The sequence below is a fragment of the Neolewinella litorea genome, assembly GCF_004803465.1.
Taxonomy (GTDB): Bacteria; Bacteroidota; Bacteroidia; order Chitinophagales; family Saprospiraceae; genus Neolewinella; species Neolewinella litorea.
Genome location: NZ_SRSF01000008.1, coordinates 1 through 115,343 on the forward strand (window position 1 = coordinate 1; position 115,343 = coordinate 115,343).

General features: G+C 61.2%; 85 protein-coding genes (1 of these 85 running past the window's edge). 36 read left to right on the top strand and 49 right to left on the bottom strand.

Annotated features, from left to right (window positions below; translation table 11 throughout):
* Positions 1–745 precede the first annotated feature (745 nt).
* Together E4021_RS14490 and E4021_RS14495 are read right to left on the bottom strand one after the other, a co-directional pair.
* A complete protein-coding gene (locus tag E4021_RS14490) occupies positions 746–1,735 on the bottom strand; it encodes an RHS repeat-associated core domain-containing protein (protein ID WP_211097028.1) in 990 nt (329 codons plus the stop codon).
* A gap of 589 nt (positions 1,736–2,324) precedes the next feature.
* Entirely contained in the window at positions 2,325–3,788 is a 1,464-nt protein-coding gene (locus tag E4021_RS14495) for a pyridoxal phosphate-dependent decarboxylase family protein (protein WP_168797621.1), read from the bottom strand.
* Between the two features lie 292 nt (positions 3,789–4,080).
* On the opposite strand from E4021_RS14495, the gene E4021_RS14500 reads away from it, so the two are divergent.
* Positions 4,081–4,989: a DUF5996 family protein gene (locus E4021_RS14500; protein WP_136460094.1), complete on the top strand. Its 909-nt coding sequence runs from the start codon at positions 4,081–4,083 to the stop codon at positions 4,987–4,989.
* Positions 4,979–5,656: an NAD-dependent epimerase/dehydratase family protein gene (locus E4021_RS14505; protein WP_136460095.1), complete on the top strand. Its 678-nt coding sequence runs from the start codon at positions 4,979–4,981 to the stop codon at positions 5,654–5,656. The genes E4021_RS14500 and E4021_RS14505 overlap by 11 nt, the downstream gene beginning before the upstream one ends.
* Here E4021_RS14505 and E4021_RS14510 read toward each other — a convergent pair.
* Both E4021_RS14510 and E4021_RS14515 read right to left on the bottom strand, forming a co-directional pair.
* A complete protein-coding gene (locus tag E4021_RS14510) occupies positions 5,625–6,728 on the bottom strand; it encodes an adenylate/guanylate cyclase domain-containing protein (protein ID WP_136460096.1) in 1,104 nt (367 codons plus the stop codon). The genes E4021_RS14505 and E4021_RS14510 overlap by 32 nt on opposite strands.
* A gap of 35 nt (positions 6,729–6,763) precedes the next feature.
* A complete protein-coding gene (locus tag E4021_RS14515) occupies positions 6,764–8,203 on the bottom strand; it encodes an oligosaccharide flippase family protein (protein ID WP_136460097.1) in 1,440 nt (479 codons plus the stop codon).
* Between the two features lie 851 nt (positions 8,204–9,054).
* On the opposite strand from E4021_RS14515, the gene aroQ reads away from it, so the two are divergent.
* Both aroQ and E4021_RS14525 read left to right on the top strand, forming a co-directional pair.
* Positions 9,055–9,477, top strand: a complete 423-nt coding sequence (gene aroQ / locus E4021_RS14520) for a type II 3-dehydroquinate dehydratase (RefSeq protein ID WP_136460098.1) — start codon at positions 9,055–9,057, stop codon at positions 9,475–9,477.
* Positions 9,478–9,534: 57 nt separating this feature from the next.
* Complete coding sequence (locus tag E4021_RS14525; RefSeq protein WP_136460099.1) at positions 9,535–10,302, top strand: Bax inhibitor-1/YccA family protein; 768 nt, start codon at positions 9,535–9,537, stop codon at positions 10,300–10,302.
* Positions 10,303–10,503: 201 nt separating this feature from the next.
* Here E4021_RS14525 and E4021_RS14530 read toward each other — a convergent pair whose 3' ends face one another.
* Complete coding sequence (locus E4021_RS14530; protein ID WP_136460100.1) at positions 10,504–11,562, bottom strand: M20 family metallo-hydrolase; 1,059 nt, start codon at positions 11,560–11,562, stop codon at positions 10,504–10,506.
* Positions 11,563–11,822: 260 nt separating this feature from the next.
* Here E4021_RS14530 and E4021_RS14535 point away from each other — a divergent pair, with 260 nt between their 5' ends.
* Positions 11,823–12,065, top strand: a complete 243-nt coding sequence (locus tag E4021_RS14535) for a hypothetical protein (RefSeq protein ID WP_136460101.1) — start codon at positions 11,823–11,825, stop codon at positions 12,063–12,065.
* Here the strand turns inward: E4021_RS14535 and E4021_RS14540 are convergent.
* On the bottom strand, positions 12,062–13,747 hold the full coding sequence (locus tag E4021_RS14540) for a DUF885 domain-containing protein (protein ID WP_136460102.1): 1,686 nt from the start codon (positions 13,745–13,747) through the stop codon (positions 12,062–12,064). The two genes, E4021_RS14535 and E4021_RS14540, sit on opposite strands and share 4 nt — an antisense overlap.
* Positions 13,748–13,864: 117 nt before the next feature.
* Here E4021_RS14540 and E4021_RS14545 point away from each other — a divergent pair, with 117 nt between their 5' ends.
* Together E4021_RS14545 and E4021_RS14550 are read left to right on the top strand one after the other, a co-directional pair.
* The gene (locus E4021_RS14545; RefSeq protein ID WP_136460103.1) at positions 13,865–14,077 is read left to right on the top strand and encodes a hypothetical protein; all 213 of its coding nucleotides are present in this window, start codon (positions 13,865–13,867) and stop codon (positions 14,075–14,077) included.
* A 15-nt stretch (positions 14,078–14,092) separates the two neighbouring features.
* Positions 14,093–14,608, top strand: coding sequence for a 3-keto-disaccharide hydrolase (locus E4021_RS14550; RefSeq protein WP_168797622.1), 516 nt, complete (start codon positions 14,093–14,095; stop codon positions 14,606–14,608).
* A gap of 28 nt (positions 14,609–14,636) precedes the next feature.
* Here E4021_RS14550 and E4021_RS14555 read toward each other — a convergent pair whose 3' ends face one another.
* The 4 genes from E4021_RS14555 to E4021_RS14570 form a co-directional block, all read right to left on the bottom strand.
* Positions 14,637–15,095, bottom strand: a complete 459-nt coding sequence (locus tag E4021_RS14555; protein WP_136460105.1) for a DUF1569 domain-containing protein — start codon at positions 15,093–15,095, stop codon at positions 14,637–14,639.
* Positions 15,096–15,207: 112 nt separating this feature from the next.
* Positions 15,208–15,900, bottom strand: coding sequence for an NUDIX hydrolase (locus E4021_RS14560; RefSeq protein ID WP_136460106.1), 693 nt, complete (start codon positions 15,898–15,900; stop codon positions 15,208–15,210).
* A 46-nt stretch (positions 15,901–15,946) separates the two neighbouring features.
* Complete coding sequence (locus tag E4021_RS14565) at positions 15,947–16,819, bottom strand: nuclear transport factor 2 family protein (RefSeq protein WP_136460107.1); 873 nt, start codon at positions 16,817–16,819, stop codon at positions 15,947–15,949.
* A gap of 113 nt (positions 16,820–16,932) precedes the next feature.
* On the bottom strand, positions 16,933–17,343 hold the full coding sequence (locus E4021_RS14570; RefSeq protein WP_136460108.1) for an ester cyclase: 411 nt from the start codon (positions 17,341–17,343) through the stop codon (positions 16,933–16,935).
* A 158-nt stretch (positions 17,344–17,501) separates the two neighbouring features.
* Here E4021_RS14570 and E4021_RS14575 point away from each other — a divergent pair, with 158 nt between their 5' ends.
* Together E4021_RS14575 and E4021_RS14580 are read left to right on the top strand one after the other, a co-directional pair.
* Positions 17,502–19,493 (top strand): alpha-ketoacid dehydrogenase subunit alpha/beta, encoded by a 1,992-nt coding sequence (locus E4021_RS14575; RefSeq protein ID WP_136460109.1) that lies wholly within the window; start codon positions 17,502–17,504, stop codon positions 19,491–19,493.
* A 98-nt stretch (positions 19,494–19,591) separates the two neighbouring features.
* Complete coding sequence (locus E4021_RS14580; RefSeq protein WP_136460110.1) at positions 19,592–20,002, top strand: DUF5606 family protein; 411 nt, start codon at positions 19,592–19,594, stop codon at positions 20,000–20,002.
* Here E4021_RS14580 and E4021_RS14585 read toward each other — a convergent pair whose 3' ends face one another.
* Both E4021_RS14585 and E4021_RS14590 read right to left on the bottom strand, forming a co-directional pair.
* On the bottom strand, positions 20,003–20,740 hold the full coding sequence (locus tag E4021_RS14585; RefSeq protein ID WP_136460111.1) for a glucosaminidase domain-containing protein: 738 nt from the start codon (positions 20,738–20,740) through the stop codon (positions 20,003–20,005).
* A gap of 70 nt (positions 20,741–20,810) precedes the next feature.
* The gene (locus E4021_RS14590; RefSeq protein WP_136460112.1) at positions 20,811–21,617 is read right to left on the bottom strand and encodes a hypothetical protein; all 807 of its coding nucleotides are present in this window, start codon (positions 21,615–21,617) and stop codon (positions 20,811–20,813) included.
* An 88-nt stretch (positions 21,618–21,705) separates the two neighbouring features.
* On the opposite strand from E4021_RS14590, the gene E4021_RS14595 reads away from it, so the two are divergent.
* The 4 genes from E4021_RS14595 (at position 21,706) to E4021_RS14610 (ending at position 25,719) form a co-directional block, all read left to right on the top strand.
* On the top strand, positions 21,706–22,359 hold the full coding sequence (locus E4021_RS14595; protein WP_136460113.1) for a porin family protein: 654 nt from the start codon (positions 21,706–21,708) through the stop codon (positions 22,357–22,359).
* A 56-nt stretch (positions 22,360–22,415) separates the two neighbouring features.
* Entirely contained in the window at positions 22,416–22,751 is a 336-nt protein-coding gene (locus E4021_RS14600; protein ID WP_246050309.1) for a phosphoribosylpyrophosphate synthetase, read from the top strand.
* Between the two features lie 308 nt (positions 22,752–23,059).
* On the top strand, positions 23,060–24,403 hold the full coding sequence (locus tag E4021_RS14605; protein ID WP_136460114.1) for a cryptochrome/photolyase family protein: 1,344 nt from the start codon (positions 23,060–23,062) through the stop codon (positions 24,401–24,403).
* Positions 24,404–24,483: 80 nt separating this feature from the next.
* Positions 24,484–25,719 carry a hypothetical protein gene (locus E4021_RS14610; RefSeq protein WP_136460115.1) on the top strand — a complete coding sequence of 412 codons (1,236 nt, stop codon included), beginning with the start codon at positions 24,484–24,486 and terminating at the stop codon, positions 25,717–25,719.
* 4 nt (positions 25,720–25,723) lie between these two features.
* Here E4021_RS14610 and E4021_RS14615 read toward each other — a convergent pair whose 3' ends face one another.
* From E4021_RS14615 to E4021_RS14625, 3 genes are all read right to left on the bottom strand, one after another.
* Positions 25,724–26,167 carry a hypothetical protein gene (locus tag E4021_RS14615; protein WP_136460116.1) on the bottom strand — a complete coding sequence of 148 codons (444 nt, stop codon included), beginning with the start codon at positions 26,165–26,167 and terminating at the stop codon, positions 25,724–25,726.
* 97 nt (positions 26,168–26,264) lie between these two features.
* Entirely contained in the window at positions 26,265–26,876 is a 612-nt protein-coding gene (locus E4021_RS14620; RefSeq protein ID WP_136460117.1) for a lipoprotein signal peptidase, read from the bottom strand.
* 14 nt (positions 26,877–26,890) lie between these two features.
* Positions 26,891–27,259 carry a TraR/DksA family transcriptional regulator gene (locus E4021_RS14625; RefSeq protein ID WP_136460118.1) on the bottom strand — a complete coding sequence of 123 codons (369 nt, stop codon included), beginning with the start codon at positions 27,257–27,259 and terminating at the stop codon, positions 26,891–26,893.
* A gap of 204 nt (positions 27,260–27,463) precedes the next feature.
* Between E4021_RS14625 and E4021_RS14630 the strand changes: the two genes are divergently transcribed.
* Complete coding sequence (locus E4021_RS14630; protein ID WP_136460119.1) at positions 27,464–27,925, top strand: SRPBCC family protein; 462 nt, start codon at positions 27,464–27,466, stop codon at positions 27,923–27,925.
* 9 nt (positions 27,926–27,934) lie between these two features.
* Here E4021_RS14630 and E4021_RS14635 read toward each other — a convergent pair whose 3' ends face one another.
* Complete coding sequence (locus E4021_RS14635; protein WP_136460120.1) at positions 27,935–28,294, bottom strand: hypothetical protein; 360 nt, start codon at positions 28,292–28,294, stop codon at positions 27,935–27,937.
* Positions 28,291–28,992, bottom strand: a complete 702-nt coding sequence (locus E4021_RS14640) for a spermidine synthase (RefSeq protein WP_136460121.1) — start codon at positions 28,990–28,992, stop codon at positions 28,291–28,293. The genes E4021_RS14635 and E4021_RS14640 overlap by 4 nt, the downstream gene beginning before the upstream one ends.
* A 250-nt stretch (positions 28,993–29,242) precedes the next feature.
* On the opposite strand from E4021_RS14640, the gene odhB reads away from it, so the two are divergent.
* Complete coding sequence (gene odhB, locus E4021_RS14645; protein WP_136460122.1) at positions 29,243–30,526, top strand: 2-oxoglutarate dehydrogenase complex dihydrolipoyllysine-residue succinyltransferase; 1,284 nt, start codon at positions 29,243–29,245, stop codon at positions 30,524–30,526.
* A gap of 97 nt (positions 30,527–30,623) precedes the next feature.
* Here odhB and E4021_RS14650 read toward each other — a convergent pair whose 3' ends face one another.
* From E4021_RS14650 to E4021_RS14660, 3 genes are read right to left on the bottom strand one after another with little or no spacing between them, the layout of a single operon-like run.
* A complete protein-coding gene (locus tag E4021_RS14650) occupies positions 30,624–31,751 on the bottom strand; it encodes a DUF4097 family beta strand repeat-containing protein (RefSeq protein ID WP_136460123.1) in 1,128 nt (375 codons plus the stop codon).
* Positions 31,741–32,427, bottom strand: a complete 687-nt coding sequence (locus E4021_RS14655) for an anti-sigma factor (RefSeq protein WP_136460124.1) — start codon at positions 32,425–32,427, stop codon at positions 31,741–31,743. Before E4021_RS14655 ends, E4021_RS14650 begins: the two co-directional genes overlap by 11 nt.
* Positions 32,424–32,993: an RNA polymerase sigma factor gene (locus E4021_RS14660; protein ID WP_136460125.1), complete on the bottom strand. Its 570-nt coding sequence runs from the start codon at positions 32,991–32,993 to the stop codon at positions 32,424–32,426. Before E4021_RS14660 ends, E4021_RS14655 begins: the two co-directional genes overlap by 4 nt.
* Positions 32,994–33,277: 284 nt before the next feature.
* On the opposite strand from E4021_RS14660, the gene E4021_RS14665 reads away from it, so the two are divergent.
* Positions 33,278–36,142 (top strand): hypothetical protein, encoded by a 2,865-nt coding sequence (locus E4021_RS14665; RefSeq protein WP_136460126.1) that lies wholly within the window; start codon positions 33,278–33,280, stop codon positions 36,140–36,142.
* 57 nt (positions 36,143–36,199) lie between these two features.
* On the opposite strand, the gene rodA is transcribed toward E4021_RS14665, so the two are convergent.
* From rodA to E4021_RS14690, 5 genes are all read right to left on the bottom strand, one after another.
* Positions 36,200–37,618 carry a rod shape-determining protein RodA gene (rodA, locus tag E4021_RS14670; RefSeq protein WP_136460127.1) on the bottom strand — a complete coding sequence of 473 codons (1,419 nt, stop codon included), beginning with the start codon at positions 37,616–37,618 and terminating at the stop codon, positions 36,200–36,202.
* Between the two features lie 6 nt (positions 37,619–37,624).
* The gene (locus tag E4021_RS14675) at positions 37,625–38,020 is read right to left on the bottom strand and encodes an SPOR domain-containing protein (RefSeq protein ID WP_136460128.1); all 396 of its coding nucleotides are present in this window, start codon (positions 38,018–38,020) and stop codon (positions 37,625–37,627) included.
* Between the two features lie 12 nt (positions 38,021–38,032).
* Complete coding sequence (deoC, locus tag E4021_RS14680; protein WP_136460129.1) at positions 38,033–38,668, bottom strand: deoxyribose-phosphate aldolase; 636 nt, start codon at positions 38,666–38,668, stop codon at positions 38,033–38,035.
* Between the two features lie 58 nt (positions 38,669–38,726).
* Positions 38,727–42,044, bottom strand: coding sequence for a preprotein translocase subunit SecA (secA, locus tag E4021_RS14685; RefSeq protein ID WP_136460130.1), 3,318 nt, complete (start codon positions 42,042–42,044; stop codon positions 38,727–38,729).
* Positions 42,045–42,218: 174 nt separating this feature from the next.
* Positions 42,219–43,238: a phosphotransferase gene (locus tag E4021_RS14690; protein ID WP_168797623.1), complete on the bottom strand. Its 1,020-nt coding sequence runs from the start codon at positions 43,236–43,238 to the stop codon at positions 42,219–42,221.
* A gap of 345 nt (positions 43,239–43,583) precedes the next feature.
* Here E4021_RS14690 and E4021_RS14695 point away from each other — a divergent pair, with 345 nt between their 5' ends.
* The 3 genes from E4021_RS14695 to E4021_RS14705 all read left to right on the top strand — a co-directional run bounded on the left by E4021_RS14695 (position 43,584) and on the right by E4021_RS14705 (position 46,834).
* Complete coding sequence (locus E4021_RS14695; RefSeq protein WP_136460132.1) at positions 43,584–44,390, top strand: NAD-dependent epimerase/dehydratase family protein; 807 nt, start codon at positions 43,584–43,586, stop codon at positions 44,388–44,390.
* A complete protein-coding gene (locus E4021_RS14700; protein WP_136460133.1) occupies positions 44,387–45,538 on the top strand; it encodes a thioredoxin family protein in 1,152 nt (383 codons plus the stop codon). The genes E4021_RS14695 and E4021_RS14700 overlap by 4 nt, the downstream gene beginning before the upstream one ends.
* Before the next feature lie 63 nt (positions 45,539–45,601).
* Positions 45,602–46,834 (top strand): T9SS type A sorting domain-containing protein, encoded by a 1,233-nt coding sequence (locus E4021_RS14705; RefSeq protein ID WP_136460134.1) that lies wholly within the window; start codon positions 45,602–45,604, stop codon positions 46,832–46,834.
* Positions 46,835–46,900: 66 nt separating this feature from the next.
* Here E4021_RS14705 and rny read toward each other — a convergent pair whose 3' ends face one another.
* The 4 genes from rny to pheT form a co-directional block, all read right to left on the bottom strand.
* On the bottom strand, positions 46,901–48,571 hold the full coding sequence (gene rny / locus E4021_RS14710; protein ID WP_136460135.1) for a ribonuclease Y: 1,671 nt from the start codon (positions 48,569–48,571) through the stop codon (positions 46,901–46,903).
* Between the two features lie 30 nt (positions 48,572–48,601).
* On the bottom strand, positions 48,602–48,904 hold the full coding sequence (locus E4021_RS14715; protein ID WP_136460136.1) for a cell division protein ZapA: 303 nt from the start codon (positions 48,902–48,904) through the stop codon (positions 48,602–48,604).
* A gap of 3 nt (positions 48,905–48,907) precedes the next feature.
* Positions 48,908–49,201, bottom strand: a complete 294-nt coding sequence (locus E4021_RS14720) for a hypothetical protein (RefSeq protein ID WP_136460137.1) — start codon at positions 49,199–49,201, stop codon at positions 48,908–48,910.
* 115 nt (positions 49,202–49,316) lie between these two features.
* Positions 49,317–51,740 (bottom strand): phenylalanine--tRNA ligase subunit beta, encoded by a 2,424-nt coding sequence (gene pheT, locus E4021_RS14725; RefSeq protein WP_136460138.1) that lies wholly within the window; start codon positions 51,738–51,740, stop codon positions 49,317–49,319.
* Between the two features lie 142 nt (positions 51,741–51,882).
* On the opposite strand from pheT, the gene E4021_RS14730 reads away from it, so the two are divergent.
* On the top strand, positions 51,883–52,647 hold the full coding sequence (locus E4021_RS14730; protein ID WP_136460139.1) for a T9SS type A sorting domain-containing protein: 765 nt from the start codon (positions 51,883–51,885) through the stop codon (positions 52,645–52,647).
* Between the two features lie 268 nt (positions 52,648–52,915).
* Here the strand turns inward: E4021_RS14730 and E4021_RS14735 are convergent, their stop codons facing one another.
* The 9 genes from E4021_RS14735 to E4021_RS14775 all read right to left on the bottom strand — a co-directional run bounded on the left by E4021_RS14735 (position 52,916) and on the right by E4021_RS14775 (position 64,168).
* Positions 52,916–53,665, bottom strand: coding sequence for a tetratricopeptide repeat protein (locus tag E4021_RS14735; protein WP_136460140.1), 750 nt, complete (start codon positions 53,663–53,665; stop codon positions 52,916–52,918).
* 138 nt (positions 53,666–53,803) lie between these two features.
* Positions 53,804–54,862: a pyruvate dehydrogenase (acetyl-transferring) E1 component subunit alpha gene (gene pdhA / locus E4021_RS14740; RefSeq protein ID WP_136460141.1), complete on the bottom strand. Its 1,059-nt coding sequence runs from the start codon at positions 54,860–54,862 to the stop codon at positions 53,804–53,806.
* Positions 54,863–54,989: 127 nt separating this feature from the next.
* Positions 54,990–58,226 carry a VPS10 domain-containing protein gene (locus E4021_RS14745; RefSeq protein ID WP_136460142.1) on the bottom strand — a complete coding sequence of 1,079 codons (3,237 nt, stop codon included), beginning with the start codon at positions 58,224–58,226 and terminating at the stop codon, positions 54,990–54,992.
* Positions 58,227–58,394: 168 nt separating this feature from the next.
* A complete protein-coding gene (locus E4021_RS14750; RefSeq protein WP_136460143.1) occupies positions 58,395–59,546 on the bottom strand; it encodes a hypothetical protein in 1,152 nt (383 codons plus the stop codon).
* A gap of 114 nt (positions 59,547–59,660) precedes the next feature.
* Positions 59,661–60,590 carry a 2-hydroxyacid dehydrogenase gene (locus E4021_RS14755; RefSeq protein WP_136460144.1) on the bottom strand — a complete coding sequence of 310 codons (930 nt, stop codon included), beginning with the start codon at positions 60,588–60,590 and terminating at the stop codon, positions 59,661–59,663.
* On the bottom strand, positions 60,587–61,075 hold the full coding sequence (locus E4021_RS14760) for a VOC family protein (RefSeq protein ID WP_136460145.1): 489 nt from the start codon (positions 61,073–61,075) through the stop codon (positions 60,587–60,589). Before E4021_RS14760 ends, E4021_RS14755 begins: the two co-directional genes overlap by 4 nt.
* A 237-nt stretch (positions 61,076–61,312) precedes the next feature.
* Positions 61,313–62,479, bottom strand: coding sequence for a mandelate racemase/muconate lactonizing enzyme family protein (locus E4021_RS14765; RefSeq protein WP_136460146.1), 1,167 nt, complete (start codon positions 62,477–62,479; stop codon positions 61,313–61,315).
* A gap of 158 nt (positions 62,480–62,637) precedes the next feature.
* Entirely contained in the window at positions 62,638–63,534 is an 897-nt protein-coding gene (locus E4021_RS14770; RefSeq protein ID WP_136460147.1) for a sugar phosphate isomerase/epimerase family protein, read from the bottom strand.
* A 202-nt stretch (positions 63,535–63,736) separates the two neighbouring features.
* Positions 63,737–64,168 carry a VOC family protein gene (locus E4021_RS14775; protein ID WP_136460148.1) on the bottom strand — a complete coding sequence of 144 codons (432 nt, stop codon included), beginning with the start codon at positions 64,166–64,168 and terminating at the stop codon, positions 63,737–63,739.
* A 158-nt stretch (positions 64,169–64,326) separates the two neighbouring features.
* Between E4021_RS14775 and E4021_RS14780 the strand changes: the two genes are divergently transcribed.
* On the top strand, positions 64,327–65,379 hold the full coding sequence (locus E4021_RS14780) for a proline iminopeptidase-family hydrolase (RefSeq protein ID WP_136460149.1): 1,053 nt from the start codon (positions 64,327–64,329) through the stop codon (positions 65,377–65,379).
* A gap of 136 nt (positions 65,380–65,515) precedes the next feature.
* Positions 65,516–66,301 carry a hypothetical protein gene (locus E4021_RS14785; RefSeq protein ID WP_136460150.1) on the top strand — a complete coding sequence of 262 codons (786 nt, stop codon included), beginning with the start codon at positions 65,516–65,518 and terminating at the stop codon, positions 66,299–66,301.
* Positions 66,302–66,437: 136 nt separating this feature from the next.
* On the opposite strand, the gene E4021_RS14790 is transcribed toward E4021_RS14785, so the two are convergent.
* From E4021_RS14790 to E4021_RS14810, 5 genes are all read right to left on the bottom strand, one after another.
* Entirely contained in the window at positions 66,438–72,248 is a 5,811-nt protein-coding gene (locus E4021_RS14790) for a T9SS type A sorting domain-containing protein (protein ID WP_168797624.1), read from the bottom strand.
* A gap of 828 nt (positions 72,249–73,076) precedes the next feature.
* Positions 73,077–74,471 (bottom strand): deoxyribodipyrimidine photo-lyase, encoded by a 1,395-nt coding sequence (locus E4021_RS14795; protein ID WP_211097030.1) that lies wholly within the window; start codon positions 74,469–74,471, stop codon positions 73,077–73,079.
* Between the two features lie 118 nt (positions 74,472–74,589).
* Positions 74,590–75,015, bottom strand: coding sequence for a hypothetical protein (locus tag E4021_RS14800; RefSeq protein ID WP_136460152.1), 426 nt, complete (start codon positions 75,013–75,015; stop codon positions 74,590–74,592).
* Between the two features lie 154 nt (positions 75,016–75,169).
* The gene (locus E4021_RS14805) at positions 75,170–77,245 is read right to left on the bottom strand and encodes a glycoside hydrolase family 43 protein (RefSeq protein WP_136460153.1); all 2,076 of its coding nucleotides are present in this window, start codon (positions 77,243–77,245) and stop codon (positions 75,170–75,172) included.
* 15 nt (positions 77,246–77,260) lie between these two features.
* Positions 77,261–79,198 carry a sialate O-acetylesterase gene (locus tag E4021_RS14810; RefSeq protein WP_136460154.1) on the bottom strand — a complete coding sequence of 646 codons (1,938 nt, stop codon included), beginning with the start codon at positions 79,196–79,198 and terminating at the stop codon, positions 77,261–77,263.
* A gap of 290 nt (positions 79,199–79,488) precedes the next feature.
* Between E4021_RS14810 and E4021_RS14815 the strand changes: the two genes are divergently transcribed.
* A complete protein-coding gene (locus E4021_RS14815) occupies positions 79,489–81,090 on the top strand; it encodes a hypothetical protein (protein WP_136460155.1) in 1,602 nt (533 codons plus the stop codon).
* Between the two features lie 74 nt (positions 81,091–81,164).
* Here the strand turns inward: E4021_RS14815 and E4021_RS14820 are convergent, their stop codons facing one another.
* Complete coding sequence (locus E4021_RS14820) at positions 81,165–81,932, bottom strand: hypothetical protein (protein WP_136460156.1); 768 nt, start codon at positions 81,930–81,932, stop codon at positions 81,165–81,167.
* A 58-nt stretch (positions 81,933–81,990) separates the two neighbouring features.
* Here E4021_RS14820 and E4021_RS14825 point away from each other — a divergent pair, with 58 nt between their 5' ends.
* The 7 genes from E4021_RS14825 (at position 81,991) to E4021_RS14855 (ending at position 95,952) form a co-directional block, all read left to right on the top strand.
* On the top strand, positions 81,991–83,940 hold the full coding sequence (locus tag E4021_RS14825; protein WP_136460157.1) for a helix-turn-helix and ligand-binding sensor domain-containing protein: 1,950 nt from the start codon (positions 81,991–81,993) through the stop codon (positions 83,938–83,940).
* Positions 83,941–84,374: 434 nt separating this feature from the next.
* A complete protein-coding gene (locus tag E4021_RS14830; RefSeq protein ID WP_136460158.1) occupies positions 84,375–87,437 on the top strand; it encodes a SusC/RagA family TonB-linked outer membrane protein in 3,063 nt (1,020 codons plus the stop codon).
* 11 nt (positions 87,438–87,448) lie between these two features.
* Entirely contained in the window at positions 87,449–88,918 is a 1,470-nt protein-coding gene (locus tag E4021_RS14835; protein ID WP_136460159.1) for a RagB/SusD family nutrient uptake outer membrane protein, read from the top strand.
* Positions 88,919–88,941: 23 nt separating this feature from the next.
* The gene (locus tag E4021_RS14840) at positions 88,942–90,972 is read left to right on the top strand and encodes a PKD domain-containing protein (protein ID WP_136460160.1); all 2,031 of its coding nucleotides are present in this window, start codon (positions 88,942–88,944) and stop codon (positions 90,970–90,972) included.
* 80 nt (positions 90,973–91,052) lie between these two features.
* Positions 91,053–92,708, top strand: coding sequence for a family 16 glycosylhydrolase (locus tag E4021_RS14845; protein WP_136460161.1), 1,656 nt, complete (start codon positions 91,053–91,055; stop codon positions 92,706–92,708).
* Between the two features lie 9 nt (positions 92,709–92,717).
* On the top strand, positions 92,718–93,527 hold the full coding sequence (locus E4021_RS14850; protein ID WP_136460162.1) for a glycoside hydrolase family 16 protein: 810 nt from the start codon (positions 92,718–92,720) through the stop codon (positions 93,525–93,527).
* Positions 93,528–93,555: 28 nt separating this feature from the next.
* Positions 93,556–95,952: a T9SS type A sorting domain-containing protein gene (locus E4021_RS14855; RefSeq protein ID WP_136460163.1), complete on the top strand. Its 2,397-nt coding sequence runs from the start codon at positions 93,556–93,558 to the stop codon at positions 95,950–95,952.
* Positions 95,953–96,023: 71 nt separating this feature from the next.
* Here E4021_RS14855 and E4021_RS14860 read toward each other — a convergent pair whose 3' ends face one another.
* Positions 96,024–96,515, bottom strand: coding sequence for a VOC family protein (locus E4021_RS14860; RefSeq protein ID WP_136460164.1), 492 nt, complete (start codon positions 96,513–96,515; stop codon positions 96,024–96,026).
* A 240-nt stretch (positions 96,516–96,755) separates the two neighbouring features.
* Here E4021_RS14860 and E4021_RS14865 point away from each other — a divergent pair, with 240 nt between their 5' ends.
* Positions 96,756–97,331: a carbonic anhydrase gene (locus E4021_RS14865; RefSeq protein ID WP_136460165.1), complete on the top strand. Its 576-nt coding sequence runs from the start codon at positions 96,756–96,758 to the stop codon at positions 97,329–97,331.
* Here E4021_RS14865 and E4021_RS14870 read toward each other — a convergent pair.
* Positions 97,328–98,623, bottom strand: a complete 1,296-nt coding sequence (locus E4021_RS14870) for a tetratricopeptide repeat protein (protein ID WP_136460166.1) — start codon at positions 98,621–98,623, stop codon at positions 97,328–97,330. The genes E4021_RS14865 and E4021_RS14870 overlap by 4 nt on opposite strands.
* A 251-nt stretch (positions 98,624–98,874) precedes the next feature.
* Here E4021_RS14870 and E4021_RS18160 point away from each other — a divergent pair, with 251 nt between their 5' ends.
* Complete coding sequence (locus E4021_RS18160) at positions 98,875–99,027, top strand: hypothetical protein (protein ID WP_168797625.1); 153 nt, start codon at positions 98,875–98,877, stop codon at positions 99,025–99,027.
* Positions 99,028–99,678, top strand: coding sequence for a LytTR family DNA-binding domain-containing protein (locus E4021_RS14875; RefSeq protein ID WP_136460167.1), 651 nt, complete (start codon positions 99,028–99,030; stop codon positions 99,676–99,678).
* Positions 99,679–99,766: 88 nt separating this feature from the next.
* On the opposite strand, the gene E4021_RS14880 is transcribed toward E4021_RS14875, so the two are convergent.
* Positions 99,767–102,124 (bottom strand): glycoside hydrolase family 127 protein, encoded by a 2,358-nt coding sequence (locus E4021_RS14880; protein ID WP_136460168.1) that lies wholly within the window; start codon positions 102,122–102,124, stop codon positions 99,767–99,769.
* Positions 102,125–102,428: 304 nt separating this feature from the next.
* Between E4021_RS14880 and E4021_RS14885 the strand changes: the two genes are divergently transcribed.
* Both E4021_RS14885 and E4021_RS14890 read left to right on the top strand, forming a co-directional pair.
* The gene (locus tag E4021_RS14885; RefSeq protein WP_136460169.1) at positions 102,429–105,560 is read left to right on the top strand and encodes a glycoside hydrolase family 2 TIM barrel-domain containing protein; all 3,132 of its coding nucleotides are present in this window, start codon (positions 102,429–102,431) and stop codon (positions 105,558–105,560) included.
* Between the two features lie 339 nt (positions 105,561–105,899).
* Positions 105,900–108,851, top strand: coding sequence for a PKD domain-containing protein (locus tag E4021_RS14890; protein ID WP_136460170.1), 2,952 nt, complete (start codon positions 105,900–105,902; stop codon positions 108,849–108,851).
* 86 nt (positions 108,852–108,937) lie between these two features.
* Here the strand turns inward: E4021_RS14890 and E4021_RS14895 are convergent, their stop codons facing one another.
* On the bottom strand, positions 108,938–110,566 hold the full coding sequence (locus E4021_RS14895; RefSeq protein ID WP_136460171.1) for a long-chain fatty acid--CoA ligase: 1,629 nt from the start codon (positions 110,564–110,566) through the stop codon (positions 108,938–108,940).
* A 198-nt stretch (positions 110,567–110,764) separates the two neighbouring features.
* Positions 110,765–111,496 carry a hypothetical protein gene (locus E4021_RS14900; RefSeq protein WP_136460172.1) on the bottom strand — a complete coding sequence of 244 codons (732 nt, stop codon included), beginning with the start codon at positions 111,494–111,496 and terminating at the stop codon, positions 110,765–110,767.
* A 659-nt stretch (positions 111,497–112,155) separates the two neighbouring features.
* Between E4021_RS14900 and E4021_RS14905 the strand changes: the two genes are divergently transcribed.
* Positions 112,156–115,343, top strand: the beginning of a protein-coding gene (locus E4021_RS14905) for a T9SS type A sorting domain-containing protein (protein ID WP_136460173.1). It continues 3,217 nt past the right edge of the window; 3,188 of the gene's 6,405 nt are visible here — the first part of the coding sequence; the start codon lies at positions 112,156–112,158; the stop codon falls past the right edge of the window.

A 115,343-nucleotide genomic window follows, 5' to 3' on the forward strand; every position in this document is an offset into this window, starting at 1 on the left:
GGCGGGTCACCAAGACCAAGGGGTCGTTCACTTCCGACACGGCGCTGATGAAGCTGCTGTACCTCGTCCAGCGCGACGTCACCGCCAAGTGGCAAAAGCCCATGCACAACTGGAACCGGATCCTGGCCCAGCTGGCCATCCTGTACGACGACCGATTGCGCCTGGACCTCTGAGCCGGCGGCGCAAGCCCTCCCGGCCCTGGTTCTAGAACCAGGGCCGGGAGGGCTTGACTTCCTTCTTCTTTTCCCTTAATCTTTAATCCTAAGAATTACCCTTGACACACTTTATGCAATACTCCCCGTCAGGGTCCATGCTGCTTTTAGGTGGTACGGCGTGGCGCTATTCATTGGGCGGTGTAATATTCACTGTCGTATCATGTAGCATTGATCATTACTGACAGTATTAGAGTCAATGATCTTCAATAAAATTTTACCACGAAGTAAAAAGGCGTCTCGTTTATCATCAAAACTGCTGTATCGTAGCTTTTTAGCACTTGATATATCTCTTTTGAGAGCATCGTTAGAATACTCTAAGAAAAGGGTGTCCTGGCTGATATACCATGAGCCAACCACGGGCTCATCTACGTACGCAAATTTGTACTCAAATTTATCTTCCTCTAGGCTTAGGATTACTTCAGGGAAAATTTGAATATTGCATGAACTATAATATGATGAACCAGAACGAACAACCGATTTACAGCTCCAAAGGATAGTGGTTACGAAGACTAGAATGACAATTTGCTTCATTACCGCTTTTTATAGTAAGTCCGACCATTAACCCTAAAAGCATGACCAGTAGCTTTTGCTAATCCAGTAAACGCTCTCTGCTGTTTTTCTGCTGGAGCGGTAAGGATTATTCCCGTGTTCGGGTGACTGGTAATATCAACTGGTCCGGTAGAGACACCGCTATACACACTCGGTAGCGATGATGCTGAATGGGCTGTCTGACCAAATAGAGCTCCCCTTTTATAAGCTGACACCTCATCAGTCTTATCGTAGAGAAAGTTACCATTAGAACCGTCCAGTTTAGGCCCAATGCTATATTCGCCAACCTCAAATTGATGAGCGTGCTTTAATTCATGAGCAATGATACCAACATCGTTCCCATCAGGCAAAAAAACTTCTACCATTCCTGACGAAAAATTGAAAGTTGTTCCTCCTACATCCGTACCTGTTCCAGGCACCGCGCCGCTAGTACTATGGCTGTCATCCACAAAAATATCATAACCTTGGTCTGAGGCGGCAAGAGTAGCAATTTCACTTCTAACTTCATCAAAAGAAGCACTGAGCGAAGATTTCTGACCCGTCAGGCGATCAACTTTTTTGTCCTTCCCTTTCTCCCGAGCTTTAGCTATTCGGCGGTCATATCTTTCTAACCGTGAATCCATTTCATTTGTAAGCTTATCAATGTATTTCTGAGACCTCTCAGTGAAGTACATACCATTAGGATCGATGTATCGTATTGGATTATTATTGGTGTAATTGTAAGGACTCAACGGACCATATTCTTCGGCCAAGGGATCAATTTGTCCCCAGCGTCCAATACTCGGATCATACCACCGAGCCCCATAATCATACAGTCCCAGGTCCTCGTTCAGTTCCTTGCCATTGTATCGGTAAAGATCCCCGTCCTCACCGGCTTGCACCCACGGCCCATTCATGGCGAGCCCGAACGGGTAGTAGTGCTGCTCGGAAAGCAGTTCGTTCGTGGTGCTATTGGTGGTTGGGGTGATCACTCCATCCTGGTTCAGGTCCGAAAAGGTAACCCGGGAATTGCCGAGCCGGTCGCGGAAGCCACTGACGAACCGTAATCGAAGGTCCGCACGGGAAGTTCATTCCGCGCAACCGAAAAGCGGTGACGTACCCTGGCGCAACTCCGATGTCGGCCGGCTCCCGGTTTGGAGCCGGATCCGGCCGCGCGGCAGTCTTTAGATGTACGTTCGTGCCTTGTCACCCATCCAGTGATCGTTCCGGACCACGAACTGGCCCCGACAGACTTAGCTTTGGTAGCGCTCTACCATCAATAGGTGTGACTGTACCTCATTGTCTTCCCACTCCTGCAGCCCGGGCAGGTGAGCATTCTTTTGAGTGAGCCACCCTCAAACTGGCAATCTCGCTCAGGCCGCCGCTTTTTCAGTTCTCGGACCAATACTTCTGATACACTGCCAAGTTTTCTACTTAGTTCGTGGTCCAAAATGGTCGAGGTGGTATAACCCCTCGATGGCCCAACGAACTGTACCTACACGATCAGTGGCACAACGCTCAATCGTTCCAACTCCGTAACTGCCTGCCCCGGCAGCTAGCAGTCTGCAGCCCGTGGCTGCGCTACACCGATCGATACAACTCATCCCCAATGCCTTCCAGCGCCTCCACCAATCGCGCCAGATCGCGGTTCTTGGTCTTGTGGTTGACGATGCAGATGCGAATGCAGTAAATCCCGCGCAGCACCGTAGCGCTCGGACTGGCAATGCCCCGCTCGTGGAGCCGCAGCAGCAGTTCCCGGTTGAGGGCATTGCTTTCTTCCTCCGTCATACCCGGGCGTATGTACCGCAGGCAAACGATCGACATCGAGACCGGGGCCACTACTTCAAGGCAGTCCGTGGCAGCCGCCAGCCCGCTCACGTATTCCGCCTGCCGATTGTTCTGGATGATGAGTCGGGCGTAGCCTTCCACCCCATTTTCCTTTAGCGACATCCACACCTTGAGGGCCTTGAAATTTCGGGAGAGCTCGAAGCCGTAGTTGTTGAGTGGGTCGGGGCCACCGGCCAGCCCGCGATCGCTCGATTGCAGATAGCTTGGGGTGAGGGCAAAACTCCGGCGGTGCGAGTCCCGGTCGCGAATGAGCACGCAGCCCACTTCGTAGGGCAGGTACATCCACTTGTGCAGGTCGAAGGCAATGCTGTCGGCGCGCTCCATGTACCCCAGCCGTTCGCGGTAGGTCGGATCGAGGCGGCAAAGCGCGCCGTAGGCGCCGTCGACGTGAAACCACAGCCCGAACCGTTGGCAGACGTTGAATATCTCCTCCATTGGATCGATGGCCCCGGTATTCACGGTTCTCGCGGTGGCCACCACGCAGATGGGCCGGTGGCCGGCGGCGATATCCTCCTCAATGGCCTGGATGAGGGCCTCGTATTCCAACTCGTAACGGTCGTTGACTGGTACGCGGCGCAGGTAACGGTTGCCAATCCCCATGATTTCCACGGCCTTTTGTACGCAGCTGTGCGTTTCGGTGGAGCAGTAGACCGTCGTCCGGGGCATATCCGCTCCGAAGCCCTCCTCGCGAAAATCCGGGCCAAGCTGACTGTTGCGCGCCACCGTAAGGGCGGTGATATTGGCCATCGACCCGCCGCTGACGAGCATGCCGGAAGCCGAAGCCGGAAACCCCATCAGCTCCTTGCACCAGTCGACCGCCTGGGCGTCCACGTACATCGGCATGTGTTCGCCGATGGTGACGTTGGGGTTGAGGGCCGAGGCCAGCATATCGGCCAGCAGGCCGGTCACCGTGCCCGTCCCCTGCACCCAGGCGTAGAAGGCGGGGTGGATGTTCTTCTTGTTGTACGGCACTACGTCGCGGAGGAACTCCGCGTAAATCTCCCCGAGCGGTTGGCCGGTTTGGGGAAGGGGGGCGCGCATTCTCTTCTTGACTGCGTCGGGAATTTGCTGCCAGCTCACCTCATCCCCCACCCCTTCGAGGTAGTTCATCATGTCGGCGAGCATGCGCTGGCCGAGGGCGGTGGCGGCGGGCCAGTCGGCAGGGTCGAAGTCGTATTCGGAAGGGAGCGGGGTCATGGGGCGAATGTGGAAGAGGAAGGGGCAATATGTACGCACCATTCAGAGCGCAGCCGGTAGCAATCGGGGGAAGGGCGGCGGCCAAGATACGTGAGCAGATCGCTGCCCTGCTATCCCGACCACCTGATTGAATCCCCGTCGGCGCTCATGCTCACCAACCAATACGGTGATAGCAATGACCACAGGAGAGGCTTGCAACGATTGCAAAATGTGACGGCATTCCACCGAACCTGGCCCGCTTTCCCCTAATTTACCGGAACCCGCGCGCCGCCGCCGGCCAAAACTCCTCCCCATGCAGCCCTTGCCCCTACCCCCCTGGGAACCCGCCAAGCGAACCCTCCACCATTTTCTGCAGGTCGTGGGGAAGGTGCGCAAGGCGCGGATGCCCGCCCGCAACCACTGGTGGAACCTGACGCTGTACGTCGATCCGCGGGGACTGACCACCCGCGGGATGCCCCTGGACGACGACGGCGGGCAGCTCGAGATCCGGCTCGACCTGGTCGACCACCGGCTGGAGGTGATTACGAGTTACGACGCCAGCGAAAGCTTCCGGCTGGAGGAGGGGCTCAGCGTTGCCGATTTCTACCACCGCCTGAATGCCCTGCTCGACCGCGTGGGCGCCGCCACTCCCATCCTGGCCCGGCCCTTCGACCTGGATACCACCCACCCCTTCGCCGAGCTTACCGACGTGGCCAACTACGACCCGGCGGCCGTGGCCACCTTCTTCCACGCCCTGCGGTGGGTGGATGGGGTACTGAAGGAATTTGCCGCCGACTTCTACGGCAAGACATGTCCGGTGCAACTCTACTGGCACCATTTCGACCTGGTGGTTACCCGCTTTTCCGGCCGCTCCGCCCCGCCCATGCCACCCACCGCCCCGGCCCTGGAACGGGACGCCTACAGCCACGAGGTAATCAGCTTTGGCTTCTGGCCGGGCGACGAGAACGTACGGGAAGCGGCCTTTTACTCCTACACCTACCCCGCGCCGGAGGGGCTCACCGACGAACCGCTACGGCCGGCCGCGGCCCGCTGGATAGACAGCAACGGCAGTCCCCAGGCCTTCCTGCCCTGGGCCGACGTAGTGGAAGCCGACCACCCCCGCGAGGCCCTCCTCGACTTCCTGCAGAGTGCATATATCGCCGGTGCGCGGCGGGCGGGCTGGGACATCGACCAACTGAAATACACAAGCTTTGAAGTCTAGAGTCTCCCCCATCCTCACCGGCGCCAGCGGCATGGTCGGCCGGGCCGTCCTGCTGGAATGCCTCGACCACCCCGACGTAGAGAAGGTACTGATGATCAACCGCCACCCCGTGGAAGTACGTCACCCTAAGCTGCGGGAGCTGATCCTGGCCGACTTCTCCGACCTGGAGTGCGCCAGCGAGCGACTGCAGGACTACAACGCCTGCTTCTTCTGCGCGGGGGTGTCCTCCGCGGGCAAGGGGGAGGAGGAATATACGCGGCTCACCTACGACCTGGTCACCTCCTTCGCCCAGGCCCTCCACGACCGCCAGCCCGACCTGGTCTTCACCTACGTTTCCGGCATGGGCACCGACCCCCACGGGCGGCAGATGTGGGCGCGGGTGAAGGGGCGCACCGAAAACAAGCTGCTGCATATGGGCTTCCGCGACGCCTATATGTTCCGCCTGGGTATGCTGCTGCCCGAGCGCGATCTGCCTATGAAGACGGCCTGGATATCGGTTATGTACCGCCTGCTGAAACCGCTGTTTCCCCTGCTGCGCAGGTCCAGCTGGGCCACCACCGACCGCAAGCTCGGGCGGGCCATGATCCGCGTGGTGCGGGAGGCGCAGCCGGAGAAGGTGCTGGAAAGCGCGGACATCAACCGACTGGGTGAACTTCCGCCCCGCTAGCCAGGGCCGGCGTGGGCCGCTGCACGCCGATCACGGTGAGGCTTTCCCGTTTCCCGGCCAGCTCCACGGGTGGGTGTTCGCGCAGCAGGTAGTGCTGGCTAAGCTTCAACTGCCCGGCCAGGGCCGGCGAGATCAGCAGGCGCTCCTCCAATTCGTTGCACTTGCCCTGGATGCGGGCCGTGGTGTTGAGGACGTCGCCGTGGTAGGCCAACTCCCGTTTGAGGACGCCGACTTCCGCAACGGTGGTGCGGCCGAGGTGCCCCCCGGCCTTGAAGACTGGCTGCAGTCCGTACGTACGGTCGTAGTAGTCGGCGCGAGACGCCAGGGTTTCCACGAACTGGAAGTAGGCGGCGACGCAGTTGTTGTTGCGGATCCCGTTGGGCAGCTTCCAGCACAAGATCACTTCGTCGCCGACGTACTGGTAGATCTCCGCGCGGTGCCGCACGACGGTATCCGTCAGGTCGGCGAAGCAGTCCTGGATCAGCCGGCTGAAGGCCACGTGCCCGAGCTGCTCGGCGATGGTGGTCGACGACTGCATGTCCACGAACAGGAAGATCCGTTCCTCCTCCCGCGGATGGTGGTAGCGGCCCAGCAGCATATTGCCGAGGATGCCCGGCCCCAGTTTCTGGTGCATGCGCTGAAAGAGGGTGATGAGCAGGCTTACCAGGATGAAGTATCCCAGCACGAGAAACATGAGCTTGCTGAAGAGGAACTCGCGGAAGGTGACGTCCTCCGCCACGCTGCGATTCAGGTAGGGATACAGGACGATGGCCACCGCGATGAGGAGGAGCATCAGCAGGAGGTTCAGGGTCGACTTGAGGGCCGCCCAGTGCAGGAAGGACAGTCGCTGGAATATCTGCCGGTTCATGCCACGCTCGATCAGGAAGTAGCCCGTACCGAGGATCACGCCCAGCGAAAGGTCGAACCAGGGCTCGATCAGGTACTCCGGCGAGAAGCCCATGCGCGCCGGCCAGCCATAGTGGCGGACAAAACCAAATACCGATACGGCTACCGTCCAGGTGACGACCATCTGGAACCAGAAAATGAGCTTGTGTCTGCCGTAGATCGCCACGGTGGTGAAGGTAAGGCATTCACAGGCCGCTACCCCTACTCCCTCCGCAGCAACAGATCGGGAAGTTCGCGCACCCCTACGAGCCGCAGGACGAGCACCAAGCCGGCACCGGTGGCCAGCAGCAACACAAATTGTCCTACCCAGGGCAGGGAGGGCAGACTGTGCACCAGCACCGCCGCCACGGGCAGCAGCGCGGCCAGCATCAGCAGTCCCAACCAGCGCACCGTACCACCCGGAATGAGGAGCCAACGGTGGGCCAGCACGGCCTGGGTGGCCGCTACAAAGGATTGGGTAAGCAGGGTCACCGCGGCCGCGCCGGTGGCTCCGTAACGGGGCAGGGCCCAGAGATTGCCGGCGACGTTTAGGACGATCCCGGCCACGAAGACGTAGTTCATCCGCCCGATGAATCCGGTAGCCCCCAACAGGGCCCCGTAGGCGTAGTTGAGGCACTGGGCCACGAAGGTCAGCGACAGGAAGAACAGGATGGCCGCCGTCCGCGGTTCGGCAAAGTCGTACAGGAGGTGGACGATCGGCCGGGCATAGGCCGCCACCGGCACGCTCACCACCAGGGCACCGGCCACCAGCACGTGGACGCTGAACCGCAGGAGGTCACGCAGCGATTCCCCCCGCGCGTGGAGGCGGGCGTACATCGGCAGGAGTAGTCCGGCCATCAGCCAGCCAACGGTATTTATTGCGTCCAGCAAGCGGTAACCGGCGGCGTAGTGGCCCGCCAGGTAGGCTCCGTCGGGCAGCAAACGCTCGATCATCACCGCGTCCGTCCGGCTATAGGCCGTCTGCAACAGTATAGCAATGGCATAGGGAGCGCCGCCGCGCAGGAGCAAGGCCAGGGTGGCCCGGTCAAACCGGGGCCGTAAATCGGAGAGTTTGCTCCGCAGGAAGTAACCCACGCCCATGGCGGTCAGGCCCCAGCACAGCACCTGCGTCCCCGCAAAAAGCGTGATACTCAAATGCTCAGGGGCAAAGACCAGAACCCCGCCGACGATGGCGATCATGAGGACCTTGTCGAGGATACTGAAGGTGCTGTCGAGGGCATAGCGGCCCAGTCCCGCCAGACTCGATCGCAGGTAGAGCACCAGGCTGTTCAGCAGTTGTCCGGACCCGATCAGTAATAACAGTCCGATCTCCATCCCGCGGTACCCCAGCGCAAAGCCCGTGACCAGCAGCACGAGGAAGAAGGCAACGCCCAGGATCGCCTTCAGCGCCAGGAAGTACGGAAAGTACTTGGCCAGCAGCTGCCGATGACCGCTGAGGGTACGGCTGTTGTAGAGTTGCAAGCCGAAGTCCGCGATCACCTGCAGGATCATCCCCAGCCCGAGCAGGGAGAAATACAGCCCGTAATCCGCCTCCGGCAACCGGTTCTGCACCGTACGCTCGATCCCGAACAGGTAGACGCCCTTCACTACGAGGTTGAGCAGCAGGACGAAAATGGCATTGCGGAAGAAGGAGGAAAGCATTGTAGTGCAATAGTACGGTAGCAGGGCAGTACGGTCGGGCGACAGTGGGGCTGGGCTATTTTTTGGGGGTGGAGGTTACGGGCCATACCATCGCGACCTGAGGTCGCGAACCGGGGCAGCGCGAGTGGAGGTCACGAATCGTGGTAGCGCGACCGGAGGTCTCGGACCGTGGTAGCGCGAGCTGAGGTCACGAACCGTGGTAGCGCGAGCTGAGGTCACGAACCGTGTTGTCGCGACCGGAGATCGCGAACCGGGGTGGCGCGAGCCGGGGGTACAGCTATCAGGGGTATTCACTACATTGAAGCCTGCATCATGATTAATCTGTTTTCCGCTTGGTATGGACTCACCTTTCTCTGTGAGCTCCGCTTATGGGCCGTGTTGTCGCGACCGGAGGTCACGAACCGTGCCAGCGCGACCGGAGGTCACGAACCGTACCGTCGCGACCGGAGGTCACGGACTGGGTTGGCGCGGGTGGAGGTCAGGAACTGTATCGGCGCGACCGGAGGTCACGAACCATACCATCGCTACCTGAGGTCACGAACCGGATTGGCGCGAGTGGGGGTCAGGAGACTTATCAGCGCGGGTGGAGGTCAGGAAACTTATCGGCGCGACCGGAGGTCACGAGCCATACCGGCGCGACCGGAGGTCAGGAACCGTGCCATCGCGACCGGAGGTCACGAGCCGCACCTACCCGAGCGAAGCGAGGGGCAAGTGCAACACCCATTAACCCCTTAGCTCCTTAGCCCCTTTACTCCTTAGCTCCTTCACCCCTTTACTCCTTAGCTCCTTCACCCCTTCACTCCTTCACTCCTTCACTCCTTTACCCCTTCACCCCTTCACCCCTCCCCTACGTGCTAAAAGTAATAATCATCAACGGCCCCAACCTGAACCTGCTCGGCCGGCGGCAGCCGGAAATTTATGGGGAGGATACTTTTGAAGACTTCATGCTTCATTTGAAGGGGAAGTTCGTGGATTCGGACGTGGAGCTCAGCTACTTCCAGAGTAACCACGAGGGTGAATTGCTCGACAAGTTGCACGAGATCGGCTGGAGTTATGATGGGATCGTGTTGAACGCCGGGGCGTATACACATACGAGCGTGGCGTTGGCCGATGCCGTGGCGGCCATCGAGACGCCCGTCATCGAGGTACACATCAGCAACGTGCACAAGCGGGAGGCTTTCCGCCACCACAGCTACCTTTCGCCGCACTGCGAGGGGGTGATCGTGGGCTTCGGTCTGCGGGGCTACGAACTGGCGGTGCAGTATTTCGTCTAGCCTGCAACGTCTTGCCGCGTCAGGCGTTTTATCCTTCAATCAACCAACCAGAATTACATGTCCCTATCCGATCGCTTTAGCAAATCCAGCAACCCCCTACTCAGCGAGGAGCGTCTGGCCAAAGCGTCCGCGCGCCCACTCGACGGCGGGTTCATCCAGCGCGCCGAAGACAACGTGATGACCGTCGACGGCGCCGTGAACAAAACCTTCCTCCTCGGAGCCCTGCTGTTGGGTACCGCGGTATATTCCTTCTTCTTCCCCAGCCAGATATTCGTTTGGGGCGGTGCCATCGGCGGATTGATTCTGGTCTTCGTCATGGCTTTCAAGCCGAAGCTGTCCGGCACCCTGGCGCCGATTTACGCCTTGCTGGAAGGGCTCTTCGTGGGCTCGATCACCGCCATTTACGCGGCCGGGTTCGGTACCGGACTGGTATTCAACGCCATCCTGGCCACGATTGCCCTACTCTTCATGATGCTGTTCGTGTACAAAGCGGGAATCATCACCGTCAACCAGAAATTCCGCTCAGGAATGATGATGGCCATCGGTGCCATCTTCCTGGTGTACATGATCAACATCGTACTGAGCTTCTTCGGCATGAGCGTGCCCTTCCTGCACGAAGGTGGCATGATCGGCATTGGCATCAGCGTGGTCATCATCGGCGTGGCTACCCTTAGTCTGCTGCTCGACTTCGACAACATCGAACGCGGTGCCGCACTGCAGGCCCCGAAGTACATGGAGTGGTTCAGCGCCGTGGGCCTGATCGTCACCCTCGTCTGGCTCTACATCGAGATCCTGCGCCTTCTTTCGGTGATGAACCGCGACTAGAACAGAGAGGATAACCTCCCGAAAAACAACAGGGGAAAACGGACGCGTCCGTTTTCCCCTGTTTGCATTAACAGCCTAGTTGACTAGTGAGTATAAAGTGAGGCTGCTGTATTCATCATCAAAACCACTGCAAGAACGGGGCGCGGCTGGGATGCGCTGCCTGACGGGAAAAAACTTTTTGCCGCGGGTGCCGGCCCACCCTCAACAGTTCAGGATGAGCTCGCGGTAGACGCGGATGCCTTCGGCGACTTCCGCGACGTGGATGAATTCATCCGCCGTGTGACTTCTGGCGCTGTCGCCAGGACCGATCTTTAAGGTAGGGAAAGGCATCAGGGCCTGGTCGCTGAGGGTCGGTGAACCGTAGTCTTGCGCCCCGGGGCGGGCCCGACGGGCGGCCCGTAGCAAAAAATGATCGTCTGCGATGCGGCTGGACTGCAGGCGAAGGCTGCGGGGCTTCAGCTGGGCGAACCGACAGACGGCCTGCAACTCCGCCACCGCTTCCTCATTGGTATAGGCTTCGTTGACGCGCAGATCCACGACAAAATTGCAGCGGTCGGGCACCACGTTGTGCTGGGTACCCGCGGAAATGACCGTCACCGTGGCCGAAGTGGGGCCCAGTCGCTCACTCGGTCGCGTGAAGGAGTAGTTGCGAATGGCGGCAATGTCATCGATGGCGCGGTAGAGGGCATTGGTGCCTTCCTGCCGGGCGGCGTGGCCGCTCTTGCCGATGGTTTCTCCGTCGATGACCACCAGTCCGCGCTCCGCCACCGCCAGGTCCAGCAGGGTGGGCTCCCCGACAATGCCGCAATCGATGGGCGGCAATTGCGGTAGCAGCGCGGCAATGCCGTCCGGCCCGCTGATCTCTTCCTCGGCCGTGGCGGCCAGGACCAGATTCACCGGGAGGTTGGGATCGTTTTCCAACTGTACGAAGGCGGCAATTAGTCCGACCAGCGCGCCACCCGCGTCGTTGCTGCCCAGTCCGTACAGTTTACCCTCCACGATGGCCGGATCATGGGGGTCACGGGTGTAGCCTGGAGCCGGCTTCACGGTATCGTGATGACTATTGAGCAAAACCGTGGGACGGTCGGAGTGCCAGTTGCGGCTGACGGCCCAGACGTTGTTCCGGTGCCGCCGCGCTTCGATCCCCCGCTCCCGCAGGAAGCCCTCGATGATGGCCGCAGTGGCCTTTTCCTCCCGGCTCAGCGAGGGGGTAGCAATGAGTTGCTGGAGCAGTTTCAGGTATTCTTCGGTGGGGGGCATGGATGGGTTCGGGTGGGTGCCCCAAGGTAAGGCATGGGTTACCGATGGTGATGGGCCGTCGTGGTGACCCGCCGCCGGTGGCCCACGCCGAAATGCCCCGTGCCCAGGAAAATGGGTCGTATCCATAGGCACGCGATAATATTTGCCCTGTTCCGTTCACATACCCCCCACTTTGCTGTTGTGGGAAAAAGTCTTGCACCTGCGCGCCCGACAAATGGGCGTGGGGCTGACCTGATATCATCTTCTAAAATTCACCCACCATGATGAAATTTTTGTACTCCGCTTTGTTTGCCTTCGCCCTGGTAGCCTGCGCCGAAACGGCCGAAGCCGTTGAGGTACCCGCCGCCGTACAGAGTGCCTTTGAAGCCGCTTACCCCGGTGCTACCGACGTAGAATGGGACGACGAAGGCGATACCTACGAAGTCGAGTTCTCCATGAACGGCGAGGAAATGGAAGCCGAATTCTCCGCCACCGGCGAGATGCTGGAAATCGAAGAGGACTAGTCCTGGTAGGAAGTGGTGCCGGCCATCCAGTGCCGCACCACTTCCTCCAAAATTTCCATGGTAACGGCCCCGTTGGCCAGCACCAGGCTGTGGAACGCGGCCAGATCGAAGTCTTCCCCCATGGTCTCTTCGGCTTCCTGCCGCAGGGCCCGGATCTTCATTTCACCCATTTTATACGACACGGCCTGACCGGGCCAGCCGATGTAGCGGTCGATCTCCGAGTTCACCTCGCGCAGGGATAGCGCCGTATGCTCGGCCATGAACGCGACCGCCCGCTCACGCGACCAGCCGAAGTAGTGGATCCCCGGATCGACCACCAGACGGCACGCCCGCCACATTTCGTAGGTGAGGCGCCCGAAGTCGTCGTAGGCCGTCTCGTATATCCCCATCTCCTTTCCCAGATATTCCGCGTACAGCGCCCAACCCTCCCCGAAAGCGGAGAGGTAGAGCGATTTGCGGAAGTCGGACTGCCCCTCCAGCTCCGCGGCCAGCATCATCTGCGTATGGTGCCCGGGCACACCCTCGTGCAAGGCCAGGGCCGGTAGCGTATAGAATGGCCGGCTCGGCAGGTCGTAGGTATTCACCCAGAAGGCACCGGCGCGGCGCTGATCGTAGGATCCCGGACTGTACCTGCCGCCCGTATAATTCGGTGCCAGAGAAGCCGGTACCGGCGCTACGGTAAGTGGCATGCGTGGCAGGCGGTCGAAATAACGCGGCAACCGGGCCTCAATCCGTTTGGTGATCCAGGCGGCCCGCTCCAGCAGGTCTTCCGGCGTGGCGGCGTAGAAGCGCGGATCGGTGCGCAAGTAGGTCAAAAACTCCGCGAAGGAACCGGAAAAACCCGCCCGCTCCATCGCCGCTTCCATTTCCTGGCGGATGCGCGCTACCTCCCGCTGACCGGTCTCGAACACCTCCTCGGGGGTGGCGTCGTCGTCGGTGGTGAAGTAGCGGATCAGGTGCCGGTAATGCTCCTTTCCATCCGTAATGGCGGATATCCCCGGCTCCTGACCCAGCCGCGGCCGGTATTCCGTGCGCAGGTACTCGGCCAGTCGTTGGTAGGCGGGGTACACCACCGCTTCGGTAAGCGAATCGATGCGCGCCGCCCCCGCCGGGTAGTCGGCCACCGGTCGGTGAAAGAGACTTTCCGCCGGTGGGACGGCCAGGGTGCGTGCGATGAGCTCCAGTACCAGGTCTACTACCCGAGCCGGATTGGTCTTTCCGATCGACAGCCCGCGCGCCAGGGCCCCTTCCTGCTGTCGAAAGTAGTCCGGCAGCGCCACGAGTTCCCCGGCGTAGCGGTCGAGCTCCTCGGGGGTTTCCACGCGGCGATTGCCGTAACGGTAGACAACGTCGGTCAGGAAACCGCCCTCGGCGTTGAGGGGAAAGAGGTGGGTGCCGAAATCCAGTCGGTAAATCCGGTCGTCGAGTACGAAAGCCAGTAAGTCCGCATCGATTTGCTGGGAGGCGGTCAGGGCCTGGAGTTCACGCAGCCGCTCGCGCAGGCTCCGCCATTTGGCCGCCTGCACCTGCCGGTCTTCCTCAGTGGCCATGCCCCACACGTCCAGGCTGTCGTAGGGTTCGTAGGCCTCGTAAACGGTCAGCCACTGACGAAAGGCCGCCGAGTCGGAGTGCCCGGCCAGGTAAAGAGGGAGGGCAAGCAAGAGGATGTGGAGGAGGCGCATAATCGGGGGTTGGGCGGAGAAGATACGTTGCCTAGTCAAGCCCCCGCAAACATCGCGTGGCGCGGGGGATGCACGGGCGCAATTATGGATTACCTTTCGTATCCAAAGTCCGCACCCATGTCGATCCGCCCCCGCTTTTTGCTTCTGCCCTTGCTCCTGGCCGCCACCGGTCTGGCCGGACAGTCGGCCCTGCTCCACGACGCTGCGCTGACCGGCTGGCACGTCATCGTCGACGGCCGGGGCAAGGTGCCCGTTACCGATCAGGACCACTTCGTGTGGGAAGACAGCGTGCTGCACGTCCTACCTACGGCGAAGGCCGGAAGCCAATAACCCTTTGCCGCCCTGGTGACGGACAGCACCTACAGCCGCTACCGCCTCCACGTGGAGTACAAATGGGGCGAGAAGAAATTCGCGCCGCGGACCGATGCCGTGCGCGACGCCGGAGTTTTGTTCCACACCTTCGACACGGACGCCTTCTGGCCCGCCGCGCTGGAATGTCAGGTGCAGGAGGGCGATACGGGCGACATCTGGCTCATCGACAGCCGGGCTACCTCCACGGTGGGAGCCGACGCGCACAACTACTCCCCCAATGGCGCGCCCGAGCAGCGCACCGGCGAACGCTACACCAAGTTTGCCCGCAGTTTCTCCTGGGAACGGCCGGGCTGGAACGAAATCGTCCTCGAAGTCGACGGCGATACCGCGCGCTTCTTTGTGAACGGTCACCTCGTCAATGCCCTGATTCAGGCCGAACGGCCCACCCCCGATCGCGCCGGCTGGATGCCCCTTACCGAAGGATACATCGCCCTGCAGGCGGAAGGTGCCGAATTGTACTACCGAAACATGCGTCTGGAAACCCTGTAAACGGTTTCTCCGGGCCGGATCGCGGCCGTCACACCCCGAACTGGGTCAAGTGGTGGTCGAGGTGTTTCTGGTACATGACGCTCCACTCCCGGGCGGTCATCGGGCCGAAGGAAACATTTTCCTTCCCCTCGTAGGCACGCTCCCCCGCGGTGGCCACCCGCTCCAGGTTGGCGATCAGGCGGGCCTTTTCCCGCGCGAAGTCCCGTTCATCGGTGATGAGGAACTGGGGGGCCGTGCGGCTGTTGCGGGGATAGGGCTTGGGACCCACCACGCCCCGTTTCACCACCGTCTTCAACAGCAAGCGGGTTAGCCAGTTGTACTTCACGGGCAAGGCCCCCGTCTCCATATCGTAGGCCACATTGAGGTGCGCGAGCATCTGGGCTACGGACATCTTTCCCCACTGGGGCTGGGTGTCCGGCGTGAGGCGGTTGATACGGTCTTTGTTTTCCCGCAGGGTATTGGGATCGAAGGTGGACGGATAGGTCATAACCAGGGGGTTGGCCCAGAAAGATAGGGCGTTCGTCGGCAAGAGCCAACCCGTGGCGGCCCGGGAAAGCCCGCCGGATCCGGTCACCCGAAGAGATTAAAATACAAGGACCTCAGGGCTTGAGCAGGAAGTCCGCGCCGTTGCGTTTGGCCATTGCGTACACTTCCGGCACGAACTGGTAGTACCAGGCCCCCTTGCGGGAGGTATTGGTGTCTTTCTCGTTGAGGCGTTGCAGGTATTCCATCTTGCGGAGGCGGCGGCGGAAGTTGCCGGCGTCGATGCTGGTTCCGAAGATCGCCTCGTAGAGCGATTGCAGTTGGGTGAGGGTGAATTTCTCGGGCAGCAGTTCAAAGCCAACCGGCTCGTGGGTAGCGCGGTGCCGCAGTCGCTGCAGGGCTGCCTCCACCATTTCGTTGTGGTCGAAGATCAGGGGTGGGACATCCGTAATGGGTACCCAGTGGGCCGCGTAGTCACTGGACAACTGCACCTCGGCCTCGTCCTGGTCCACCAGGGCGTAGTACCCTACCGTGACGGTGCGCTCGGCCTCGTCGCGATCAACCGCGCCGAAGGCCTTGAATTGCTCCAGGTAGACGTCCTGTAGTCCGGTACGCTGTTCCAGCACGCGGGCGGCGGCTTCGTCCAGCGATTCGTGCGCCTGCAGGAAGCCGCCCATCAGCGACCATTCCCCTCGCCGGGGTTCGATATCCCGTCGTACGAGCAGCAGGTTCAGCTTGCCATTGCGGAATCCGAAGATCGTACAGTCGACGGCCACCAGCGGCCGGTAAGCGTAATCGTAACTTTTCACAAGACAAAATTAAACATAATTGTCAAGCAGACAATTATTTTACGGCTTATTTTCCCGCCCCGATAACCGAAATAACGTTGTCCATCCGCTCATTTGGTATAGTGAGGCTAAGGGTATAGTGAACTATTTTCCATTCGTTATTCCCGGTGCGGCGTACGATGGCCGTGCCGCGGCAGGGTCCCATCCAGGTATCCAGGAGTTCGTCGAAGTAGGCGAGATTGTCGTTTTCGTCGTAGAAGATGTGCCGCTCGGTGGCGGTAAAGTCCCAGGCCTTGCCGGCGGCGAAGTAGGGAGCGGCAAACTCGGCAAAGGCCTCCCGGGTCCAGTGCTCGCCCGGATCGGTGCCGATGTAGATGGCGTCTTCGGTCATGCGGGAGAAGTACGCGGCACTGTCGGCGCGGGCCGCGGCACGGTGCCATTCGGTGGCCAGTTGCTCGATCTGCCGTACGGCGCTGCTGGTATATACCGGTGCGCAGCCGGTCGTCCGGCGGGTATCGACCACGTTCAGGATGCGCCAATGCCCCTGCGCATCGTCTTGCACGAGGTGGAAGGAGTTGGTGCCGCAGTGGTGTACGTCACCGTTGAGCACGAAGGTGTAGGGCGTCCACGCCGTGGCGAGTCCACCGTCGGTGCGAAGGCTGGTAAAGTGCAGTTGTTCGTCGAGCGCCCCGGCCGGGGAGCGAGCGATCCCGTTCAGCCACTGCGCGATGTCGCCGGTTTGGACGCGGGTCTGGCCGGCGCTGTCGGTGCTCACGGAGTGCAGGCTCGCCTCGGGGTGAAACAGGGCGCTCATGCCTGCCGTATCGGCGCGGCGCATGCCGTCAAACAGGCGTTGCAGGGTGGTGCCCGGCGCATCCTGTGCCCTTAGGGCGTGAATCGGGAAGAGCAAAACAACCAGCAAAAGGTAGGGCAGTCGCATACGGGTTCAGGTATAAACAAGGATACGACCAATTTACCAAAAATGCCAAAGCGCAGTGGGCGCCGGAGCGCGGGTGCCGTATCCGGTTGCGGATGCCGGGGGCGTGGGTTCCGTTACTGCGGGATGCGCTCGGCACCCAGTTGCTTCAGAATGCCCAATTCGTCGGAGCTGCCCCAGCGTTCCTTCAGTTTGCCGTTCTCGAAGCGGCCGATCTGGACGCCACGGGCCGAAAATTGCTTTCCGGTGGGGGCCAGGCCCATGAATTCGCCCTGGTGGGTACCCGAAACGGTGTAGGCGAAGGTTACGTTGTCGGCGTCGGTGACCACGTGCTTTACCTCGATGTGCAGGTCGGGGAAAGCGCTGCGCATCATGCTGAAAAAATCAATGAAGCCCTGGGGGCCGGGTCCCTGCATGGGTGCGGGGTCGTGGTCTTTTACGTCCTGGGCTACGAGATCGCGGATCTTTTCCAGCTGGCCGGTATTTACGGCTTCGCCGAATTGCTTTTGTACTTCGAGGTTGGTCATGGGTGTTGGTTATGGGGATCGTGCCGTGATCGGCAGTTGCTAGGTGAAAGGTGTAGCTACACCATATGTTCGGCCCGCACCCGCAATGGGGGTTGCCGATACCGCAGGCGACAAATCGCCGCTGGGAAATGCACCCGGCGTGCTATTACCTTGCGGGCATGACCGCCACTACTGCCCCCCTGGTCTATTCCGGCTACGATATTTCGGAAGAGACTTTGCTCCGCCTGTACGAGGAACTGCTGCGCCCCCGCCTCATCGAAGAGAAGATGCTGAAGCAACTGCGCGGGGGGGTGATCTCCAAGTGGTTCTCGGGCATCGGCCAGGAGGCCATCAGCGTGGGCTGTACGCTCGCCCTCGAGCCGGAAGAGTACCTCTTCACCATGCACCGCAACCTGGGGGTATTCACCGGTCGGAAGGTGCCCCTGGAACGCCTCTTCGCCCAGTGGCAGGGCAAGGCCGCCGGCTTTACGCAGGGGCGCGACCGCAGCTTCCACTTCGGAAGTACCGAGCACCACATCGTCGGGATGATCAGTCACCTCGGTCCCCAGCTCGCCCTGGCCGCCGGGGTAGCGCTCTGGCACAAGCTGCGCGGAGAATCCCTCATCAGCCTGGCCTTCACCGGCGACGGCGGCACGAGCGAGGGCGATTTCCACGAAGCCCTCAACCTGGCCGCGGTCTGGAAACTCCCCGTCCTCTTCGTCATCGAGAACAACGGCTACGGCCTATCCACCCCGGTCAGCGAGCAGTACGCCTGCGAGAGCCTGGCCGACCGCGGCGTGGGCTACGGCATGCGCGCCCTGTCCATCGACGGCAACAATATCCTGGAAGTGTACTCCACCGTCCGCCAACTGGCCGCGGAGATGCGCGAAAACCCCGAACCCGTACTGCTCGAATGCCGCACCTTCCGCGTCCGCGGCCACGAGGAAGCCAGCGGGGTTAAGTACGTGCCGAACGAACTGATCGAGGCCTGGAAGGAGCGCGACCCCGTCACGAACTACGCCGAATTCCTGCTCCGGGAAGGCATCCTCCAGAACGACTACCGCGAATCCCTCGAAGTCAGCATTCAACAGGACATCGAGCGGGCCCTGGCGGCCGCCGCCGAACTCCCCGCCGTGGGAGCCGACACCGACCGCGAGCTCAGGGATCTCTTCGCACCCGCGACCCCGCCCCCTTCCCAACCGGGCCCGACACGCGACCTGCGCTTCGTCGACGCCATCAGCGACGGGCTGCGGGAGGCCATGCGGGCGTATCCGGAACTGGTGCTAATGGGTCAGGACATCGCCGATTACGGTGGGGTGTTCAAGATCACGGAAGGCTTCGTGGAGGAATTCGGGCGCGAACGGGTGCGCAACACCCCCCTGTGCGAAAGCGGGGTGATCGGCGCGGCCCTCGGCTACGCCCTGGCGGGCGGCAAGGCCATGGTGGAGATGCAGTTCGGCGATTTTGTCAGTTGCGGCTTCAACCAGATCGTCAATAACCTGGCCAAGCTTCACTACCGCTGGGGACAACCGGCCGACGTGGTCGTGCGCCTGCCGGTGGGCGGGGGCGTGGGTGCCGGGCCGTTCCACAGCCAGACGATGGAGAGCTGGTTCACTTCCGTGGCCGGACTGAAGATCGTCTACCCCAGCACGCCGGAAGACGCCAAGTCGCTGCTGATCGCGGCCCTGGCCGACCCCAATCCGGTGCTGTACTTCGAGCACAAGGCCCTGTACCGCTCCCTGACCGGACCGGTAGCGGAAGGATTCACGTTCGCGGAGATCGGCAAGGCGCGTACGGTGCGGGAGGGGTCCGACCTGAGCATCATCACCTACGGGGCCGGCGTTCACTGGGCCACGGAGGTCGTGAAAGAGCTGGGCGCGGATGCCGAGATCATCGACTTGCGCAGCCTGGCACCCCTGGACCACGCGGCCATCCGCGACTCGGTGGCCAAGACGAGCCGCGCGCTGGTGCTCCACGAGGCCTCGCTGACGGGCGGCTTCGGGGGTGAGCTGGCCGCCTGGATCGGCGAGCACTGCTTTGAGCTGCTCGACGCGCCCGTGCGCCGACTCGGCAGCCTCGACACGCCGGTGCCCTTCGCCGCGGCCCTGGAAGCCAATTACTTACCCAAGGACCGGCTGGCGGAAGCGATCCGTTCGCTGCTCGCCTACTGAGCTACTATCGGCGACCGGGTTCCGGAGGCTAATTTTTGCTGCCGGTTCCCCGTCTGCGCTTCAGCTACTACCTTCGCCGCCACAAAATCACGCCGCTTATGAAGTTCGCCGAAATCATTGCCGTATCCGGTCTTCCCGGACTCTACACCGTCGTCACCGAACGCAAGGGTGGCATCATCGTGGAGCAGCTCGAAACCAAGAAGCGGCACTTCGCCCCCGCCCGCAAACACCAGTTTGCCCCCCTGGAGAGCATGGCGGTGTACACCGAAGACGGCGACGCCGAGCCCCTGCGCAAGGTTTTCGACCGGATGCAGGAACAGCAGGAGGATAATCCCGCCCCCGCCCCCAGCGAATCCAACGAGCGGCTTTTCGATTACCTGGAGGACGTGCTGCCCACCTACGACAAGGAGCGGGTACACGCCAGCGACGTGAAGCGCCTGCTCAAGTGGTACCACTTCATGCTGGCCAACGAGCTTTTTGCCAGCCTCGACACCGACGAGGAGGAATAATTAATCGAAGCGGAACAACTGGTAGCGGTCGATCGTCTGCTGCAGTTGCCGCGCCAGGTCGTCGTTCGCGTTGAAGCCCAGCTCCTGCATCCCGGCGGCCCACCGGCGGTAGTCCCGCGGACCGAATTCCCGCAGGCGGGAGAACCGTCCTTCGCTGAGCAACAGACTGAAGTCGCGGAAGCTCGTCCAGGCCGTTTCGTATCGCCGCACGCACTCCCCCGCCACGCGGGCAGTCGGTCCCTGCCAATCCCCGGCACAGGCCAGTCCGAAGTAATTGTTGAAATCCCGGGCCGCCGCCGCCCGCCCGCCCTTGCTGTAGAGCAGACCGGTAGCCAGCGTAATGCTGGCCGGGATTCCGAACTTTTCCTGTTCGGCCTCGGCCACGTGGCGGAATCGGGTGACGAAATCCGCTACTTCCTGCTCGGGTTGCCGGGTCAGCTCTTCGTACAGATCAGCCGCTCCCCCGCCGAAGAAATTGAAGCGGGCAAAGAAGCCTTCCGACCGGGCCGCGGGGGCCGGGTGGTCCTCCGTAAGGTAAGTCGGGGGCTCCCCCTCTTCCGTCGGCTCCGCGGGCCAGGCCGGTGTTGCCGCTGGCACGGCCTCGTAGTCGGGATGACCGAGGCGGACATTAAAATTCACCTGCTTTTGGGAGAGCAATACCAGGGCGCAGGCGACCAAGCCAAGGCGTAGCCAGTGCCTGCCGGCGAAGGCCAGCAGGCGGGTTAGTGAGACTTTCATTCTTTGCAACCTTTATCGAAACGTGTGTTACAAAGTTAGTCGGCCCATCACTTTAAAACAAATTGTTTGTTTATTTTTTTTGTTTGAATTCCCACCGTTCTATTTCCAGGCTACCCGGCCTGACGGTCAGTAACCCGTCTGGCCCCGGCAGGATCCGGTTGGCGGAAAGCAGTTGCGTCGGTACGGGCTCCAAAGGCCGAACTTCTCGCTGTTTGGGCGTCCACAACCAGGCGTCACCGCCGGCCGAAAGGCCCAGTAGGCGGGGGGCGCTCCAGGACAGCTCGTCGGCGGGGGGTATGGCCACCCAGTAGCGGAACTTGCCGTAGTTGGTGAAAACAGCCAGGCGGCCCTCCTCGGGAAAATGCAACATCACGGCATTACGGTCGACGAAAATGGCCCCGGCCGGGGTAGCAATGCCGAGTTGCAGTCGGAGGTTGTTGGTTTGTTGGTCAATGCGCCCGTTCTCGTCGAGGCGCAGCAGGCGGTAGCCCCAATTATCGAATACCCAGATGCCGTTGTCGTAACTCCGCGCAATGGCCCCTGGCTGCTGAATATCCTGGATGGCGAACAGGTCGATGCGGTCGAGCTCGCTGAGCGTGCGGTCGAGGACGACCACGGTCCCGTATTCCCGGTAGTAAACCAGGATCTGAAAGGGGTTGGTCACGTCAACGTAGTCGGGCGAGCCCAGGCTGCTGTCGTAGAAGCTGTAGGTATTCGCCCCCAATTGGTTTCCGGTGACAAGACGGTCGTCCTGCAGGAGGAAATAGGGTTTACCCACCGGATCCAGGAAGAAATCGGTTACCCCGCCAGGAGCCTGTGCCCCCACCGGGTGGGCCAACCAGAGCAGGCCCAGCCAAAGTATCCAGCGTGCAATCATACTACCCTAACGCTTTGGCGGGCATTTTCGTCCGGGCAGGGTAGTCCTTCGGCGGGTGTTTACCTTGCGCCGCAGATTGCCCCCCTTTATGTCGTACCTCTTTCGCCTTACGGTTCTTCTGCTCCTTCCCCACTGGGTCTTAGCCCAGGCGGATACTGTAGTGGACTACCGGCGGCTGCAACTCGGCGTGGTGGCCGGGCAGGCGTACCAGGAAGTGGACTTCACGCCCAACGCCGACGTGAACACCATCGTGGGCAGGAATTTCGGAGTGGCCCTCCGGTACTTTGACCGCCAGCTGGTGGGGTTTCAGGCGGAGCTTTCCTACGACCAGGCGGGTTGGCGGGAGGACCTCGGGGCGGCCGGACCGTACGAGCGACAGATCGACTACGCCGAATTGTTGATCCTGACGCAGTTCAGCGTCGGTCGCGGTATCGTCCAACCCCTGCTGCAGCTCGGCCCTTATCTGTCCGTGCCCCTGGCCGAGCGGGAGTCCCTCCCCCCGACTTACGACCCCACCACCCAACCCGTCAATGCGTATTACGGACGGGGGCTTCCTTTCCGGATAAATTATGGTCTGCAGGCGGGACTAGGCTTTAACCTGGAGTTCGGGCCGGTCACCCTGCAAATCGACGGCCGCTACCGCCAGGGCTTCAGCAACCTCATCAAACCCGGTGAAAGTCAGGCCTCTACCAGCATCCGGCGGGGATTCGGGGGGCACGCCGGCTTTTTTTACGCGTGGTAGCCTGTGAACCGCCGGGGCAGGTGGGCACTTATACCAGCACACCATACCATTCGACCGTGCCAATCCTGCAAGACAACAACTACGAAAGCCTCTCCTTCGCCATTGAAGACCTCAAAGCCAAGGGCTATACTTCCGACTTTAACCAGAAGGAGAATGCCCTGGAATGCAAAGAGAACCAAAAGAATTACCGCCCCGAAGACTTCACCATAACCCACGCTTATCGCTTTGAGGGCATGAGTAACCCCGACGACAACTCCGTGCTCTACGGAATCGAGACCGCCGACGGCACCAAAGGACTTCTGGTAGATGCTTATGGAGTATACGCCGACAGCCTCTCGGAAGACATGATCAAGAAGTTCCGGGTGGAGTATGAGGATCCGGATGAGGTGTAGGGTTTCTAGTTCTTTAGTTCTTTAGTTCTTTAGTTCTTTAGAGGGTTAGTTCTTTAGTTCGTAAGAGCTTTAGTTCGTTAGTTCTTTAGCCTCTAGGCTTTAGTTCTTTAGTTCGTTATAGAACTTTAATCCTTAATCTATTAGAGGCTTTGGGTCGGTTATCGCCTGGTGTGAGTGATACCCGGCTTCCTACTCCCCCCTTCCCTCGGAGCCAGCAGTGCGTAATCTACCCGGTTGGCCTGTCTCCTAGTGACCGAAAAAACTTACGAACGAGCAGCCTTAAGAACTAAAAGACTAAAGAACTAACCATGACCCTCTTCTGGCACCGCCGCGACCTTCGCTTTTCCGACAACGCGGGTTTGTACCATGCCCTGAAGAGCGGTGACCCCGTCCTGTCCGTATTTATTTTCGACCGCCATATACTGGATAAGTTGCCGACTCGCGATGATGCCCGGGTGACTTTCATCCAGCGCAGCGTGGCGGAGTTGGCGGAGACCTACCTCAGTTTCGGCAGCACGCTGCTCACCTTCTACGGGGAGCCGGAGGCCATCTGGAGGCAGCTTCGCGACACTTACCATCCCCGGGCCGTTTACACCAACCGCGACTACGAACCCTACGCCCGCCGGCGCGACGCGGCCGTCGAAGGCCTGCTGGCGGAGAAAAATATTGCCTTCCATACCTTCAAGGATCACGTCATCTTTGAAAGCGAGGAGGTACAAAAGCAGGCGGGAGGCCCCTACACCGTCTTCACGCCGTACATGCGCAGCTGGCGGCGCTTGCTCGACAGCCGTCAGGTCCCTTCCGGAGAAGGAAGCGTGAGTGCCTTCCTGGCCCCCTACCCTACCGAGGACCACACCGACGGCCTGCACCCGGTAGCCCAACCCAAGCCGGTAATCACCCTGGACGCCATGGGGTTTTCGCCTTCCGACCTTCCCATCCCGTCTCCGGCCGAGTCCCGGGAACTGCTAAAAGGATACGACAAGATCCGCGATTACCCCGGCACCGAGGGGACCACGCGTTGGGGACCTCACCTGCGGCACGGGACGGTCAGTGTGCGTCAGATGGCCCGCACTGCCTTCGCCAACAACCAGACCCTGCTGAACGAACTCATCTGGCGCGATTTTTACTCGAATATCCTGCAGGCTTTCCCGCGCGTAGCCCATGAGAGTTACCGACCGGAGTACGATACCATACCCTGGCGCAACGACGAGGCTGAGTTTGAACGGTGGTGCGCCGGGCGTACCGGCGTACCCATAGTGGATGCCGGGATGCGCCAGCTGAACGCTACCGGTTTCATGCACAACCGTGTGCGGATGATCGTGGCGAGCTACCTCACCAAGCACCTGCTGATCGACTGGCGGTGGGGGGAAGCCTACTTCGCGGACAAGCTATTGGACTACGAGCTGGCCAGCAACAATGGGGGCTGGCAGTGGGCGGCGGGCAGCGGGGTGGACGCCCAGCCCTATTTCCGCATCTTCAATTACGAAAGCCAGCAGCGCAAATTCGACCGCGACTACCAGTACGTGAAGCGTTGGGTACCGGAGTACGGCACGGATAATTACCCTTCCGAACCACTGGTCAAGCACAAGTTCGGCCGCGATCGCGCGTTACGAGTGTATAAGGAAGCCCTGCTCCAGGCCCGAAATGGGTAATATTTTCGCAAAATGGGGTGAGCATGGGGTTGGTTGTCCTTCTGACACAGTTATATTTTTGCGTTTTAACTACCCGTTCGATGAAAGTTGTTTTGATCTACACCACTCTGGTGCTTGCCCTGCTATTGCCTTCAGCAAGTTACGGTCAGAAACGACTGAACCTGTTCACGGAATGCGACTGTAACAAAACCCTGCTCAAACAGGAGCTCAACTACGTCAATCATACCATCGACCCGGTCAGCGCCCAGGTCAACCTCTTTATCGTCACCAACTACCTCAGTAACGGGGGTCGCGTGTACGACCTGCAGTTCAAGGGACAGCAGGAACTGGCCGGCAACAGCCTCAACTTCAAGGTCTCTACCACCGCCGTCATGACCGGCCTGGAGCGCGACGAGTACCTCAACAAACGGATCGAACTGGGCCTCGCGGGATTCCTGGCCGGAACCGACTACGCCGACCTGGTCGACCTCACCGCCGAAGTGCCCGAGGTGAACGAGCAAACCGCCGACGACGATGATGAGGTAGTGGACAACTGGAACAACTGGATCTTCGAGACCCGAGCCAGTTTCAGCGCCGACGTGGAAAGCCAGCGAAGCCGCAACGACCTGCGCCTCGGCTTCGAGGCCGACCGCACGACCCCCGATTGGCGCCTCCGCTTCAGCCCCAACTTTTACTACCGCATCGAGAAGATCAACAAGGACGGCGGCCAGCTCACCTCCATCCGCCGCGACCAGTGGTACGAGGCCAAGGCCATCAAGAGCATCGGCAATCACTGGTCCGTGGGCCTGTTCAACAGCATGAATTCCTCCACCTACCAGAACATCGATCTCGGCATCCGGCTCTCCCCCGCCATCGAGTACAATATCTTCGACTACAACCAGGTCCCCTTCAAGGAATTCACCATCGCCTACCGCCTCGGTTGGGTGCGCAACGTTTACACCGAAGAGACCATCTTCCTGAAGGAGGAGGAAAGTCTGGCCCGCCAGAGCCTTGACGTCAACCTGCGGCTGCGCCAGCGGTGGGGCTCGGTGTTCGCCGGCATCTCCGCCGGGAACTACATGAATGACTTCAAGAAGAACCGGCTCTCGCTCGACGCCCGGGCCGACGTGCGCCTCATCAAGGGGCTATCCTTCAACGTCGGCGGCAGCTACAACATCATCAACGACCAGATCAGCCTGGCCAAGGGAGAAGCCAGCATCGAGGACATCCTGCTCGGACAGGCGCAGCTGGCGACCAACTACAGCGCCGACATTCGCTTCGGATTCAGCTATACCTTCGGCTCCCTCTACAACAACGTGATCAATACCCGCTTATAGCGGTTTAACTGAATTTCACGGCACCCGCAAACTCCCGCCTGAAGGTATCGAACTGCTTGCGGGAAGCAATGAATCGCAGCCGCCGCCCAAACGTGCCCGGAGCGCGCAGGTGTACCGAACAGAGCTTCAGGAAAAGGAACCGACTCTCGTGGATCTCCTCCACGTCCTGCACCAGGTGATAACGAGCCGTGCGGAAGTAGTTGCTGACGAAGAGAAACTCCCCGTCGGTCTCCACCCGCTTGAGCGGCCAGAACGCGAGCCAGAACGTGCCCACCGCCATGACCAGGACGAATACTATCCCGTAGCGGAGCGACTGCAGGGGGATGCCCCCGAAGTAATGCTCCGGCGCGAACCAGGTAACCAGGGTAATCCCTACCAGGACAGTGGTCCAGAAAACCGGCAGGAAAAGTTTGAGGAACAGCGTGGTGTTGGAGGACAGGCGGAGCAAGGGCTAGCGTTTTCGGAGCGCAAAGGTAAGGGTACCGCCACGCAGTTGGCCGGTAAGCCGGATGCCAAAGCCGTATTGCTACCGTAGCGTGACACCGCTACGCCCGGCGCCGCAGGTAATAATGCGCCAGCAGCAGGACCACCCCCACCGTAATACTCACGTCGGCCACATTGAAGATCGGCCGGAAGAACAGAAAGGAATTGCCGCCGACGATGGGCAGCCAGTCGGGATACACCCCGTAGACCAGGGGCATATAGAGCATGTCTACCACCCGGCCGTGGAAGAGCGACTCATACCCTCCCCCCTCCGGCCAGAAGCGGGCCAGGCCGGTGTGTGGCCCCGATTCCGAAAACAGGACGCCGTAAAAAATACTGTCAATAATATTCCCGACCGCGCCAGCCTCGATAAAGGCAAAAGCGGCGATCAGGAGGCGCGACACCCGCTGCTGCAGGAGTTGGCGCAGGTAGAGGGCCAGGAGTACGACGGCACCGAAGCGGAAGAGGCTCAGGACGAGTTTGCCCACGCGTCCGCCCAGGCTCAAGCCGAAGGCCATGCCGTTGTTTTCGACGAAGTGAATCAGGAAGTGATCGCTTCCGAGAATGCCGAATTCCTCGCCGTAGTGAAGGTGGGTCTTCACCCAGACTTTCAATCCCTGGTCGAGCAGCAACACCGTAAGGAGAATCAGTAATACCAGTGCCTTACGGTTCATCCGCTCTGCCGCGCCTAACGGTTTTGCTTGGCGTGGATGCTCAGGGTGGTGTGGGGCACGATGCGGAGCCGTTCGGCGCTGATGAGCTCACCGGTCACGCGGCAGATGCCGTAGACCTTGTTCTGGATGCGCAGCAGGGCGTTTTCCAGGTGCTGGATGAGCTGCTGCTGCCGGCTGGCCAGGCGGTGCAGTTCCTCGTTGGCCATGGTGCCGGTGCCGTCGTCGAGGCCGCGCAGCTTGCCGTCCTCGCTGTTGGTCTGCTCGGAAAGCTGATCCAGATAGAACTGGAGTTGCTTGCGGGCCTCCGCCAACTTGGCATCGATGATGGCCTTGAATTCGGCCAGCTCTTCATCGCTGTACCGGGTTTGTGATTGTGCTTGCATGATCTCGTCCTTTAAGTAGGTGATGTGTGTGTGCGTGAGTCAAAAATATTCGCAATGCGCGCACAAATATACTGCCCTTACGCAGGACCTCATCATTCTTTGTTGATAAATTATAGTTAACAAACAAAATACGGAACAATACGGCCCTGGCGATCTTTTCCTTTCGCCGGCACTCCGCGGCTTCACTTTGTCAACTTCCCGCTCGTGACCCCACGTCGCCTTTCCTTCACCACCACCATTTCCCGACCGCTCGCCGAAACCTGGGATTTCTTCAGCCGCCCGGAGAACCTGGAGAAGCTCACCCCGCCCGACGTCCACTTCGAGATCCGCTCACCGGTAGCCGGCGTGGAGATGTACGAGGGGATGATCATTCAGTACCGGGTGACGCCTTTTCCGGGGTTCACTTCCGACTGGGTAACGGAGATCACGCACATCGAGCACCACCGGCACTTTATCGACGACCAGCGCGTGGGCCCCTTCGCCCTCTGGCACCACCAGCACCACTTTCGCGCCCTGGACGCCCAGACCACGGAGATGCACGACATCCTCCACTACCAGGCACCACTGGGGCCATTGGGGTCCCTGGCTAACCGGCTCTTCGTACGCAAGCAGGTGGAAGGCATCTTTACGGCCCGGGAGGCCGCCATCCGGCGTCTGTTTCCCTGAGGCGTCGGTCTATTCCACGTATTCCTGCCGCTTGATTACGAGCACCCACTCGCCCTCCTCCACGCGGTAGCCGTAGTCGTAGCAGAAGTGGTAAAGTGTACCGTTGCGCGTCACGTACTCATTGGTGAAGTAGCGGAACTTGAAGCCGCGGTCGACTAGCCGGTCGCGGCGCACGTTGGTCTTCCCCTCGGGGTTCAGTTCGGCCAGTACGTTGCGGTTGTGGCGCAGGATGTTGTTGATCGTGCGCTGGAACACGAGTTCTTCGGCCCGCGCCCGGTTGTGGTGCCCGGCCCGGCAGGCGGCGGAGCAGAATTTCTTGTCGGAACGCCCCGTGTACTCTTCCCCGCACTCTGGACAGATTCGCTTCATGCCGGCAAAGTAAGAAATTGCCGATCGTTCACCAGCAGGTAGTTGCCCCCCGTATCGTACAGGTAAGGGGCGCTGAACGCGGGTGCAAAGATCTCCTCGTAATAGCTGCGCGCCGCGGTTCGGTCCGGAATGCTCGACGCCAGCCGATTGTAGATCAGGGCGCCGCCGGGCCGCAAGGATTCCTGCAACAGCCCGACGAAGCCCGCCCCGTCGAGGTGGCCGGGTACCGTGGCGTCCTGGAATACGTCCACGCAGATAAGGTCGTAGCGCCGGTGGTCAGCCTGCAAAAAGGCCAGGGCGTCGGCCTCGACGACCTCCAGCGGCGACTCCAGCTCCGGCAGGCTGTACTCGCTCGCCAATTCGATGATCACCGGGTCGATCTCGACGGCCACGTAAGTGTACGACAACCCGAGATGGCGCTCCAGCAGCTCCGGAATGCTACCCAGGCCCAGGCCGAGTACCAGCACCGAGGCCCGCTCCGGCAGCCGGTCGAAGTCGAACACCTCGAAGATCTTGCGGAAATTAAGGTAGTAGTCGCCGAAACTGTAGATGGCGTCCTCGGCCACGAGCTGCAGGCGACCGTGTACCAGGCATACCTCCAGGTAGGCATTGTAATCGGAGGAAGTGACCTCCAGCGACTGCTCCCACAGGTAGCTCAGCCAGTAACGGAAGCGGGAAAAGGGTCGGGGGCGGGCCATGGCGGAGGTGGAGCGGTCCGACGGCTTAGTGGTCCGACCGGTAAGTCGTCCGACCACTGAGCGTCGGACGAGTTGTGGAAAACGTTGTCTCGGTAAATGTACCACCCCGGATCAGATGGGTCGGCCACCGCCCGAAATTTTGCTGGCGGGGAGGAAGTGCACACACGAATGAACTCAAGCGAGAAGATGTACCTTTACCCCCTCAACCGCAAGTCCCTTCCCGCGTTAACCCACGAAAGCCCGCCCACCTATGAGTATCGTCGAAATGAAAGTTCCCGTCATCGGGGAATCGGTCACCGAAGTCACCCTCTCCGAGTGGTTAAAGGGAGACGGCGACTACGTGGAGCTCGACGAGCCGATCTGCGAATTTGAGTCCGACAAGGCCACCCTGGAATTTCCCGCCGAAGCCTCCGGCAAGCTGATCTACGTGGCCACCGAAGGCGACGACCTCAAGATCGGCGCCCTGGTGGCCAAGATCGACACCAGCGTCAGCGAAGAATCCGACGACTCGGGCAGCACCGGAGGAGGCAGCCCCGCCGCCACCGAGCAACCGGCACCCGCCGCTCAAGCCCCCGCCGCAAAGGCCCCCGCATCCGAGCAGGCGACCTACGCCACCGGCACCCCCAGTCCGGCGGCCGCCAAGATCCTCCGGGAAAAGGACATCGACCCCAGTGGCGTCAACGGCAGCGGGCGCGACGGCCGCATCACCAAGGAAGACGCCGAGTCGGCCGCCAAGCCCGCCGCGGCCGCGCCGCCGCCGGCCGCCGCCAAGGTGAAGGACACCAGCGCGAAAACGGCCGCCCCCTCCGCCGCGCAGGCCTCCTTCTCCCGCGAGACCCGCACCGAGAAGATGAGCCGCATGCGCCGCACGATTGCCTCCCGGCTGGTCAGCGCCAAGAACGAAACGGCCATGCTCACCACCTTCAATGAGGTGGACCTGAGCACGGTAATGGAACTGCGCAAGAACGTACAGGACAAGTTCGTCGCCAAGCACGGCGTGAAACTGGGCTTCATGTCCCTCTTCGCCAAGGCCTGCGCCCAGGTACTGATGGAAATGCCCGACGTCAACGCCCACATCAGCGAAGACGAGAAGGAACTGACCTACCACGACTTCGTCGACATCAGCTTCGCCGTCTCCACCCCCACCGGACTGGTGGTGCCACCCATCCACAACATCGAGTCGCTGCACTTCGCCGACATCGAGAAGAAGCTCAAGGACCTGGCCGCCAAGGCCCGCGACAACAAGCTGAGCATCGAGGAAATGACCGGCGGCACCTTTACCATCACCAACGGCGGCGTTTTCGGCAGCATGATGAGCACCCCCATCATCAACAAGCCGCAGTCGGCCATCCTCGGCATGCACAACATCATCGAGCGACCCGTGGCCGTCAACGGTCAGGTGGTCATCCGCCCGATGATGTACATCGCCCTGAGCTACGACCACCGCGTTATCGACGGCAGTTCCTCGGTCACCTTCCTCGTCAAGGTCAAGGAACTGCTCGAGGATCCTACCCTGCTCCTGATGGGATTGTAGGTCCAAAATTGGACCTCCTTATTGCGTATATCAAGGGGCATCCGACGCCCCCCCCTGGCCAGTGCCGGTCAGGTCATCGCAGTCGCCGGCCCCTTCCTCAATAGATCTCGATATCGCCGTAGGTGGTAGCGATCTTGATCAGACCGCTGCCGGTACCGCTCTTCTTGCCCTTTACGGACTTACTGCTCCCTTCGCTGCGCACGTCGCGCGGACTCAGTGCATCCGTCGGGACGTCAATATCGCCGTAGCGTGCACTCAGGTCGAGGGTATATCCGGCGGAGTCGTCGACGTTGATCTGGACGTCGGAGTAGTTGACGCGAATATCCACCCGCTCGAACCCCGCGGCGAGCCGCTCTACCTTCAGGTCACCGTAGTTGCCTTCGAGTTCCAGGATGCCGGTGACGGTGCCGAGGTTGTAATCGGTATAGTTCCCGTTGAGGTAAATGGCCCGGGCCTGCCCGACGGAGAGTTCATTGTAATTGCCGTTCAGGTAGACCGATTCCGCCGATTCGACCTCGATCTCATCGTAGCCTACGTCCAGGCGCAGGACGCCCACGGTGCCGAAACGGGCCTCGCTGTAGCGGCCGTCGTAGCGCAGGTCGCCGGCGTTGCGGATGGTGCCCTCGCTGTAGCGCAACTTCACCGTACTGTTGGCGCCGAGCCGCTCGATGCGGGCCGAACCGTAGCTTACGTCTACCAGACCCTGTCCGCTCAGCCGGCCGGCGACCAGGTCGCCGTAGCCGACGTCCAGGTTGGTGGTGCCGGTTAGGTTGGGCAGTTCGACATCGCAGTAGCGCGCGTCTACCTCCAGGCCGACGGAAGGGGGCATATTGACGGTATAGAAAATCTTGAAGTCGTTGGAACTGCCGCTGTTGGTCAGTAAGCTCCACCAGCTGCCGCTGCTCCGGCTGGAATTAATCGTCGTGACAGCCGATACGAGGTTGTTGCCGCCGCTCAGGGATACGTCAATGCGTTTGAGCACGTCCTGAAACTCGTCCTTGTCTCTGGCTTCCACACGGATCAGGACGTCGATCTGGACGCGGGGCTGGCTCCAGGTGACGACCTTGATCTCGCCGTAGCGGTTGTCGAGGCGCACCTGCCCGTCGTTGCGGATCGGGAAGGTTTCCGACAGCTTCTTCTCGAAGACGGTACCCGGCCTGGAGAGGGCGAAAGCGGGTAGCGCCAGCACGAAAAGGGCCAGCAAAAGGGTAAGTTTAACTTTCATGGGAAGGAATATTTGGATCGGACGCGGGCGTCACGGGGGCATTGGGGTTGGGAAAATGCTGCTGTATGCGCAGTAGAATATCGAGTTTGGTGCGGTAGGTGGCGATCAGTTGGTTGACCAGTACGTGGCGCTGGGAAATGGGCACGCGCAGTAATTCCAGGCGGAGTTCCTCGGTGGCCTCGTCGATCTGCTCGAGGTCGCGCCGCAGTTGAGGGTCGTCGTTGAGTTGGCTCACCTTGGTAAACTCGCTGGCGATCCGCTGGCGGTAGAAGCGCTCGGCTTCGGCCAGTTCCGGATTCATGGCCTCCAGTTGCTCGGCCACCTGTTGCTCCTGTCCGGCACGGAAACCGGCGCGGGTGCCGACGGTGTAGGCCACCATCAACAGGAGCAGGGTAGCCGCTACGGCCATCACGTAGTTCAGGAACCGGCGAGAGCGCAGGGGTTTGCGGGCGGCCGGCGCGGGTGCAAAGAGTTGCCGTTCGATCCGTGGGGGCGGGGTGGCGTTATCGAAGGCATCGCGGTTCTTTACGATGAACTCGGACAGGGGGTCCTGTCCTTCCCGCCCGTCGTCGGACAGCGCGGCGTGGATCCGATCCCACAGGCCGGCCGGCGGCGTCTCACCGTCGAACTCATCGCGGTGGTCGCGGATGAATTGCTGGAGCTGGTCGTGGTTCATGATACGGTATTTTCGGTTAGCAACTGCGCCAGGCGCTTGCGCGCCCGGCTGTACTGTGATTTTGAGGTGCCGGGACTGATGTCCAGGATCTGGGCGATCTCCTCGTGGTCGTAGCCCTCGAAGAGGTACAGCGTAAGCACCACCCGGTAGCCTTCGCTGAGCTTCAGCATCGCCTCCTTTATCCGTTCGACCGTGTAGCCGTCTTCGGCTTCCGCGTATCCGGGCTCCTCCACACCCGCGGCCGCCTCGTGGCGGCTGGGATCGAGGTCGATGGTCAACAGGCGGCGTTTCTTCAGGTGGTCGATGCATCGGTTTACGACCACCCGCTTTATCCACGCACTGATCGACGCCTCGAAGTTGAAGGTGTGGATACGGGCGAAGATGGTGACGAAGGCCACCTGCAGGACGTCCTCCGCGTCGTGGCTGTGCTTGAGCATTCTCAGGCAGAGGTTGTACATCGGCTTGGCGTAGTGGCCGTACAGCTGCCTTTGGGCGTTGCGGTCCTTACGCTGACATCCGAGGACGATCTCGCGGTGGGTATCGCGGTATTCGGCGGCGGTCGGCATGGTTAAAAGGGTTGGGTGAGCTCCCACGGTGGATAGGCATTTATACTCCAGAGACGAGGCGGGAACGAAAGGGTTGCACCGAAATGTGACAACGGGCGGGTTGTTGCGTCTACACGTTTGGACGGCGGGACGACACTTGTTGCGGGGCGGCGGGGGAGAATTTCCCCTCAATGTCAAATCCTAGCATTTATCAGGGTTTCCGCCCGCAGACGGGGCGGATTAACGAACAACACACCCCTGATTTAACATCAAATAGCATACTCAACGCCTAAAATTAAAACTATATGCGTAATTATCTACTCCTTACTTTATTGTTACTCTCAGCGGCGATTGCCCGGGGTCAGGTCAGGGGGGTGAGCTACACCATTGCCCCGTCGGCCAGTTATAACTGGTTCGGCAGTGAATCCGGCTTGGAAGACGCCTTCATGTTTGGGGGTCGTTTCGGATTCGGTTTCGGCGAATACGTGGAACTGAGAGCCACCTATCTGCAGACTATCGACCAGCAAACCAATTTCGCCGGTCTTAACCTCGATATCGACTCCACCTTCGCCAATCAGGGCGTCGACCTCCGGCGTTACGGCGCGGAGCTGAAACTTAACGTAGGCCGGGGCACCCTGCTCCCCTATCTCCTCCTCGGCGGCGGTATCCAGGATACCCAGCGGGAAGGACTTGAGCGGGCCGAGAACATCTTCGGAACCGCGGGATTCGGCCTGACGCTCAGCGCCGCGGACCGCTACACCTTCGGCGTGGAAGGCAAATACATCGCCTACTCCGGCAACGCCGTACGCAACCTCTTCGATGAAGTCGAACGGCAGGCCAATAACCTCGACCTCGACAACTTCAGCGCGAATCAGGTTGGCACCTACAGCGTAGCCGCCAACCTGCAATTCTACCTCGGTGGCCGCCGACCCGGTCAACTCAGCGAGATCGACCAGAAATACCTGGAAAACTTCCAGGGTGGCATCTCCGGCCTTTCGGTCCCCATTGAACTTGGCTTCGCCCGGGTGGACTGGGACAGTGAACTGCCCTACCGCGACGCCTACTTCGCCGGTGGAACGGCCGGTTTCAGCTTCGGCCCCCTCATCAGCCTGCGCGGCTTTTACTACCGCGGCATGACGGAGGAGAAGATCAACTTCGATTTCGACGACATCACGCTCTATGGAGCTGACTTCCGCTTTAACCTCAGCCAGGCATCCTCGGGCATCGTCCCTTACCTGAGCGTGGGCGGTGGTTACATCGACCTCTCGGAGGGTTACAACGACAATATCGAGGCCGGTGAGATGTTCGCCTCCAGCCAGGGCTTCGCCTCCGGCGGTGGTGGTATCTACCTGAAATTCGGAGAACGCGTACGCCTGAACGGCGGCGTGCGGGCCCTGCTCACCAGCGGAGCCGACCTGGAAGACCTGAACAGCACCGAGCAGCTGACTACCAGCACCATGTACACGGCCGGCCTCGGCTTCACCCTGGGCGGCAACAACCGCGATAACCCCGACGTCGTACGGCAGTCCACCCTGGAAGAACGCCTCGCTAACCAACAGCAGGAGTTCAACCGCCGGGCCGACAGTATCCGCCTCGAAAATCAACTCGAGCTCGAAGCGCTGCGCAGCCGGTACCAGGATACCATCGCCCGCCTCGACCAGGAACTGATCGACGCACTCAACGCCGGCGACGTGGAAACCGCCGCCATCATCAAGGAAGAGCAGGCCGAAGCCCGCGCCATCGTCGATGAGGTACAGGACCGTCAGAACCAACTATCCCTGCGCGACGACCAGCTCGCCTATGAGCGCCGCCAACTGGAACGCGCCGAAATCGACGCCGCCCTGGGTCGGGAACCCCAAATGGTAGCTCCCCGCACGGAAATGCCCCGGGCCACCACCACCAACCCCGATGAAAGCGTGATCGTCCTGCGCTCGCAGCAAATCGATCGCCTGATCGACGCTATCAGCCAGCGCAACGCCTCCGCCGCTACCGGCTCGACCGACCTGCGCAGTGAGCAAATCGCTGAGATCAACCGTCGCATCGAACGCCTGGAAGATCGCATCAATCAGGGTGACGCCCGCTTCCGTTCCGGCAGCCCGAGCAACGCAGAGCGCGTAGAGATCATCGAGCGCCGCTTTGAGGAAGTCCGCGACGGCAACAATGTCCGCCGGGAAATGACCCCCGAAGCCCGCATCCGCATGCTGGAGCAGGCCCTAGATTCCACCCGCCGCGCCACCGGTGCCACCACCGGCGACGCTGCCGTACAGGAACGCATCAATAACCTGGAACGCCAGATCGAGGAGAACCGCAACGCGATCCCGGACAGCGACCTCAGCGCCCAGGAACGCATCGATGAACTCGAACGGCGCCTGATGGACCGCATTGAGAACGTGCGCGACAACCGCGACGACGACGAATACCGCCAGGAGATGATCCGCGACCTGACCGACTACCAGAGCGAGATGATGAGCGAAATCCGGGAACTGCAGCGTGACCTCGATCGCGCCAACCGCGAAAACGCCCGTCTGCAACAGGAGCAACGCAGCGCCCAGGAACGCATCGACCTCGAGCGGGATCGCCTCCGGGCCGAACGCCGGGATGCCCGCCGCGACGCCCGCGAGGAATCCGTTACTTACCAGGACTCCCTGGGTAACGTGGTCACCCGCCCAGGCACGGTAGGACTGGAGGACATCACCGTCAATACCGGCGGCGTCTACCTGGCCGACGATAACGCGGAAGGGTTCTTCTCGAACTTCACGTACACCGGCATGTCGGGTACCGCCGGCTTCAACTTCGGCGACGCTACCGGACTGGGCCTCGGCCTGCGGTGGCACTACAAGCTGGGCCCCGATCAACGGGCGGAATTCATGCCAGAAGCCTATTTTGGCATCGGAAGTCCCACCACTTTCGGTATCTTCGGTAACCTGGTCTACCCGATCATTTCCGAGCGGTCGGAATCGACTGGACTCATTCCTTACGCCGGCATCGGCATCGGTGCCCTGCAGATCAAGGACAGCGAGAACAGCGACCAGCTGAACTTCCGGCCGGCCATAAACCTTTTAGTAGGTACCTACCTGCCCGTAGGCAACGGCCGCGTATTCGTGGATTTCTCCACCCGCAACTTCTTCAGCGTTAACCAGCTAACGGGTGGTTACCGCTGCAACTTTTAGTGTTCTAACTACCATTGGATCCTCCGCAGGCTTTGGCCTGCGGGGGATTTTTTTTGCCTATACCTCACCGCGGTGCTTGTCGAGCTTGAGCAGTACGGCCAGCATCATGGTAAAGGACAGCAGCGAAGATCCCCCCTTGGAGATGAAGGGCAGCGGGATACCGATGACCGGGATCAAACCCATCGTCATACCGATATTGACCAGGAAGTGGACCAGCAGGATGCCCGCAACGCCGTAAGCGTAGGCCCGGGCGAACGTACGTCGCTGCCGTTCGGCGAGCACGGTGATGCGCCACAACAGCACGAAAAACAGAATGATGAGGGTACCCGCCCCGATGAACCCCTGCTCCTCCCCTACGGCGGAGAAGATAAAGTCGGTCTGCTGCTCGGGCACGTAGTCGAATCGCGTCATCGTACCCTGTTGCAGGCCCCGGCCGGTAACCCCGCCCGCCGCGATGGCGAGTTTGGACTGCAGCAGGTTGTAGTAGGCCCCGCGGGGGTCGGCGTCCTCGGGGTGGAGCCACACCATGACCCTTTCGTGCTGGTGGGAGGGTAGTAACTGATTGGTATAAGCGTAATTGCTGGCAGTAGTAAGGGCCAGCCCCCAAAGCAGGAATAGCAGGCTGACGCCCACCAACCGGGCGTTGCGTTGCAGGAGATGGTAGATACTGGCGCCGAGCAGTAGTGCAGCCAGCAGGCCGATCGCGGGCCAGCCATACCCGGCCGGCATCGCCCAGAAAGCCCCTGCACCCGCGGTAAGCGCCCCGCACCCCCAAAGGATGCCGCGACGCGGGAGCGAGAAGGCAAAAAGCGCCAGACAAAGCGACAACAGGGTAACCAGCAGCCCCTCCAGGGAAAAGATGATGCCCAGGACCACCATAAGAGCCGTGAAGCCGCCAAGCACGAAGATCAGGGGGTTGAGGCCCTCACGGTACATGACCAGCAGGAAACCGGTAAATACCAGGGTGGAGCCCATATCGGGTTGCCCGAGAATGATCACCGCCGGGATAAGCCAGATCAGCGTAGCGTAAACGATGGCGCGAAAACTGTTCATCTTGCCGCTGTACTGGCTCATGAACGCGGCCATAGCCAAGCAGGTGCCGAACTTCGCCAGTTCACTGGGCTGAAAGGTGAGGCCCGCCACGCTGAACCAGGACCGGGCCCCGTTGATCTCCTTGCCGGCCACCAGCACCAGGACCAGCAGCAATACCGTAAAGGCGTAGATGGGATAGGCCCCCACTACCCACACCTTGCGGTCGATGAGGTAGTTGGTGACGATCCACGCGCCGGCCGATATGATGACCCAGATAAATTGCTTGCCAACCGGGGTGGAGAGCCGGTCGAGCAGACCGGGGCTGTAGCCTTCCGGGGGTGCCCCGACCGAATTGACCATCAGCAGTCCGGTAAATACCAGAAAGATGTACAGGATGATGGTGGTCACATCCGTACGCGCCCGCTTAAGGGAAATTCTGGCCATGGTAGTTTAGTACATCTCGAGCAGCTCTCGCTCTTCCACTTCCGCCTTTACCAGGTAGACGCCTTCGTATTCGGTACTGAGCCGTTGCCGGAGCCGCTCCGCTTCCTGCCGGGTGAAGAAGGCACCGGCGCGGAGTTTGTAATAGGGTTTGTTGTGTACCCAATCGATGATAATGCTCGGGTAGTTCGCCTTGAACTCCCGCTCAGTTTTCTCGAGTTGCTGCCGGTCGGTGGTGGCCAGCAGCTGCACGCGCCAGCCGTCGATCTTATCCTCCCGTTCGCTCACGCGGGCGAAGAGGTCGAGGACGCGGTTGACGTCGGGGTCGGGCGTGACGGCCAGCATCCGCTGGGCCGATACCGGAACCGTGGTCAACAGAACGAGCAGACTGAAGAGGATGCGCATGACGGGTAGTACTTATTCGATGATGGCGAGGCCGGAGGAAGTGCCGAGCCGGTCGGCCCCGGCCGCGACCAGGGCTTGGGCTTCGGCCTGGGTGCGGATGCCGCCGCTGGCCTTTATCTTGATCTCCGGATGTAAGTTAGCACGCAGGAAGCGAACCTGTTCGACGGTGACGCCGCCCTGTACGCCGGAGCAGGTCTTGACGTAATCGGGCCGCACCGCGTTGCAGATTTCGACCAGCCGGCCGGCTTCCTGCTCGGTCAGCACGCCCATCTCCAGGATGAGTTTGCAGACCTTCCCCTTTAACCGCACGGTAGTGGCCATCTGTTCGATTTCCGTCTTGATGTAGTTCCAGTCGCCCGACTTGACGGCCGCCACGTTGATCACAATGTCAAGTTCGTCGGCGCCTTCCTCGATCGACCGGCGGGCCTCGGCCACCTTGATCGGCGTTTCGGAGTACCCGTAGGGAAAACCAATGACCGTAGCAATCCGGACGCCCGATTCGTTGAGCTCCGTCCGGGCGCGGGAAACGAAGTAAGGCGGGATGCAAACCGCGCGGAACCCATGGGTTATTGCTTCCCCGCAGAGCCGCTTAATGTCGTTGGCGGTAGCCTGCGGACTCAGGAAGGTATGTTCAATAATCTTGTTCAAGCCGTGGGGGGTCTGGTGTTAGGGGGCCTGTCGAAGCCGGGGGGTGAATATACGACGATTACCGGCCATGGCAGTGCTTGAACTTCTTGCCGCTGCCGCAGGGGCAAGGGTCGTTGCGGCCGATCTTCGCCGAGTCCCGCTGGAAGGTTTCCACCTTTTCCGGCTGGCTGGCGGCCTCGGCGGCCTGTCGGGCGGCGGCGGCCGCGGGCTCCGGCTCACTGCTGCGGTTGACCTGCGTGGGTGGTGCCACTACCCGCCGGGGGGCGCGCGCCTCCTGGATGTCGGTGGGCTGGGCAATGACCAGGTCGCCCTTGGCCAGGTAGCTGGTCGTCTTCTCGTTGATGCGGCTGATGAGCTCCTCGAAGAGGTTGTAGGACTCCATCTTGTACACCACCAGCGGATCCTTCTGCTCGAAGGAGGCCATATTGGTGGAGGTCTTGAGTTCGTCCATGGAGCGCAAGTGCTCCTTCCAGTTGTCGTCGATGATGGCCAGGGTGACGGCCTTTTCGATGTCCGACTTGATGCTCTTGCCGTTGGTTTCCAGGGCGCGCTCGATGTCGGCCGTGATCTGCAGGGGGTGGGTGCTGCCGTCGGTAAACGGAATGATGATCCGGCGGTAGCGCCCGGGCTGCTCTTCGTTCACCTTGCGGATGTGGGGCATGACGCGGTCGATGAGCGTGTGCATCTTCCGTTCGTAGAAGGCGCGGAATTCCCGCAGCAGTCCATCGGCCAGGTCGTTGGCGTTCCGCTTGTTGAAGTCGGCCGCCTGTACCTCCGGCTCAAAGCCCAGCAGGCGCTGGGTGGCCAGGCGGAAGGTTTCGTAGCTGCCATTCTGCTTGTGGGCGTAAACGATGTCGTCGATCAGTCCCTCGAAAGAATTGTTAAGGTCCAGGCTCAGGCGCTGACCGCTCAGGGCGTTGTCGCGCTTGCGGTAGATGGCTTCGCGCTGGATGTTCATCACGTCGTCGTACTCCAGCAGGCGCTTGCGGATGCCGAAGTTGTTCTCCTCGACTTTCTTCTGAGCGTTCTCGATGGATTTGGTGACGATACCGGCCTGGATCACGTCGCCTTCCTTGTGGCCGGCGCGGTCCATCCATTTGGCGATCCGTTCGCTTTGGAAGTAGCGCATGAGCTTGTCTTCCAGGCTGATGTAGAACTGGCTCGACCCGGGGTCGCCCTGGCGACCGGCACGACCGCGGAGCTGGCGGTCCACCCGCCGGCTGTCGTGTCGCTCGGTGCCGACGATGGCCAGTCCGCCCGCGTCCTTTACCTGCTGGTTGATCTTGATGTCGGTACCCCGACCGGCCATGTTGGTGGCGATGGTCACCTTTCCGGGTCGACCGGCTTCCGCCACAATGTCGGCCTCGCGCTGGTGCTGCTTGGCGTTCAGAACGTTGTGGTCGATGCCGCGCAGCTTGAGCATTCGGCTGAGCTTCTCGCTGACGTCTACCGCGGTGGTACCCACCAGCACGGGCCGGCCGGCGTTGCTGAGTGCGACGATGTCGTCGATCACGGCGTTGAATTTTTCGCGGTCGGTCTTGTAGATGAGGTCGTTGCGGTCGTCGCGCTGGATGGGGCGGTTAGTGGGGATGACCACCACGTCCAGTTTGTAGATTTCCCAGAATTCGCCGGCTTCGGTTTCGGCCGTACCCGTCATGCCCGAGAGCTTGTGGTACATGCGGAAGTAGTTCTGCAGCGTCACGGTGGCGTAGGTTTGGGTAAGCTCCCCTACCTGCACGTTTTCCTTGGCTTCCAGGGCCTGGTGGAGGCCATCGGAGTAGCGGCGCCCCTCCATCATACGGCCGGTCTGTTCGTCCACGATCTTTACCTGCCCGTCCATGACCACGTATTCGCTGTCGCGCTCGAAGAGGGCGTAGGCCTTCAGGAGCTGGGAGATCGCGTGGAGGCGGTTGGATTTCACGCCGAAGTCCTGCGCCAGCTTGTTCTTGGCCAGGGCCTTCTCCTCCTTGTTGAGGTCCTTGCGGTTGTCGACCTCGGCCATACTGGTGGCCAGGTCGTTGAGGATGAAGAAGTTGGGGTCTTCGTTGTACTTGCTGAGGAACTCGGTTCCCTTGTCGGTCAGGTCTACCTGCCGGTTCTTCTCGTCGATGGTGAAGTACAGCTCGGCGTCTACCTCCGGCATCCGCTTGTTGTTCTCCGCCATGTAGGTGTTTTCCGTTTTTTGCAGCAGGACGCGGGCCCCTTCCGTGGAGAGGAACTTGATGAGTGGACGGCTCTTCGGGTAGGCGCGGTACGCGCGGAAGAGGGCCAGGCCGGCCTCCCCTTCCTCGGGACCGTGGTAGCCCTCCTTGAAGAGGCGCTTGGCCTCGGTCAGGAACTTGTGGGCTGTCTTCTGTTGCTGGTCGATCAACCGCTCGATGGCGGGCTTCAGTTCCAGGTAGTCCTGGTCGTCGGCGTTCGTCGTGACCGGGCCGGAGATGATCAGCGGCGTACGGGCATCGTCGATGAGCACCGAGTCCACCTCGTCAATCATGGCAAAGTGGTGCTTGCGCTGCACCTTGTCGGCCGTGGCCCGCACCATATTGTCGCGCAGGTAGTCGAAGCCGAATTCGTTGTTGGTGCCGTAGGTGATGTCGGCGGCGTAGGCCTTCACGCGTTGCGGGCTGTGGGGGCGGTAGAGGTCAATACAGTCGATGCTGAGCTTGAGGAACTGCATCACCGGGCCGATCCACTCGGCGTCCCGCTGGGCCAGGTAGTTGTTGACGGTCACGACGTGGACGCCGCGGCCGCTGAGGCCGTTCAGGTAGGCCGGCAGGGTGGCGACCAGGGTCTTACCCTCACCGGTCTGCATCTCCGCGATCTTGCCGTCGTGGAGCACCTGTCCACCGATCAGCTGCACGTCGTAGTGGACCATATTCCACTCGATCTCGCCGCCGGCGGCCATCCATTTGTTCTGGAAAGTAGCTTTTCCGTTCTCGTCGATCGACACGTAATCCTTGGTGGCTGCCAGCTCGCGGTCGGCGTCGGTGGCCGTCATCGTCAGAGGCCCCTCCGAGAACCGGCGGGCGGCTTCCTTCACGGTGGCGAAGGCCTCCGGCAGCAGTTCTTTCAGCACTACCTCTAGTTCCTCATCGCGTTGCTCCCCGAGGCGGTCCACTTCCTTGTATATCTCGTCCTTGCGGTGAAAGTCCTCTTCGGCCTCCGCTTCCGCGCGCAAATTCTTGATTTCCTCATCGATGCCCGAAAGGTACTCCCGGATGCGTTCGCGGAAGGTGTCGGTACGTTGGCGGAGCTCGTCGTTCGACAGTGTGGCCAGGCCCTTGTATACTTCGTTGATTTCGTCGACTACGGGCTGGTAGGCAGCCACGTCGCGGTCCTGCTTGGAACCGAACAATTTTTTTAGGGCCTTAAACATAGTAAGCTTTCTTTTCTAAATGGGATGGGGCGGGGCCGCGGGTGCCGGGCCGGGACCCGGGGAGCAAAGATACCGCAACCCTCCAGCCTGCGCGCGCATAATCCGCGCCAAAGGGCTCGAAGCGACATTCTGTCACCGGATCATACTAACGAACTGACAGTGAGGCCGGTTGACCTACAGCAAACCCGCCCGCGAGCGTTCGAGCAGCTGTTTGCGCTCGTCGAGGCTCAGCGAAATGGGTAATTGCGCGATCCCGATGATGCGCCGGATGATCTCCACGTAGCAGAATCGCCGGGCCAGCGCCACGTCAAAACCCGGGGGCTTCGCGTAGTCGGTATCGATCTGCAGGATCCGCTTTTCGGCGGCCCGGCTCATGAGCAGGTGGGCCATCAGCACCCCGATATCGAATTCCGGGCGCCCGAGGTGGGCGAATTCCGCATCGATGACGAAGACCCGCTTTTCGGTGGTCAGAAAACTGCCGGGGTAGTAGTCACCGTGGATGAGGACCGTCCCTTTGGTGAGGTACAGCTCCCCCAGTTCCCGCGCGACCTCCCGCAGCCGTTCGTCGTGCTGGAAGGGCAGGGCAACGGCGGCGAGTCCCGGATAGATCGCATCAAGGGGAAAACCGTTGTCGGCCCGAAAGGGAAGGTCGAAGATGTGCCGGTGGTTGAGCAATTTAAGGTCGCGGTTGTCGGCGAATTCCTGAACCTTCAGGTGGTGCAGCCGACTGGCGAAGTGGAGCAGGGTGGCGAGTTGGGTGCGGGAGATGTCTTCGCCCGCCTGGTAGATCGACGACATATCGGGCACCAGGCCGAGATCCTCCAGGATCAGCACGAAGTTGCGCGCATCCGCCCGCAGGATCTCCGGCATGCGTCCCAGCAGGAAATGGTCACCGGCCACCGCCTGGTGGAAGTGGCGCTCTACCAGAATGCGCGACAGGGGTGCCTCGATGTTGGGGAACTTGGCGACCCACGGACGGCTCTGCTTGACGATAAATTGCCGGCGGTTGGAGATGACCCGCAAGGTCACGTTCATATTGCCCTCGCCGGCCGGGGCTACCTGCAGTACTTCCTCGCCCGGAATGAGGAAATCCAACTCGGCGAGGTACTCCCGTACCCGTTCCGGCTTGGCTACCGTCAAGAAATGGGGGCTCCCCGTCAAATTCCGGAACCGTTCGTAGGGAGTATCAGCCATGCCGCAATGATACGTAAGGTCCACCGGCCCGGGCACCCGCGAACGCGCAAAAAACAGAGTCCCGGTGAAAACACCAGGACTCCCGAAACAGGTTGCAAAAAATGGAAAGGAGGACTTCATTCGCCCTCCTTCCGTAAATACTCACTCAAAACATGTTAACCCGGGGCCCGCGCGCCCGTTACCGGTGCATACCGGGCCATCTCTTTACCGTTGCAGGCACCACAAAAATACGACATTTCAACGCTTTTAGCAAGCAAAAAGATTAGATAATACCATTTACGGCCCTAAAATAATCAATTTGATTACACATATTTCCCCAATGTCAGCCGCTTTACCTTTGGCGGTATGCCTACTCCTGAATCCGCTCCCGTGTCGCGCGCTCCGGTAGCCCTGCTCGGTGCGGGGTGGCTTGGACTTGCTCTCGCGCGGGATTTATCTAACGATTATCCCGTAAGGGCCAGTTACCGGCGGGAAGCCGGCCGACGGGCGGTCCAGGAAGCCGGTGCCGAGCCCTACCTGCTCGATCTGCCTGAGCTCGCCGCCCCCCTGCAGGCCTTTCTCGCCGGTGCCCGCGCGCTCATCATTACCCTGCCCCCGGGCGGGCGGGCCCACCAGGAGAGGACTACGGAACAGTACCTGGCGGCGCTGGAACCCCTGCACGATTTTCTCCACCGCGACCTCCACGTAATCTATACGAGCAGCACCGGCGTCTACGGCGGTTCTGCAACCGGCCGGGTGACCGAGGATACTCCCGTAGCACCCGATACCCATTCGGGCCGTGCCGTGGTGGCGGCCGAAGGCTGGCTGACCGAGCACTGCCCTACCCTGACCGTACTTCGGCTCGGGGGTTTGTATGGTCCGGGACGCGATCCCGTCAACTTTTTTAGCAAGCGGGAAGCCATACCGCAGGGTGATGCACCGGTGAATATGCTGCCGCAGCACCAGGCCGTGGGTGCCGTGCGTTTTATACTCGAAACCGGGTCAACCGGAACCTTCAACGTCTGCGGCGCGGACCACCCCCCGAAAAGGGAATTTTACGGTAATTTGTATAGCGCCGCCGGACAAACGCCCAAGCCCTTCCTACCCGGCGGGGCCGACGGCAAACGCATCGATTCATCCAAACTCCGCCAACTTGGCTGGCCCCGTTCATGAAGTACCTGATCCTCCTCACTTTCCTCTCGCTTACCCTCTCCGCCCAGGAAGGGGAAGGTATCGTCTTCGTCGAAAAGCCCTTTGAGGAACTGCTGGCCCAGGCCCGGGCGGAGGACAAGCTCATCTTCATCGATGCCTACACCACCTGGTGCGGCCCCTGCAAGATGATGACCGCCAAGGTGTTTCCCGATCCGCGCGTGGGGGAGGTGTACAACGAACGCTTCATCAACGCCAAGTTCAATATGGAAGCGGGCGAAGGAATCGGGCTGGCCCAGCGGTATGCCGTGGTAGCCTACCCTACCTACCTGTTCGTCAACGGTGAGGGAGAGCTCGTCCACAAGGGCCTAGGCTATATCCCCGTGCCCGCCCTCCTCGAGCTGGCCGACGTGGCCGTATCCGACATCAGCCTCGGCGCGCTCGAGCACCGGTACCGGACGGGCGAGCGCGACCCGGCCTTCATCGGCACCTACGCCCAGGCCCTGGCCGCCAGCAACGAGGAAGCGAAGGCCGACCGACTGGTGGGTGACTATCTGGCCACGCAAGACGATTGGTCGAAGCCGGCCAACCTCCGCCTGCTCCTCACCAGTCCCGGCCAACTCGGTGAGAAGCGCATGAACTACTTGATCGAGAACGCCAACCTCGTTGAAACGGCGCTGGGCAAAGGTTCCGTGGTGCAGACCGTGCAGCGGGCCATCGTCAATGCCTACCACCGCCAGAACCGCAAGCGGAGCCTCGTACCCCCCGCAGAAATTGCTTCCTTCTACGCCGAAAACGCCGGCCAGCTCTCCGATCAGTTGCTGTCGGGTTACGAATTGATCTACTACGAGCGGGAGGGAAATATGGACAAGTATCTGCCACTTGCCATGAAGCACTATTCCAGCTATCCGAGCGAGGATTACACCGAACTTAACGGCCTCGCCTGGACTTTCTTTGAGCAGAGTGACGATCCCGAGCAATTGGCCCGGGCGATCGAATGGGCGGAAAAATCCGTAGCCCTGAGGGCGTACTACCCGAACCTGGATACCCTGGCCTGGCTGTACTACAAGACCGGCCAGCAGGAAAAGGCAGAGGCTACCGCTACCCGCGCCATCGAGCACGCCAAGGCCGATTCCCTGGATTACACCGCCACCCTGAAAATATTTCAATAGTTTCCGGTGGAGCCGGGGTTTGTCTAATCCCCCTGACTTGCCGGCTACTGCAAACTTACACCGATGCGCTACGCCTTACTGCTCTTATTAATTTGCTCAACGCTGCGCGCCCAGGATGCCATTGACAGCTCCGGACACATCATCACCTGCTTCACCCGCGACACCGCCTTTGGTGCTTTTCAGCCCCCGCGCGCGGAACTTCTCGACGGCACCGCCGAGATCACGACTACCTTCAACCTGGTCTTTACCGACAGCGTGCCGGAAGCGGCCCGCCGCAGCATGCAGTTCGCCGCCGACATCTGGGGCAGCTACCTGCAGTCGGACGTGCCCATCCGGGTAGAGGTCGACTGGCGCGACGAGAAGGATGACCGCCTGCTGGCCAGTGCCGGCCCGAGCACCATTTACCGGTCGTTCGAAGGCGCGGTGGACCCCGACGTATGGTACCCCGTGGCCTTGGCGGAAGCAATCGTGGGTGAAGACCTGAACGAAACCAACGAGCCCGACATCAACGTGGTGGTCAACAGCACCGCCAACTGGAACTTCAGCACCGACGGCCGCGTACCTCGCAACCGCATCGACCTGTCGACCGTCTTCCTGCACGAACTCGGCCACGGACTGGGCTTTCTGAGCAGCATCGACAGCACCAGCGATACCAGTGTGAGCATCGGCTTCAACAACCGCTTCATCATTTACGACCTCTTCCTGGAAACGCCCCCGGGCCGTTCCCTGGTGGACGCAACCCAGTTCCCCAGTCCCTCACCGGAACTCCTTGCCGCCGTGATCGAACGGCTCGATTTCGTCGGCGACAGCGCGGTAGCCAAAAATAACGGGAAGCTGGTGCCCCTCTTCGCGCCGGAAACCTTCGACGTCGGCAGCAGCGTGAGCCACCTCGACGAGACCGTCTACCGCGCCGGGCGGCCCAACGCCCTGATGACGCCCTCACTGGCGGCGGGGGAAGCCGTACACGACCCCGGCCCGGTTACCCTGGGCATCCTTTTCGACCTAGGCTGGCCCCTGCGGTTCGACCTGAGCACCGCTGTACCGGAGATCGTCGCTGGCCGCCTCGGTATCTACCCCAACCCAGCCACTGATGTAGTAGTACTGTCGCTGGAGGAAGTACTGAGCCCTACGGTTGCCATCCTCTACGGAGCTGACGGGCGCGAGGTACGACGGCAGAACATCAGCGGACAGTTCGGGCAGGCGCGCGTTGCGGTCGATAACCTGCCCCCCGGCCTCTATACCCTCTTCGTACCCGACGGGGCCCGCGCCTTCAGCGGCCGCGTCATGGTTCGCTAAAGAACAGCGGCCCCGCTCCCTTCCGGGAGCGGGGCCGCTTTGCAATTACCCACTGGCTGATGAGGTTTACCGTGCGTAGGCCACCGAGCGGGTTTCCCGGATGACCATTACTTTGATCTGACCGGGGTACTGCATCGTTTCCTGGATCTCCTGGCTGATCTTGAAGCTCAGTTCGTCCGCGTGCTGGTCGCTCACCTTGTCGGCTTCAACCATGACGCGCAGTTCGCGGCCGGCCTGCATGGCGAAGGCGGAGTTCACGCCCTCGTTCTTCTTGGCGATGTCTTCCAGTTCCTTGATCCGGTTGATATAACCTTCCAGGATCTCGCGGCGGGCACCCGGCCGGGCGCCGCTGATCGCGTCGCAGGCCTGTACGATGGGGGAGATGATGTTGTTCATCTCGATCTCGTCGTGGTGGGCACCGATGGCGTTGACCACGATGGGGTTCTCGTTGAGCTTTTCGGCCATCTGCATGCCGTAAAGGGCGTGGCTGAGTTCGCTGTCCTCGTCGGCGACCTTGCCGATGTCGTGGAGCAGGCCGGCCCGCTTGGCGAGTTTGACCTGTTTCTTGTTGAGGCCCATTTCGGCGGCCATTACGGCGCAGAGGTGAGCGGTTTCGACACTGTGCTTGAGCAGGTTCTGTCCGTAGCTGCTGCGGTACCGCATGCGGCCCACCATCCGGATCAGTTCGGCCGGCAGGCCGTGGATGTCGAGTTCGATTACCGTTTTCTGGCCGATCTCCTTGATGCCCTGGTCGAGCTCTTTGCGGGTCTTGTTGACCACTTCCTCAATGCGGGCGGGGTGGATGCGACCGTCGCTGACGAGTCGCTTCAACGAGAGCCGCGCCACCTCCCGCCGGATGGGGTCGAAACTGCTGATGACGATGGTCTCCGGCGTATCGTCGACGACCAGTTCGGCGCCGGTGGCCGCTTCGATGGCGCGGATATTGCGGCCTTCGCGGCCGATGATTTGTCCCTTCACGCTGTCGTTGTCGAGACTGAATACCGAAACGGTATTCTCGATCGTCATCTCGGCGCACATGCGCTGGATGGTGTTGATCACCACCTTTCGGGCGTCCTTGGCGGCGTCTTCCTTGGCTTCGGCGAGCAGTTCGCGGCGCAGGCTCAGGGCGTCGTTCTCCGATTTGGCGCGTACGTCTTCCAGTAGCCGCTGCTTGGCTTCGGCCTGGCTCAGTCCGGCGATGCGTTCCAGTTCGGCGGAGAAGCGTTCGTGCTGCGACTCCAGTTCTTCCTGCTTTTCGCGGGTGCGTTCGATTTCCTGGTCGAGTTCCTGCTTGCGCGCTTCGATCTCTTCTTCGCGTTTCTTCAGGCCTTCCTTGGCCTTGAGTACCTCGTCGAGTTCGGATTTGAAGCCGGCGCGTTCCTCACGCATGGCGGCCTGCTCTTCCTTGAGGGCTTCGCGCTTTTCGCGGAGTTCGATGAGCTCCTCGGCCTTTTCCTGCTTGAATTCTTCCTTGTAGCGGGCAAATTTTTCCCGGCTTTCCGCAATCTTCTGCTTTTTGAAGGCTTCCTGTTTGTCGCGGTATTCGGCGAAGGTCTTTTCGGCCTTCAGTTCGGCGTCGGCCTGGATCTTTTCGGCCTTCAGTTTGGCATCGGCGAGGAGCTTCTCGGCTTCCAGCTGATGCGCCTTATCCTGTTCCTTGGCCTTACCGCCAAAGATGAAGTAGGCGATCGCTACGCCTACGAGGAGCCCGATAACGAGCCCGATGATGATTTCCATTGTCAAGTAAAGTTGTAAAGGTGAAACTCACTAGAGCATCCCCTCAACTAAGTCATTCAGCTTCGCCAGGCGGTTGCTCAGCTCCGCGTCGCTGCCGTTGTCGGCTTGGTCGCGGGCACTGCGCAGCTCACTGGCGTAGGTCAGCAAGGTCATGACCAGACAATCCTGCTTGTCCCGGTCGCGGTACTTGATCTGGAAGTCGTTGAATCGATCGTTGATCTCTTTGACGAGCGCGCGCAATCCTTCTTCCTCGTCGTCGGCGACGCGAATGGGATAGGGGCGGCCCGCGATGACCACGCTAATCGGTTTATTATCCTGGGCGGTATCTGCCATGACTTAGTTACGGTGAAGCCAGTCGAGGCAACGGTCGATCTCGCGGAGGCAAAACTGTATGGCCTCGCGTTGTTCGTCGTTGTTTTCGGCTGGTGCCTTCCCGGCAGCAATGGGCTGCTGGGTCTGCGCTAGCTTATCCTTCAGTGAGTTCACGACGCCGAGCTGGCGGTCGAGTTCCCGTTTCAGGTTTTCATTTTCGGCCTGCGTCGCCTCGTGTTGCACCCGTTGGCGCTCCATTTTGGCGGCGAGTTGCCGGAGTTTTATTTCAAGGCCGTCAAGTTGGGTTGCCGGTTTCATAATCGTGTGGTGGATAGGTAGTTGAAGGACCTCGGTTGCACCACTGCCGGCAGACCGCCGGACGGGTGGGAACGCCCGGTCTCCTTCCGCTTGTGTTCCGGGGTAAAGTTATGAATTAACGGCGAACCTCCGCACCCAGTTGCTTGGCCAGTACACCTTCCACGCTGCGCATCACTTTTTCGACTTCCTTGTCCGTGAGCGTTCGTGCGTCGCTTTCCAGCAGGAAGCTTACGGCGTAACTCTTCTTGCCCGCCCCCACCTGCTGCTCGTTGCGGTACACGTCGAACAGATTGGTATCGGTGATGAGTTTCTTGCCGGCCTTGCGCGCCAGACGGTCGATGTCGGCGTAGCTCACCTCGCGGTCCACGACCAGCGCGAGGTCGCGCCGTACGGTGGGATATTTGCCCGGCGTGGTCACCGGCTGCGGCTTGCGGGGCAGTACGCGCAGCAGGTTGTCCCAGTGAAAGTCGGCGAAGAATACCGGCGCCTTCACGGCGGCCTGTTCAAGCCGGGCACCCGCGACCGCGCCAAAGTCGACCAGCACGAGAGGGCCCTTGTGGTAACGCAGTCCGTAGCCGTAGCCGCTTTCCGGAGCGTCGTCCGTGCGGTAATTGTCGATACCCAGGCGCTGCAGGACGAGGTGCACGGCCGCCTTCAGGGTGTAGAACCCCGCGCGGGCGTCTTCGGTATCGTGCCACGACTCGGGCTGCCGCCGCCCGGTCAGGGTAAGGGTCAGGTGATTGGTTTCCCGGTAGTCGCCGTCTTCCAACCGGTAGCTGCGCCCGAATTCGAAGAGGCGCAGGTCGCGCTGACTGAAGTTATGATTGTGGCGCACGGCCTCCAGCGCGCCGAAGAGCAGGTCGGGGCGCATGACGTCGAGGTGGACGTTGCTGGTGTTGTTGATGCGCACGAGGTCCTCACGCTCACCGTAGTGGCGGCTCTCGGCCAGGCTCAGGGCCATCATCTCGAGGTAGCCGTTGGCGGCCAGCAGGTCGCCGATGAGCTCGCGCAGGGCGTTCGGGTCGGGCCGCGGGGCCACTACCATCGCGGTGGTGATGGTGGCCGGCTCCGGGATTTTGTTGAAGCCGTACACGCGGAGGATTTCCTCGATGACGTCGACTTCGCGGGTCACGTCAAATTTGTTGGTCGGCACGGCTACGGTAAATTGCTCGGCGTCGTCGGCTACGATCTCCATATCCATGCTGCCCAGGATGTTCCGGATGGTCGATTCCCCCAGGTCTACCCCAATGAGTTCGTTGATGCGGCGGTAGCGTACGCTGACGCGCCGCGGCTCGATGGGTGCCGGGTACAGGTCGAGCAGGCGTCCGGCTACCCGCCCGCCGGCCAGGGATTCCAGCAGCAGGGCGGCGCGCTTGAGGGCGTAGACCACCACGTTGGGGTCGCTGCCCTTCTCGAAGATGCGGGCGGCGTCGGTCCGCAGGTTGTGGCGCATGCTGCTCCGGCGGGTAGTGCCGGGCTCGAAGTGGGCGGACTCCAGGAAGATGCGCGTGGTCGAATCGCTCACGCCGCTGCCCGCCCCGCCGAACACACCGGCAATGCAGAGGGGCCGCCCGTCCGCGTCGCAGATCATGAGGTCGTCGTCGGACAGCTTCCGGTCCGTTTCGTCCAGCGACTGGAAGACGGTGCCTTCCGGCAGATTTTGTACCACGATGCTTTCGCCGCTCACCTTGTCCAGGTCGAAGGCGTGCAGGGGCTGCCCCAGTTCGTGCAGTACGTAGTTCGTCACGTCCACCACGTTGTTGATGGGGCGTACACCGACGGCGTTGAGGCGCGCGCGCAGCCAGTCGGGACTGGGTTCCACTTTCAGGTTCTCGATGACGAGGCCGGCGTAGCGGGGGGCCTGGGCGGGATCTTTTACCCGGGCGGTGAACGCGGGTGCCGGGCCCTCGGTGAAGGCCGAAACGTCCGGTTTGTCCACCTTCACCTTGCGGCCTTCTTCTACGCTCAGGGCGGCGGCCAGGTCAAAGGCCACGCCGAGGTGGTTGGTAGCGTCGGAGCGGTTGGGCGTGAGGCCGATCTCGTAGACGTGGTCCGTCTCCAGTTCGAATACTTCCGCGGCCGGCGTGCCGGGTTCATAGGGGCGATCTAGCACCAGGATGCCGTCGTGGCTGGTGCCGAGCCCGAGCTCGTCTTCGGCGCAGATCATGCCCTCGCTGACCTCTCCGCGGATCTTTCCCTTCTTGATCGTGAGGGGGTCCCCTTCGGTGGGGTACAGGGTGGTGCCTACGGTGGCCACCAGCACGTGCTGGTCGGCGGCGACGTTGGGTGCACCGCAAACGATGGAGACGGGTTCGTTTTGGCCTACGTCGACGCTGGTGAGCGACAGGCGGTCGGCACCGGGGTGTTTGCCGCAGGTGAGTACGCGGCCCACTACCACGCCTTCCAGGCCACCGGGGACCGATTCGACTTTTTCCATTCCCTCCACCTCCAGTCCGGTGCCGGTGAGTACCTCGGCAATACGTGCCGGGGGCAGGTCAATGTCGAGGTATTCCTTGAGCCAGTTGAGCGATACTTTCATAGCGCGCAAAGGTAGGCAAGTAATTAAATGTTAAACTCCAAACCCACGCCCCCCAATGGCCTCGTACCCATTAATATTGTTTTCCGCCTAACCTTGTCGGCCCTTCACCGTTCGTACTTCTAGATTGATCACCCTGCCCGGAATGAAATTTATCTTTTTCCTGCTTACCCTCCTCACCTGCTGGCCACTGACGGCCCAGTATGCGAGCGCGTTGCGGGTGGAGCCGGCGCAGGTCAGCAAGCAGATCGTGGTGGACAATCTCGACGAAGACTTTGAGGACATCACCTCCGTGGTGGTCACCAACAACAGCGGCCGCACGTTGCAACTCATGCGTGAAACGGTCAGCCGCCCGCGCCCCCGGGCCTGGTCGTACCGGGCGCTCGACCGCGTAAGCCGGGCGGCACCCTACGTCCTTACCGAAACCGAGCAGCAAAACGGGCGCCACATCAGCCTGGGCCCCGGCCAATCGGCCACTTTCTACGTGATCATGCGCCCCGACGGGGTCACCGGCTCGGGCACTACGGAGTTGCGGTTTACGGATCTTACCCTGCCGGGTACGGTACTGGGTACGGCTTCCATTACGACTACGGTCACCCAGCAGGCGGCGGCTACGCCGCCGGCGCCACCCACCGCTACGGAATCGCGGCCCACACCCACGTCGGTGCGGCTCTACCCCAATCCGGCGGTGGATAAATTCTTCGTGGAGTCGCCCCGCGGCGTCCGCATCGGACGCGTCGAGGTGACCAACACCCTGGGGCGGCAGATCCGCTCCTTTACGGGTGAGGCGGGCACCGATGGCTACGACATCGAGAGTCTACCCGACGGGCTGTACTTGATCTCGATCTTCGACGATGGGGGCAAGAAACTCAAGACGCTCCGCTTGCTGCACCGGCAGTTCGGGGCCTAGGGGGCGGTCAAGGCTACTACTCTTTGGGGCATCCATTCCGTCCCTGGCACCCACTTTGCGTGGCTCGTCGGTAAGGTAGCGTTACGGCCTTTCGGCTAGGTCCCCGCCGGGTGCAGCATGTTCCCTCCTCGCGCCTTGATTGGGCACACCTGCCGTTCGCGACCAACCCATAAATTAACACCACCAGTCTTCTTAACAGAAAAGCCCCCGGACGCCAAGGCGTCGGGGGGCTTCTTGCAGCGGCTTCCACCGCAGTCGTCATGGTAATCTATCCCTCCAGGGCGGCGATGTACTTGTCGGCCTGCGCGGCTTCGGTGCTGCTGCCGAATTCCGACTTCAGGCGACGGAAGGCTTCGAGGGCCTCTTCGTTGCGGCCCTGGTTGCGGAGCAGGAGGCCGAGTTTGTTCAGGTAGTAGCCCCCGGTGAGGTAGTTCTTGCCGGATTCGTCCACGGCATCGCGGTAGGAATCGATGGCGGCATCAAAATTCCCCAGTTCACTCTGCAGGTCACCCATCACGCCCATTTTCATGGCCGGGAGGATTTCCCCATCGGCGTCAAAGTCTTCCAGGTAGTCGAGGGCTGCCTCGTACTGTCCGAGGTTGAGGTAGCTGACGGCGATGTAGTAGTTGGCAAGATTACCGGCCTTGGTGCTGCCGTACTCGTCGGCGATGTCGAGGAAACCGGGATATCCTTGTCCGGGGTTGGTCAGGGCCAGGCTGAAGCTGTCCTGCTCAAACTGGTACTGCGCCTGCTGCATCTGCTCGGCGGCGTTGCGCTCGGCGGGCCGCTGGATGAAGGTTTGGTACAGTAGGGCTGCGGCAACGATAGCGATCAGGGCGATGACCCCGATGATGATGGGCTTCCGGTTGCGTTCGAAGAAATCAAGTCCCTGGTCGCGTACTTCTACGATGTCGACGAGGGTGTCGTCTTCCGCTACGCGAATTTGCTCATCACCGGTCTGACGACCTCCGCGGGGGGTGCCGGTCGGGCGGCGTCCTATATTATTCTTTCTTGCCATAATAGTGTAAATGCGACCCACTGCGCCGGAACGCAGCTGGAAAAGTGGCGCAAAGATACGGTAATCCCGCGAAAATCAACCGGGTCATTCGCCGACGATTTCGTCGGCTTGCAACGCGCGCACTGGGGGACGGTGCCCTTAGGTGAGGAAGGGGTAGGGCTGGGAGTAGTTGTCCGAGTACAGGTCGTCGGGCTCCGGATAGGGGCTGTCGGCGGCAAACTGGGCGGCCTCCGCGATCTCTTCCTTGATCTGGTCCTTGATGTCTTTGATCTCGGCTTCGGTGGCGATCCCGTTGTCCAGGATGCGCTTTTCAATAACCTTGATGGGGTCGCGTTCCTGGTACGATTTCACTTCGTCCTTTTCGCGGTAGCGGGCGGGGTCAGAGACGGAGTGGCCCTTGTAGCGGTAGGTCTTGATTTCGAGGTAGTAGGGCCCTTTGCCGGAGCGGATGTGCTCGGCGGCGCGGGATACGGCCTCGTGAACGGCTTCGGGGTCCATGCCGTCGACGCTTTCGCTCGGCATGTCGAAGCTGGCGCCCAGTTTACTCAGGTCGGTTACGTTGCTCGTCCGCTCGACGCTGGTGCCCATGGCGTAGCCGTTGTTCTCGCAGATGTAGAGGGCGGGCAGCTTCCACGTCATGGCCATGTTCCAGCTTTCCCAAAGAGCACCCTGCCGGGCGGCTCCGTCGCCGAACATGACGACGCAGAGGTTCTTGGTCTTCTTGTATTTCTCAGCCAGGGCAATTCCCGTGCCGATGGGGATCTGAGCACCGACGATGCCGTTGCCGCCGTAGTAGTTGTGCTCGCGACTGAAGAAGTGCATGGAACCACCCTTGCCCTTCACCACGCCGGTGGCCTTGCCGTAGAGTTCGGCCATGGCGGCCTTCGTGTCCACGCCGCGACCGATGGCCGTACCGTGCTGGCGGTAGGCCGTCACGATTCCGTCATCTTTGGTAATGGCGCTCTCGATGCCGGCCGCTACGGCTTCCTGCCCGATGTATACGTGACAGAAACCGCGCACGTCCTGCTGGCCGTAGGCCATCAGGGCGCGCTCCTCGAAGCGGCGGATGCGCAACATGAGGGTGTACCATTCCAGGTACTGCTCCTTGCTGTAGTTCAATCCTTTAGGTACGCCGTTCTTTTTAGCGGTCGTAGATGCTGCCTTCGGGTCGGCCGTCTTTTTCTGCGCTGTATCCATACTGAGATAGCGAATTTTCGCTCTTTACGGGGGTTATACCTGCCTAATATAGCCCACGGCGGGCAATCGGAGAGGGGCTCTCCAAGTAACGGCCCGCCGCAGGTCATAGTTTAGGTATCGTAGTTGGTCAACGGTTGCTGGCGCCGATAATGTAGGGGGCACCCGCCTGCCGCAGTTCGCGCTGCAACTCCGGGATGGTCTGGTCGCGCAGCCGCTCGATCTCGGGCATCAGCTCCTCCAGGCGGTCAGCAGCAATGCTAAGGCTGCGGCGGTGGTTGCCGGTGGGGCCGTAGGTAGTGGTAAGCCCGCGGTAGCCGGTGGAGAAGAAATCGCTAACCGTGGGGTCATTGCGTTCACCGACTTCCTCGCGACTGGGGCTTCCGTTGACCTTCCGTTCGAGTTCCGTGAGCTGTTGGCGGAGCTGGTACAGTTTGCCGTCGAGTTCGCCGGGGGCGGTAGCGGCCCGCTTCAGGGCCACTTCCATGGCACTGGTCTGCTCCTTGGCGTTGTCCATGAATTCCTGTACGGCGGCCAGTTGATCCTGCACTTCCCGCACTTCCTGGCGGTAGGCCTGGTACTCCTGCGGGTCGGGGCCTTCGATGGTGGGTTCGTGGAGGGGCTTGACGCGGAAACTGACCGGCCCGGCCAACTGCCGCACTTCACCGTTCTCCTCCTTCGACAGCGTCACGGAGTATTCGCCGGGGGCGGCCAGCGGGCCGCTCGACCAGCGGCCGCCGCCTTCACCGGTCTGTCCGGGCCGTACGGCGCGGAAGCTGGGGTAACGCAGGTCCCACGCGGTGCGGTGCAGCCCTTCCTTGGCCTCGCCTTCGATTTTGCGGACGACTTCGCCGTCCGAGTCATAGACGGTCAGCCAGATGGTCGGTGCCGTTTCGTTTTTCTCCGCGTCCAGGGCGTCGTAGCCGGGGAAGGGGATGTTCTCGTTGGCTTTGGCCAGCTCCTTCTCGCGGTCCTTGCGCTGTTTCTCCCGGCTGGTGAAGCCGTCTTTCAGGTGGTAGGTGAATACGGCTCCGAATTCGGGGTTATCGGCGGCGTAAACGTTGGCACCTACACCGGGGTCGTTGTCGCGGGGACTGTACCACCACGCGTCGCGGGGCTGGAAGAGGTAGGCCTCTTGCGCCAGGTTGGCGTCGCTCATTTCCCGTAGCGGGCTATAGTCGTCCAGGATCCAGAAGCTCCGTCCGAAACTGGCACCGACCAGGTCGTTCTCCCGCTTCTGGATGGCCAGGTCGCGGAAGGGAATGGTGGGCGTGCCGCCGAGCTTCTTCCACTCCCCTCCCCCGTTGAGGGAGGTGTAGATGCCGTTCTCGGTGCCGATGAAGAGGAGGTCCTTCTTCTCAAAGTCCTGCACCAGACGCCACACCAGGGTGCGGTCCGGGAGGCTGCTGCCCAGGTCAGTCCAGCTTTCACCCAGGTTGGTGCTCTTGTAGAGGTAGGGGCTGAAGTCGCCTTCCTTGTGATTATCGAGGCTCACGTAGACCGTGTTGGCGTCAAACTGGTCGGCCTTGATGTCATTGATGAAGGCCCGCTCGGGCACGCCGGGCATCTCGCTCACCATGATCTTTTTCCAGCTGTCGCCGCCGTCTTGGGTCACCTGCAGGATGCCGTCGTCGGTACCGGCCCAGATGAGGCCTTCGCGGACGGGTGATTCCGAAAGGGAGGTGATGGTATTGTAATTCGACATGGCTTTCACGTCCCAGGCGTTGTCCCAGCTCTGGGTGCCGCCCATAATGGGCAGGGCCAGCCGTTCCTCGTTGCGGGTCAGGTCGCCGCTGATGGGCGTCCAGTCGTCGCCGCGGTTGTCGCTGCGCCACACGCGGTAGCTGGCGAAGTACAGGCGGGTGGGATCGTGGGGGCTCACCACGATGGGGGCGTCCCAGTTGAAGCGCTCGTGGGGGTCGCCGGCCCGCGGCTGGGGCTGTACGAGTACGGGCTCACCGGTTTTCAGGTCGACGCGGTGCAGGCCGCCCTGCTGGGTTTCGGCGTAGATGATGTCGGGGTTACCGGGTTCGGTGGCCGACTGGTGCCCGTCGGCAAAGAGCGTCTTGTACCAGTCGCCGTTAAGGATACCGGCTTCGCTGTCGGTGCGGCTCGGGCCGCCGTGGCTGCCGTTGTCCTGGGTACCGCCGAAGATGTGGTAGAAGGGCTCCCGATCGTCGACGGCCACCTTGTAGTACTGGGTGATGGGCATATTGTCGATGAAGCGCCAGTTCTCGGCCAGGTCGAAGCTCTCGTACAAGCCGGCGTCGGTACCGATGAGCAGGTAATCGGGGTCATCCTCGCGGAACACCAGGGCGTGGTTGTCGGAGTGCTTGCGCTCCTCGCGCAGTTCGCGGAAGTTCTTGCCGCCGTCGTCGGTCACCAGCACTCGGACGTTCATCAGGTACAACCGGTCGAAGGCGTGGGGACTGGCGTACAGCTCCTGGTAGTAGTGCGGACCGGTACCGCCGCTTACGGTGTTGCTCATCTTTTCCCAGTTGGCGCCCTGGTTTTCGGAGCGCCACACGCCGCCGGTGGTGCGGTCGAGGGTGATGGCGGCGTAGACCACGTCGGGGTTCTGCGGGCTGATGGCGATGCCGATCTTGCCCATGTTGGAGGTGGGCAGGCCAGTGGTCAGTTTCTGCCAGGTCTTGCCGCCGTCACGGCTGCGGTGGATGCCGGAGCCGGGTCCGCCGCCAAGGTAGGCCGCTACGGTGCGGTGACGCTGCCAGGTGGCCCCGTAGAGGAGGTCGGGATTACGGGGATCGACCATGATGTCGGTCACGCCGGTCCACTCGTCGTCGCCAAGGGTACGTTGCCACGTTTCCCCGCCGTCGGTGGTCATATAGAACCCGCGCTCGCCGCCCTTGGACCAAAGCGGGCCTTGCGCGGCCACCCAGACGATGTCGGAATTCTCGGGGTGCACGATGATCTCGGAGATGTGCTCGGAGTCCTTCAGACCCATGTTTTTCCAGGTCTTTCCGGCGTCGTCGCTGCGGTATACGCCGTCACCGTAGCCTACGTGACGGCCGCCGACGTTCTCGCCGGTTCCCAGCCAGATGCGGGCGTTGTTGTTGGGATCGACGGTCACGGCACCGGTGGAATAGCTGGGGTAGTCGTCGAAAATGGGATCCCAGGTGATGCCGGAGTTTTCGGTTTTCCAGAGTCCGCCGGACCCCACGGCCACGTACCAGGTGTGCTCGTCGGTGGGGTCAAGGGCGATGTCGGCGATACGGCCGGAGACGAAGGCGGGGCCCACGTTGCGCAGGGGCATGCCGGTGATTTCTTCCGGTTTTTCCGGAGAGTCCTGGGCAACGGCGAAGCCGCTGAACAACAGCAAGAGGGGGAAAAGAAAGCGTTTGGTCATGATTTGGATTTGCGGCCCTTAAAATACTACACGGGGCCGCTTACGCAAACTCCCGCGGCGAGATCGCCGGTCCTACCGCTCGTCTGGGGCGGCGGCGCGCGGGTGCCGGGCGAGCCAAAAACAGCCGGATCTCGTGGTCATGGCCGATCGGATCAGCCCACCTTCCGCCTATTGCCGCTGGGAATAGCCGAGCTGGGCGAGCCTGGTCTGCTTCAGGGCATTGGCTACCGAACCGTAGGCTACGGTAAGGCTGAGCGGTACGCCGGTGAAGTCCACCACCTCATTGAGCCGAAAATCAACCAGGTGTGCCCGCAGGCTGATGCCGAGGTAGCTGGAAGGCGTGAGGTAGCGACGAAAGCCCACCCCGCCGCTCAGGTCGTAAGTGAGGACGCTCGCCGCCTGGAGGTCATCCGTGTCGTTGAGCGCATCGAAGCCGCTGAAGCCGAGTCCGCCGATCACCTGCACCTCCCGGGCGCCCGAAGCCCATAGGTCGTAGCCCACCGTGGCCCCGATCCGGCCGCCAAAGAATTTATCGGTGGATTCCGCTACGGCCCCCTTTTCCCGGCGGGCCAGGTAGTCCGAACTCGATTTCAGGAACTGAAAGGCCACCTCCATATCGTAATTCATGCGCCGCTTTTTGCCGCCCACCGCGAAGCCGAGTTGGGGATGCGGGCCAAGGAGGGAGGCCTCCCCGAGCGGAATCCAGGCGCCCGCCATGGCGGCTACGTGACCTTCGGTCATGGCCAGTGCTTCGTCGCGGTAGAAGAGAAAATCTTTTTGCAGGGAAGTGCCCGCGTATTCAGCGCCCGCCAGTTCCTTAAGCTCCGGTAGTTCCTCCGCCGCGTAGCTACGCCGCAGGTAGTCGAATTCCGCATTGCGCTTGGGACTAATTTCCGAGAATGCCGGACGGGTGAATGCGTCGTATTCCCCGCCGATCGGCAGGAAACCGTAGTAGGGGCGGTTATAGTCGTAGTAATAAGCAGCCTCGTTTACTTCAAGGGTGCGCCGTTGCCGGTATTCCATAAGGAAGTCGAACTGCTGATCCAGGTAGTCGATGTCGAGTACGTCGTTGGTTCGCAGGCCGATCAGCAGCATGGCCCGGTTGGTGATCTCCCGCAGGCCGCACAGTTCGCCCCACCGGTCGAGCACCTCACGCGCTTGTTGGAGATCGCCGGAGTCGTAGGCCACCTGAAATTCACGAGACAGCAGATAAGATCCAGTACTGCAGTCGTAGGCTACCGGTGCCGGCGATTCCTGCGCTGATAGGTGGCCGAAGCCAACAAATAAGATGAGCGCAAGGCATAAACGGACATGAAGCATACCGGCCGGGCTTGAGATTTGCTTAAGCAGTGGGAAAGGGTAGTCAGTACAACGTCGCGGTAACAGGGAGCAATCCCCCCATCCCACCCCCATTGGTCAGATGCAAGTTCGGTATCAAACGGCGTTCACCCGGTACTGTGCTTCGATGGTGTTGCCGGAAAAAAAGTCTGCCACGTGCCGCAGTCCGCGTTCCGAAAGCTCGTAGAAGGTCAGCTCCGTCAAGCTGGCAGCGTGGGGGGTGATGAGCACGTTCGGGTGGACCACCAGCTGGCGGACGGTGTCGGCATCGCCGCTCACCATCAGGTCGCTGGCGTAGCCGGCCAGGTGCCCGCTTTCCAGGGCCTGCAGCAGGGCGGGGCCGTTGACCAGTTCCCCGCGGGCGGTATTGATGAGGTAGCTGCCGGCCTTCATCAGCTTGAGGGCATCGGGTCCGATCATGCCGCGGGTGCCGTCGGTGAGGGGGACGTGCAGGCTTACCACGTCGCACTCGGTCAGCAACTCGGGCAATTCGCGGTAGCCGGCGGACCGGTCGCCCGCCTGCCGCGAGCTATAGCGGATTTGCATCCCCATGGCACCTGCGCTCGCCGCCACCCGTTGGCCGATGTCTCCCTTGCCTACGATGCCCAGGGTAAGTCCGCGCAGTTCGGGGGCCGTGTAGTGAAGGCGGTAGTCCCAGTTGCCGGCCTTGACCTCGTTGATGAGGCGGTACATGCCCCGCACCAGCAAGAGCATTAGCCCCATGGTGTGCTCGGCAACGGTAGCGGCGTTGAGGCCAGGCACGTTCAGCACTTGGATGCCGCGCTGGGTGGCGTAGTCGACGTCGATGTTGTTGACCCCTACCCCGTTGCGGACGATGACCGACAGCTGGGGGCAGCGGTCGATGAGCGCCCGGTCCACCTCCTCTTTGCCCCTTACGACGATGGCGTTTACGGCGGCAAAATTGTCCGGTTGTTGCCCCGGCGGAATCACCGTGAAGCGGTCGGCCGGCAATTCCTGCAGGGCGCGCTCGTCAACGGATTCGAGCAAATAAACGAGGTGTTTCATGTTTTCGGGGGGTGGTAGAGGGTGGCGTTCTCGGCCTTGTAGCCGCGGAAATCGTTGCGCCCCGAGACGTAGAGACCCTCGGCGTAGAGCTCATCCTCGAATATCTTGGGATCGATCTCGTCGCCGGGGAAGCTGGTCAGCTCGATCAGGTTGCCGGCCGGGTCCCGGATGAAGGCCTGCATGGCGCCATCGGGCAGCCGGCGCACCTTTCCCCAGGGCTCGATGTCGATGCGCCCCTGGGCCTTCATGCGCCAGTACATCTCACTGAAGTCGTTGACCCGCACGCACAGGTGACCGCGAAACGAGCGCGTGTCCTCCCACTCACTCAGGTGCAGCTGGGTGGAATCGGTGATCCGGAAAAAGGCCGTAGGGTAATCGAAGACAAAAGCGGGTATCGGTTCCAGCCCCATCTCTTCCTCGTAGAAACGGGCGGCCTCTTCGAGCTTGTCTACTATTAGGGTTACGTGGTTGATTTCTGCGACCATTTTTATAAGGAGTAAAGGAGTTAAGGGGTCAATTGTGTTGCTTTTGTCCCTCGCTTCGCTCGGGTGGGTGCGTGGTAGGCGTTTCAGTTGTCCCTCGCTTCGCTCGGGGGCGTTTGTTTTTAAGGGGTTAAGGGTGTTGCTTTTGTCCCTCGCTTCGCTCGGGGGCGTTTGTTTTTCAGGGGCTAAGGGGGCAATCGTGTTGCTTTTCCCCTCGCTTCGCTCGGGGGTTATTTCGTCTCAGAACGTGACTGTGAACTGTGCTACAAAATCGGGATTTATTTCCATGCCGAGGCCGGGGCGGTCGGGGCATTGGATGCGGCCGTTTTTTACTTGGGGGGGTTCTTTGACCAAGTCGTAGAGGAGGGGATTGCCGCCGAGGCTGTGTTCGATGTAAACGGCCGAGGGGCTGCTGAAGGCGAGGTGTACGCCGGCCATGAAGCTGAAGGCGGAGCCCCAGCAGTGGGGGGCCAGTTCAAGTTGCCAGGTTTCGGCGAGGGCGGCTACGCGGCGGGCTTCGGTGATGCCGCCTACGATGGCGCAGTCGGGCTGGAGGATGTCGACGGCGCGGTGCTCGAGGAGGTCGCGGAAATCGAAACGGGTGAACTCGCTTTCGCCGGCGGCGATCGGGGTGGTGGTGCCCCGGCGGACTTCCGCGGTGCCGGCCTTGTTGTCGGGGCTGACGGGTTCCTCGAGCCAGTACAGGTTCAGGTCTTCGGTCTGCCGGGCGAAGCGTCGGGCCTCGGTAACGGAAAAGGTGCCGTGGGCGTCGGCCATAATGTCGATATCGGGGCCGAGAGCGCGGTGGGCCTCCCCTACCCGATCGACGGTGCGGTTCACGGTTTCGTCCATGACGCCGACCCGCATCTTGATGCCGCCGTAGCCGTGGTCGACGTAGCCGCGCAGTTGATCGCCGAGTTGGTCCTTATCGGCCCAGCCGCCGCTGGCGTAGCAGGGCATGTAGTCGCGGCAGGCACCACCCAGCAATTCCAGCACCGGCACGCCAAGCCGTTTTCCCTTCAGGTCCCACAGGGCGGTGTCGATGCCGCTGAGGGCCGAGATGGTGGTGCCCCGGTTGCCCAGGATGGGGAATACGCGTCCGCGGTCGCGGGCATAGTGATCGCGGCTGCCGCTGTAGATGGTTTCCCAGAGCGCGGTAATGTCCCCGACCTCTTTGCCCATAAGTTGGGGGGCCAGCTCCTGGTCAATGCAGGTGACGATGGAGGCGCAGGCACCGGTGGCGCCCACGGCCGCCTTGGCTTCCCCGTAGCCCTTGTTGCCGTCCGTATCCTCCACTTCCACGAGCGTCATATCGAAATGCGTGAGCTGCCCGTAGTCGGACCGCCACTGCCGACCGGCGGGGATGGGGCAACGGAGCCAGTAGGCTTGAATGCGCTTGATTTTCATGGGTGATTGGTGGACAATGGATAAGGGGATTAAGGGGTCAACTTGGTCCCGGGGGCTTTAGGTAGATCGGGTGTCTGGCGTCGGAGATTTGGGGGTTGGCCGGCTTCCGATTACGGGTGATCCAAGTCAGGCCACCCTCTTATCGGACCTGGAGGCCCTCAACCCTGGTCGTTAAGCAGGGGCAGCAGGGTTTCCGCCGAGCGGCGCGTGAGCATGGTGTAGAAGTCTTCGGTAAGCGCCGAGCTGCCGTGGTCCTCGAGGAATTTGCGGGCTTCCTCAGTGAGTCCTTGGGGGTCGGTATCGATGCTGTCGGGATAGGGATTGGCCGGCGTACGGTCCACCGGCGCGGCGAACTCCACAGACAGCGGTCCGGAGAAGCCCACCTCCTCCAGGGTCGCTACCAGTTCCGGCCAGTCGATGTGGCCCATCCCCGGCGCCATCCGGTTGTTGTCGGCTACATGGAAGCCCACCAGGCGGTCCTTCGCCCGGCGGATGGTGGCCCGGTAATCCTCTTCCTCGATGTTCATGTGAAAAATGTCGAGGCACACCCCGCATTCCGGTCCCGTGGCCTCGGCCAGGGCGAGGGCCTGGTCGCCGCGGTTGATGAAGTAGGTCTCAAAGCGGTTGATGGGCTCGATGCCGAGCCTGACGCCGGCCGCCTGGGCGAATTCGTAGCACTCCTGCATGGAGGCCACCGCCCAGTCCCACTCCTCCTCGGGCCGCGCGCCGGGCATGATCTTGCCCACCGTGCCGGGCACCACGGAGACCATCTCGCCGTCCAGCTCTTTCACCATCGTGATGATGTCCTTGACGTACTGCACGGAGCGCGCCCGGGCACCGGGATCCGCAGCCAGCAGGTTGCGCTCGCCGAGCATCAGGGTGACCGAACCCCAGCATTTTACGTCGTACTTTTTTAACAGGCTGCGTACTTCACGGGTATCGTAGTCGGCCGGCGTACCCTGGATTTCGAGGTAGTCGTAACCGAGGGGCTTGATGCGGGCCAGGGTCGCCTCGAGGGGCTCGGCGCGCATCCAGTTGTGGATTGCTAAGGGCATGGTGGGGGGGATGATCGAATTAAGCTGCCGTTAATATAGAATGTGTCGGTGATTCGCGGCCTGGGGTCGAATTTTGCTTCGCGGCCTGAGGCTGCGTTTTGCCTGCGCGGCCTGAGGCCGCTTTTTGCTGGCGCGGTCTGAGACCGCATTGTGCTGGCGCGGCCTGAGGCCGCTTTGTGCTTGCGCGGCCTGAGGCCGCATTTTACAGGTCGTAGTTGACCATCCACTGGATGCCGTACCGGTCGGTGCACATGCCGAAGTAGGCGTTCCAGAAGGTTTCCTGGAGGGGCATGGTGATTTTGCCGCCGTCGGAGAGGGCGTGGAAGAGGCGCTCGGTCTCTTCGCGGCTGTCGGGCGAGAGGGTGATGTGGACGTTATTGCCCTGGTTGACGGTCATGCCCATGCTGGACGGCGAGTCGCTGCCCATCAGGACGTGCCCGCCGGTAATGGGGAGCTGGACGTTCATGACCAGGTTCTTGTCGGCCTCGGCCATCGGCGGCATACCCTCCTGGGGCGGCGCCTCGCCGAAGCGGGAAATGCCGCCCACGAATTCGGTACCGAAGACCGTCTTGTAAAAGTTGAAGACTTCTTCCGTCTGGTTGGAGAAGTTCAGGTAGGTGCCTACGCTGGCCATAGCGATTGAATTGTTGAAGGGTGAATAAAGTGAATGCCCCCGTGTTGCCAACAAGGGTCGAGGGGGACTCGCCCAAGCTACGGTAAAGTAGGGTTACCGGCGAGTGTCCTGCACCAGCTGACACCACGAAGAAGTACCTTAGGAAAAAATTCCGCCCCATGCCGCGCTGTCTTCTCCTGCTGCTGACCGCTTTTGCCCTTGCCGCCTGCCAACCGGAAACGGAACCCGCGTCCGCGCCCGCTAAAACCGAAGCTGCCGATTACTACGACAACGGCGGCCGCGACGACGTGCTATCCGGCGGCGTACGGATGATCCCGATCTCCACCCCCTCCGGTGAATTCCGCGTGTGGACCAAGCGCGTCGGTAATAGCCCGCACAAGAAAGTACTTCTCCTCCACGGCGGGCCCGGCGCCACCCACGAATACTTCGAGGCGGCCGACAGCTACTTCCCCGGCGCGGGCATCGAGTACTACTACTACGATCAGTTGGAAAGTGGGCGCAGCGACCATCCCGCCGACTCTAGCCTCTGGAACATTCCCCGCTTCGTGAGTGAAGTGGAACAGGTGCGCACGGCTCTGGGTCTGGATCAGGACAACTTCTTTCTCCTGGGTCACTCCTGGGGCGGCATCCTCGCCATCGAGTACGCACTGGCCCACCAGGACCACCTCAAAGGACTCATCGTCTCCAATATGATGGCCTCGGTACCCGAGTACAACCGCTACGCGCAGGAAGTACTGGGCCCGAAAATGGATCCCGCCGTGCTCAAAGAGATCCAGGCGCTCGAGGCGGCCCGCGACTTCCAGAATCCGCGCTACGCCCAGCTGGTCACCGAGAATTACTATACCGAACACGTCCTGCGCATGCCCACGGAAGCGTGGCCCGATCCCGTCAACCGTGGCATGGGCGGCATCAACTACGACATCTACCTGGCCATGCAGGGCCCGAGCGAATTCGGCATCATGGAAGGTGCGCTGCTGGAAGACTGGGACCGCAGCCGGGATCTGGAGCAAATAACCGTACCCACCCTCGTCATCGGCGCCGAGCACGACACCATGGATCCCGAATACATGAAGTGGATGGCCGATCAGTTCCCAAACGGCCACTACCTCTACCTCCCCGACGGCAGCCATATGGCGATGTACGACGACCAGGAGCGCTACTTCCGAGGGGTGATCGACTTCATTAATTCAGTCGATAACGACCCCGAGTAGGGCCACCAATAAAGTTCATGGGTTTGTAGGGCAGGCGCGCGGGTGCACGGGGCGGGTGGTTGCGCCGTATCGGTCTGGCTCCCTAATTTAAGTCTCCGCCCGTCGGGAATGTCCCCGCGGGCCATACCGCACAGCCGTGAACCACACCTCCACCGCCGAAGAACACACCAAGCTGCCCGATCCGCTGGACCTGATACTGGACGCGCACCACGCCTATACTCCGGAAACCCTGGCGGCGGCGGGTTACGACCAGGATACGATCAACAAGGTGCAACACATCCGGATGCAACTGCAGCAGCACTTCTCCAATCAGCAGGAACTGGTGAAGAAGCAGCAGGACTTCATGGAGGAATCGGCCACCGACACCTTCGCCCTGATAAAGTCGCTCAAGCATTCCCTGAACCTCACCCTGCACGAATCCGAGCATACGCAGTGGGTGGCCAAGACGATGTACATCCTCACCTTCCTGCTGGGCTTTGCGCTCATCTGCGTGGCGGTTTACTTCGGCACCCGGGGGGAACAGGTGCTTTCGATTGCCTTCGGCACCTTCGGCATGGCGAGCATCGTGGGCATCATGCTGTCGGACCCGCCCCTCAAACTTCAGGACAGCCGCTCCAACTACACCCAACTGACGGTGGGTGTGCTGGCGTGGTTCACCGACCTGATCGACAAGCAGGCCATGACCCAAAGCCTGCAGACCAACCTGCTTAGCCTGCAACAACAGGCACAGGACATCCCTACCCTGCTGCGGGTGCAGGAAACCGTCCTCCAGCAGTACATGACCCTCTCCAACGCGCAGATTGAGAATACCGCCAAGGTTCTCCGGCTGCTGGAGGAGGTAGCCGAGCCTTCCAACCGCCCGCAAGCCAAGAAACGCTCCCGCAAAAAGGAGAAGTCGGCCCGGTTACTGCGGACGCAGTAGGTAGGGCACCCTACCCTGCCCAGCACCAATAGGGCGTCATTACCCTTAATCACCAGCGCGGTACCGAATGGCTTCGGTACCGCGCTGGTAATAAAATGGCATCGTTCCGATCTTCAGGGTGAAGGCGTCTGGACCTTTACCGAACGATCATGCGTCGGGCCCTCTCGAATCCCTGCGTCTGCATCCGGTAGATATAGAGGCCGGTCGGGTAGGCGGAGATGTCGACGGTGACGGCGTGATCGCCGGCGGGGAAGGTCCGGTCGACCAGGGTCGTCATCAGTCGCCCGTTCAGGTCGTACACCTGCAGCCGCACGGCCTGGGCGGTCGGGATGGTGAAGGGGATGACCGTGGTGCCGGTGGCCGGGTTGGGCCGGTTGGTACCCAGTTCGTACCCGATGGCCCCGATGTCGCCGACCGCGGTCGTCGAGGAGAAGAACGGATAGGGTTCGGACACCGAGCCGAGGATGTAGTCGGCCCCGAAGGCCTGCTCCTCCCCGTTGGTGCGGTACTCCGCTCCGGTGACGGTATTGACGATACGGAACTCCAGGGGCAGGCCGTAATCAAGCAGATTACCCGATACCAGCACGAAGGCGCGGTAGTTGTCTTCCGAGGGGCAGTACTCCATGCCGCCGATGCCGCGGCACTCTCCATTGATCAGGGCAATCACCTCCAGAGCGTCGTAATCGTCCTCACCGAGCAGCCCGGCGTCGAAGATGCCCGTCACGTTCATGTTGTGCTCGTAGCGACCGCGTTCCACCTCGTAGTTAAGGCTCTTCTGAGCGGGGTGGAAGATGGTACCCTTCCGGCTTGACTTAAGCTTGTAGCCCGCACCTGGATTGAACTGGCGCATGCTGCCCGTCCAGCCCCCGGAGCCAAGCTCGAAGAGGGCAAAGTCGGCCTTGCCTTTGAGGATATCCCCTTCGGCGGGACTTAGGTCGACCAACACATCATTCACGGGTTCGGGATGGATGCGTGGGTAACCGATCCAGTTCCAACTGTTGTCGATCGCCACCGAGATGGGACTCGGACTGGGCAGTCCGACCACCTTCAGGGTATCGGGTGCATTGGAGAGGTGTACGAGGTAACCCTGTCCCAGGTTGATGTCCCTCAGGTTCCCGTTCCAGCCGGAGGCGGGACTATACTGCGCGGAGTTGGCCTGCGACTTGACGATGACGTCGTTTCCGGAGGTACTGTTCAATATGCTTTGGAAGACGTATTCCCGTGACATATCGTCGGTTTCGACGTTCAGCGATATCCAGTTCCATCCCTTGTTAAGTGGGATGACCTGGAAGATACCTTCGGGGTGCAGAATGTAGGGCTGACTGGCCGAGCCGACGTGGTCGTTGGCCTGGAAGGTCAGTCGTTCCACTGCCCCGTATTCCACACCATTGAGGGCGTGCCAGAAGCGGAAGGTGATCTCATCGGCCTGGCCGCCTCCCAGGGTATTGCTGTGCACCTTGAGGTAGGCGGCGTAGGAATTGGAAGAGGGGATGTATTCCACCTTGGCTACGCCCCGGATCTGTCCGTTAACGAATGCCCCGATCAGGTCGCGCGGGTCGTCGGAGAGCAGATCATCCGTCCCGTCCAGACTGAACTGAGCCACGATGGTCATGTCGTACTGGTACTGGTCCGGATTAAAGGCCCAGTTGACCTCCTGAGCCAGCAACTCGAAGGTTACGGGTACCGATACGGCACGGTCTTCCACCAGGGCGGTGATCGTATCATGGTAAATGCCCGGCGTTAGCTCATCGCTGACGGCGAAGTCGACGCGATAATCGTCGCTTGGCAGAATGGTGCCGCGGGATTGCATCGGCGTGAGCCAATCGGGATAACGGATCAGCGTTGCATTGTCTAGGATATCCAGGGAAAAGGCCTTGCTGGCCAGGGTATTGTTCTTCAAAACTCCGGTGACAATGTGTGAGCGGCCCACGAGGCCGGCGGCGTAGATCGGATCGGGGTCCCAGAAGACGGGGTTCACATTGACCAGGAAAGACCAGTTGGTAGCGTGTTTCTGGATGTTCCCGCTGAGGTCCTGCAGACTGTCTACCGTGGCGATGATCTCGATGCCCTGCAATTCTAGCATTTCCGTCAGGTGAGGGGTGGTGTTGAGCACCAGCTTGTTGCCAAAGCAGGAGGCGGTAACCGGTATTTCTGCTCCGGTATCGGCGCGGGTGAGCCGTACCACCGGGGTGTAGCCGGCGGTGAAGGTGCAGTTGATCTCTTTGTCGAAGGCCACCGAGATCTCCTCACCGAAGCGGAGGAAGCCATCGCTCGGTGTGGGGATACCGTAGGGAGACAGGGAGTTGCGGTCGATATTACCCCGCTTTTCCGAGGAGTAGGTGATGCCACTCAGTCCGCAGTTGGCACTCGCCCGGATGCGGTAGGCACCGTCTTCGTAGTTGGACATGTCGAGACTGAGGTCGTAGTTGGCACCCACAAGTTGCGACTTATCCAATCGGGCGGCGGGGCGGTATCCTTCCCCTTCTTTCTTGATCTCTACGGTGACGTAGTTGAAATCCACATTGTTCAAGTCGTAGCCGGAGAGGGTCGTGCGCAGCGTACCTCCCGAGTTCTGGTTGATGAGCCAGCCGTCGTCCGGGTTGCGCAGGGTGATATTGGTACACTCCGTTTCAAAATTCAGGATCCTGATATAGGCCGTATCGGCGTTGATAAGGTTGCCGTTGTCCTGCCAGAGTTCGTACTCGCAGGGCGGGTATATCATGATGCCGATGTCCTTGTAGTTGCTCGCCAGTGGACCCCGGGTGACCGACAGGTTCAGGTTGGCTGTCTCTCCGTAGGGGAGGAAGAAGTTGGCCGCGCCGTTGTTGATAGACTGTCCCCCAAGTTTTACTTGTGCGCCATCAGGATTGGAAGTTGAAACTACCCGCACCGCATATTCACGGGTCTCCCGGCTTTCGCTGTTGTTCACGACTTGGCAGAGGAAGTTGGCCGTCCCGTCCGACGGCACGTTGGTGATCTCCGGGGGCAGAATGGTGATCGAGGCGCGGTCACGGGCCTGGGAGCCGGGTTCCTGCGGGCAACTGGTGGTGCCCAGTTTCAGGTTGAAGGCCGGCACGTTGTATGATTCGTCGGTGAGCAGGTCCACGGAGAAGAAGTCCCCGATGTCGCCATCGTCAAGCACGTAGCCCACCTTGCGGCTCTGGGTGTTTTCCGAGCCCGTGTTGGTGGTTGTCGACCAGCGGAACTTGCCCATTACGCCGAGTTCGCTGTCGAACCAGATGCCGGACTGGTTGTCGATCTTGGCGCCGAGCGCGAATTCGGTATTTACGAACACGTTGTATTCGTAGGATACTTCGGTTGTCTTGGAGCTTTCGTACTCCCGCGTCAGGGGGGCTCCGGCACTGAAGGAGATGTTTTCCACGAAAGTGGCGTCGCGGCCCCGGGCCGTATCGTTCTTCGCGAGAATGTTCTCCCACATCAGGCTATCGGCGATGAGGTTATTGACCTCCGCCTGGTCCTCCAGGGACAGGGAGGCGAAGGGCTGATCGTCGATGATATTGGCCCGCAGCAAGCCCAGCGTGGGCAGCAGGGTATTCTTGATGTGGGTTTCCGTATAGACAAAGGTGGTGGCGAAATCCTGGGAGGAGATCGACGGCACTACGTCGACGGTCGCCGTACAGCTGCCCGGATCGTAGGTGAGGAAATCCGCCAAGGCAAATTCCTGGTTGTAGGCCGCCCCGATGTAGACGTCGCCGGCGTGGCCGGTCAGATTGTCCATGTCCGAGGTGGAGAAATTTTCCGTGAACGTCATCGTGGTGTAGATGCCGTTGCGGTCGAAGTTGTCGCGTCCCGCCTGCGCGGCGAATTTGATCACCGTGCCAAATCCGTTGCCGCTGAAGGGCGTCAGGATTTTGGATCCCAGTAAGAGGTTGGCGTACAGGCCCGCTTCCCCGCCAACCTGGGTTTCGTTGGTCGTGAAGTTGGTAAAGGAGGTGCCCTTTTCCACGTAGCTGTAGCTGTTGTCGCCGGGAGGGTCGTGCAGGATAAGCATGGGTATATCGGGGGAGCGCGTGATGAAACTCGGGGTGTTGCTGCGGGCTCCGGTTACCAGGATCCACTGCTCGACCGGTACGGGCTCAACCAAGTCGACCTCCGGGATTATGTACAGCAGTTTCTCGTGGTTGTGGACCGTACTGGTGGCGATGATCGGCTCGCCGGCGTCCACCTCGTAGCTCGCTATGCCTCCCTTGATCGGCACCCGAACGAATTCACCGCCCCGGTCCGATACGTAGTCATAGATCTTGAGGTAGCCGGTATCGATGTAGCAGTCGACGCCCAGCACTTCCTTGACGTTGATGTCCAGGCGATAGGAAAAGCCCTGTTCCATAACCACGATGTCGTCGCCGTTGGAGTTGAGGCACTGGGTAACGCTCGCTCCGGCGTTCGCGTAATCGATGCTGATGTCGAGCGGCGAGCGGTAGATGAACGATACTACTGGATTGACGGCCGCCCGGATGGTATCGGTACTGCCCGCCAGAATGGTATCGGCGGCCTGCACCACGATCACGGAGTCGTTGCTGAGCGTATCCAGTATCTGCGGAATATATGTGGTGGTCTCCGCATCGGTGACAATTTCGCTGGTATCCCGACGGGTCAGGTCCACCTTAATGGCGGTGTTGCCAATTTGGTCCAGAATATTGGTGATGTTGGTCGAGGTACCGATAATGTCCACTACCTCCACGCTGTAGTCGCGCGCCGGCATCGCGGGCAGTTCAAGGATGCCGTTCGCGTCGGTTTGGTAATCTTCAAAATAGCAGTTGCTCGGTGATGTAATCCGCACGACGGCATAGTCGCCCAGGGGCGTCTGGCAACTGCCCTGGACGATCACCTGCAGGATATCGGTTTCCACGTCCACGAAGTTGAGGTCCGTTTTATCCTGGTCGATGTGCACCACCGTCGAGAGATTATTGTTGGCGTCCTCCAGCCTATGGTGCAAGTACACAGGGGTGAATTCGTAGGTCTTTTCGTCCTGCAGGGCGAACGACCAGTTGCCATCGCGGTCGGTCTGGATGCCGTAATCGGTACTGTCGATGAGGATCTTCACCCCTTGTACGCCGCAGGTCACGTTGTTGGGCGATTCCGGATAGGTGACCCGGCCGGCGGCGGTGAAGACCGTGAGATCGGTAAAGTCAACCCCGAGTGCGTTCTTGGCCGTCATGGTCAGACTGCGGGTAGCCGATGACGGAGAAAACTGGTGCGTAGTGGTTCCCACCTTACTGGGAGTCACTGTAAAGTCCGCTCCCTCAAAATAGTACACGTCCCGAAACTCGTAGTAGCCTTCCGCGTCCGTCACCGTACAATAGGTCGCGAAGCAGTTGGTGGGCAGATTGGCCCCACCGGCCGGCAATGCCGCCTGAAGTGCGAGCGTGACGTCCACACCAGACACGCCGGCCCCTAGGGTCGAGCGCACGTGGCCCTTGACGGCGCCGTCGGGGCGGCTGTAGCCGACATCCGAGTCGGTATAGTAGCTTCCCCCGATGGGTGTCACGTAGTAGGTATAGGCGTAACCAGGAATGCCGGTATCGTCGTTATACCCGCGGGCGTTCTTGCTCAGCACGTCTAGCTCTTCCCGTGTCGTGGAGCTGCCGGGAATGCTCCGCTCCAAGCGGATCTCGGTGGCAATGCCCGAGATGTCGTTCCACGTCAGGTTGGTGTTGCCGTACTTGGTGCCGTCTGCGGCGGTCAGGCCGATGGAGAAGGTGGAGCCTTGGTCGCTGATTCCTGAAGATTCGAAAGCATTATAACCTGGATAAATTAAGTAACTAGCTACTTTATAATTATGGTGACTTCCGGGTAAAAGTCCTACATCCGTATAACTTAAAATACCAGGTGAGGGAGTCGTATGAATGAGAACTCCATCCCGGTAGATGCGATAGAGAAGGCTGTTTTCCGGCAGGTCAGAGCCCTGCTCCCAATTGATAGTCACCCGATCGTCGTCCACCCCATCCTGTGCATTTACCTGAATTGGGTTTTTGAGCGGAGAGGTCGATAAAGTCAGTAGGTCATTTATTGGCAAGGTGGAACACGGAAGGTCCTTGGTATCTCCGAAATAATAAATTACAGAGACTTCAAAATTAATAGTAAAATTTGGAGGCATATTCATTCTGAACGTGCCCTCACTAACGTAGGCGAAGGGCTCGGTGCTGTAGTATTTGGTGTACACCCCATTCGTGGTCCTGCCAAGCTCAATAGTGACGTAACTACTAAAACACAATAGAAAATGGGCTGGGTGAGGCAAATCCTTAAAAGTTACGGTGGCATAATGATCACTCTCACCCCGTACACTGGAAAATGTTGGATCCGCAGAAATTACCTTTTGACCAGCTGATAGGCCTCTATACACGGGTATTTCACAGATTTCCTTCTCGCCGCATTCAACAAGATACGGTCCTGCAGGTACCGCGCAAGAATCTGTAGCCGTTGCTAGGAGACTTCCATGGTAGGCAAAAAAGGACAGGCCGACCAAGAGGCCGGGAAAAAAAAAGCGTAGCATGGTAGAGTGTTTTCGGGAAATGGAAAACCAGGGGCCTCCGCTGGCGGGGCCTCAATCAAAGGAGGTGTGGTGATGGATTATAGGGTCCGCGACAAGGGTGAGCGCGTATTACACTTCAACGAATATAAGAAGAAACAATACAAATTTTATAAAATTACCTTGTTTCCTGAATAATTTACTGATTGTGCTCACCGTTTCAAAATAATATTTCACCCTTTGGCAAATATTTCGATCATGAAACTATGGTTCTTTCTGGAGCGCTCATTCGTCCAGCTCACTCACCCTTTTCAGGTACGCCTCCACGTCAAACTTGCGTTCCAGCCCACCCTTGCTGAGCATCCGCAGTTTCCCGAACACCTCCCGCTCCGTCCACGCCCGATCGTGTAAGCCAAAGAGCCACAGCACGTTAGTGAAGCTATTGGCGTCGCGCCCGTCCATGAAGTACTTGTTGTTCAGGTAGAGCGTGGTCTTGTGGGCGTAGTCGTAGGTGTTGGTCCAGCGGATGATCTGTTTGCCCCAGTACATGCGCAGGTAGTTGGGCAGGAACCCGCGTTCGCGCATCTCTTTCATGGACGCGTTCCAGGCCTCATCGTCGGTCTCCCCTTTTTCCAGTTGTTCTCGCGTAAAGTGGTTCGGACGGGGATCATCCGCGTGTTTTTCCATCGTTTCCTTGGCCCAGTCGGGCAGCGCGTTCAGGCTGTCGTAGTCGTCCGGAGTGTAGTAAACGAAGTTGTGGGCCAGCTCGCGGCGCACGACCAGTTCCTCCACGTAGGCCTCGCGGTCGCTCTGGGGCGCGCTGGAGTTGCGGACCTTACGCAGGATCTCGCACGGACTTATATGCCCGAAGTGGAGGTAAGGACTCAGGTGACTGGTCGCGTCGTCGGCGGGGTCCAGGCGACCGTCGCCGTAGCCCTCCAGGTCGGAACGCAGGAATGCGGTCAGTCGCCGGCGGGCCTCTGCGGTGCCCCCAGTGAAGTCAGGGCTCACTGGCACACTCCGATCAATTTTTAACTGATCCAGCAACTCGTCCACGCTGCCGAAGTCCAGGTCGCTTTCCAGCTCGAGTGCCTTGGCATCTTGCCCGGGCGTGGTTTCGGTGGTCTCTCCGCTGAAATCGTCGACCCGTTGCATGATCTTTTTACGAATGGTGCGGGCCGCGTATTCGCGTTTGTTGCTGGCCGTTTCCACCGGCACGACCACGTTGCTTTCGACCTGCACCAGGGGTACCTCCAGTTGGTCGGCCGCCTCCGAGCGCCACTTGCGTTCGTGGCGCAGGTAAGCGCGGTCGGTCACTACGGCGCAGGCGTCCTGGTCCTTCGCAAACCGGGTGATCCGCTCCGAGCGGGGTCCGTGCAGCATGCACAAAGGAATATCTCGTTCCGCCAATCGGTCCGCCACCTCCTTCAATCCTTCCAACAGAAAGCGGTAGTGGCGCAGGTTTGCCTCCGGAAAGTCGTCGATCAGCGTGAAGGCCACCACGCAGGGTTTACCCAGGTCATTGGCCCAGCGCACGGCGTACTCCAGGGCGGGATTCTCGTAGGCGCGCATGCTTTCCTGCATCCAGTACACCAGGCAGGTGCCGTCTTCCCGCAGGGGTCGATCGTTGAGTTGCTTCAGGCGCTCGGGGGCGATGCTGAATGATTTCATTTGCTCCATGCCGGCCTAACGGGCGTTGGCGGCCAAGGGTTTTCGGTTACCTATCTAGGCGGCGGGGCGCAGGTGCCGCGCCGGTCTCCTTTGCCGGGGTCGGGGGTTACCACACCCAAGTCTTCCACTATTCCGGCGTAATGCCCCCGGCTATTTTTACGTAGCGGACGGTATTCCCTTTTCCAACCAGGCTCATGTGCAGTTTATCCTCCGTCAGCTTGGTGATAAAGTAGCAGCGCCCGTCGTCGGGTACAGCCAGGTAGTTGCCTTCCCCGGTCGGGGCCACGGCGTCGGATACGTCCGGACAGCTGCGGCCCACCACGAAATTTTCCGGGGTGGCGTCCGGTTCCCCTTCGTAGCCGAAGATCATCAGGTTGCCCTCGAAGCGCACGGTGCTCAGGCTGTCGTCCTCGCTGCGCCAGACGCCCTGCAGGTCGCCGCTGGTATCGGTTACCGATTCCGGGTCCACCCCGGCTTCTTCCACGGCATCGGACACCGGGCCGCACGCAAAGATTAACAAACTGCAAACCAGAATCAGAGCATACTTTATCATGTACATCAGCTTTGGTGCTATAACCCACCTGGCCCGGCATTTGTGGTACCGGACCCCGGCACCCGCGCGCCGCCGGCTCCACCGTCAGCGCGCCCCCCCGTTGGACGGTCCCCCCACCGTCCAACCGCTTTAGCCGTTGGACGGTCCTCAGGAATTAGTCCAGCAGCTCCCAGAGAAAGCAGGCCCCGCCCCGGCGATCCGGTCGGGCGCCGCGGGCGTCGGCCCGAGCCAGACTGCCAGCACCGGGGTCGACCGACAGGTAGCGGTGGGTAGCCAGCGACATCAGCATCAGATCGCCCCGGAGCATATCCTGCCACTGGAAAGTGGAAGCTGCCCCGGCGTCCTCGGCGGTGAGGCGTACTTCGGCCATTCCGCCGCTCCCGCGCACCGTCAGGAACCCCCCGGTCGTGACCGACTGCAGGGCAACGCGCCCCTGGCCGCGATCGAGTACGCGAAATTCATCGGCATGGTCCGAATTGAATGGGGTGTTGGCGCCGACCGGGCGCAGGTAATTACGCCAGTTAACCAAGACGCTGCTGTCGGCCAAGCTCGTCAGGCGAATCGATCGACCGTAGGGGATCGGACGGGTAAGCGCCCGGTGCCGTGGTTCATCGACGGTGAAGTCCGCAACGTCAATTTGGCCGCCGACCTTCCCAAGACGGTTGAAGTTGAAGAGAGCATAGCGTACCCCCTGGAAGGTGCGCAACTGGTAGGGCAGGTGCACCGGGCCGCCCAGGGGCTGGAAGGCCTTTCCGTCGAGACTGTAGCTGAGGCGTGCGGTATCGGTTTCGAAATTGCCGTGGGCCCGTAGCCACAGGCGGTCCTGGTTGAGGGCGACGTCCCGTATCTCGCCGGTCTGCTGGTTATAGTAGCGGATGATCCGGCGGTCGCCTTCCCGCGCCACGCCGATCCAGGCGTAGGGGAGGTTGAGGAGGCCCAGACCTCCCACGTCGCCACTGCGCAGACCGGAAACGTCCACTTCCGCCGTCGCGGTGGATTCCGGTCCGATGGCGCGCTGCGTCAGCGAATTGCGGGCGCGCCAGAAACTCTCCGCCGGCAGGGCGTGCAGGCGCAGGTATCCCGGTCGCTCCGTGAGTGACCAACGGCTGTCGTCGGGCATATGGTTCCATTGCCATACGGGGTTGAGTGTAGGGCCGTCAAAGGTGTCGTCGCGCCGAAAGGGAGCCGCGGGGGCGGAATTGGACCCCGTATTCGGTTTTACCCAGGTGCGGGGACTGCGCGTCAGGTTGCCGGGCAGGCCCAAGTACGGCCAGCCGTCCTGCCAGGTGACGGGCGAGAGGGCAGTCAAGCGGCCTACGCTGTTGTAGTCCATCATCGACCAGCCCCACCATTCGCCGGTCTGCGTCTGCACGATACCGCCCTGGTGCATGGGGATGCAGCCGACGTAATTTTCGGGGTAGCGGACGACGTTGAATGGCGGGCCGTTGCGGGTGTCGAAGACCCTGGCGCGCTGCCCCACCCCGAGGTTTTCCTCGGCGCTCATGACGTTGACCTCGTAGGGGCCGTAGGGCTGGTCGGCGCGCAGGCAGACCTGGTAGCAGACCGGGTCGTAGTTGGTGTTGGTGATGTAGTACTTGCCATCGACCTTGTAGATGTGACTGCCCTCCCCGGCTCCGCTGCCCGCTTCCACGATGACGCGTTCCGTTCCGGGCACGACGTCGAGCAGGTCGTCGGTGAGCTGCACCATCTTTACTTCGCGGTAGCCCCAGACGGCGTACTTCTTGCCGTCGTCGTCGAAAAGCACCGTAAGATCGTGGAGGTCGGCCCTCATTTGTTGACGCCGCCACGGTCCGGCGGGGTCGGTAGCGGTGAATATCTGGGTGCCCTGCCCGTTGACGTTGGAGAAGATGTAAAAGGTGCCCTCGTGGTAGCGGAGGCAGGGAGCCCAGAAGCCCTGGCCGTAAATGTCTTTGCCTTCCTCGAGTCGAAATTCCGGTCCCAGGTCCAGCCGGTCGGCCGCGTACGTGAGGAGTTCCCAGTTGACCAGGTCGCGGGAATGCAGCACGGGGAGCCCGGGCATGGTATGCATGGTGGTGCCGGTCAGGTAATAATCGTCTCCCACCCGGATCAGGTCGGGGTCGGAAAACTCCTCGTAGAAGAGGGGATTGGTGAAGGTGCCGTTGCCGTTATCGGCGGTCCAGGTGGCCTCCTGGGCGGAAAGGGCACCGGAGAGCGCGAGCGCGGCGAGGCATAGCAGGTTGCGTAGCATGGTCGTCAAGGTACTCTACCGCTGTTCTTCCTTGCGCACCTCGAAGGGGCTCACTGGAAGTCCTTCCGCGGAATAAAGGTTGGCCCCCGTGGGGTTGTCGGCCCAGGCGTAGCGAACGGCCACTGGCTGCGGCACTTCCGGACTGCTCACGATCACTGTGTTGCCCTCAAGGCGGGCGCTGGCCCGCACGAAGCGGTCTCCGTCGCCGGAAATCTCGAAGTAGCGGGGGCGGTCGTCGCCATTCTTAACGGTCAGTTGGTCGGTGCCGGCGAGGGTGATGCGGACTTCCCCGGGCGCGAAGGTGGTTTCGGTGGGATACGGACTGATGGGGGATTCTGTATCGCCGTAAGCAACCCGCCGGGCGGCGAGGGCCAGCCGGTGGCCCACCGATTCCTTGTCGAGGGGGTGGATGTCGTTCCATTCCCCCACGTCGATCGCCATGGCCATTCCCGTATGCGGCAGGGCGAGGGCTTCCAGTTGGGCCTGGCGCAGTTGGGCCCAATTGCTTTCCGTGGGCCGGGGCGTCGGATCCATGAAGTTGGTCAGTTGTACGAACAGGAAGGGCAGGTCGGGGTCGTTCCACTGGTCGCGCCAGTCGCTGATCAGGGCGGGGAAGGTGTGGGCGTAGCCTTCGGGGTTGCCGGTATTCGATTCTCCCTGGTACCAGAGCACTCCCCGCAGTGGGTACTCACGCAGGGGGGCGATCATCCGGTTGAAGAGTCCGCCGGCCTTCCAGCGCACGAAGGTGGTGCCGGGTTGGGGGTCCATCGGCGCGCCGATGCGGTACTTCCAGGTGCCGCGCAGGTCAAGGGTATCCACGCCTTCGACGGCCAGAAAGTAGGGCTTGTCGGGCACGAATCCGCCCTTGCCGCCGCCGTTGATGACCCGTACCGCCAGGGTATTCCCGCCTGCCTTGAGCACGCCGGTCGGGACCGTGTACTTGCGGGGCGGATACTGGTAGCCGGTGGTACCGATGAAGGTGCCGTTGAGCCAGACGGAGTCCTGGTCGACCACCCGGCCCAGCCACAACCTTGCCTCCCGGCCCGCCATTGCGTCCGGCACCTCTACCCTGCGTCGCAGCCATACTGAACCGTTGAGCAGTCCCGTACCCTGGTCGGCCCAGTAGCCGGGTACCTGCATTTCGCGCCAGTTGGACTCATCGATGTTCGCGGCCGACCACCGGGCGGTGGACTGCAGGCCGGCATCGGAAGCGTTGAGCTGCTGGAGCCAGCCGGCCTGGGCGGCTCGCTCCCGGGCCTCGAGTTCGGCCACCATTACCGTATCGCGGAACTTTAGCATCTCGGTGTAGGCCTCGGGAAAGCGCTTCAGGGCGGCCTCGCTCATCCAGGATTCCACCGGACTGCCCCCGAGCGCGGCGTTGATCAGACCGATGGGTACCTGCTCCCGCTCGTAGATTTCACGGGCGAAGAAAAACCCGACCGCGGTAAATTCCGGCAGATTTTCCGGGCGGGCCGCCTCCCAGTTGCCGGCTGTCAGGTCGTCGTGGGCGCGGTTGAAATCGTAGCGGTCGGGGACGAGGAACTGCCGGATCCGGTTGTTGGTGTAGCCGGTCACGATTTCCGGGTACTCATCGGCCACGCGATCGAGGGCGAGTTCCATATTTGACTGTCCTGAGCAGAGCCAAACGTCGCCAAACAGAACGTCGGCCAGGGTGACCGTATTTGAGCCGCGGAATACCATCTCAAAGGGTCCTCCGGCCGGCTGCGCGGGCAGTTTGATCGTCCACTTTCCGTCGGCGCCGGCGCGAGTGCGGTATCGCGTACCGTTAAATTCCAAGGTGACGCGTTCATCGGGTGCGGCCCAGCCCCAGAGGGTGAGATCGGTGTCGCGCTGCAGAATGGCTCCGTCGCTCAGCAGGCGGGGCAGGCGGATTTGCCCGGTGAGGGTGCTCCCCATTAACAGCAGCAAAAAGTAGAGAAATGTAGAGCGCATACGAAATCGATTGTGTCGGCCACTAATGTAGTGTGCCCTTCCCGTTCGGCCATGACACCGTCCAACCGACCACCCGTTGGACGGTCCCCCCACCGTCCAACCGCTTAAGCCGTCCAACCGCTACCCACCCCCCACCACCACCCCGGTCCCGTTTACCGCCACGTTCCCTAGCTTAGCCTTTCCTTTCCCTTCGACCGGCCGCGTACTTGCGGTCCGGAGCCGAACGTTGTGTTGCTGCGACGCGGTCTACCACCCAGGGTGCCGCTCATCGTCTTTCCAAATCCTCCCCGATGCGCAATTACTCTTTGTCTATCCTCCTGCTGTCCTTACTACTGATGACCACCGCCCGGGCAACGGCCCAGGACGAAATCTTCGACGAGACGCAAGCCCGTACGCTGGACCTCGAGACCCGCGCCCCGGAACTCATCAACTTCAATTTCGGTCGCGAAATCCACAACGTGGAGGGGCTGAAGGACGGCACCTACACCACGACCATCGACGGCGTAAGTACCCTGACCACCAAGGGAACCCACATCGGGCAGGTCATCGTGTACGCCCGCCTGCTGGCCCCGAACGACACCACCATCTGGATGGATACGCCCGAGGTGCGCGGCTCCATTACCATCACGCCCATCCAGGACGACACCCGCATCGAGTCGAACAAGAAGACCTACCGCTTCAGCCGGGCCGACGCCTACAAGCAGATCTACCACATTACCCAGGAACCGGACGTCGACCAGGTGGAAGTGCGCTTCGCCTCCGAGGGCGGCTACTTCCTGGTGCACAACGTGGAGATCATTCCCTACTCCCCCACCGGCATTACCATCATCGAGAACCGCAAGCGCTATCAGAATGACCTGGCCGCCAAACCCACCCGCTACCGGCAGGTGAACGAAAACTACGTCGAGGAATTCCAGCGCATCGAGCAGTACCACCAGACGCTCAGCAACCTCATCAACCGCAACGAAAGCGCCGAACTGGCCTCGCTAAAGGCCAACAGCGCCAACCCCTTCACTTCCCCGGAATTCGTACGCTACTTCGAAGAGGTGGTCCAGAAGGCCAACACCGCCGACAAGGCGCAGCTGCAGGGACTACGGCAGGATATCTCGAAGTTCAAGTTCCAGGACGTGGCCCTGACCCTCGACAACCTGCTCCTCGGGGGGAAATTCGCCACGCTGATTTCCCTGGTCGGCAACGTCTTCGAGGGCATACAAACCGTCCAGATCACCCCCAACGAGGAGATGGACATCGTCAAGTACGCCGACCAGTACTACGCCCGTAGCGATAAGCGCAACAAGATCCAGTTCGAGCCCATCGAAGACCCCCTGGTGATCGAAAAGATCGAGCAACTGAGCGAAAAGAACCGCCAGTACCAGGACTACCTCAGCCACCTGCAGCAGTACATCGGCCAGGACCTCGACCTGCAGAACAAAATCAACCAGGACATCTCCCTCGCCAAAAAGCTGCGCGAGGAACTGGAATCGCTGGAATGGCAGATGCTGCAGCAATTCACGAAAAAGCCGCTGACCGACTTCATCGAGAACAACCGCATCAACTTCACCCAGGTCACCAACGAGTTCAACACGAACTTCCCCGCGGCCGAAGCCATCGATATCGAGACCATCGACGCCTTCGAGCAACAGCTCCAGCTAGCCACCAACAGCATCCTCATCGTGCGGGAAGACTACCAGCAGGTGCTGGCCAGCCTGAAAACTCACTACGAAACCCTGTATCTGCTGTACCCCAACCAGCGCATCGACGTATTCCAGGACCTCAACCTGCTCGACTCAAACCTCAAGCTCACCTGGAACAACAACCAGCGGGAAATCATCAAGCGCTACAACGGTAGCCAGTTGAACGTCCTGCTGGATTCCGCGCTGAACAGCCTCTAATCCCCCCTTCGCCGCGTGGCTGACGCACCGGCGTCGTACCTTCCGACGTTGGTAAGTCATCCATGCGCCTCTCGCTACTTGCATTTTGCCTGATCCTTTTGCACCTGCGCGCCGCCGCCCAGGAACTGCCCCCGGTGACCAGTTTCGAGCCGGAAACCTACGGCGCGGGCAGCCAGAACTGGATGATCAGCCAGGACGAGGACCTCTTCATCTACGTAGCCAACAACGAAGGACTGCTGGAGTACAACGGGGCACAGTGGTCGCGCTACCCCTCGGCGAACGAGTCCATCCTTCGCTCGGTGCAGGTAGCCGGCGACCGGATTTATACGGGCAGTTACATGGACTTCGGCTACTGGGAACGGCAGGCCGACGGGCAGTTGGAATACCGGAGCCTGACTGACCCCGTGGCCGGCCGCATCCTGCCCGACGAACAATTCTGGGACATCCTGGCCTACGGCGACGCCGTCGTCTTCCAGTCGCTCCAGCAATTCTTCCTGTACCGCCCGGCCACCGGAACCACCACCGTCATCCGGCCGCCCGGCGGGATCACCAATACCTTCCGGGTAGACAGCGAGCTCATCTTTACGGACCTGCGCGGGGGAATCTACCAGCTCGAGGGCGGGGGCATCGACACCCTGCTGGTGCCGGGCCGGGCACCCGGACAAGTCGTATACGTGTGGGAAGAGCAGGGCCAGTACCTCTTCCAGACCGACGCCGCCGGGGGGTACCGCCTCCTCGACGACGGAGCAATCGCTCCGCTGGACCGTTTCCCTTTTCTGCGCGACAAGCGCATCTACAGCGCCCTGGCCCTCCAGCGGGGGGGGGCACGCTTTCGGCACCATCTCCAGCGGCGTTTACCTAACCGACGCCGAGGGGCGGCTGACCTACCACCTCGATCAGGTGAACGGGCTGACCAACAACACCGTCCTGTCGCTCTTCCAGGACGCGCAGAGCAACATTTGGATAGGTTCCGACAACGGCCTGAACTGCATCAACCTGCCCTCACCCATCCGGAAATTTACCGATCGTACCGGCCGGATCGGCACGGTCTACGCCTCCGCCCGCCACGACGGTCGGCTGTACCTCGGCAGCAACCAGGGACTATTCGTACAGGAAAGCGACGGCTCGTTTACCCCTATCGCGGGCACGCGCGGACAGGTCTGGTCGCTATTCACCTACGACGGAGAGTTATTCTGCGGCCACGATTCCGGCACCTTCCTGGTCGGAGAGGGCGGTGCCCGACTGATCTCGCACGAGCCGGGTACCTGGACTTTCCAGACCGTAGCCGACCGCCCCGACCTTTTGCTGCAGGGAACCTATCGGGGGCTTTCGGTCCTGGAAAAGGGTGGGAACGGCTGGTCACTGCGCAACGCCGTCGACGGCTTCGACCTCTCGGCACGCTACCTCGTGTTGCAGCCGGGCCGGATCGCCTACGTTAGTCACGAATACCGCGGCATCTACGGCCTGCAACTCGACCCCGACTACCGGCGGGTTACGGAACGGATGGAATACGCCACGCCGGCCAAGGGCAAGAATGCCGGTCTGGTCGCCTTTCTGGATAGCGTGTACTACTACTCCCGGGAAGGGATTTTCGTGCTTGACGGGTTTCGGGAGGGCTTCAGGCGGTCCGACCCCCTGAGCGAGCAGCTTTCCGGCGCGGAGTACGTCTCGGGGCGCATGACGCCCACCGACGACCGGCTCTGGTTCGTGTCGGGGGCGGGGCTGGAATATTTCCACCAGGGTGCCCTGACGCAGTCGCTTACCCGCGTCACGGTCCCCCTTTCGGCCAACCTCATCGGCGCCCCACTCGGCTTTGAGAACATCTCACCCATCGGGCGCGACACCCTGCTGGTGGGCACCGCCAACGGCTATCTGGTACTGGCTCGGGCGGCCGTGCCCCTGCACCAGCACGAGCTGTACCTCACCGGGGTGCGTCAGGTTGGGAGCCAATCAACCGCCGCGTCCCTTCCCCTTACGGGCGGACAGCGCATTCCCTTCGCAGAGCGCAACCTGAGCTTTTCCTTCGCGGTCCCGGATTACAGCCGCTTCTTCCGCCCCCGGCTGCAGTACCGGCTGCGGGGAGTGAGCGACCGCTGGAGCGATTGGGCGGAGACCATGACCCTCGACTTCCCGGGGCTTTCCTACGGCGATTACGTGCTGGAAGTCCGCTCCCTGCTGGGCCGCCGCGCCTCCGAGAATACAATTACCTACCCCTTCACCATCCTGCGCCCGTGGTACGCCTCCTACCCCGCCCTGTTGTGCTACCTGCTGGGGGCGGCGGCGCTGGTGTACCTGCTGCACCGCTCCTATACCCGGTACTACCGGCGCAAGCAGCAACTGTGGCAGGAGGAGCAGGAAAGGGCCGTGGCCGCCCGCGAACGGCAGGCGGAACTGGAGCTCACCCGCCTGAACAACCAGCGGCTGCGCGAGGACATCGAGAGCAAAAACCGCGAGGCCGCCCTCTCCACCATGAACCTGGTGAAGAAAAACGAACTCTTGCAGCAGATCAAGGAAGAACTACTCGCCGCCCGCGACCCCCAGAAGAACATCCGCGAGGTCGTCAAGCAGATCGACCACAACATTGATGAGGCGGAAACCTGGGAACTCTTCCGCGACGCTTTCGAGAACGCCGACCGCGATTTCTTCCGTAAGATCAAGGACCTCCACCCCGACCTTACCCCCAACGATCTGAAACTGTGCGCTTACCTGCGGCTTAATCTCTCGTCCAAAGAAATCGCGCCCATGCTCAACATCTCCCCCCGCAGCGTGGAAGTGAAGCGCTACCGCATGCGCAAGAAGATGGGTCTCGAGCGGGATACGGGATTGACGGAATACATTATGGCGATATGAGCACGGCCGGGGCCCGCTCCTAGGTTGATTCCACACCCACACGTGGTACTCCACTCGTCCGATTTTCTCCAGGATCAGGCGATTCCGGCGGTTCACACCAGGAGATCAGTGGTGAGGTCTTCCTCTTTCCCTTTCAGTACATTATATGGCCATACGGCCGGGGGGGCGGCGGCGCGCAGGTGCCGTAATCCACCCGAATTCACCCCTGCATCACCTATACAACACCACAACAAGGGGTGTACTTCCTCGTCGGGTCGCAGACCATTATGCCCTGCAAGGTGGCTATATACCTGCGTTTCAGTGTAGTTACAGTTTTTGTAGGGGTGCAACGTTCTTTCAGTACGCCACAACGCAAGTAGTTTTGACGTGCACTCATAAGCATTGCTGCAATCCTCATAATATTCGGTTGCTGGCGATGCCTAACGTAAAGTCTCATGCATAGATACCTCTTATTACTACTTGTGCTCTGCGGCGCAAGTATCGGATTGACCGCCCAGTCGTTTATGGCTACCGGCACCATTACCGACGCCGAAAATGGCGACCCCCTTATCGGCGCCAGCGTCATCGTGGTTGAACCCAGTGGCACTGATGGGGTGCGGGGTACGGTAACGGATTTTGACGGTTCGTTTAGCATTCCCGACGTCGACCGCGGTACGGAGTTGCGCATCACCTATACCGGTTACCGGCCGACCACCGTGACGGTAGACAATAGCGATCCGCTCGCCATCGGCCTGGCACCTGACGTACAGGCCCTAGATGAGGTAGTAGTAATCGGTTACGGTACTCAGCAGAAGCGAAACGTTACCGGCGCGGTATCGACGGTAGATTCCGAGACCATCACCGACCTCAAGCCCATCAAGATCGAGCAGGCCCTGCAGGGCACGGTGGCCGGTGTTAACGTCACCACCCAGTCCGGTGCACCCGGCGCGGGACTCAATATTCGCATTCGCGGGGTATCCACGAATGGTCAAAATGCCCCGCTGGTGATCATAGATGGCTACCAGGGCGACCTCGGTACGCTAAACCCCTCGGACATTGAGACGATCACCGTGCTGAAGGACGCCCAGGCCGCCGTATACGGCACCATCGGCGCCAACGGCGTCATCCTGGTCACTACAAAAACGGGCAAGAAAAACCAGCCCGCCCGGTTGAGCTACAACACTTACGTGGGCACCCAGGAAAGTTCACGATCGCTCAACCTGCTCAACGCCACCGAGTACGCCCTGCTGCTCAACGAAGCCTACGCCGCCGGCGGCCAGCCCCTGCCCTACCCCGATGCCTCCAACCTGGGCTTCGGCACCGATTACCAGGCGGAAGTGTTCGGCAACGCGCCCATCATGAACCACGACCTGACCGTCTCAGGCGGCAGCGATCGGGTGACCTACTCCCTGGGCGGCTCCTTCCTCGACCAGGAGGGCATTGTCGGCGGAGAGAAGGCGGACTTCACCCGTAGCACCGGCCGGGTATCCCTTGGCCTGGACCTTACCCCTACCCTGAAACTGACGACAAACGCGATATATACAAACATCAACCGCCGCTCGCTCAGTGAGAACGGGCTCGGATCGGTCCTCTTCAACGCCCTGAACACGCCGCCTACCCTGCCCCTGCTCGACGAGGCCGGTGAATTCAGCCTGGTGCCCAGCACTACCGGACTCGGCATCGAGGTGATCAACCCCGTTGCGCAGATCGCCAACACCTTCAACGACTACGGCCTGAACAAACTGAACGGACAGGCCACCCTCGACTGGAAGGTGGTGGATGCCTTCACTCTCACCGGGCGCGTCGGCTTCAACACCGCCAACAGCGAAGGACGCAACTTCAACCGGCAGGTGAGCTACGGCGGCAAGGTATTCGACATCACCCGCAGCAGCGTCAACCAGAACGCCATCAACGATAACAACTACTCGCTGGACCTCTACGGTACCTACGACAAGGACCTCGGCGCCAACCACCACCTGACCGCCACGGCGGGCACTACAGTATTCCGGGAACTCGGTAACGGCCTGTTCGCCACGGGTTACGACGTGCCAAACAACGACTTCGGATTCGCCGACATCAGCCTTGCTACCGGCACCAGCCCGGAAGGTGCCCGCGACGTAGGCTCCTACTCCTACGACGAGCGCCGGTTGTCGTACTTCGGGCGTGTACAGTACAACTACGCGGAGCGCTACTTCCTAACGGCTATGTTGCGCCGCGACGCCTCAACCAAGTTCGGCCCCGAGAACCGCTCGGCGCTCTTCCCCTCCTTCACCGCCGGCTGGATCGCCGTGGAAGAAGGCACCCTGGGCGAGGCCAGCCCAATCGACCTGCTCAAACTGCGTATCAGCTACGGTATCCTGGGCAACGACCAGATCCTGAACAACGGATACATCGGCAGCCTGAGCGGCGAGGCCACCTACGTCTTCGACGGAGTGCTCGTCAACGGCACCGCCATCGGCGCCCTGCCCAATCCCGCCCTGCAGTGGGAGGAGGCCAAGAAGTTCAACGCCGGCTTCGACCTGAACCTGCTGGATTACAAACTGAGCGTCACGGCCGACTACTTCATCAACACCCGCGACAACCTGCTCATCAGCAACATCCCCGTCTCTGGCATCGTAGGTACGGCCGCACCCGGCAGCGCCGCCCCGACCGTCAACGCCGGCGCGGTACGCAACCAGGGCTTCGAACTGGCCCTCAACTACCGTGAGCGGCTGAGCAGCGATTGGCGCATCAACCTCAGCTACAACTTTACCACCCTCGACAACGAGGTATTGGAAGTGAACAACGGCACCGGCTTCATCGAGGGCGGCGGCTTCGGGGTCGGCCAGCTGGCCCCCTCGCGTATGGAGGTCGGCCTGCCCATCGGCTACTTTTACGGCTACCAGACCGACGGCATTTTCCAGAGCACGGACGAGATTGAGGGTGCCCCCTCCCAGATCGCCCTCGGCGCCGCCGCCCAGCCGGGTGACCTGCGCTACGTGGACATCAACGGCGACGGCGTCATCGACCCCAACGACCGCACCTACCTCGGCGACCCGATCGCCGACATGACCATGGGCTTCAACGCCCAGGTGGAATTCCGGCGCTTCGACTTCACGGCCTACGCCTTCGCTTCGCTCGGCAACGAGATCGTACGCAACTACGAGCGCGCGCTTTCCGACGTGAACCGCCTCGACTACTACCTCAACCGCTGGACCGGCCCCGGCACCACCAACGAAGTACCGCGGGTGACCACCGCCGCCACCTCCAACCGGGTCTTTTCCGACTTCTACGTGGAGGACGGTTCCTTCCTGCGCCTGCAGACCGTCACCCTCGGCTACACCCTGCCCCTGGGCATCAGCGGTCGTGAGAATACGAGTCTGCGGCTCTACTTCAGCGGCAACAACCTGTTTACCGCCTCCGAGTACCTCGGCTACGACCCCGCCGCCTCCAGCGGCTCGCCCATCGGCGGTGGTATCGACCTCGGCTTTTACCCCATCGCACGCTCCTTCCTCATCGGCGCCAACCTCAGCCTCTAACCACCCCGATTATGCACCGCAAGCAACTTAAATACTTCCTGTGGGCGCTGTTCGCCCTTCCCTTTACGGCCTGTGAGGAAGACTTCATCGGCCGGGACCCGGTCTACTCCATCGACTCGGAGAATTACTTTAATGCCCCCGGCGATTACGAGAATGCCCTGATCGCCGCCTACGACCTCCTGCAGCCGACCTACCTGAACGTCATGCTGGGGGAGATCGCCTCCGACAATACCCTGGCCGGCGGCGAAAGTGCCACGGATGTGATCGGTATCCAGCAGGTGGACAATATGATCCACACCCCCGTGAACGACCAGTTGGACAACATCTGGGACTGGATGTTTGCCGGCGTGAACCGCGCCAGCTTCATCCTGGAATTCCAGGACAAGATCGACTTTGAGGGCAAGGCCCAGATCCTCGCCGAGGCGCGCTTCCTGCGGGCCTACTACAATTTCGAACTGGTCAAGTGGTTCGGACCAATCCCCCTGAAGAACGACGCCCGCTTCAGCCTGGGCGATGAAACCACCATCCCCCGGTCGCCGGTACCGGAAGTATACGACGCCATCGAGGCCGATCTGATGGCCGCCATCCCCGACCTGGCCGCCACGCCCCCCCAGGTGGGACGCGTACCTAAGGCCGCCGCGCAGGCGCTGCTCGGCAAGGCTTACCTCTACCAGGAGGAATACGCCGCCGCCGCGCAGGTGCTGCAGGCCGTGATCAACTCCGGCAACTACAGTCTGTCCGATGACTACGACGGCATTTTCGAGCAGTCGGGCGAGAACGGTCCCGGATCCATCTTCGAGGTGCAGTACACCGACGCGGAAGGTGCCGGCTTCGGCTGCCTCCAGTGCAGCGAGGGCAACGTGGCCGTCGGTTTCAATGGCATCCGCAACTACGCCGGCCCCGTATTCGACGGCGGATTCAGCTTCAACGTGCCAACCCAGGAAGCCTACGAGGCCTACGAGCCCGGCGATGCCCGCCGCGAGGTGGCCATCCTGGACATCGAGGAATGGGCCGCGGAAACGGGTGCCTCCTACGGTACCGGCTACGAGCACACCGGCTACTTCAACCGCAAATACCTGGCCCGCAAGGGTGATTCCAACATCGGCGACCAGAACCTGACCAATCCCAATAACTACCGCGCCATCCGCTACGCGGACGTCCTCCTGATGGCCGCCGAGGCCCTCAACGCCATCGGGCAGGACGAGCTGGCCCGGGAGTACCTCAACCAGGTGCGCCGCCGCGCCTTCGGGGATACCGACCACGACATCAGCGCTTCCGGTGAAGCCCTGCGCGACTTCATCCTCCGCGAGCGGAGACTGGAGCTGCTGGGCGAAGGGCACCGCTTTTTTGACCTCGTCCGCACCGGCCGCGCCGCCGACGCCATCGAGGGCTTCCAGACCGGCAAGCACGAACGCTTCCCGGTACCCTTCCAAGAAATTCAGTTTTCCAACGGCAACTGGGTACAGAACCCCGGCTACTGATCCACCCGCCAAAATTTACAGTGATGCAACTGATGAAAGTATTTTCCTTCCTGTTTTTCGTTCTGCTGATGGCCGGGTGTAAAGACGAAATGTTTCTGCCGGCACTGGAAGACGCCGAGCTGCCCAGCGAATTGTCCCTGGACTTCTCCATTACCGGCGACAATACCGGTACCACCACCATCCGCCCTGGTGGACGTAGTGTGACCTCCTTCACCGTCGACTTCGGCGACGGGGGTTCGGCACCCGTCACCCTGGCCCCCGGTGAGGCCATCACCCACGTCTACGACGAAGGGGTGTACACCGTGTCGCTGGAAGCGATGAACATCAACGGGGAAACCACCACCTACAGCGAGGAACTGACCGTAAGCTTCCGGGCCCCGGAAAACCTGTCGGTCACCGTACTGCCCACGCCGGGTAATCCGCTGTCCATCGACGTTACCGCTACGGCCGACCTGGAAACCAATTTCCTGGCCTACTTCGGCGAAGACCCCGACGAAGACCCCGTTTCCTTTCAGGAAGGCGAGACCGTGAGCCACGAATACGGTTCCACCGGCACCTACGAAGTGCGGGTGGCGGCCCTCAGCGGCGGATCGGGCCGGGTAGAGGACACCGTCACGGTGGTAATCGACAACCCCGTACTGCTGCCCCTCACTTTTGAGGACGCGACAAAGACCTACGAATTCATCGGCTTCGGCGGCGCCAGTGCCGAAGTCGTCGACAACCCCGATGCCAGCGGCATCAACACCAGCGCCCGCGTGGGCAAGCTCAACAAGGGCGAGGGCTCGGAAGTCTGGGCAGGTTCCGTCTTTGAACTGGGTGCGCCCGTCGACTTCAGCGCAAGCCAGGAACTGAGCATGAAGGTGTGGTCGCCCCGGGCCGGCATCCCCGTACTGCTCAAACTCGAGAACGCCACCGACGGCGACATCTTCGCCGAGGTGACCGTCAATACCACCACGGCCAACCAGTGGGAGGAAGTGACCTTCGACTTCAGCGGCGCCGACCTCAGCCAGAGCTACTCCAAGCTGGTCCTCTTCTTCGACTTCGGCACCGCCGGAACTGGGGCCGACTACTACTTCGACGACGTCCGCCTCGCCGGCGAGCGCCCGAAACTGACCCTGCCCCTGACCTTCGAATCGGCCGACCTGACCTACGAATGGAACGGCTTCGGTGGAGCCACGGCGGAAATCATCGACAACCCCGACGCCAGCGGTATCAACATCAGCGGCCGCGTCGGCAAGCTCAACAAGAGCGAAGGCTCGGAAGTCTGGGCCGGCGCGGTGATCCAGTTGCCCCAGCCGATCGATTTTTCCAGCACTTCCCGGATTGCCGTCAAGGTATGGTCGCCGACCGCCGGCATCCCCGTCCTCTTCAAACTGGAGAACGCCACCGACCCCAACGTCTTCATCGAAGTGACCGCCACGACCACCGTAGCCAACCAGTGGGAGGAACTCACCTTCGACCTGAGCGGCGGTGACCTGAGCCAGGACTACTCCAAGGTGGTCCTCTTCTTCGACTTCGGCACCTCCGGAACCGGGGACGACTACTACTTCGACGACATCCGCCTGACCGGAGTCGACGCGCCCGCCGTACTCGCCCTGCCGCTGACTTTCGAATCGTCCGACCTGACCTACGCCTTCAGCGGCTTCGGCGGAGCATCGGCCGAAGTGATCGACAACCCCGACGCCAGCGGCATCAATACCAGCGACCGGGTGGTCGTCCTCAACAAGGGGGAAGGCTCGGAAGTCTGGGCTGGCGCCGTCATTCAGCTCACCCAGCCCATCGCCTTCGACGGCCAGCAGCTGGTAAAGGTGAAAGTTTGGTCGCCCAAGGCCAATATCCCCGTTCTTTTTAAACTGGAGAACGGAACCGACGGTAACGTCTTCCTCGAAGTGACCGCCAACACCACCGTAGCCAACCAGTGGGAGGAACTCACCTTCGACCTGAGTGCGGCCGACCTGACGCGCAACTACTCCAAGGTGGTTCTCTTCTTCGACTTCGGCACCGCCGGAACGGGAGCCGACTACTACTTCGACGACATCCGCCTGGCGCGGTAACCGACCACCCCTGCCTTCCAGCGTACCCACGGCACCCGCGGCCGCGCCCTGGAACCCTTACCACCAAGAAAAATTCAACCATGAAATTCCAATACCTACTGTTGCTGCTGGTCCTGAGCCTGACCGCCTGCAACCAGGAAGAATACGCCTTCGGCGACATCCGGGCACCCCGTAACCTGCAGATCGAGGTCGCCGTGGCCGGCCAGACCGCCGACACCCCCAACGGCGACGGCAGCGGCATCGTGGAGTTCACGGCCACCGCCGAGGACGCCATCACCTATAAATTCGTCTTCAGCGACGGCACCCAGGAGGTGGCCCCGAGCGGACAACTCACCAAACGCTTCACCCAGGTAGGCGTGAACACTTACGGAGTGACCGTGGTAGCCTCCGGAACGGGAGGCGTGGCCACCACCGCCAGCACGGAAGTGACCGTTGCCAGCACCTTCAGCGACGCCGAAGCCCTGCAACTGCTGACCGGCAACGGCACCAAGACCTGGTACTGGGCCGCCGACGAGCCGGGCCAACTGGGCGTAGGCCAGAACGACGGCGACGCCGAGAAGAACTACTTCGCCAACTACTACCAGGCCGCCCCCTTCGAAAAGGACGGCGCCGGTGAAAGCCAGTGCCTGTACGAGGACGAACTCGTCTTCAGCCGCCAGGGCGACCAGCTCTACTACGAATTGAACAACTTCGGACTGACCTACTTCAACGTTGCCTATCAGGACGTGGCCGGCGGTTCGCAGGGCTACGACTTCTGCTACGAGTACGACGTACAGGAGGACCCACAGCTGGTCACCCTCTCCCCTTCGGAGTCGGTGGTGGCAGCCAACGGCATTCCCGGCCAGACGCGGGGCACGGTCCTCAACTTCACCGAGGGTGGCTTCATGAGCTACTACATCGGCGCCACGCAGTACGAGATCCTCTCGCTCACCGACAACCGCCTGGTGGTTCGCGCCGTACAGGGCAACAACAGTGGCCTGGCGTGGTACCACATCTTCACCTCCACCAAGCCCGAACAGGGCGGCGGCGGAGAGGAGCCGGAGTTCAATGCCCTGGTATGGGCGGACGAATTCGACGGCACCCAACTGGCCGACACCTCCTGGAGCTACAATACCGGCACCGGTAACAACGGCTGGGGCAACAACGAATCGCAGTACTACACCGACCGCCCCGAAAATATCAGCGTATCCGACGGAACGCTGAAGATCACGGCGCAGCGCGAAAATTACCGCGGCTCCGACTTTACCTCCTCGCGCATCGTTACCGAAGACAAGTTTGAATTCACCTACGGCCGCGTCGAGATCCGCGCCAAGCTGCCCAGCGGTGGCGGCACCTGGCCGGCACTCTGGATGCTCGGTGCCGACTACCAGACCAACACCTGGCCCGGCTGCGGCGAGATCGACATCATGGAGCACGTGGGCAACCAGCAGAACCGCGTCTTCTCTTCCCTGCACTTCCCCGGCAACTCCGGCGGCAACGCCCGGACGGAGAGCACCCTGGTGGAGACGGCCTCTACCGACGCCCACGTGTACAAGGCCATCTGGTCGGAAAATACGATTCGCTTCTACGTCGACGACAACCTGTACCACACCTTCAACAACTCCGCCGACCTGCCCTTCAACAAGGACTTCTTCCTGATCTTCAACGTCGCCATGGGCGGCAACTTCGGGGGGAATATCGACGCGGGTTTCCAGGCGTCGACCATGGAGGTCGACTACGTACGGGTCTACCAGTAAGTGATGCGCATGAACCACCCATTCCTACTGCTCTCGGGCCTGGCCGCCGTCGCCCTGGCCCTGCCCGGCTGCTTCAACCTGGAGGCTACGGGCAAGACCCCCGCCCATCCCGACCGGGCACTGATCTGGTCGGATGAGTTCGACGGCGACGCCCTGGACACTACCGACTGGAACTTCGAGCTGGGCGACGGCTGTCCCAACCTCTGCGGATGGGGCAACGCCGAAAAACAGCTGTACACCCGGGAGAACCACCGGCTGGTGGACGGCCACCTCATCATCACCGTACGCAAGGAAGGGGAGGCGTATACCTCTACCCGAATTACGACGAAGGACAAGCGGGCGTTCAAGTACGGCCGCATCGAGACCCGCGCCAAACTGCCGGTGGGCCAGGGCCTCTGGCCGGCCTTCTGGATGCTCGGACAGAACATCGACGAGGTGGGCTGGCCCCGCTGCGGCGAGATCGACATTCTGGAGTATGTGGGCCGGGAACCCGGTCAGGTATTCACCACCCTGCACACCGAGGCCGCCCACGGCGATTCCGGCAACTCGAAGGTGAGCCGCTTTGCGGACATCGAGGAGGGGTTCCACCGTTTCGCCGCCGAATGGACCGAAAAGGAAATCTCCTTTTTCGTCGACGACCAGCTGGTGTACACCTTCAAGCCGGAAAGCTATACGGAGGCCGTGTGGCCGTTCGACCAACCATTCTATATCCTATTCAATCTCGCCGTCGGCGGAAATTTTGGAGGTCACAACGTGGACGATTCCGTCTTTCCGCAGGAGTACATCATCGACTACGTACGGGTGTACGCGGCGGAATAGATTCACTACTAACTTTTAAATCGATTCTATGAAATACTTGTACACGCTATTCTTCCTCTGCCTCTCGGCCGTGGCCCTGGCCCAGGTGCCGACTACCGCGCCACCCGCCCCGACCGTCGAGGCGTCGAAGGTGATCTCCCTGTTCAGTGATGCCTACACCGACGTGAGCGTCGATACCTGGCGTACCGACTGGAGCTCGGCCGAATTTAGCGACGTGGTCATCGCCGACAACGCGGTCAAACTCTACAGCAACCTGGATTTCGCGGGCATCGAAATGACCGGCGAGAACGCCCTCAACCTGATGGCCGCCGGCATGACCCACCTGCACATCGATTTCTGGTCCGCCAACAGCACCACCTTCCGCGTGAAGCTCGTGGACTTCGGCGGCGACGGATTCGACGGCGGAAACGACACCGAAAAGGAAGTCGTGCGCAGCCTGCCCCAGGGCGAATGGGTGAGCATCGATTACCCCCTGGCCGAATTCTCGGGCATGAATAAGGCCGACATCAGCCAGTTCATCATCTCCAGCCTGCCCGCCGGCGCCAGCGTAGTCTACCTCGACAACATCTTTTTCTACGAAGGTGAGGCCACCGGCACCGTCGACGGACCCACCGTAGCGGCCCCCACCCCCACACGCGACGCTGCCACCGTCGTCTCGCTGTTCAGCGATGCCTACACCGACGTGAGCGTCGATACCTGGCTTACGGAGTGGAGTTCGGCGAAGCTGAAGGACACCACGATCGCCGGTAACGCCGTCAAGCTCTACTACGATCTTGACTTTGCCGGCATCGAAATGACCGGCGAAAATGCCCTCGACCTGATGGCTGCCGGTATGACCCACCTGAACATCGACTTCTGGTCGCCCAACAGCACCACCTTCCGCGTGAAGTTGGTCGACTTCGGCGGCGACGGCTTCGACGGCGGTAACGACACCGACGCCGAAATCGCCCGCGAACTGCCCCAGGGCGAATGGGTTAGCCTGACGTACTCCCTGTCTAGTTTCGCCGGTCTCAATACGGACGACATCAGCCAGCTCATCATCTCGAGCCTGCCCGTAGGCTCCAGCATGGTCTACCTCGACAACATTTACTTCTACAGCGGCGGCCAGACGGGTGGAGGCGGCGCCCTCGACCTGCCGGTGACCTTCGAAGATGAAGCGGTCACCTATGGCCTGGTCGACTTTGGCGGTAACGTTTCCCAGGTCGTCACCGACCCCACCGATGAGGAGAACCACGTGGCCGAAACCACGAAGACCGCAGGTGCGGAAATCTGGGCCGGTACCACCCTCACCGTTGACGCAGGCGGCTCGCCGAACGATCCCGGCTTTGCCAATCCCCTCCCCTTCACCGCCGATGCTACTACCGTTTCGGTACGGGTATGGTCCCCGACCGCCGGAACCCCCATCCGTCTGAAGGTGGAAAACAGCGCGGACGTCACCGTCACTGTGGAAACCGAAGCCGTCACCACCGTCGCCATGGAATGGGAGACCCTGGTGTTTGACTTCGCCAACGAAGCTCCGGGTACGGCAGCCCTGAACCTCGCCGCCCGCTACAACAAAATGTCTATCTTCTTCAACTTCGGCACCCAGCCGGAAGAAGCGGCCACTTACTACTGGGACGACGTCTACTTCGGTGGCGAAAGCACCGGCGGGGGTGGCGGCGGCGGCGGAGCCGACGGTCCCACTACGGGGGCACCCGCTCCGGTACACGAAGGTGATGACATCATCAGCCTTTTCAGCGAAGCCTACAACGACGTGACGGTCGACACCTGGCGCACCGACTGGAGCAGCGCAGCCTATTCCGAGGTTTCCATCGACGGAAACGCTACCAAGCTTTACACCAACCTCGACTTCGCCGGCATCGAAACGGTAGGCGATAACGCCCTTGACCTGACCGGGATGACCCACCTCCACGTGGATTACTGGTCGGACGACCTGGATACCTTCCGCATCAAACTGGTCGACTTCGGCATGGACGGCTTCGACAACGGTACCGATACCGAATTCGAGATCCCCTTCCGCGTCACTAAAGGCGAGTGGGTGCGACTGGATATTCCGCTCGAAGACTTCGAGGGGATGAATCAGACCGACATTAACCAGTTCATCATCTCCGCCCTGCCCACGGGCAGCGGATCCGTCTACCTCGACAACATCTACTTCTACAACTCCACCACCGTTGCCAACGAGCTGCCTAAGGTGGGCGTCCTGTCGGCCTACCCCAACCCAGTCACTGACCGCGCGGTAATCACCGCTCCGGTACGGATGGAGTCGTTGGTACTGTTCGATGCTAACGGCCGCCTGCTGGCCGAGCATCGCCCCGGTGCCCTCCAGTACACCCTGCCGATGGAAAACCTCCGCCCCGGCATGTACGTGGCACTGGTCACCACGGCGGAAGGACAGTTTACGGTAAAGCTCCGTAAGCAGTAAGACCTGCGTTCTCTCACTTTGATTAAAGCCCTCCGGTCTTCCGACCGGGGGGCTTATTTTTTGGGGCCTGGCTATCCGGCGCTCAGCAGATCTTCCAGATCCAGGTGGCGGGTATACATCTCGATGCCGCCGTCGGGTTTGCGCGGCCACGTCTCCTGGGGGCGGTCCCAGTACAGTTCCACCCCGTTACCGTCGGGATCGTCCAAGTAGAGGGCTTCACTGACGCCGTGGTCCGCCGCCCCGGTGAGGGGATATTCCGCCTCCAGCAAACGGCGCAGCGCCGTGGCCAGATCCCGCCGCTCCGGATAGAGGATGGCCGTATGGAACAATCCCACGCCCTGCCGGGGAGCGGGGGGCGCACCAAGGCTCTGCCAGGTATTCAACCCGATGTGGTGGTGATAACCGCCCGCGGAAATAAAGGCAGCCTGACTGCCGTAACGCGTCGTCTCTTCAAAACCGAGCAGTCCGCAGTAGAAACCCAGGGCGCGTTCCAGGTCGGCCACCTTCAGGTGAACGTGCCCAATACGGGTGCGGGCGGGGATGCGGTAGGGTGTATCGGACATAGGTAGAGGGGATTGTGGCAGACCATTCGCCGGCGGCGCGCAGGTGCCGTGAACAGTCGTTCGAGCGATGAAGGACCATGAGCCAATCCGGCAAATAATCCGGGCTGAAGTGGCAGGTGGTGGAAATTTTCGCCGGTTCTTTCGCCGGATTAAGCTACGGGGTCTTTTCTTGCATTAAACATTTTCATCCGCATCCCTTTCTCAAAGGCACAGGAATCATATACTAAAGAAATACCCTTCATGACCATTGACCAAGTAATATCCCGCCTCCAGGAAGGCAATCAGCGCTTCGTATCCGACAAACTCGACGGCAAGCTGCAGAATTCCTCCCGCCGCAACGAACTCACTTCCGGCCAAAACCCCTACGCCATCGTGCTCAGTTGCGCCGACAGCCGCGTGGTGCCCGAACTGGCCTTCGACACCGGCATTGGTGAGATTTTCGTCGTGCGCGTGGCCGGCAACATTGCCAACACCTCCTCCATTGCCAGCATTGAATACGCGGTCGCTCACATCGGCAGCCCCGTAGTCGTAGTGCTCGGCCACGAAAGCTGCGGCGCCGTTACGGCTGCCCTGCAGGGAGGCGACAACGGCTACAACCTCAACCACCTGACCGCCCACATCAAGCCGGCCATCAAGGCCTCGGCTGACGGCGCCTCCGTCAACGAAGTGGTCAAGGAAAACGCTCGCCTCACGGCCCGCGAACTGCAGGAACGCAGCAGCATCATCCGCCAGGCCGTGGCCGACGGAAAGGTCAAGATCGTTCCCGCCTACTACAACCTCCACTCCGGCGAGGTCGAAATGCTGGAAACGGCCTAATCCAACTGCCGCAGATACGCCGATAACCGCGCTTCCAGATTACCCTGCCGCGCCAGGAACTGGAAGCGCGGATCGGTGTAAATGACCGACAGGTCAATCGGCGTGATCCGGTAGGCCCGGGCCAGGGCCTGCAAGGACTCCTCCGCCCGCTCCTGCAGGGAGTAATATTTGGCCATCTGAACCAGGGCAAGACTTTTATCGGCCGGAGTAACGGCCATCCCCATGGCCCGCTGCAAGTACTCGATTCCGTCCTGGGGGCGCCCGGCCTGGGCGTAGACCAGTCCGACTTCCGATACCGCGACTACGCTGCGCGGAAGGTAGGTTAGTACCGAATCCAGGTGTACCAGCGCCTGGGAATAGCGCTTGCGGGCCAGGGCTTCATCCTTGGCAATCCAGAAATCAAGTACCACATTGGAGTATTCACCGCTGAGGGTGGTGGGTACCGGAGGCCCGTCTACCGCACTGACCACCTCCAGGGTGTAGTCGCGCCAGTCGAAGGTGCAGGCCAGGAACAGGTCGGGATCGGTCGGCGCGCCCCATTCGCTGCGGTCGACGCCGTCGCCGTAGTAAACCCGGTACCACTTGCCGTCGACGGGAATTTCCACCCACACTTCATTCTCCCGCACCTCGCCGTAACTGAGCACCTTTCCCGACACAACCCGGTGCGGCACGTCCAGGTACTGCAGGGCCAACGACAGCAGCAGGTGCTTCCGCCGCGGCGTGGTGCGCCGGCGATAGAGGTCGGCCAGCAAGGGTTGACCGTAATCGAATTCATCCGTGCTGCGTACCGTCTTGACCCGCCGCCCCAGCCGGCGGACGAGCCGGTCGACGTCGGCCACCGTGGTATCACTGGCGTTGAGGGTACTCAGTTCGGTCTGCCGGGCATCCTCCCGGTTCAGCGGGGGGATGATGTAGGGCTCGTCGCTGCGGTCCGCGGGCCAGGCAAATGATTTGGCAGGTCCCTGCAGCAGACTGTCGCCGTCCCAGGCGGGTACCGGATCGACCTGCACGCGGTAGCTGAAGTGCAGACTGTCGGCCTCCGTCAGTCGGTTCAGGTTCCAGCGGTAGGCACCCTGCTCACCCCGCCCGGGGCGGGCGGCGGGCGGTTGGGAGAGCACCACCTGGCTGACGGTCTGCCGGTCGTTATTACGCGGTAAGCGGGCATACAGGGTAGCCTCGGTCACGGGAACGCCATCGGGAAGGTAGAGGGTCTCCCGAACGGAGTACACCGATTGGCCCGGGAGGGAAGCGGCGAAAAACAGGGTAAGGAGCAGGACGACAACGATGCGCAAGGCGGTGGGGGGCTTTGCCGACAAAGATAGTACCCTCCCTATTCCGTGAATTAGGGATGACCCAAGTTCACCTTCATGCCACCCCAAATCCAGGACACTCCCGCTTTCCCCCAACTGCGGTGGCCCTACTGTTCGCCGTCCTGACCGGCCTATGTCTGCTGGTCATGCTGCAGGACGTCCTGCACGCCGGACGGTTGGGGTATGACTACTACTGATCGGAATCCGGGCTCTTCGGAGCCTTCTGGCTGTTGATGTTTTCTTTCTTTCCGCTGCTGCGCTGGCTGTGCCGGCGGGGGTGCCCGCGGCAGTACCCTTTGCCGCTGGTCGTCGCCGGGGCGGTAGCGGTTACGGCCTGCCTACACTTTCTGCTTTTCCCCGCCCTGGTGTACGGCTGGTCCACCTGAGTGCTGGGTTCCCCCTTCCCTTACGGCCGGAGCCTGGGCTACCTGCTGGCCACGAACCTCTACGGCTGTCTGCTGGGGTACGGCATCCTCACGGTTTTCATCCTGTGGGGCGGAACCACCCTACCCGGCACGCAAGCCGACGCAGCCCCGGCACCCGCGGTCGCGCCCACCCTCAGCGTCAAGATAGGCGGGCTAACGACCCTACTTCCCGTGGCCGACCTGCGCTACGCCCTCGCGGAAAAGCCCTACGTGGCCCTGCACACCGCGGACCGAAAGTACCTGGTCAGTGAATCGCTGAACGAACTGGCCGGCCGGCTGTCCCCCCACGGCTTCGTGCGCGTGCACAAATCCTCCGTGGTACGGCTGTCTGCCATAACCGGCTACCTATCCCGCCGCAACGGCGACTACGACCTGGCACTGGAGGGCGGGCGGACGCAGCGCTTGAGCCGGCATTACCTCGAAGCTTTTGTCGCGGCGGTGGCGGCGAACACGGGTGGGCAAAAAGGGTACACGGGTCAGCAAACCCAAGCTGCCCGCCTGACGCTGCTGGTATACGCCAACGGTAACGTGATCGGCAATTGGGTGGATTCGCCGCCGACTCCGGAACGCTTCGCCCGAGTGAGCGCGCGGATGCGGGGCGGGGCATACTAGCCTTCCCCGGCAGTGAGCAGTTCTATGGTGTGGATTTCCGCGACCGGCAGCGGTGGGTTCCGCACCTATAGCAAGGAGACCGTCTGGTTCATTCCCTCAGCAGGCGCACATCGTAGATAGCAGCCGTGGCGGACCCCGCATGCGCCCGGAAGCTCACCCGGAACCCGTCTGGTTTGTCCAGCCCGGCGGGCAGGGCATATTCCTCGCTGTAGAATATCGGTCCGCGATCGCCGGCGGGGCGGACGGTGGCCACCTTGGTATTGCCGACAAAAAGGTCAAAGGCGTAATCGGTATCGGATCCGTAATAAGTAACGCGCAGTCGGTCGGCCGTTTCGGAGTGATCCCGCAGGGTGTAGGCAAAGCGGTCGCGGGCCCTGCGCCAGTGCCGGCCGTCGCGGGTACCGCTCTCGGTCATGGTGCCGGTGTAGTCATGTTCCACTTCGGGTTGCTGCTCGCCGGGGCTGACACGGTCGACCGTCCGCTCGTCCAGCCGTCGGCTTTCGGCCTCCTCCCGCTGCTGTAATTTCCGCCACGCGTCCAGGGTTTCCCGGTCGGTAACCCTCCAGTAGATCACGTAGCGGGTATCGTGTACCCGGTAGAAAGGAATTAGGGCCCGTTGCGACACTGTGGCCGGATAAATGACGTCGGGGGCCGCCAAACCGAGCGGAGTGCCCGCAATGATCTGAAACGCTTCGGCAATCTCCCGGGGGTCGTGCCCCACCAGCACCGGCGCGTCGCTGAGCGGCCGGGTGGGGCCGGCGGCCACGTGGCCCATGCGGGAGTCGTCGGCGATGAGACCGTCCAGGTCGGTGGAGGAGGTGGGGGCGGCCATCACCAGGGGGCCGTGCACCACGGCGTACCACGCACTCCCGTCGGGCAAGCCCTCCAGGGTAGTGTGCATAGGCAATTCCCACTCGATGCGGTCGCCGACCCGCCATTCCCGCCGGATCGTCACGTAACCGCTACCGGTGCCCGCCACCGGTTCGCCGTTGACGGTAGCCCGTAGTCGCCCGTCGGTGGCCCACTCCGGCCGGCGCAGCAACACCGTGAACGGTCCGGCCGGGGCCGCCTTGATCGTCAGGCTGCTGCCGGCTTCATCCGGGAAGGTATTGCGTTGGCTGACGCGCAGCCCCCGCTCCGGCCAGTCGAGCGTGGAGGGAATGAACAGGTTGACCAGCAGACTGTCGGGACCGTGGTGGGCGTAGATCAGTTCTCCGTACTTGGTGTGGTTCTCCAGTCCCGACCCTACGCAGCACCAGAAGGACTGCTGAGGCGAGGAATACACCCGGTAGTGATCGGGTCGCATGGGCGTGAAGTAGACCAGTCCGCCGTGTTCCGGGTGCTGCGAGGCCAGGATGTGGTTGTAGAGCGCGCGTTCGTAGTAGGCCAGGTAACGGGCGTCGCCCTCCGCTTCGTAGAGCTGCCGGCTCAGGCGGAGCATATTGTAGGTGTTGCAGGTTTCGGGGCCCTGCACGTCCTCGATCATGGCCGAGAAGTCGTCGGCGGAGTGAAAATGTTCCCGTACGCTGTTCCCGCCGATGGCCACGGTGCGCTCGGCGACCACCGTCTCCCAGAAGTCGCGGGCCGCCCGGTGCCAGCTGCTGTCGCCGCTGAGCTTGGCGATGCGTTCGTAGCCGATCACCTTCGGGATCTGGGTGTTGGCGTGCAGGCCCGTCAGGCGACTTTCGCCGGCTAAGAGGGGGTCCAGCAGTTCACGGTCGGAGAAGCGCCGGGCCAGTTCCAGGAACTTGTCGTCGCCGGTCACGGCCGCGAGGTCGGCGAAGGACTCGTTCATCCCCCCCGGTTCGGCGTACACGATCCGTTGCAGTTGCTCATCCGTCAACGGTGCCAGCAGCGCATACGCCCACTCGCCCAGGGCAACGAACATTTTCCCCGCCCGCTCACTCCCCGCGTACTGCCAGGCGTCGCGCAGGCCGGCGAAGGTCTTGTGCAGGTTATACCAGGGCACCCACTTGCCGTTGAGCGAGAAGCGTTCTGCCTCGATCTCTCCCGCCGCCAGTTCCGGCCAGATGTCGCGGCCGCCGGGAACGCCCCCGAGGTAGCCGTCGCCGCCGGCTTTTTGGGCCCGTTCCAGCCCGTCCAGCATGTATTCCAGTCGGGCGCGTACCGTGTCCGTCCCCGTAGCGGCGTAAAGCATGGCCAGGGCCGAGACGTAGTGTCCGCCCACGTGACCGCCCAGTCCCGAGGCTTCCCAATTGCCGTAGCCCGGTTGGCGGGGCGTCAATCCTGCTTCCTGCAGGTAGGGCGCGAGCAGGCGATCCGGGTCCAGCGCCAGCAGATAATCGCGGTCGCGCTCCTCGGCGTTCAGGAACGGACTTTCCTCCAGCCGTACCGCGGAGAGGGGGAACAGTTGGGGGCCGCCGTGCTGGGCGCACAAGCGTGATCCACACAGGAGGAGAAAGGCTACGAGACCGGCGTACTTCATATTTGTTATCGTGACATTTAAAGGTAGTGGTTTCCCATCCTTTCCCGTCGAAAGCTTCCGGAGGGCGCGGCCGCGGGTGCCGGGCCGGGGGGTAAGTGCCTTATCCGTCGGTAACCACGGCCCCGGCTGCACGGGCAAAACGGCACCCGCGCGCCGCCGCCCTCCGTTGGACGGGAGTGGATCGGACGGACGCGACGCGGACATATTCAGGAGTAGCGCGTGAGAAAGGCGGTTACCAGCCCGGAAATGGGGTGGAGAAGTAGTGCGGCACTTTGTATGTTGCCACTTCAACCGTTTGAAACTTATGCCTTACTTCCTGTTTGCTTGCCTTTTCCTTCTGCTGCCCGTCCTGACTTCCGCGCAGGACCACCCGGAATGGGAGGATCCGGATGTGTTTCAGATCAACCGGGAATACCCCCACGCCTCCTTTTACCGCTACCCTACCGCCGAGGCGGCCCGGGCGCAGGAGGGTTACCAGGCTTCGCCCCTGTACCGGAGCCTGAACGGTACCTGGAAATTCAACTGGGTGAAGATGCCCTCTGACCGGCCGGTATTCTTCTACCGCACCGACTACGATGATTCCGGCTGGGACGACATCCCCGTCCCCGCCAACTGGGAACTGGAGGGCCACGGCACCCCGATCTACACCAACATCGTTTACCCCTTCCCGGTCAATCCGCCCTTCATCGACCACGACGACAACCCCGTGGGCAGCTACCGCCGCACCTTCACCGTGCCCGACGATTGGGCGGACCAGGAGATCTACTTGCACTTCGGTGGCGTCAGCTCTGCCTTCTACCTCTGGGTGAACGGCGAACGGGTGGGCTACAGCGAGGGCAGCAAGACCCCGGCTGAATTCCGGATCACCCATTACCTCCAGCCGGGCGAGAACACCCTGGCCGTGGAAGTCTACCGCTGGTCGGACGCCAGCTATCTTGAAGACCAGGACTTCTGGCGGCTCAGCGGGATCGACCGCGAGGTATACCTCTACGCTACGCCCAAAGTCACCCTGCGCGACTTCCGGGTAGTGGCAGCCCTCGATACCGTCGACTACCGCGACGGTCGGTTGGACCTCACGCTCGACTACCGCAACACTACCGGATCGGTGAGCGACGACCTTACGGTGCGGGCCGTGCTCTACGACGGCGACGATACGGTGCTCGAGTTCACCCGGCCCCTCCACGTGGCCATCGGTGCCGGTAGCCTGTCCTTTTCCGGAGAGGTGCCCGCCGCAAAACCTTGGACGGCCGAAACCCCCAACCTGTATACGCTGGTGATCAGTCTGCAGGACTCGGCCGGCCAAACGATCGAGGCGACCAGCTCCCGTGTGGGCTTCCGGACCATCGAGATCCGCAACAACCAATTCCTGGTCAACGGGGTGCCCGTGTACCTGAAAGGCGTGAACCTGCACGACCACGACCCGGTGACGGGTCACGTGATCACCGAGGAGCTGACCCGGCAGGACATGGAGCGCATGAAGGAGTACAACATCAACGCCATCCGCTGCAGCCACTACCCAAAGAACGACTTCTTCTACCGCATGTGTGACGAGTACGGATTCTACGTGGTGGACGAGGCCAATATAGAGACCCACGGGATGGGCACCACCAATCAGGGGCTGGACGACAACTACGAGGGGCAGGCCGTACACCCCGCCTACCTGCCGGAATGGAAGGCGATGCACCTGGACCGGACGGTGCGCATGTACGAACGCGACAAAAACTTCCCGAGCATCGTCACCTGGTCGCTCGGCAACGAGGCCGGCAACGGGGAAAACTTTTACGTCACCTACTCCTGGCTCAAGAAATACGACCCCACCCGTCCGGTACAGTACGAGGGTGCCACCCGGTACGAGAATACTGACATCCAGGCTCCCATGTACGCCCGCATCAGCGACCTGATCGAGTACGCCGAGAACGACCCCAAGCGCCCACTGATCCTGTGCGAATACGCCCACGCCATGGGCAACAGCGTCGGCAACCTCCAGGACTACTGGGATGTCATCGAACGCTACGACGTACTGCAGGGGGGCTTCATCTGGGACTGGGTAGACCAGGGGCTCGCCGCCCGCACCCCGGAGGGCGTGCCCTACTTCGCCTACGGAGGTGACCTTGGGGGGCAGTACCTGCAGAACGACCGCAACTTCAACCTCAACGGGTTGGTCAACCCGGACCGCTCCCCCCACCCCGCCCTGCACGAGGTGAAGAAGGTGTACCAGTACCTCAAGTTTCCCGCCTTCGAGGCCGGCACCGGCCAGCTCACCGTATACAACGGTTACGACTTCATCGACCTCTCACGCTTCGACCTGTACTGGAGCCTGCTGGCCGACGGCGTGGAGGTAGCCTCCGGCGACCTGCCCACGCTCGCCCTGGCCGCCCATCAGGATACCACCCTCAGCCTTCAGCTACCCGAGCAAGAAAGCGGCCGCGAATACTACCTCCGCGTGGGTGCCCGACTGAACCGGTCCGAACCCCTGCTGCAAGCGGGTCACGTAGTGGCCACCGAGGAATTCCAGTTGTCAAAAGCCCCCCTGGCGCAGCTCACCCCCGGTGGGGACGCGACGCTCCGCATGACGGATGACGCAAACACCGTGACCCTGACCGGCGAAGCGTTCACTGCGTCCTTCGATAAGGAGAGCGGACAGCTCTACCTACTCGACTACGGAGAGGGGAACGTGCTGCAAGCCCCCCTGAAGCCCAATTTCTGGCGGGCACCCATCGACAACGACTACGGCTACGGCATGCCGCGCGACGCGCACGTTTGGAAGCGAGCCAGCCAGGAACAGCACTTGCAAGGATTTCGGGTCACCCCCTGCGAAACCAACCGGCAATGCGTCACGGCCCGGTACGGACTGGAGGGTACGGGCGGCACGGTGGAGATCAGCTATACCTTCAATGCCGCCGGAGAAGTACAGGTAACGAACCGGCTGCGGGGCGTCGACCGTGAACTGCCCCCCCTTCCCCGCCTGGGCAACACCTTCATCCTGAAACCCGCCTACGATGCCGTGACCTACTACGGGCGCGGGCCGATGGAAAATTACCAGGATCGGAACAACGCCGCTCTCGTAGGTCGCTATCAGGCCCGGGTCGGCGACCTTAAGTACGACTACATCCGGCCCCAGGAAAACGGCTACCGGACGGACGTCCGCGAGGTAAAATTCCTCAATGCAGCGGGCAAGGGCATCGCGGTCAGGGCCGACAGGGAACTGATCGGTTTCAACGCCCACCACCAATTGAACAGCGACTTCGACGAAGGGAAAGAAAAGATCCAGCGCCACACCTACGACGTCCCGGTGCGCCGCCTGGTGATGGTCAACATCGACTACAAGCAATCCGGCGTGGGCGGCGACGACAGCTGGGGGGCAAAACCCCACCCGCAGTATACCGTGCCGCCGAAGGACTACACCTATAGTTTCCTGATCTCGCCCGTCCGCTGACCTTCAATTTTACGCGACTGGTAACGCCACCCTCCTACGGGAAAGGGGAGGGATGCTGGTATGCGAAAACCTCAAATATGGGAACTTCAGATTCGTCATCCGACGAACGGCAGGCACGAATGGCCATACGTACAATTGTCACGGGGACGACATTTTAGACCTCTCTTGCCCTATTTCTCCTTTTTCTTCGAACATCCATTGTTAAAACACCCAGCCCGGGAAATTTTAATTGGGTGTTCGGCCGTTTGAGGGGGGCTTGCACGATGTTGTTGTGTTGTCCCGTGCGTGTGCAAGCGAGTTTAGTTTTTGCACCTGATTCTCTCTGTTTATCTCTCTCTCATGAAATTTACACTGGCGCTCAAGGGCGCAATAGCTACCGCTTTTCCCAAACCCAGCTTCCTGGCGTTCCTCCTCCTCCTCCTAGCCACTTCAGCCCTCTGGGCGGTGCCTCCGGCCTTTGCCGGGCCGACCGCCAAGCCGATTCCGGCGCAGAATGTGATGGCAGAGACGCCGCGGACCTTCGTGGTCAACGGCTCTTTCACGGGTCAGGACCTGACCTACTCCGCCTCCCAGGCCGACGGCAGGGACCTGCCCGACTGGATGAGCTTCTCACCCTCCACTGGAACCTTCAAGATGCTCGCTCCGGCCGCCGCGGTCGGAGAACTCTTCCACTTCCGGGTAACCGCCCGTGGTGCTGACGGCCTTACGGCCAGCTCCACCTTTTACCTGATGGTGGGGGACAACTGGCCCGATTGCCGCATCGACGCCAGTACCGACCGCCTCGGAAAGATCATCCACTGCGCCGGAGACACCGTCACCCTGCGCGGTGCTTCCCACAACGACCAATACCGCTGGACCGGGCCGTCTGGCTTTGCTTCCACCGAACAGGAGCCCCGCGTCACCGTCCCCGGCCTTTACGTACTCTCCACGGGCGATGCCGCCTGCCCCAACCGGGCCATCGTGGAGGTCATGAATCTGAACGACTGCGCCGAGGATCCCGACAACAACAACATCCCCGTTGCCCTCATCCGCGCCGACCGGCTTACCGGGGGCAGTCCGCTGACCATAAATTTTGATGCCACCACCTCCAACGACGTCGACGGCGACGTGCTGCAGTACGTGTGGTTGTGGGAAGGCGGCTCCGCCACCGGCCCGAAGCCCTCCATTACTTTTCCCCAGGGCAGCCACGAGGTGATCCTGCTGGTGACCGACGATACCGGTGCCCGCTCCACCGATCGGGTCTACGTTAATGGATTCCCACCCCCGACCTACGCCAGCTTCTGGCTGGAGGCCGAATGCGCCCGTATCGGCGACAACTGGGTGGCGGAAGACAGCGATAATGCTGCGGGAGGCACCTACGTGAAGGCCCTGCGCACCTCCACCTCCTCGGCCCCCGCCGACTCGCCCGAAAACCACATCCGCTTTGTCGTGCGGGATGCCAGGGAAGGCGCCTTCCGGCTTTTTGCCCGCGTGGATGCCCCGGACGGCTTCAGCGACTCTTACTACGTCCGCGTTAACGAAGGCCCCTGGTACGCCTGGAAGTCCGGACTGGTCCGCGGCATGGGTTTCCAATGGAACGAGATGCTGCAGCAACTCAACCTGGTTGGTGGCACCAACACGATCGACATCGCTTACCGCGAATCGAATACCCGCATCGACAAGCTATTCCTGACGGCCACCACCGACCGCCCCGGCGGCCTCGGCGGTACCGACTACAGCTGTACCGCCCCGAATGAGCCCCCCGTAGCCGTCGCCTCCGTCAACCGGACCGTAGGCACCGCCCCCCTCGCCGTAACCTTCGACGGTACCGCCTCCTCGGACCTCGACGGCAAAATCGTCTCTTACGACTGGACATGGGCCGGCGGTTCCGCCCGGGGCATTCAGCCCACCGTTACCCTCTCCGCCGGTTCCTACGCCGTTACCCTTACCGTTACCGACGACGGCGGACTACAGGACAGCGACGTGGTCAACGTACAGGTTGATGCTGCCCAGGCACCGCCCGCAGATGGCGACTACTGGCTGGAAGCGGAGTGCGCCGCGGTAGGCAACCGCTGGACCACTTCTTCCTCCTCCAACGCCTCCGGCGGGAAGTACGTAGTGGCGCAGTCTGACAATTCCATGTCCGTAGCTCCGGCCGACCTGGACGAAAATCGCGTCCGCTTCACGGTCTCGGCAGCTTCCGCCGGCACTTTCAAGCTTTTCGCCCGCATCAATGCCCCCTCCAATACGCAGGATTCCTACTGGGTTCGCCTCAACGGCGGGGAATGGTACAAGTGGAACAGCCGGATCATTCAGTCGAGCGGCTTCCAGTGGAACCAGCTGCCCATCACCCTGGCCCTGAAGGCCGGAGGAAACACCATCGACTTCGCCTTCCGGGAGCCGGGTACCCAGCTCGACAAACTGTACCTGACGGGTAAAGGCTCCCTGCCTACCGGCTTCGGTGCCGCCGCCGACAACTGCGGCGAGAGCAGCCCCGCCGGCGCGATTGAGGCCGAGTGTGCCCTGCTGAGCACCGGATGGAGCCAGCAATACTCCTCCGGCGCCGCCGGAGGATCCTACATGGTCTTCATGGGCGACCGCCACCTCGACGAGCCCGCCGCTACCGACGTCGGCCAGGAACTGCGCTACGAAGTAGTTACCACCGAAGCCGGTCCTTACCACCTCTTCATGCGGGTCGACGCTCCCGATCCCTCCCGCAACAGCGTATGGGTGAAGGTGGACAACCAGCCCTGGATGAAGTTCTGGCGGGAAACCACCGGCGATCAGCTGCTGACCACCGGCTTCGAATGGCGGAAGGTCAACCACGACGGAACGGCGCGCAGCATCGAACTGGGTGTTGGCTACCACACCATCCGCGTGGCGAACCGCGAACCGGGCACCAAGGTCGACAAGCTGATGCTGACCACCGCCGACGCTGCACCCAGCGGATACGGACCCGAGGCCGCCAACTGCGGCAGCACGACCTCGCAGGCCCTGAACTCCACCATGTCTTCGCTCTCCGCCACCCCCACCGGGGTATCTACCACCGGACTTGCCGGCGCGCCGATCGTGGATGTCTTCCCCAACCCCGCCGTCGACCAGCTCACGCTGGAACTGAACAGCGACTACACCGGCACGGTCGACCTGATCGTCTACGACCTCCACGGACGCCGCGTGCAGGAGCAGGTACTGGAGAAGGACAGCGACCACCTCACCGCGAATCTGACCATCGGCTCGCTACCGAGCGGCATGTACCAGGTGCGCGTGATCGAGGGTGACCGCAGTACCACCGAATCCTTCATCCGCCGCTAACCCAACCGGCTTATTGAAAGGGAACCGCCCCGCCCGATCGTCGATCGGGCGGGGCGGTCTCGTTACGGGGGTTACGGCCGGGGGGGTCAGCCCAGTTCTCCAATGGCGTGGCGGCGGCGGAGTTCACGCTTGTCGAACTTGCCGACGCTCGTCTTGGGTACCTCATCCAGAAAAACGAAGTCGTGCGGAATCTGGTAACTGACGAAATCGCGCGCCAGGAAGTCCATCAGTTCTTCCTTACTCGGCGGGTCGGTCTCCCCGAAAAGGACCACGGACGCCAGGGGCCGCTCGATCCATTTATCGTCGGGGATGGCAATGACGGCGGCTTCCCTCACCTTCGGATGGGCCATGAGGGCGCTTTCCAGGGCCACGCTTGAGATCCATTCGCCGCCGCTTTTGATGAGGTCCTTGGTGCGGTCCTTGATCTCCATGTAGCCGTCGGCGTCGATGGTGCTCACGTCGCCCGTCCGGAACCAGCCGTCGTTGGTAAAGTTGCCCTTGCTGGCGGTCTTGAAGTAGGCGTTAATGGTCCAGGCACCGCGTACCTGCAGCTCGCCCATGGTCTTGCCGTCCCACGGCAGTACGGTCCCTTCGTCGGAGACAATTCGGATCTCGACGCCGGGAAAGGGGATGCCCTGTTTGGCCCGTAGGTTCAGCTGTTCGTTTTCCGTTAAGCCATCGTGCTTCGGCTGCAGCCGGCTCAGGGTGCCGAGGGGGGAGGTTTCCGTCATGCCCCAGGCGTGCACCCCGCGAATGCCGAAGTCCTTTTCGAATCCCTCGATCAGGCTCTTGGGCAGCGCCGACCCGCCTACTACGTACTCTTGTAATGCCAGCGGCTCGGCGGGCGGATGCTGTTTGAGCTCCTGGTAGATACCCAACCAGATGGTGGGCACCCCGTTAGCTTTGGTCACCTTTTCCTGCTGCAGGATGCGGATGAGGGCCGCGGGCTGCAGATTAGAGGAGGGCATCACCATTTCCGTTCCCGCCAACAGGCAGACGTAGGGAAAGCCCCAGGCCATCACGTGAAATTGCGGGACGATCAATAGGGCAACATCGCGGCTGCTCAGGTTCCCGGCGTTCGGGGCCATAATGGCCATGGCGTGGAGGTAGGTCGACCGGTGCGAGTAGACCACGCCTTTCGGCAAACCGGTGGTCCCGCTGGTGTAGCACATGCCGCAAGCCGTCTGCTCGTCCAGTTCCGGCCACTCGAACTCGTCGGGTTGCTCGGCCAGCAGGTCCTCGTAGCGCAGCGTATTCTGCAGGGTGGTCTTAAAATCTTCCGGCGCATTGATCAGTACGTAGTGGCGAACCGTCTCGATCAGCGGAGCGATCTGCTCGAGCAGGGGCACGAGGGTTGCGTCGACGAAGATCACCTTGTCCTCGGAATGGTTGATGATGTACTCGATCTGCTGGGGCGACAGGCGGATGTTGATCGTATGGCAGATCGCCCCGATCCCGCTGATGCCGTAGTACAGTTCGACGTGGGGCCCGTGGTTCCAGGCGAAGGTGCCGACCACGTCGCCCGCTTGCACGCCGAGGGTATGGCGCAGGGCGTTGGCCAACTGCTTGCACCGGCGGTAGAGGTCGCCGAAAGTGTAGACGTGCCGCGTGCCGTCGGGCAGGTGGCTGATGATGCGTTTGTGGTGGAAGACCTGATTCCCGTACTCAAGAATGGTGTTGGTGGTAAGGGGATAATGCATCATCAGGCCTTGCATGGTCGGGTTGTTGTTCGGTGGTGAGGCAGGAAGCGCCGTACGGAGCCCCCTGGTGGATAAATATGTTGTTCTCCCCAATTTAATCCGCCCGGGCCGAAAGGATACCCCGTAGTCCACCCTTTTACCGTTGGAAAGGGCACAAAACCACGAATCCTTGCTTCCCCCCCGGTCCCTGGCACCCGCGCGCCGGCGCCCGATTTAGCCCTTTACGGCCGCTTCGAAAAAAGCCTGCACGGCGGCAGATTGCCCGAGCGGCTTGATCAGGCAGGCGTAGAGATTGACGGCAATAGCCAGGAAAGTGGCCGGATGGTTCAGCTTGCGGTAATAGCGCGCCGCGGCCACTACCATGAGCACGATGAGGAACTGCGAGAGGTAGATCGGCGGCATGATGTCGAAGTCAGGCCAACTGCTCCGGTAATAGCCCACGTAAACGTTCTGTATGCCCCGGGCTAGGGCGGGCATCATGATGATGAAGACGGTGGTAATGAGCCACCAGGCGTGGTTCTCCAGCTGCTTGCGCTGCACGATGCTCATGATCACAGCTACCCCGAAAGCTACCATCATGGGGATTTCCACGGCCGCCACCCCGTAGAAGAACCAGGGCTCGAAGGGGCCGAAGCGGTCGGCGAGTTCCGCCGCCAGATGAGCGGTATTCACGTCGCGGTGCATCATGCTCAGGGCCGTCAGGCAAACGCCGCCCGCCAGGAACATGCCGATGATGCCGTTCGTGCGGTGACGGGCCAACTGGCCGTGGGTAGCGTAGTAGGGTTGCACGATGAGGTAGAGGTACCAGACCGTCCCGGTCCAGTAGTGTACGTGGACCGACCAGGCGTTATCCGAGAAGTCTCCCCAGTAATCCTCGAAAATTCCCAGTTGCATGATCAGCAGGGGCAGGATCATCCACCGGTGCAGATGGCGGTACTTTTCCATAAGGCGGGTGGTGCGGCGTGCTACGGAAATATGCCCCGGCCCGGGCCCGTGTTACACTTTTCGGCCAAAATTTTACCTACAGGCGTACCGGCGGTCCAGTCGTGTTCACTTTCGCGGACCACTGTCGGGGGGTAAACCTGGCCTAACCAAGTATAAAAGTATCCACGGAAGGGCGGCACGCGCGGGTTCAATTTCCGTCACCAAAGCATGGTCCTTTGGCGGGTGGACTGTCCGGTAGAGAAGGGAATGACCGGAAACGGGGGGGTGAATGACGCCCGTCCAACGGGTAGACCGTTGGACGGTGTGCTTTACAATTATGAATTTGACGGGCATTTCGCGATCCACCCCGAAGGCTGTCTTGACAAAATTCGGCACCCAGTACCGATACAAATGGGCGATCAACGCGTCAATGAGGGGGGCAGGCAGGGAAACCACCATGCGAAATCCCTCGCCGGGGCGAGTGTCCCAGCCCCGCGCCTAAAGCCTGCTACCACCCCATATAATGCACCGCACCCAATAACAAAAATGTGTAAAAACGGCACATTTTTGAAATTATTGCGGTAGATATGGTCTTATTATAAAATAATATTTGCAATTGCCGGTGAATGGGAAGTATATTATCGTGATAACACTTACCTGACTTAACGATTTCCCTTCACATGAGTAATTTCCTGAAGAGCACCCTGTGCTCCCTGGCGCTGCTATGCCTGTTCGCCGCTACCTCACCTTCCACGGTTGCCATAATTACCGACAACGTCGTGGAAGCCTTCACCTCCCTCAACGAACTGATGTTCCCCACGATCACGACCCACCCGCCCAACGGGGGTCGAATCAAGGGGTCCACCACTTTCACCGCCTCCACCGCCAGCAGCGATTACTACATCGACCTGGGATACGGGGACCTGGCGGATTACAAGGGCGTCTGCCCCTGTTCCGAGAATCTTGAAATTATCGTAGGAAACGGCAAATTCATTACCGGCGACAACCTGTTCCGGTTTTCCCTTGGGCCTAGTGACCGTGGGGACGGAACATACCGCTACGGCGTGGGGCCTGGCGTGGTGCGCGACCTGTATCCTCGTGCGCTTTACACTGGTACATACGCCGTTACCCTGTCCTGTGGGCAACTGGCGTGGATATCCGGTACCTGTTACGAAGAGACGCGCGACGCCAGCGACGACACGAACAACCCGGGCCAGGGAGCCGTCACCGGTTCCACGGCCCCCCTCTACCCACCTCGTCAGGTCACGGCTTCGGGCGACCTGGCCGATCGCATCGTGATCACCTGGGAAAAAGGTACGGATACACCCGACGATCGACACTTTTACCAGATCCGGCGCGACGGGGCCTTGATCGCTACGGTTCCGGGTAGCAATCGCAGTTACACCGACAGCGGGCTGGGCGTAAACGTCAAGCACAACTACACGGTAAGCACCTACTACAACCGCTTCGGGAATACGGCCACTGCACCTTCCAGTACCGCGCAGGGATCGACCTTCAGCCTGGCCTTTGAGGCCAGCGACGGAACGAAATACAACTCCACCGTACTGAAGTGGACCAATATGGCGCGGGTGGCGCAGGAAGTGCGCGTCGAACGGGTGGCACCCGGCGAGGAACGCGAGGAACTGGCGGTACTCAGTGCCAACTCCCAAGGTTTTAACGACACGGAGGGCATTCCCGGCTTCCAGTATACCTATTACATCACGCCGATCGGGAGTACCATCGGCGAGCAGTCGGACACGGGCCACAGCCGCCCCAACGGGGTGATCAAGGGCTACGTGCGTTCCAGTCTGGGAACCGGCGTCCCTGGCGTGACGGTCAAAATCAACCTCGTCGGCACCCTCACCGCCAGCGGGGCGAACCTGCCGGGCGGTTGTCTGCCCTCCGCCGCCTACTGCGCCACCACGGATCAAACCGGATACTACGAGGTAAGAGACATCTACTACCACGAGGAGGCCAAGTTTTCCGTGACGCCCGAAAAGACCGGATCCTCTCCCCACGTCTTTGCGCCCACGAGTTCCACGCGGACGCTCGACGTGACGGGCAACATTGCCCCGGGGGTCGACTTCAATGACCTGACAGTCTTCACGATCCTGGGACGCGTGCATTACCCCACCTCATCTAACAACGCAACCTGTGGCGTTGAAGGCGTCAACATTCTGGTCGACAACGAGGACGTAGGCATCCGCACTGATGGTAGTGGCAACTGGGCGCACGTGGTCCAGGACAAAGGCATCTACTCCTTCACGCCCGAGTTCCTGCACCACACCTTCATCTCCACAGACCCGGCAATTAATCCCGCCCAACTGAACGTGGACGACGATGTCCTGGATGTGAACTTCACCGATACCACCACCGATTCGCTGCGCATCATCGTGCAGGGCGGGTGTGGCATTTCCCTGGGGCCGGTGGTCATAGTCGAACTCACCGCGCCAAACAACTGCTACTATGATACCATCTGGCTGGATGAATCTGGTGTAGGCACGATCACCGATTTGCCCGCCCGCAACTACCAGGTCAAGGTGGTAGACATCCCGGGCATCACGAATAAATTCGACATTCTGGATCAAATTGGCGTAGAGCGGGTCGGCATCGACCTGACCGTACGGGATACCGCCCAGGTTATCACCGTTTACGATTCCACGATCATCACGCCGAGGCAGACCACCACGGCACCCAACGGGGTGGAAATTGAGGTCACGCCCGCCGATACGATTTTCGCCGGCACCAGCGACACGGTGCGCCGCAGCGTGGACCCCGAGGTGGCCTTCATCTACCGCTCACCGCTCGACATCTCCACCGATTTCGCCGAGGCCGGAGCGAACGTAGTGAATTGCGGAAACGAGGACGTCATTGTCATGGAACAGGGCCTGAGTTACACGCTGCAGATCGACGTAGCCGAGACCCTCGGGAGCGACTGCCCGATCGATACCGGGGTGCTGAAGATTTACGACTTTATCTCCGACCGCGGCGAAAAGCCGATCATCCTGCCCATCCAGAATGGTATCGTTACGTACACCATCGTGGCCGGCCAGCCCAACCTGGCCTCCGCCGCCGAGCACAGTTATGAAAAACTGCTCTACATCATCCCCGAAGTCGACCAACTGCAACCCGTACCGGTAGAGTACTGGGCCTTCGTCGAAGGGGTTAAGACCAATACGCCCAGCTTTATCTCCCGCAGTCCTGAGATCCCGATGCTGATCCTGCACGACCCCCCGGGCGACAACAGTTACAGCTACGTGGAGGAGGGAACCTCGTTCACGAGTTTCAACCGGACGGAAGTCCTGACGGGCGGCGAAGCCGGGTTCTACACCAACACCGTAATCGGTACGGCGGCCAACGTCTTCAGTCTGGAGATCGCCGCCGGCGTGCAGATCCAACTCGACATCCGGGGCGGCCGCGACAACTTCAACCGTACGGGAACCGAATCCTCGGTGACCTTCCTCGATCGCTTCTCTACCTCCGACCTCGATAACCTGACCGGTGGTGACGGCGACGTGTACATCGGCGCGGCCTTCAACCAGGAATTTTCGATTGGTCAGGAACTAACTTTCGAGGGCTGCGAAGGCAAGATTACCAACGTGCCCGCGATCAACATCCAGGATTTTGCCACCACCTTCGTCTACACGGAGCTGCACATCAAGAACGTCCTGATCCCCACCCTGGGGCAACTCCGCCGCGACATCATCCGCGACCGCGCCCCGGCCGACATGACCGATGAAGAGAGGCGCGAGGCCAACCTGCTGCGGGCCGACAGTCTGAGCTGGGAAAATATCCTGGCCGAGAACGATACGGCCCGGACCGAAGGCAAATTCGTGGAGAACATCTCCTTCAGCGCCGGAGCAAACGT

What these genes read in the sequence shown, in the direction of transcription:
- E4021_RS14765 (WP_136460146.1), bottom strand. Translation starts at nt 62,479, where the DNA reads ATGAAAATCAAGCGCATTCAAGCCTACTGGCTCCGTTGCCCCATCCCC.
- E4021_RS14850 (WP_136460162.1), top strand. Translation starts at nt 92,718, where the DNA reads ATGAACCACCCATTCCTACTGCTCTCGGGCCTGGCCGCCGTCGCCCTG.
- E4021_RS14830 (WP_136460158.1), top strand. Translation starts at nt 84,375, where the DNA reads ATGCATAGATACCTCTTATTACTACTTGTGCTCTGCGGCGCAAGTATC.
- E4021_RS14700 (WP_136460133.1), top strand. Translation starts at nt 44,387, where the DNA reads ATGAAGTACCTGATCCTCCTCACTTTCCTCTCGCTTACCCTCTCCGCC.
- E4021_RS14860 (WP_136460164.1), bottom strand. Translation starts at nt 96,515, where the DNA reads ATGTCCGATACACCCTACCGCATCCCCGCCCGCACCCGTATTGGGCAC.
- E4021_RS14675 (WP_136460128.1), bottom strand. Translation starts at nt 38,020, where the DNA reads ATGCGCATCCTCTTCAGTCTGCTCGTTCTGTTGACCACGGTTCCGGTA.
- E4021_RS14660 (WP_136460125.1), bottom strand. Translation starts at nt 32,993, where the DNA reads ATGCCGACCGCCGCCGAATACCGCGATACCCACCGCGAGATCGTCCTC.
- E4021_RS14890 (WP_136460170.1), top strand. Translation starts at nt 105,900, where the DNA reads ATGAAATTTACACTGGCGCTCAAGGGCGCAATAGCTACCGCTTTTCCC.
- E4021_RS14880 (WP_136460168.1), bottom strand. Translation starts at nt 102,124, where the DNA reads ATGAAGTACGCCGGTCTCGTAGCCTTTCTCCTCCTGTGTGGATCACGC.
- E4021_RS14590 (WP_136460112.1), bottom strand. Translation starts at nt 21,617, where the DNA reads ATGATTGCACGCTGGATACTTTGGCTGGGCCTGCTCTGGTTGGCCCAC.
- E4021_RS14695 (WP_136460132.1), top strand. Translation starts at nt 43,584, where the DNA reads ATGCCTACTCCTGAATCCGCTCCCGTGTCGCGCGCTCCGGTAGCCCTG.
- E4021_RS14745 (WP_136460142.1), bottom strand. Translation starts at nt 58,226, where the DNA reads ATGACCAAACGCTTTCTTTTCCCCCTCTTGCTGTTGTTCAGCGGCTTC.
- E4021_RS14760 (WP_136460145.1), bottom strand. Translation starts at nt 61,075, where the DNA reads ATGGTCGCAGAAATCAACCACGTAACCCTAATAGTAGACAAGCTCGAA.
- E4021_RS14775 (WP_136460148.1), bottom strand. Translation starts at nt 64,168, where the DNA reads ATGGCCAGCGTAGGCACCTACCTGAACTTCTCCAACCAGACGGAAGAA.
- E4021_RS14655 (WP_136460124.1), bottom strand. Translation starts at nt 32,427, where the DNA reads ATGAACCACGACCAGCTCCAGCAATTCATCCGCGACCACCGCGATGAG.
- E4021_RS14595 (WP_136460113.1), top strand. Translation starts at nt 21,706, where the DNA reads ATGTCGTACCTCTTTCGCCTTACGGTTCTTCTGCTCCTTCCCCACTGG.
- odhB (WP_136460122.1), top strand. Translation starts at nt 29,243, where the DNA reads ATGAGTATCGTCGAAATGAAAGTTCCCGTCATCGGGGAATCGGTCACC.
- E4021_RS14540 (WP_136460102.1), bottom strand. Translation starts at nt 13,747, where the DNA reads ATGCGCCTCCTCCACATCCTCTTGCTTGCCCTCCCTCTTTACCTGGCC.
- secA (WP_136460130.1), bottom strand. Translation starts at nt 42,044, where the DNA reads ATGTTTAAGGCCCTAAAAAAATTGTTCGGTTCCAAGCAGGACCGCGAC.
- E4021_RS14730 (WP_136460139.1), top strand. Translation starts at nt 51,883, where the DNA reads ATGAAATTTATCTTTTTCCTGCTTACCCTCCTCACCTGCTGGCCACTG.
- E4021_RS14805 (WP_136460153.1), bottom strand. Translation starts at nt 77,245, where the DNA reads ATGCTACGCAACCTGCTATGCCTCGCCGCGCTCGCGCTCTCCGGTGCC.
- E4021_RS14535 (WP_136460101.1), top strand. Translation starts at nt 11,823, where the DNA reads ATGATGAAATTTTTGTACTCCGCTTTGTTTGCCTTCGCCCTGGTAGCC.
- E4021_RS14570 (WP_136460108.1), bottom strand. Translation starts at nt 17,343, where the DNA reads ATGACCAACCTCGAAGTACAAAAGCAATTCGGCGAAGCCGTAAATACC.
- E4021_RS14665 (WP_136460126.1), top strand. Translation starts at nt 33,278, where the DNA reads ATGCGTAATTATCTACTCCTTACTTTATTGTTACTCTCAGCGGCGATT.
- E4021_RS14820 (WP_136460156.1), bottom strand. Translation starts at nt 81,932, where the DNA reads ATGGTGCCGAAAGCGTGCCCCCCCCCGCTGGAGGGCCAGGGCGCTGTA.
- E4021_RS14650 (WP_136460123.1), bottom strand. Translation starts at nt 31,751, where the DNA reads ATGAAAGTTAAACTTACCCTTTTGCTGGCCCTTTTCGTGCTGGCGCTA.
- E4021_RS14605 (WP_136460114.1), top strand. Translation starts at nt 23,060, where the DNA reads ATGACCCTCTTCTGGCACCGCCGCGACCTTCGCTTTTCCGACAACGCG.
- E4021_RS14815 (WP_136460155.1), top strand. Translation starts at nt 79,489, where the DNA reads ATGCGCAATTACTCTTTGTCTATCCTCCTGCTGTCCTTACTACTGATG.
- E4021_RS14800 (WP_136460152.1), bottom strand. Translation starts at nt 75,015, where the DNA reads ATGATAAAGTATGCTCTGATTCTGGTTTGCAGTTTGTTAATCTTTGCG.
- E4021_RS14640 (WP_136460121.1), bottom strand. Translation starts at nt 28,992, where the DNA reads ATGGCCCGCCCCCGACCCTTTTCCCGCTTCCGTTACTGGCTGAGCTAC.
- E4021_RS14565 (WP_136460107.1), bottom strand. Translation starts at nt 16,819, where the DNA reads ATGCGACTGCCCTACCTTTTGCTGGTTGTTTTGCTCTTCCCGATTCAC.
- E4021_RS14625 (WP_136460118.1), bottom strand. Translation starts at nt 27,259, where the DNA reads ATGCAAGCACAATCACAAACCCGGTACAGCGATGAAGAGCTGGCCGAA.
- rodA (WP_136460127.1), bottom strand. Translation starts at nt 37,618, where the DNA reads ATGGCCAGAATTTCCCTTAAGCGGGCGCGTACGGATGTGACCACCATC.
- E4021_RS14525 (WP_136460099.1), top strand. Translation starts at nt 9,535, where the DNA reads ATGTCCCTATCCGATCGCTTTAGCAAATCCAGCAACCCCCTACTCAGC.
- E4021_RS14515 (WP_136460097.1), bottom strand. Translation starts at nt 8,203, where the DNA reads ATGCTTTCCTCCTTCTTCCGCAATGCCATTTTCGTCCTGCTGCTCAAC.
- E4021_RS14780 (WP_136460149.1), top strand. Translation starts at nt 64,327, where the DNA reads ATGCCGCGCTGTCTTCTCCTGCTGCTGACCGCTTTTGCCCTTGCCGCC.
- E4021_RS14795 (WP_211097030.1), bottom strand. Translation starts at nt 74,471, where the DNA reads ATGGAGCAAATGAAATCATTCAGCATCGCCCCCGAGCGCCTGAAGCAA.
- E4021_RS14495 (WP_168797621.1), bottom strand. Translation starts at nt 3,788, where the DNA reads ATGACCCCGCTCCCTTCCGAATACGACTTCGACCCTGCCGACTGGCCC.
- E4021_RS14585 (WP_136460111.1), bottom strand. Translation starts at nt 20,740, where the DNA reads ATGAAAGTCTCACTAACCCGCCTGCTGGCCTTCGCCGGCAGGCACTGG.
- E4021_RS14735 (WP_136460140.1), bottom strand. Translation starts at nt 53,665, where the DNA reads ATGGCAAGAAAGAATAATATAGGACGCCGCCCGACCGGCACCCCCCGC.
- E4021_RS14885 (WP_136460169.1), top strand. Translation starts at nt 102,429, where the DNA reads ATGCCTTACTTCCTGTTTGCTTGCCTTTTCCTTCTGCTGCCCGTCCTG.
- E4021_RS14530 (WP_136460100.1), bottom strand. Translation starts at nt 11,562, where the DNA reads ATGCCCCCCACCGAAGAATACCTGAAACTGCTCCAGCAACTCATTGCT.
- E4021_RS14705 (WP_136460134.1), top strand. Translation starts at nt 45,602, where the DNA reads ATGCGCTACGCCTTACTGCTCTTATTAATTTGCTCAACGCTGCGCGCC.
- E4021_RS14500 (WP_136460094.1), top strand. Translation starts at nt 4,081, where the DNA reads ATGCAGCCCTTGCCCCTACCCCCCTGGGAACCCGCCAAGCGAACCCTC.
- E4021_RS14555 (WP_136460105.1), bottom strand. Translation starts at nt 15,095, where the DNA reads ATGACCTATCCGTCCACCTTCGATCCCAATACCCTGCGGGAAAACAAA.
- E4021_RS14610 (WP_136460115.1), top strand. Translation starts at nt 24,484, where the DNA reads ATGAAAGTTGTTTTGATCTACACCACTCTGGTGCTTGCCCTGCTATTG.
- E4021_RS14715 (WP_136460136.1), bottom strand. Translation starts at nt 48,904, where the DNA reads ATGGCAGATACCGCCCAGGATAATAAACCGATTAGCGTGGTCATCGCG.
- E4021_RS14720 (WP_136460137.1), bottom strand. Translation starts at nt 49,201, where the DNA reads ATGAAACCGGCAACCCAACTTGACGGCCTTGAAATAAAACTCCGGCAA.
- E4021_RS14865 (WP_136460165.1), top strand. Translation starts at nt 96,756, where the DNA reads ATGACCATTGACCAAGTAATATCCCGCCTCCAGGAAGGCAATCAGCGC.
- E4021_RS14855 (WP_136460163.1), top strand. Translation starts at nt 93,556, where the DNA reads ATGAAATACTTGTACACGCTATTCTTCCTCTGCCTCTCGGCCGTGGCC.
- E4021_RS14545 (WP_136460103.1), top strand. Translation starts at nt 13,865, where the DNA reads ATGTCGATCCGCCCCCGCTTTTTGCTTCTGCCCTTGCTCCTGGCCGCC.
- E4021_RS14580 (WP_136460110.1), top strand. Translation starts at nt 19,592, where the DNA reads ATGAAGTTCGCCGAAATCATTGCCGTATCCGGTCTTCCCGGACTCTAC.
- rny (WP_136460135.1), bottom strand. Translation starts at nt 48,571, where the DNA reads ATGGAAATCATCATCGGGCTCGTTATCGGGCTCCTCGTAGGCGTAGCG.
- E4021_RS14635 (WP_136460120.1), bottom strand. Translation starts at nt 28,294, where the DNA reads ATGAAGCGAATCTGTCCAGAGTGCGGGGAAGAGTACACGGGGCGTTCC.
- E4021_RS14575 (WP_136460109.1), top strand. Translation starts at nt 17,502, where the DNA reads ATGACCGCCACTACTGCCCCCCTGGTCTATTCCGGCTACGATATTTCG.
- E4021_RS14770 (WP_136460147.1), bottom strand. Translation starts at nt 63,534, where the DNA reads ATGCCCTTAGCAATCCACAACTGGATGCGCGCCGAGCCCCTCGAGGCG.
- E4021_RS18160 (WP_168797625.1), top strand. Translation starts at nt 98,875, where the DNA reads ATGTTTTCTTTCTTTCCGCTGCTGCGCTGGCTGTGCCGGCGGGGGTGC.
- E4021_RS14840 (WP_136460160.1), top strand. Translation starts at nt 88,942, where the DNA reads ATGCAACTGATGAAAGTATTTTCCTTCCTGTTTTTCGTTCTGCTGATG.
- pdhA (WP_136460141.1), bottom strand. Translation starts at nt 54,862, where the DNA reads ATGGATACAGCGCAGAAAAAGACGGCCGACCCGAAGGCAGCATCTACG.
- E4021_RS14755 (WP_136460144.1), bottom strand. Translation starts at nt 60,590, where the DNA reads ATGAAACACCTCGTTTATTTGCTCGAATCCGTTGACGAGCGCGCCCTG.
- E4021_RS14620 (WP_136460117.1), bottom strand. Translation starts at nt 26,876, where the DNA reads ATGAACCGTAAGGCACTGGTATTACTGATTCTCCTTACGGTGTTGCTG.
- E4021_RS14845 (WP_136460161.1), top strand. Translation starts at nt 91,053, where the DNA reads ATGAAATTCCAATACCTACTGTTGCTGCTGGTCCTGAGCCTGACCGCC.
- E4021_RS14690 (WP_168797623.1), bottom strand. Translation starts at nt 43,238, where the DNA reads ATGGCTGATACTCCCTACGAACGGTTCCGGAATTTGACGGGGAGCCCC.
- pheT (WP_136460138.1), bottom strand. Translation starts at nt 51,740, where the DNA reads ATGAAAGTATCGCTCAACTGGCTCAAGGAATACCTCGACATTGACCTG.
- E4021_RS14895 (WP_136460171.1), bottom strand. Translation starts at nt 110,566, where the DNA reads ATGCAAGGCCTGATGATGCATTATCCCCTTACCACCAACACCATTCTT.
- E4021_RS14900 (WP_136460172.1), bottom strand. Translation starts at nt 111,496, where the DNA reads ATGGAAAAGTACCGCCATCTGCACCGGTGGATGATCCTGCCCCTGCTG.
- E4021_RS14750 (WP_136460143.1), bottom strand. Translation starts at nt 59,546, where the DNA reads ATGCTTCATGTCCGTTTATGCCTTGCGCTCATCTTATTTGTTGGCTTC.
- E4021_RS14810 (WP_136460154.1), bottom strand. Translation starts at nt 79,198, where the DNA reads ATGCGCTCTACATTTCTCTACTTTTTGCTGCTGTTAATGGGGAGCACC.
- E4021_RS14835 (WP_136460159.1), top strand. Translation starts at nt 87,449, where the DNA reads ATGCACCGCAAGCAACTTAAATACTTCCTGTGGGCGCTGTTCGCCCTT.